At 60.7% G+C, this 115,343-nt stretch carries 96 protein-coding genes and 5 pseudogenes (1 of these 101 running past the window's edge); 52 read left to right on the forward strand and 49 right to left on the reverse strand.

The features are described 5' to 3' along the window. Window positions 1–163 precede the first annotated feature (163 nt). The 4 genes and pseudogenes from FBY01_RS32310 to FBY01_RS24235 form a co-directional block, all read right to left on the reverse strand. The gene (locus tag FBY01_RS32310; RefSeq protein ID WP_370693279.1) at window positions 164–1,009 is read right to left on the reverse strand and encodes a methyl-accepting chemotaxis protein; all 846 of its coding nucleotides are present in this window, start codon (window positions 1,007–1,009) and stop codon (window positions 164–166) included. Between the two features lie 18 nt (window positions 1,010–1,027). Beyond that, window positions 1,028–2,101, reverse strand: a pseudogene (locus FBY01_RS32315) (cache domain-containing protein); the annotation flags it as partial. Between the two features lie 100 nt (window positions 2,102–2,201). After that, window positions 2,202–2,504 carry a cell division protein ZapA gene (locus tag FBY01_RS24230; RefSeq protein WP_010464343.1) on the reverse strand — a complete coding sequence of 101 codons (303 nt, stop codon included), beginning with the start codon at window positions 2,502–2,504 and terminating at the stop codon, window positions 2,202–2,204. Then, window positions 2,501–2,731, reverse strand: a complete 231-nt coding sequence (locus FBY01_RS24235; protein WP_010464345.1) for a hypothetical protein — start codon at window positions 2,729–2,731, stop codon at window positions 2,501–2,503. The genes FBY01_RS24230 and FBY01_RS24235 overlap by 4 nt, the downstream gene beginning before the upstream one ends. A 289-nt stretch (window positions 2,732–3,020) precedes the next feature. Here FBY01_RS24235 and FBY01_RS32320 point away from each other — a divergent pair. The 6 genes and pseudogenes from FBY01_RS32320 to trxC all read left to right on the forward strand — a co-directional run. After that, a pseudogene (locus FBY01_RS32320) lies at window positions 3,021–3,776 on the forward strand (MCP four helix bundle domain-containing protein); the annotation flags it as partial. After that, the gene (locus tag FBY01_RS32325; RefSeq protein ID WP_370655185.1) at window positions 3,768–4,631 is read left to right on the forward strand and encodes a methyl-accepting chemotaxis protein; all 864 of its coding nucleotides are present in this window, start codon (window positions 3,768–3,770) and stop codon (window positions 4,629–4,631) included. The pseudogene FBY01_RS32320 and the gene FBY01_RS32325, both read left to right, overlap by 9 nt. Window positions 4,632–4,917: 286 nt before the next feature. Next, window positions 4,918–6,660: a potassium/proton antiporter gene (locus tag FBY01_RS24245; protein ID WP_145309924.1), complete on the forward strand. Its 1,743-nt coding sequence runs from the start codon at window positions 4,918–4,920 to the stop codon at window positions 6,658–6,660. Window positions 6,661–6,694: 34 nt separating this feature from the next. After that, window positions 6,695–10,045, forward strand: a complete 3,351-nt coding sequence (gene mscK / locus FBY01_RS24250) for a mechanosensitive channel MscK (protein WP_145309922.1) — start codon at window positions 6,695–6,697, stop codon at window positions 10,043–10,045. A 48-nt stretch (window positions 10,046–10,093) separates the two neighbouring features. Then, complete coding sequence (gene selO / locus FBY01_RS24255; RefSeq protein ID WP_145309921.1) at window positions 10,094–11,557, forward strand: protein adenylyltransferase SelO; 1,464 nt, start codon at window positions 10,094–10,096, stop codon at window positions 11,555–11,557. A gap of 270 nt (window positions 11,558–11,827) precedes the next feature. Continuing rightward, on the forward strand, window positions 11,828–12,262 hold the full coding sequence (trxC, locus tag FBY01_RS24265; RefSeq protein ID WP_010464355.1) for a thioredoxin TrxC: 435 nt from the start codon (window positions 11,828–11,830) through the stop codon (window positions 12,260–12,262). Between the two features lie 126 nt (window positions 12,263–12,388). Here the strand turns inward: trxC and FBY01_RS24270 are convergent, their stop codons facing one another. Beyond that, entirely contained in the window at window positions 12,389–13,159 is a 771-nt protein-coding gene (locus FBY01_RS24270; protein WP_010464357.1) for a ParA family protein, read from the reverse strand. 357 nt (window positions 13,160–13,516) lie between these two features. Between FBY01_RS24270 and FBY01_RS24275 the strand changes: the two genes are divergently transcribed. Genes FBY01_RS24275 through FBY01_RS24370 form a run of 20 tightly spaced genes read left to right on the forward strand, consistent with a single transcriptional unit; the run spans window position 13,517 to window position 31,609 of the window. Beyond that, a complete protein-coding gene (locus FBY01_RS24275; protein WP_077747631.1) occupies window positions 13,517–14,242 on the forward strand; it encodes a beta-ketoacyl synthase chain length factor in 726 nt (241 codons plus the stop codon). Continuing rightward, window positions 14,218–15,027: a 1-acyl-sn-glycerol-3-phosphate acyltransferase gene (locus FBY01_RS24280; protein WP_010464361.1), complete on the forward strand. Its 810-nt coding sequence runs from the start codon at window positions 14,218–14,220 to the stop codon at window positions 15,025–15,027. The genes FBY01_RS24275 and FBY01_RS24280 overlap by 25 nt, the downstream gene beginning before the upstream one ends. Beyond that, window positions 15,008–15,268, forward strand: coding sequence for a phosphopantetheine-binding protein (locus tag FBY01_RS24285; RefSeq protein WP_008149626.1), 261 nt, complete (start codon window positions 15,008–15,010; stop codon window positions 15,266–15,268). The genes FBY01_RS24280 and FBY01_RS24285 overlap by 20 nt, the downstream gene beginning before the upstream one ends. 9 nt (window positions 15,269–15,277) lie before the next feature. Beyond that, window positions 15,278–15,532 (forward strand): acyl carrier protein, encoded by a 255-nt coding sequence (locus FBY01_RS24290; RefSeq protein WP_007992314.1) that lies wholly within the window; start codon window positions 15,278–15,280, stop codon window positions 15,530–15,532. Next, window positions 15,529–16,074 carry a hypothetical protein gene (locus tag FBY01_RS24295; protein ID WP_145309919.1) on the forward strand — a complete coding sequence of 182 codons (546 nt, stop codon included), beginning with the start codon at window positions 15,529–15,531 and terminating at the stop codon, window positions 16,072–16,074. The genes FBY01_RS24290 and FBY01_RS24295 overlap by 4 nt, the downstream gene beginning before the upstream one ends. Next, entirely contained in the window at window positions 16,071–17,753 is a 1,683-nt protein-coding gene (locus FBY01_RS24300; RefSeq protein ID WP_010464375.1) for an acyl-CoA synthetase family protein, read from the forward strand. Before FBY01_RS24295 ends, FBY01_RS24300 begins: the two co-directional genes overlap by 4 nt. Further along, window positions 17,746–18,480 (forward strand): glycosyltransferase family 2 protein, encoded by a 735-nt coding sequence (locus tag FBY01_RS24305; RefSeq protein WP_145309917.1) that lies wholly within the window; start codon window positions 17,746–17,748, stop codon window positions 18,478–18,480. Before FBY01_RS24300 ends, FBY01_RS24305 begins: the two co-directional genes overlap by 8 nt. Continuing rightward, entirely contained in the window at window positions 18,477–19,424 is a 948-nt protein-coding gene (locus FBY01_RS24310) for a glycosyl transferase (RefSeq protein WP_010464379.1), read from the forward strand. The genes FBY01_RS24305 and FBY01_RS24310 overlap by 4 nt, the downstream gene beginning before the upstream one ends. Further along, window positions 19,405–20,949 carry a histidine ammonia-lyase gene (gene hutH / locus FBY01_RS24315; protein WP_077747625.1) on the forward strand — a complete coding sequence of 515 codons (1,545 nt, stop codon included), beginning with the start codon at window positions 19,405–19,407 and terminating at the stop codon, window positions 20,947–20,949. The genes FBY01_RS24310 and hutH (FBY01_RS24315) overlap by 20 nt, the downstream gene beginning before the upstream one ends. Beyond that, window positions 20,942–21,367 carry a thioesterase family protein gene (locus FBY01_RS24320; protein WP_010464383.1) on the forward strand — a complete coding sequence of 142 codons (426 nt, stop codon included), beginning with the start codon at window positions 20,942–20,944 and terminating at the stop codon, window positions 21,365–21,367. Before hutH (FBY01_RS24315) ends, FBY01_RS24320 begins: the two co-directional genes overlap by 8 nt. Then, window positions 21,364–21,966, forward strand: coding sequence for an outer membrane lipoprotein carrier protein LolA (locus FBY01_RS24325; protein WP_145309915.1), 603 nt, complete (start codon window positions 21,364–21,366; stop codon window positions 21,964–21,966). The genes FBY01_RS24320 and FBY01_RS24325 overlap by 4 nt, the downstream gene beginning before the upstream one ends. Further along, window positions 21,950–24,289: an MMPL family transporter gene (locus tag FBY01_RS24330; protein WP_145309913.1), complete on the forward strand. Its 2,340-nt coding sequence runs from the start codon at window positions 21,950–21,952 to the stop codon at window positions 24,287–24,289. The genes FBY01_RS24325 and FBY01_RS24330 overlap by 17 nt, the downstream gene beginning before the upstream one ends. Then, window positions 24,286–25,446, forward strand: a complete 1,161-nt coding sequence (locus FBY01_RS24335; protein WP_145309911.1) for a sodium:proton antiporter — start codon at window positions 24,286–24,288, stop codon at window positions 25,444–25,446. Before FBY01_RS24330 ends, FBY01_RS24335 begins: the two co-directional genes overlap by 4 nt. Next, window positions 25,433–26,680: an NAD(P)/FAD-dependent oxidoreductase gene (locus FBY01_RS24340; RefSeq protein WP_145309909.1), complete on the forward strand. Its 1,248-nt coding sequence runs from the start codon at window positions 25,433–25,435 to the stop codon at window positions 26,678–26,680. The genes FBY01_RS24335 and FBY01_RS24340 overlap by 14 nt, the downstream gene beginning before the upstream one ends. Further along, a complete protein-coding gene (locus FBY01_RS24345; protein WP_010464392.1) occupies window positions 26,677–27,159 on the forward strand; it encodes a hypothetical protein in 483 nt (160 codons plus the stop codon). Before FBY01_RS24340 ends, FBY01_RS24345 begins: the two co-directional genes overlap by 4 nt. Then, a complete protein-coding gene (locus FBY01_RS24350; protein WP_083375220.1) occupies window positions 27,156–28,352 on the forward strand; it encodes a beta-ketoacyl-[acyl-carrier-protein] synthase family protein in 1,197 nt (398 codons plus the stop codon). The genes FBY01_RS24345 and FBY01_RS24350 overlap by 4 nt, the downstream gene beginning before the upstream one ends. Continuing rightward, a complete protein-coding gene (locus tag FBY01_RS24355; RefSeq protein WP_010464396.1) occupies window positions 28,349–28,813 on the forward strand; it encodes a hotdog family protein in 465 nt (154 codons plus the stop codon). Before FBY01_RS24350 ends, FBY01_RS24355 begins: the two co-directional genes overlap by 4 nt. Then, the gene (gene fabG, locus FBY01_RS24360; RefSeq protein WP_145309907.1) at window positions 28,806–29,534 is read left to right on the forward strand and encodes a 3-ketoacyl-ACP reductase FabG2; all 729 of its coding nucleotides are present in this window, start codon (window positions 28,806–28,808) and stop codon (window positions 29,532–29,534) included. The genes FBY01_RS24355 and fabG overlap by 8 nt, the downstream gene beginning before the upstream one ends. Beyond that, a complete protein-coding gene (locus tag FBY01_RS24365; protein WP_010464400.1) occupies window positions 29,534–30,760 on the forward strand; it encodes a beta-ketoacyl-ACP synthase in 1,227 nt (408 codons plus the stop codon). Before fabG ends, FBY01_RS24365 begins: the two co-directional genes overlap by 1 nt. A 27-nt stretch (window positions 30,761–30,787) precedes the next feature. Next, window positions 30,788–31,609, forward strand: a complete 822-nt coding sequence (locus FBY01_RS24370) for a hypothetical protein (RefSeq protein WP_010464402.1) — start codon at window positions 30,788–30,790, stop codon at window positions 31,607–31,609. Between the two features lie 216 nt (window positions 31,610–31,825). Here FBY01_RS24370 and FBY01_RS24375 read toward each other — a convergent pair whose 3' ends face one another. Next, a complete protein-coding gene (locus tag FBY01_RS24375) occupies window positions 31,826–32,209 on the reverse strand; it encodes a type II toxin-antitoxin system PemK/MazF family toxin (protein ID WP_010464404.1) in 384 nt (127 codons plus the stop codon). Window positions 32,210–32,295: 86 nt separating this feature from the next. Beyond that, entirely contained in the window at window positions 32,296–33,192 is an 897-nt protein-coding gene (locus tag FBY01_RS24380) for a LysR family transcriptional regulator (RefSeq protein ID WP_010464406.1), read from the reverse strand. A 118-nt stretch (window positions 33,193–33,310) separates the two neighbouring features. Between FBY01_RS24380 and FBY01_RS24385 the strand changes: the two genes are divergently transcribed. After that, on the forward strand, window positions 33,311–34,585 hold the full coding sequence (locus FBY01_RS24385) for an MFS transporter (RefSeq protein ID WP_145309905.1): 1,275 nt from the start codon (window positions 33,311–33,313) through the stop codon (window positions 34,583–34,585). A 173-nt stretch (window positions 34,586–34,758) separates the two neighbouring features. Here FBY01_RS24385 and hemE read toward each other — a convergent pair whose 3' ends face one another. The 11 genes from hemE to FBY01_RS24445 all read right to left on the reverse strand — a co-directional run bounded on the left by hemE (window position 34,759) and on the right by FBY01_RS24445 (window position 50,609). Then, window positions 34,759–35,826, reverse strand: a complete 1,068-nt coding sequence (gene hemE, locus FBY01_RS24390) for a uroporphyrinogen decarboxylase (protein ID WP_010464411.1) — start codon at window positions 35,824–35,826, stop codon at window positions 34,759–34,761. 187 nt (window positions 35,827–36,013) lie between these two features. Then, entirely contained in the window at window positions 36,014–37,432 is a 1,419-nt protein-coding gene (locus tag FBY01_RS24395) for an FAD-dependent oxidoreductase (RefSeq protein ID WP_010464413.1), read from the reverse strand. Between the two features lie 126 nt (window positions 37,433–37,558). Next, window positions 37,559–42,004 (reverse strand): glutamate synthase large subunit, encoded by a 4,446-nt coding sequence (gene gltB / locus FBY01_RS24400; RefSeq protein WP_145309903.1) that lies wholly within the window; start codon window positions 42,002–42,004, stop codon window positions 37,559–37,561. Window positions 42,005–42,355: 351 nt separating this feature from the next. Beyond that, window positions 42,356–43,954, reverse strand: coding sequence for an SPOR domain-containing protein (locus FBY01_RS24410; protein WP_010464417.1), 1,599 nt, complete (start codon window positions 43,952–43,954; stop codon window positions 42,356–42,358). A gap of 10 nt (window positions 43,955–43,964) precedes the next feature. Next, a complete protein-coding gene (gene aroB, locus FBY01_RS24415) occupies window positions 43,965–45,065 on the reverse strand; it encodes a 3-dehydroquinate synthase (protein WP_145309901.1) in 1,101 nt (366 codons plus the stop codon). Window positions 45,066–45,216: 151 nt separating this feature from the next. Then, a complete protein-coding gene (gene aroK / locus FBY01_RS24420) occupies window positions 45,217–45,735 on the reverse strand; it encodes a shikimate kinase AroK (RefSeq protein ID WP_010464421.1) in 519 nt (172 codons plus the stop codon). A gap of 4 nt (window positions 45,736–45,739) precedes the next feature. Beyond that, the gene (gene pilQ, locus FBY01_RS24425) at window positions 45,740–47,821 is read right to left on the reverse strand and encodes a type IV pilus secretin PilQ (RefSeq protein WP_042932443.1); all 2,082 of its coding nucleotides are present in this window, start codon (window positions 47,819–47,821) and stop codon (window positions 45,740–45,742) included. Between the two features lie 13 nt (window positions 47,822–47,834). Further along, entirely contained in the window at window positions 47,835–48,362 is a 528-nt protein-coding gene (locus FBY01_RS24430; protein ID WP_145309899.1) for a pilus assembly protein PilP, read from the reverse strand. Beyond that, a complete protein-coding gene (gene pilO / locus FBY01_RS24435) occupies window positions 48,359–48,982 on the reverse strand; it encodes a type 4a pilus biogenesis protein PilO (protein WP_010464427.1) in 624 nt (207 codons plus the stop codon). The genes FBY01_RS24430 and pilO overlap by 4 nt, the downstream gene beginning before the upstream one ends. Then, window positions 48,979–49,545: a PilN domain-containing protein gene (locus FBY01_RS24440; RefSeq protein ID WP_010464430.1), complete on the reverse strand. Its 567-nt coding sequence runs from the start codon at window positions 49,543–49,545 to the stop codon at window positions 48,979–48,981. Before FBY01_RS24440 ends, pilO begins: the two co-directional genes overlap by 4 nt. Beyond that, on the reverse strand, window positions 49,545–50,609 hold the full coding sequence (locus FBY01_RS24445) for a pilus assembly protein PilM (protein WP_010464432.1): 1,065 nt from the start codon (window positions 50,607–50,609) through the stop codon (window positions 49,545–49,547). The genes FBY01_RS24440 and FBY01_RS24445 overlap by 1 nt, the downstream gene beginning before the upstream one ends. A 217-nt stretch (window positions 50,610–50,826) precedes the next feature. Here FBY01_RS24445 and FBY01_RS24450 point away from each other — a divergent pair, with 217 nt between their 5' ends. Then, window positions 50,827–53,271 (forward strand): penicillin-binding protein 1A, encoded by a 2,445-nt coding sequence (locus tag FBY01_RS24450; protein WP_372241895.1) that lies wholly within the window; start codon window positions 50,827–50,829, stop codon window positions 53,269–53,271. Between the two features lie 255 nt (window positions 53,272–53,526). Here FBY01_RS24450 and FBY01_RS24455 read toward each other — a convergent pair whose 3' ends face one another. From FBY01_RS24455 to rpmE, 3 genes are all read right to left on the reverse strand, one after another. After that, window positions 53,527–54,795, reverse strand: coding sequence for a malic enzyme-like NAD(P)-binding protein (locus FBY01_RS24455; RefSeq protein ID WP_010464435.1), 1,269 nt, complete (start codon window positions 54,793–54,795; stop codon window positions 53,527–53,529). A gap of 179 nt (window positions 54,796–54,974) precedes the next feature. Then, window positions 54,975–55,778, reverse strand: coding sequence for a thermonuclease family protein (locus FBY01_RS24460; protein ID WP_083375229.1), 804 nt, complete (start codon window positions 55,776–55,778; stop codon window positions 54,975–54,977). Between the two features lie 14 nt (window positions 55,779–55,792). Next, window positions 55,793–56,026 (reverse strand): 50S ribosomal protein L31, encoded by a 234-nt coding sequence (gene rpmE, locus FBY01_RS24465; RefSeq protein ID WP_083375230.1) that lies wholly within the window; start codon window positions 56,024–56,026, stop codon window positions 55,793–55,795. 288 nt (window positions 56,027–56,314) lie between these two features. On the opposite strand from rpmE, the gene FBY01_RS24470 reads away from it, so the two are divergent. The 10 genes from FBY01_RS24470 (at window position 56,315) to FBY01_RS24515 (ending at window position 69,244) form a co-directional block, all read left to right on the forward strand. Beyond that, the gene (locus FBY01_RS24470; RefSeq protein WP_010464441.1) at window positions 56,315–58,534 is read left to right on the forward strand and encodes a primosomal protein N'; all 2,220 of its coding nucleotides are present in this window, start codon (window positions 56,315–56,317) and stop codon (window positions 58,532–58,534) included. Between the two features lie 237 nt (window positions 58,535–58,771). Continuing rightward, window positions 58,772–60,508, forward strand: coding sequence for an arginine--tRNA ligase (argS, locus tag FBY01_RS24475; RefSeq protein WP_010464443.1), 1,737 nt, complete (start codon window positions 58,772–58,774; stop codon window positions 60,506–60,508). A 1-nt stretch (window position 60,509) separates the two neighbouring features. Continuing rightward, window positions 60,510–61,217 carry an SPOR domain-containing protein gene (locus FBY01_RS24480; RefSeq protein ID WP_010464446.1) on the forward strand — a complete coding sequence of 236 codons (708 nt, stop codon included), beginning with the start codon at window positions 60,510–60,512 and terminating at the stop codon, window positions 61,215–61,217. Between the two features lie 232 nt (window positions 61,218–61,449). Continuing rightward, window positions 61,450–61,980 (forward strand): ATP-dependent protease subunit HslV, encoded by a 531-nt coding sequence (gene hslV, locus FBY01_RS24485; RefSeq protein ID WP_007899242.1) that lies wholly within the window; start codon window positions 61,450–61,452, stop codon window positions 61,978–61,980. A gap of 55 nt (window positions 61,981–62,035) precedes the next feature. Next, window positions 62,036–63,373 (forward strand): ATP-dependent protease ATPase subunit HslU, encoded by a 1,338-nt coding sequence (gene hslU / locus FBY01_RS24490; RefSeq protein ID WP_010464452.1) that lies wholly within the window; start codon window positions 62,036–62,038, stop codon window positions 63,371–63,373. A 79-nt stretch (window positions 63,374–63,452) separates the two neighbouring features. Beyond that, complete coding sequence (locus FBY01_RS24495) at window positions 63,453–63,824, forward strand: gamma-butyrobetaine hydroxylase-like domain-containing protein (protein ID WP_010464454.1); 372 nt, start codon at window positions 63,453–63,455, stop codon at window positions 63,822–63,824. A 256-nt stretch (window positions 63,825–64,080) separates the two neighbouring features. Next, window positions 64,081–65,760, forward strand: coding sequence for a class II poly(R)-hydroxyalkanoic acid synthase (gene phaC, locus FBY01_RS24500; protein ID WP_010464456.1), 1,680 nt, complete (start codon window positions 64,081–64,083; stop codon window positions 65,758–65,760). Between the two features lie 151 nt (window positions 65,761–65,911). Then, window positions 65,912–66,766 (forward strand): poly(3-hydroxyalkanoate) depolymerase, encoded by an 855-nt coding sequence (phaZ, locus tag FBY01_RS24505; RefSeq protein ID WP_017336109.1) that lies wholly within the window; start codon window positions 65,912–65,914, stop codon window positions 66,764–66,766. A gap of 115 nt (window positions 66,767–66,881) precedes the next feature. Continuing rightward, window positions 66,882–68,564 carry a class II poly(R)-hydroxyalkanoic acid synthase gene (phaC, locus tag FBY01_RS24510; protein ID WP_010464460.1) on the forward strand — a complete coding sequence of 561 codons (1,683 nt, stop codon included), beginning with the start codon at window positions 66,882–66,884 and terminating at the stop codon, window positions 68,562–68,564. A gap of 59 nt (window positions 68,565–68,623) precedes the next feature. After that, the gene (locus FBY01_RS24515) at window positions 68,624–69,244 is read left to right on the forward strand and encodes a TetR/AcrR family transcriptional regulator (RefSeq protein WP_010464462.1); all 621 of its coding nucleotides are present in this window, start codon (window positions 68,624–68,626) and stop codon (window positions 69,242–69,244) included. A gap of 200 nt (window positions 69,245–69,444) precedes the next feature. On the opposite strand, the gene FBY01_RS24525 is transcribed toward FBY01_RS24515, so the two are convergent. From FBY01_RS24525 to FBY01_RS24535, 3 genes are all read right to left on the reverse strand, one after another. After that, entirely contained in the window at window positions 69,445–70,299 is an 855-nt protein-coding gene (locus FBY01_RS24525; protein ID WP_145309895.1) for a phasin family protein, read from the reverse strand. A gap of 10 nt (window positions 70,300–70,309) precedes the next feature. After that, a complete protein-coding gene (locus tag FBY01_RS24530) occupies window positions 70,310–70,732 on the reverse strand; it encodes a phasin family protein (protein ID WP_010464467.1) in 423 nt (140 codons plus the stop codon). 241 nt (window positions 70,733–70,973) lie between these two features. After that, window positions 70,974–71,249, reverse strand: a complete 276-nt coding sequence (locus FBY01_RS24535) for a polyhydroxyalkanoic acid system family protein (protein WP_145309893.1) — start codon at window positions 71,247–71,249, stop codon at window positions 70,974–70,976. 155 nt (window positions 71,250–71,404) lie between these two features. On the opposite strand from FBY01_RS24535, the gene ubiE reads away from it, so the two are divergent. From ubiE to FBY01_RS32335, 11 genes and pseudogenes are all read left to right on the forward strand, one after another. Next, entirely contained in the window at window positions 71,405–72,175 is a 771-nt protein-coding gene (gene ubiE, locus FBY01_RS24540) for a bifunctional demethylmenaquinone methyltransferase/2-methoxy-6-polyprenyl-1,4-benzoquinol methylase UbiE (protein ID WP_007948968.1), read from the forward strand. Beyond that, entirely contained in the window at window positions 72,175–72,798 is a 624-nt protein-coding gene (locus tag FBY01_RS24545) for an SCP2 domain-containing protein (protein WP_010464473.1), read from the forward strand. Before ubiE ends, FBY01_RS24545 begins: the two co-directional genes overlap by 1 nt. Beyond that, a complete protein-coding gene (gene ubiB / locus FBY01_RS24550) occupies window positions 72,795–74,399 on the forward strand; it encodes a ubiquinone biosynthesis regulatory protein kinase UbiB (protein ID WP_010464476.1) in 1,605 nt (534 codons plus the stop codon). The genes FBY01_RS24545 and ubiB overlap by 4 nt, the downstream gene beginning before the upstream one ends. Window positions 74,400–74,480: 81 nt before the next feature. Continuing rightward, entirely contained in the window at window positions 74,481–74,882 is a 402-nt protein-coding gene (gene hisI, locus FBY01_RS24555; protein WP_010464478.1) for a phosphoribosyl-AMP cyclohydrolase, read from the forward strand. After that, a complete protein-coding gene (locus tag FBY01_RS24560; RefSeq protein ID WP_008047820.1) occupies window positions 74,875–75,207 on the forward strand; it encodes a phosphoribosyl-ATP diphosphatase in 333 nt (110 codons plus the stop codon). The genes hisI and FBY01_RS24560 overlap by 8 nt, the downstream gene beginning before the upstream one ends. A gap of 25 nt (window positions 75,208–75,232) precedes the next feature. Further along, a complete protein-coding gene (locus FBY01_RS24565; protein WP_010464483.1) occupies window positions 75,233–75,511 on the forward strand; it encodes a twin-arginine translocase TatA/TatE family subunit in 279 nt (92 codons plus the stop codon). Window positions 75,512–75,521: 10 nt separating this feature from the next. Continuing rightward, window positions 75,522–75,971 (forward strand): Sec-independent protein translocase protein TatB, encoded by a 450-nt coding sequence (gene tatB / locus FBY01_RS24570; protein WP_145309891.1) that lies wholly within the window; start codon window positions 75,522–75,524, stop codon window positions 75,969–75,971. Further along, complete coding sequence (gene tatC, locus FBY01_RS24575; protein WP_010464487.1) at window positions 75,968–76,774, forward strand: twin-arginine translocase subunit TatC; 807 nt, start codon at window positions 75,968–75,970, stop codon at window positions 76,772–76,774. The genes tatB and tatC overlap by 4 nt, the downstream gene beginning before the upstream one ends. After that, window positions 76,771–77,478: a 16S rRNA (uracil(1498)-N(3))-methyltransferase gene (locus FBY01_RS24580; RefSeq protein WP_083375232.1), complete on the forward strand. Its 708-nt coding sequence runs from the start codon at window positions 76,771–76,773 to the stop codon at window positions 77,476–77,478. Before tatC ends, FBY01_RS24580 begins: the two co-directional genes overlap by 4 nt. A gap of 238 nt (window positions 77,479–77,716) precedes the next feature. Next, window positions 77,717–78,775, forward strand: a pseudogene (locus FBY01_RS32330) (methyl-accepting chemotaxis protein); the annotation flags it as partial. 144 nt (window positions 78,776–78,919) lie between these two features. Beyond that, window positions 78,920–79,633, forward strand: coding sequence for a methyl-accepting chemotaxis protein (locus tag FBY01_RS32335; RefSeq protein WP_370654427.1), 714 nt, complete (start codon window positions 78,920–78,922; stop codon window positions 79,631–79,633). 126 nt (window positions 79,634–79,759) lie between these two features. On the opposite strand, the pseudogene FBY01_RS24590 reads toward FBY01_RS32335, so the two are convergent. The 18 genes and pseudogenes from FBY01_RS24590 to hutC all read right to left on the reverse strand — a co-directional run. Continuing rightward, window positions 79,760–79,927, reverse strand: a pseudogene (locus FBY01_RS24590) (peptide ABC transporter ATP-binding protein); the annotation flags it as partial. Window positions 79,928–80,041: 114 nt separating this feature from the next. After that, entirely contained in the window at window positions 80,042–82,612 is a 2,571-nt protein-coding gene (mdoH, locus tag FBY01_RS24595; protein ID WP_145309887.1) for a glucans biosynthesis glucosyltransferase MdoH, read from the reverse strand. Next, window positions 82,605–84,434 carry a glucan biosynthesis protein G gene (locus FBY01_RS24600; protein ID WP_145309885.1) on the reverse strand — a complete coding sequence of 610 codons (1,830 nt, stop codon included), beginning with the start codon at window positions 84,432–84,434 and terminating at the stop codon, window positions 82,605–82,607. The genes mdoH and FBY01_RS24600 overlap by 8 nt, the downstream gene beginning before the upstream one ends. 276 nt (window positions 84,435–84,710) lie before the next feature. Then, entirely contained in the window at window positions 84,711–85,148 is a 438-nt protein-coding gene (gene dtd, locus FBY01_RS24605) for a D-aminoacyl-tRNA deacylase (protein WP_010464499.1), read from the reverse strand. Then, a complete protein-coding gene (gene pip / locus FBY01_RS24610) occupies window positions 85,145–86,116 on the reverse strand; it encodes a prolyl aminopeptidase (RefSeq protein ID WP_145309883.1) in 972 nt (323 codons plus the stop codon). Before pip ends, dtd begins: the two co-directional genes overlap by 4 nt. A 105-nt stretch (window positions 86,117–86,221) precedes the next feature. Next, on the reverse strand, window positions 86,222–87,139 hold the full coding sequence (locus FBY01_RS24615) for an alpha/beta hydrolase (protein WP_145309881.1): 918 nt from the start codon (window positions 87,137–87,139) through the stop codon (window positions 86,222–86,224). Between the two features lie 208 nt (window positions 87,140–87,347). Beyond that, on the reverse strand, window positions 87,348–88,304 hold the full coding sequence (locus tag FBY01_RS24620; protein ID WP_145309879.1) for a choline ABC transporter substrate-binding protein: 957 nt from the start codon (window positions 88,302–88,304) through the stop codon (window positions 87,348–87,350). A gap of 311 nt (window positions 88,305–88,615) precedes the next feature. Then, entirely contained in the window at window positions 88,616–89,419 is an 804-nt protein-coding gene (gene hutG / locus FBY01_RS24625; protein WP_145309877.1) for an N-formylglutamate deformylase, read from the reverse strand. Window positions 89,420–89,429: 10 nt separating this feature from the next. Next, window positions 89,430–90,635, reverse strand: coding sequence for an imidazolonepropionase (hutI, locus tag FBY01_RS24630; protein WP_102593472.1), 1,206 nt, complete (start codon window positions 90,633–90,635; stop codon window positions 89,430–89,432). 132 nt (window positions 90,636–90,767) lie between these two features. Continuing rightward, complete coding sequence (gene hutH, locus FBY01_RS24635) at window positions 90,768–92,300, reverse strand: histidine ammonia-lyase (protein ID WP_145309874.1); 1,533 nt, start codon at window positions 92,298–92,300, stop codon at window positions 90,768–90,770. A gap of 120 nt (window positions 92,301–92,420) precedes the next feature. Then, window positions 92,421–93,944, reverse strand: coding sequence for a histidine ammonia-lyase (hutH, locus tag FBY01_RS24640; RefSeq protein WP_145309872.1), 1,524 nt, complete (start codon window positions 93,942–93,944; stop codon window positions 92,421–92,423). A 167-nt stretch (window positions 93,945–94,111) separates the two neighbouring features. Further along, complete coding sequence (locus FBY01_RS24645; RefSeq protein WP_145309870.1) at window positions 94,112–94,942, reverse strand: glycine betaine/L-proline ABC transporter ATP-binding protein; 831 nt, start codon at window positions 94,940–94,942, stop codon at window positions 94,112–94,114. Further along, the gene (locus FBY01_RS24650; protein WP_010464518.1) at window positions 94,939–95,790 is read right to left on the reverse strand and encodes a proline/glycine betaine ABC transporter permease; all 852 of its coding nucleotides are present in this window, start codon (window positions 95,788–95,790) and stop codon (window positions 94,939–94,941) included. The genes FBY01_RS24645 and FBY01_RS24650 overlap by 4 nt, the downstream gene beginning before the upstream one ends. Window positions 95,791–95,860: 70 nt before the next feature. Next, on the reverse strand, window positions 95,861–96,829 hold the full coding sequence (locus FBY01_RS24655) for an ABC transporter substrate-binding protein (RefSeq protein ID WP_010464521.1): 969 nt from the start codon (window positions 96,827–96,829) through the stop codon (window positions 95,861–95,863). A 69-nt stretch (window positions 96,830–96,898) separates the two neighbouring features. Continuing rightward, window positions 96,899–98,371, reverse strand: coding sequence for a cytosine permease (locus FBY01_RS24660; RefSeq protein WP_077747601.1), 1,473 nt, complete (start codon window positions 98,369–98,371; stop codon window positions 96,899–96,901). Window positions 98,372–98,482: 111 nt separating this feature from the next. Next, a complete protein-coding gene (gene hutU, locus FBY01_RS24665; protein ID WP_010464525.1) occupies window positions 98,483–100,171 on the reverse strand; it encodes a urocanate hydratase in 1,689 nt (562 codons plus the stop codon). 397 nt (window positions 100,172–100,568) lie between these two features. Continuing rightward, window positions 100,569–101,138: a HutD family protein gene (locus tag FBY01_RS24670; RefSeq protein WP_145309868.1), complete on the reverse strand. Its 570-nt coding sequence runs from the start codon at window positions 101,136–101,138 to the stop codon at window positions 100,569–100,571. Further along, window positions 101,135–101,845 (reverse strand): histidine utilization repressor, encoded by a 711-nt coding sequence (gene hutC / locus FBY01_RS24675; RefSeq protein WP_154505298.1) that lies wholly within the window; start codon window positions 101,843–101,845, stop codon window positions 101,135–101,137. The genes FBY01_RS24670 and hutC overlap by 4 nt, the downstream gene beginning before the upstream one ends. A 146-nt stretch (window positions 101,846–101,991) precedes the next feature. On the opposite strand from hutC, the gene FBY01_RS24680 reads away from it, so the two are divergent. Then, entirely contained in the window at window positions 101,992–103,356 is a 1,365-nt protein-coding gene (locus FBY01_RS24680; RefSeq protein ID WP_077747599.1) for a formimidoylglutamate deiminase, read from the forward strand. A gap of 119 nt (window positions 103,357–103,475) precedes the next feature. Here FBY01_RS24680 and FBY01_RS24685 read toward each other — a convergent pair whose 3' ends face one another. Both FBY01_RS24685 and FBY01_RS24690 read right to left on the reverse strand, forming a co-directional pair. Further along, window positions 103,476–104,045 (reverse strand): lipocalin family protein, encoded by a 570-nt coding sequence (locus FBY01_RS24685; protein WP_010464533.1) that lies wholly within the window; start codon window positions 104,043–104,045, stop codon window positions 103,476–103,478. Between the two features lie 31 nt (window positions 104,046–104,076). After that, the gene (locus FBY01_RS24690) at window positions 104,077–104,331 is read right to left on the reverse strand and encodes a hypothetical protein (RefSeq protein ID WP_010464535.1); all 255 of its coding nucleotides are present in this window, start codon (window positions 104,329–104,331) and stop codon (window positions 104,077–104,079) included. A 297-nt stretch (window positions 104,332–104,628) separates the two neighbouring features. On the opposite strand from FBY01_RS24690, the pseudogene FBY01_RS32340 reads away from it, so the two are divergent. Beyond that, a pseudogene (locus FBY01_RS32340) lies at window positions 104,629–105,651 on the forward strand (cache domain-containing protein); the annotation flags it as partial. A gap of 93 nt (window positions 105,652–105,744) precedes the next feature. Next, window positions 105,745–106,509, forward strand: coding sequence for a methyl-accepting chemotaxis protein (locus tag FBY01_RS32345; protein WP_370655188.1), 765 nt, complete (start codon window positions 105,745–105,747; stop codon window positions 106,507–106,509). 116 nt (window positions 106,510–106,625) lie between these two features. On the opposite strand, the gene FBY01_RS24700 is transcribed toward FBY01_RS32345, so the two are convergent. From FBY01_RS24700 to FBY01_RS24720, 5 genes are all read right to left on the reverse strand, one after another. Further along, window positions 106,626–107,228 (reverse strand): DUF924 family protein, encoded by a 603-nt coding sequence (locus FBY01_RS24700; RefSeq protein WP_077747597.1) that lies wholly within the window; start codon window positions 107,226–107,228, stop codon window positions 106,626–106,628. A 3-nt stretch (window positions 107,229–107,231) separates the two neighbouring features. After that, complete coding sequence (locus FBY01_RS24705; RefSeq protein ID WP_010464542.1) at window positions 107,232–108,242, reverse strand: class 1 fructose-bisphosphatase; 1,011 nt, start codon at window positions 108,240–108,242, stop codon at window positions 107,232–107,234. A 272-nt stretch (window positions 108,243–108,514) separates the two neighbouring features. Next, the gene (locus tag FBY01_RS24710; protein ID WP_145309863.1) at window positions 108,515–109,888 is read right to left on the reverse strand and encodes a DUF3999 domain-containing protein; all 1,374 of its coding nucleotides are present in this window, start codon (window positions 109,886–109,888) and stop codon (window positions 108,515–108,517) included. Next, window positions 109,885–113,484 carry a DUF2339 domain-containing protein gene (locus FBY01_RS24715; protein ID WP_145309861.1) on the reverse strand — a complete coding sequence of 1,200 codons (3,600 nt, stop codon included), beginning with the start codon at window positions 113,482–113,484 and terminating at the stop codon, window positions 109,885–109,887. Before FBY01_RS24715 ends, FBY01_RS24710 begins: the two co-directional genes overlap by 4 nt. A gap of 271 nt (window positions 113,485–113,755) precedes the next feature. Next, on the reverse strand, window positions 113,756–115,343 hold the 3' portion of the coding sequence (locus tag FBY01_RS24720) for a glycogen/starch/alpha-glucan phosphorylase (protein ID WP_077747594.1). The gene runs 863 nt beyond the window's last position; 1,588 of the gene's 2,451 nt are visible here — the last part of the coding sequence; its start codon lies beyond the right edge, outside the window; its stop codon occupies window positions 113,756–113,758.

Consider the following 115,343-nt stretch of genomic DNA (forward strand, 5'->3'; position numbering starts at 1 on the left):
CCAGAGTGATGTTTGCCCTGATGAAAAACCAAACCGAATACAAGCCAAATTCTATGTTTGGGTGTTCCCCCCAAACATAGAATCTCCCACAGGGTCAAGTGTTCACAGATCCAATGTGGGAGCGAGCCTGCTCGCGATGACGTCAGCACAAACAACATATTTATCAGCTCAACTTGAACCCACCCATCTGCCGCGCCAGATCATCCGCCAACCGCTGCAATGTCTGACAGTCTTCGCGACAAGCCCTGACTTCCCCCGCCGTCGCCCGGGCCAAATCGGAAATCCCCTGCACATTGCGGTTGATCTCCTCCGTCACTGCCGACTGCTCTTCCGTGGCCGTCGCCACTTGATGGTTCATGTCGCTGATACGCTCGACCTGACCGGTAATCGCCGTCAACGACGCGCCAGTGCGCTGGCTCGATTCCACGCCGGTGCCTGTTGCTGCCTGCCCGGAGTGCATGGATGAAACCGCATTCTCCGCGCCCTGCTTGAGGCTGCCGATCATCTGTTGGATCTCATCGGTCGACGACTGCGTGCGCCGCGCCAACGTGCGCACTTCATCCGCCACGACCGCAAATCCACGGCCCATGTCTCCGGCCCGTGCGGCTTCGATGGCCGCGTTCAGTGCCAGTAAATTGGTTTGCTCGGAGATCCCGCGAATCACTGCCAGCACCTGATCGATGGATGCGACCTGATCGGCCAATTCGCCGACGGCACTGGCGGCGATGCCGATTTCGTCGGACATGCTTTCTATATGCCGGATCGACCCACCGACCACTTCCCTTGCTTGCATCGCTTCATCGCGAGCGTTCTGTGAAGCGACCGCGGCGTTACCCGCGTTCTGGGCGATTTCCTGCACGGTCAGGCCCATCTCATGAACAGCGGTGGCGACCATGTCGGTCATATCCTGCTGACGACCGGAGCGCTCGGCGGTGTTGTCCACAACCTTCGCCACTTGGCTGACCGCCGTGCGCAAACGCTCGCTGGTGGTCAGCACTTCACCGATCATCTCGCGCTGACTGTCGAGGAATCGATTAAAGCCTCGCGCCAGGTCACCCAGTTCATCGGCGCGGCTGGAATCTAACCGGTGGGTCAAATCTCCACCACCGCTACCAATGGCCACCAGCGCCGCTGTTACCTGACGGATCGGCCGCACCAGGCCACGGGCCAGTAATACCACCAGCAACAGACACACCAGCGCCACCGCCAGACCAATGCCGCTGCTCATCCACATGGCGCGACGGGCTTCGGCGTAGATCTGCGACTGTGGCACTTCGGCCACCAGGGTCCAGCCCAGATCCCGCAACGGCAGGCTCAACGCCAGATAATCTTCGCCATCGCGGACAAAGCTGCTGTTGGTGGCAACTTTTTGACCCATGACCGATTGTGCGGCGGGCGCGCCGATTTGCTCGGCCAGCGTGCGCTTGCCGCTGAACTGCGCTTCAGGGTGAACCTGGATCAAACCATCGGAACGCACGAGATAGACCTTGCCGCGCTCACCGAAGTTGAAGTTGTGAATCAGCTCCGACAGCTCTTTCATGCTCAACCCAAGCCCGGCAACGCCCACGACTTTACCGGCCTGCTCGACCTTGAGGTCGATGAACAGCGCCAATTCTCCGGTCGCGGTGTCATTGTCGATATTGAGGGTGCGTGGCTGGTTGCTGTCGAGGAACGCGTAGAACCAGGCGTCCTTGGGGTTGGTACGGCTGAGGGTCCGGTCCAGGCCTTTTTCAGTGAAGTAATGGTTTGAAGCCGTGCCGACGATCAGCGCGGTAAAGGCTTTGTGTTCGGCACGGATGCCTTCCAGATACTGGACGAACGCGGCGGTCTGGGCACTGTTTTCACCTCCGGCCAACCAGTCGCGCACCATGCTGTTGCTGGCGATGTCCTTGGCGGCGGTGAGGGGTTGGACGAGGATTCGTTCGATGTCGTTGCGCATCGCTTCGATGCTGGACGGCAGTGCCTGTTCGACCAGATAGCTCTGGGCAAGGCGGTTGACCACGAGGGTATAAATGCCAACCACGATCAGGATGCTGACCAGCAGGGCGGTGCCCATGCTGAGGATCAACTGCCATTGAATACTGCGTCGCCAGAACTGCATGGAGCACCCCCAAAGAATAAGAGGCTGAAACACTGCAACAGCCGTGCCGATTGTATACAACTAAACCGACAATCTATTCTTTGGTTGTGCGCAAAGCCGATCAGGCCTGATTGATCGTCTTGGAGATCACTTCAACCGTGGCGCTGACTTGCTCTTGGTAACGGTCGAGTTCCTGCTTGTGCTGCTTTTGCATTTCGATCTGCTGGGAACACAGATTCATCGCAGCCAATACCAGCAGTCGGTCACCGATCAGTGTCGGGTACTTCCTTTTGGTGTCAGCCAAGGCAGCTTTCAACATCATCGCGGCGTCCAGCAGGGTTTGCTCTTCCCCGGCCGGCGCCTTGATCGAATAGTCCTCCCCCAGGATCGAGACGACTTTTACCCCTGCGGCGCCGTGATTCATGCGCTGACCGGGCCGGCGCTGACGCGCTCAACCAGGGCCTGGATGCGGGCTGCGGTGGCCCCTTGTTTCTCTTCCTGTTCCATCAGGTTCAGTTGCAGACTTTCGTTTTCATCCTTGGCCTGGGCCAGTTCTGTGCTCAGGGTCTGGTTGGTGGCGAGCAGGGTCTGGTTCTGTTGCACCAGGTCGCTGACCAGCTGTTCCAATTGACTAAGGGATGCTTCCAACATTTTGATTTTCCAAGCATTTCAAAGGGCGCGTACGATAAAGAAAAGTCACCACCGATGCCAGGGTTATTGGGACGCAAGGCCTTGATTTTCCTGGCGGGCGACCTTCCTCGCGAGCTTTAAAGACTGTGATTGGCGGATCTGGTTCCTGCACTTCGTCGCCGGAGCGGTTGTGCGACAAAAACGCGCAGGCCCTCAAGACTTTAGTCGTATGACCGATAAGTCACCCATACGTCAGCTTCAGCGCCGCACGGGTGCGCTCACTTTGGTAAACACCATGTCCCTTCGTAATATGAATATCGCACCGCGGGCGTTCCTCGGTTTCGCCCTGATTGGCGGTTTGATGCTGGTTCTGGGGGTGTTTGCCTTGAACCAGATGAGCAAGATTCGCGGCGCCGGCGAAGACATTGCCTCCATGAGCGTGCCGAGCATCAAAAGCCTGGACGAATTCACTCAACTGACCCTGCGCCTGCGGGTGCTGTCCTACCGCTTGCTGGTGAACCGTGAACCAGACGTGCAGCAGAAAACCTTCGAGCTGTTCGATCTGCGTAATCAGCAGATTCGTGACGCGCAGAAAGTCTACGAACCGCTGATCGAGGGCCCGCAAGAGCGTGCCGCCTACGATCAGTACGTGCAGTTGCTGGCGCAATACCGCCAACTTGAAGACCGCATGAAGACCCTCTCGCGCAACAATCAGGTCGATGAACTGCGCACAATGCTCAATAGCGAATTGCTCTCCAACTCCGAGGCCGTCAACGCGGCACTGGCCAAGTTGCTCGAAATCAATACGCAACAGATCGAAGTCACCGACACCCGGGCCGGCGAACAGTATTCAACGTCGCTCAACCTGGTCATCACCTTGTTGGTCATTGCCAGCGGCCTGACCTTGCTGTTCGCCTGGCTCCTGACCAACAGCATCACCAAACCGATTGCCAACGCCTTGAGCGCGGCCGAAGAAATCGCCGAAGGCAACCTGACTCGCCCTATTCATGTCGATGGCGATGACGAAGCCGGCCGCTTGCTGCTGGCCATGTCGAAGATGCAGGAAAAGCTGCGCGACACCCTGCAGCGGATTTCCGGCTCGGCTACGCAACTGGCGTCCGCCGCTGAAGAACTGAACAGCGTCACCGACGAAAGCGCCCGTGGCCTGACCCAGCAGAACAACGAAATCGAACAGGCCGCCACCGCTGTCAATGAAATGACCAGCGCCGTGGAAGAAGTCGCGCGCAACGCCGTGAGCACGTCCGAAGCCTCGAAGAACGCCACCACCTCGGCCGGTGACGGCCGTGACCTGGTGCAGGAAACCGTCAGCGCCATCGAACGCATGAGCGCCGATGTGCAGAGCACCGCGACCTTGATTGGTGATCTGGCCAACGAGTCCCGTGACATCGGCAAGGTGCTGGACGTGATCCGTGGCCTGGCTGACCAGACCAACCTGCTGGCGTTGAACGCAGCGATTGAAGCCGCGCGTGCCGGTGAAGCCGGACGTGGCTTCGCAGTGGTGGCGGATGAGGTCCGTGCACTGGCGCATCGTACTCAGCAGTCGACCAGCGAGATCGAACGCATGATCGGCAGCATTCAGAGCGGCACCGAACATGCGGTGAACTCGATGCGCAACAGCACCGAACGTGCTGAATCGACCTTGAACATCGCCCGCGGTGCAGGTCTTTCGCTGGATACGATCAACAGTGCCATTGTCGAGATCAACGAGCGCAACCTGGTAATCGCCAGCGCGGCCGAAGAACAGGCGCAGGTCGCCCGTGAAGTGGATCGCAACCTGGTGAATATCCGTGATTTGTCGGTGCAATCGGCGACCGGGGCGAATCAGACGAGTGCGGCGAGCAATGAGTTGTCGCGATTGGCGCTGGACCTGAACAACATGGTTGGGCGGTTCAGCCTGTAAGCGCCGACACTTTCTCTGTGGCGAGGGAGCTTGCTCCCGTTCGGCTGCGAAGCAGTCGCCAATCAGCCTGCGCGTTGAATCTGATTCACCGCGCCGCCTCTTCGGGGTCGCTGCGCGATCCAACGGGAGCAAGCTCCCTCGCCACAGGGATCAAGCTCAATCTCGGTGACGTTGTCGCTGCTGCAAAAGCTTTTTGACAGCATCACATTTCAACAGGTTAGAATCGCTGGCACGCAGACTGCATGGTCAGTTTGTGCCCGCCTTTCAGCTTTCTGGAGTACTGCCTTTGAATGCGACGACCATCAACAGCCTGTTCTTGATCGGCGCGTTGCTGGTAGGTGCGAGCATTCTGGTGAGCTCACTTTCCTCGCGCCTCGGCATCCCGATTCTGGTGATCATCCTCGCCGTGGGCATGGCCGCCGGCGTCGACGGCGGCGGCATTATCTTTGATAACTATCCCACGGCTTATCTGGTCGGCAACCTCGCCCTCGCGGTGATCCTGCTCGATGGTGGCTTGCGCACCCGCGTATCCAGCTTTCGCGTGGCGTTGTGGCCGGCGTTGTCGCTGGCCACGGTCGGGGTGTTGATCACCACCGCGCTGACCGGCATGGCCGCCGCCTGGCTGTTCAACCTGAACATGATCCAGGGTTTGCTGATCGGTGCCATCGTCGGCTCGACCGACGCCGCGGCAGTGTTCTCGCTGCTGGGCGGTAAAGGCCTGAACGAACGGGTGACTGCCAGCCTCGAAATCGAATCCGGCAGCAACGACCCGATGGCGGTGTTTCTCACCGTCACCCTGATCGACATGCTCGCCAGCGGCCAGACGGGCCTGCATTGGAGCCTGCTCGGGCATTTCGTGCGTGAATTCGGCATCGGGGCCGTGATTGGCCTCGGCGGTGGCTGGGTCATGCTGCAATTGGTCAACCGGATCAACCTCGCCAACGGCCTCTACCCGATTCTGGTGATTGCCGGCGGCCTGGCCGTCTTCGCCCTGACCAACGCCCTGCACGGCAGTGGCTTCCTGGCGGTTTACCTCTGCGGCCTGGTGATCGGCAATCGTCCGGTGCGCAGCCGCCACGGCATTCTCCACATGCTCGACGGCATGGCCTGGTTGGCACAGATCGGCATGTTCCTGGTGCTGGGGCTGCTGGTGACGCCGCATGACCTGTTGCCGATCGCCCTGCCCGCGCTGGGTCTGGCGCTGTGGATGATTCTGTTTGCACGGCCGTTGTCGGTGCTGGTCGGCCTGCTGCCGTTCAAGGCGTTCCATGGCCGCGAGAAGGCGTTTATTTCCTGGGTCGGCCTACGCGGCGCGGTCCCGATCATTCTGGCGGTGTTCCCGCTGATGGCCGGCCTGCCGGATGCCCAGCTCTACTTCAACCTTGCCTTCTTTATCGTGCTGGTGTCGCTGCTGGTGCAGGGCACGAGCCTGCCGTGGGTGGCGAAACTTTTGAAAGTGACCGTTCCGCCGGAGCCGGCACCGATCTCGCGCGCAGCGCTGGAAGTGCACGTTACCAGCGAGTGGGAGTTGTTCGTTTATCGCCTCGGCGCCGAGAAATGGTGCATCGGTTCGCCCCTTCGCGAGCTGAAAATGCCCGACGGCACGCGTATCGCCGCTCTGTTTCGTGGTCAGCAACTGCTCCATCCGTCGGGTAGTACGGTGCTCGAAGTCGATGATTTGCTGTGTGTGATCGGCCACGAGCACAATCTTCCAGCCCTCGGAAAGCTCTTCAGTCAGGCACCGCAGCGCGGCCTCGATTTGCGCTTCTTCGGCGACTTCGTGCTCGAAGGAGACGCCCAGCTGGCCGCGGTTGCGGCACTGTACGGGTTGAAAGTCGAAGGCATCGATCCAGACATGTCCCTGGGTCGATTCATTGCCCAGAAAGTCGGCGGTGCTCCCGTCGTCGGTGACCAGGTGGAGTGGAACAACACCATCTGGACCGTTGCGGCCATGGAAGGGAACAAGATCGGCAAAGTGGGCGTCAGATTCCCCGAAGGAAGTCGCCCCGGCCCGGGCTTGTTCCTCTAAACTCCAACCTTCGTCTCGTTTTCGATCGGTCTCTATGCCAACCCTGCGCACTTTTTTCATCATGGCCCTGTTGGGCTTGAGTCTTTCTGTCGGTACGTTGCAAGCGGCTGGACCGCCGACCAGCGAAGCCGTGCAGGCGAGTCTGGACAAGATCGCCGATCGCAAACTGCCGGAAGCGGATCAAAAAGCGTTGCAGGGTATCCTGCAAAACACGCTGACTCAGCTCAATAACAAGCGCGATTACGATCAGAAATTGATCGATCTGAAGCAGCAACTGGCCACCGCTCCCAAGCAGAACATCGAGAACCAGCGGGAATTGGCGCGGCTGAAAGCCAGCAAGGCACAGCCAGTTGCGCAGCGCTACGCCAACCAGTCGGTCCAGCAGCTCGAGCAAGTGCTCACCGAGCGCTCGACCCAGCAAAGCGATCTGCAGAAAGCACTGGCCGACGCCAACAGTCTGGTGATTATCGCCCAGACACGACCCGAGCGCGCCCAGGCTGAAATTTCCACCAGCCAGACGCGCATCCAGCAGATCAACAACATTCTCAAGGCCGGCAAAGACAACGGCAAAGCCTTGAGCGGCGAACAGCGTGACCAGCTCAACGCCGAGCTTGCGGCACTGAATGCCTTGATCCCGCTGCGCCGCGAGGAACTGGCCGGTAACAGCCAGTTGCAGGACCTGGGCAACAGCCAGCATGATTTGCTCACGGAAAAAACCGATCGCCTGGATCAGGAAATCCAGGAGTTGCAGACCCTGATCAATCAGAAGCGCCTGGCCCACTCCCAAGAGGCGGTGACCCAACAATCCATCGAAGCGCAGAAATCCGGCAGCAGCAGCTTGCTGGCCACCGAAAGCGCGGCGAACCTGAAACTCTCTGACTACCTGCTCAAAAACACCGACCGCCTCAACGCAATCACCCAGCAAAACCTGCAAACCAAGCAGCAACTGGACAGCGTGACCCAAAGCGATTCGGCCCTGGACGAGCAGATCAGCGTACTCAAGGGCAGCCTGCTGCTCTCCAAGATTCTCTACAAACAGAAGGCGGCCCTGCCGCGCCTCAAGCTCGACCGCGACCTCGCTGACCAGATCGCCGACATTCGCCTGTTTCAATTCGAAGTCAGCCAGCAACGGGAGCTGCTCAACAACCCGGCAACCTACGTCGACAATCTGTTGGCGACCCAACCGCCGGAGCAAGTCACCCCGCAACTGCGCAAGAGCCTGCTGGAGCTGGCCACCACCCGCGCAGACCTGCTGGAGCGCCTCAACCGCGAACTGAGCGCGGTGCTCAACCAATCCATCACCCTGCAACTCAACCAGAAGCAACTGCTCAGTACCACGCAAAGCCTGCGGGCGACGCTCGATGAGCAGATGTTCTGGATCCCCAGCAACAAGCCGCTGGATCTGGAATGGATGCACGGCGTACCGGAGCGTTTGCAACGGCAGGTCACCACGCTGCCGTGGGCTTCCAGCCTGAGCGAATTGAGCGATGGCCTGATCCAGCGGCCGTTGTTGTTCCTGCCCCTGGTGTTGCTGATCGGCGCCCTGCTGTGGCGGCGTAAAAGCCTGTACGCCCGATTGAGCAAAGTTCACCAGGACATCGGCCACTTCAAGCGTGACAGCCAATGGCACACGCCGCAGGCCATCTTGATCAATATTCTGCTGGCGATGCCGGTCTCGCTGGGCCTGGCCTTGTGCGGCCTGGCCCTGCAGATCGACGCCCGCGGGCAGAACGCCAACATGGGCGCGGCGCTGCTGCAAATGGCCCAGGCCTGGCTGGTGTTCTACACCGCTTACCGGATTCTCGCGCCGGGCGGCGTGGCTGAACTGCATTTCCGCTGGGAAAAACCCCAGGTCGAATTCCTTCAGGGCTGGGTCCGCCGACTCGGGTTGGTGGTGATGGCATTGGTCGCCGTGGTGGCGGTGGCCGAACTGCAACCCTCGACGCTGGCGGATGACGTGCTCGGCATGCCCGTGGTGCTGACCTGCTACGCCTTGATGGCCTGGCTGCTCAGCCGCCTGCTGGTCAGCAGCCCGACGCACCAGAACGCTTCGCTGTTCCGCAAAGCAGTCGGCGTCCTGTTTACCATCCTGCCCGTGGCATTGTTCGTGGCGGTGTGCTTCGGCTACTACTACACCGCGCTGAAGCTCAGCGACCGGTTGATCAACACCCTTTACCTGCTGATGTTCTGGCTGGTGATCGAAGCCACGTTCGTTCGTGGCCTCAGCGTGGCGGCACGACGCCTGGCCTACCAACGCGCCCTGGCCAAACGCCAGGCGGCGAAAGAGGCCGGCGACGGCGAAGCGGTGATCGAAGAGCCGACGCTGGACATCGAGAAGGTCAACGAACAGTCCCTGCGACTGATTCGCCTGGCACTGCTGGGCGGTTTCATCGCGGCGCTGTATTGGGTCTGGTCCGATCTGATTTCGGTGTTTTCGTACCTGGACAACGTCACCCTCTACGAATACACCAGCGGCACCGGCGCCAATATGAGCATGGTGCCGATCAGCATCGGCGACATGCTCGGCGCGCTGATCATCATCGGCATCACATTCGCTCTGGCGCGCAACTTGCCGGGGCTGCTGGAAGTGCTGGTGCTGTCGAAGTTGAACCTGGCGCAGGGCAGCGCCTATGCCACGACCACGTTGCTGTCCTATGCGATCGCCGGCATCGGTTTCGTCTCGACCCTGTCCACCCTCGGCGTGAGCTGGGACAAGTTGCAATGGCTGGTGGCGGCGTTGTCGGTCGGCCTCGGCTTTGGCATGCAGGAGATCTTCGCCAACTTCATCTCCGGCATCATGATTCTGTTCGAACGCCCGGTGCGGATCGGCGACACCATCACCATCGGCAACCTGTCGGGCACGGTCAGCAAGATCCGTATCCGCGCCACAACCATCACCGACTTCGACCGCAAGGACATCATTGTCCCGAACAAGACGTTCATCACCGGGCAACTGATCAACTGGTCCCTGACCGACACCATTACCCGGGTGACCCTCAAGCTCGGCGTCGATTACGGTTCGGACCTGGACCTGGTGAAAGAGCTGCTGCTCAAAGCCGCGCGCGATAACCCACGCGTCCTGAAAGACCCGGAACCCCACGTGTACTTCCTGAACTTCGGCGAAAGCACCCTCGACCACGAGTTGCGCATGCACGTGCGTGACCTCGGTGACCGCAACCCGGTGCTGGATGAGGTCAACCGCTTCATCAATCGCGAATTCAAGAAGCAGCACATCAACATCTCGTTCCGGCAGATGGAGGTCTACCTCAAGAACCTTCAAGGCCAGGAATACAAAATGGTACCGATCGATCCCGAATCCAAAACCATCGCGCCGCTGGTGGATAGCAAGGCGACGCAAGAGCCGCCGCCCACCAAACTCGACTAACGGCCCTATCCCTAGCAGAATGCTCGGACATTCTGCTGGAGATGGCCGTTGAAACCTCTCGACGAACTGACCTTCGATAATCGCTTCGCCCGCCTGGGCGATACGTTTTCCGCCCATGTGCTGCCCGAGCCCATCGACAACCCGCGCCTGGTGGTGGCCAGCCCAGCAGCCATGGCGTTGCTCGACCTCGACCCGGCCGTGGCCGACACCCGGGAGTTCGCCGAACTGTTCAGCGGCCACAAGCTCTGGGCCGATGCGGTCCCGAGGGCGATGGTTTATTCCGGGCATCAGTTCGGTTCTTACAACCCACAGCTGGGCGACGGTCGCGGTTTGTTGCTGGGCGAGGTCTACAACGAGGCCGGCGAACACTGGGACCTGCACCTCAAGGGCGCCGGTCAGACACCCTTTTCGCGCATGGGCGATGGACGCGCGGTACTGCGCTCGTCGATCCGCGAGTTTCTCGCCTCCGAAGCACTGAATGCCCTGAACATCCCGACTACCCGTGCCCTGTGCGTGATCGGCTCCGACACTCCGGTGTGGCGCGAGAAGCAGGAACGCGCGGCCATGGTCCTGCGCCTGGCGCCGAGCCATGTGCGTTTCGGGCATTTCGAATATTTCTACTACACCAAACGCCCCGAGAAGCAGAAAGAACTCGGCGAGCACGTATTGGCCATGCATTTCCCCGAGTGCCTGGAACAACCGGAACCGTACCTGGCGATGTTCCGCGAAATCGTCGAGCGCAATGCCGAGCTGATCGCCAAATGGCAGGCGTATGGCTTCTGCCACGGCGTGATGAACACCGACAACATGTCGATCCTTGGCATCACCTTCGACTTCGGACCGTTTGCCTTTCTCGACGACTTCGACGCCCATTTCATCTGCAATCACTCGGATGATCAGGGCCGGTATTCCTTCAGCAACCAGGTGCCGATCGGCCAGTGGAACCTCAGCGCCCTCGCCCAGGCACTGACGCCGTTCATCAGCGTCGACGCCCTGCGCGAAACCCTTGGCCTGTACCTGCCGCTGTACCAGGCCCACTACCTGGACCTGATGCGCCGCCGCCTCGGCCTCACCACCGCTGAAGACGATGACCAGAAACTGCTGGAACACCTGCTGCAACTGATGCAGAACAGCGGCGTCGATTACACCTTGTTCTTCCGTCGCCTGGGGGATGAATCACCGGAACTGGCCGTCGCCCGCTTGCGCGATGACTTCGTCGACATCAAAGGCTTCGATGCCTGGGCCGAACTGTATGTCGCCCGGGTTGCCCGCGAAGGCGAGATAGATCAGGAGCAGCGGCGCAAGCGGATGCATGCCGTCAATCCGCTGTACATCCTGCGCAACTATCTGGCGCAGAAAGCCATCGATGCGGCAGAGAGCGGCGACTATTCAGAGGTTCGGCGACTGCATACGGTGCTGAGTAATCCGTTCGACGAGCAAGCGGGGATGGAAAGCTATGCCGAACGGCCGCCGGAGTGGGGGAAGCATTTGGAGATCAGTTGTTCGTCGTGATGTTGGTCAGTCCAGGGGATCAATGGCACTGACGACGCGAGCAACGATGTCTGCCATCGTAACGTCATCAAGTCGCTCAATGAACCTGGCTGAGCCGTCGCGCACACGCTGCTCAATATCAAAACTACGTACCTGATTACAAACCGCGACACCGTTTGTTTCTCCCGAATATGTGAGCATCACCGTGCCTGCCCGGTTGTGTTGTCTTGATAAACGTAGCGTGCGACTCCAAATCAGTTTTAGACAGCCCAAACATTCAGAGCTCCGACCATGACCGACCCACTCCTCATCCCCTGCCCCCACTGCAACGGCCTCAACCGCATCCCCGCCGAACGCCTCAACGACCATCCAAAGTGCGGCCGCTGCAAGGCCCAGGTCCTGTTGAGCAAGCCGTTCGAATTGAAGCAAGGCGATTACGCCAGTCAGATCAAGGGTGATCTGCCGCTGCTGGTGGACGTGTGGGCGCAGTGGTGTGGGCCGTGCAAGTCGTTTGCGCCGGTGTTCGAGCAGGCGGCGGGGCAATTGGCGGGTAAGTGTCGGCTGGCCAAGCTGGACAGCGAGGCGAATCAGCAATTGTCGGCGCAGTTGGGGATTCGCTCGATTCCGAGTCTTATTCTGTTCAAGAACGGCCGGGAAGTGGCGCGTCAGAGCGGGGCGTTTCCGTTACCGCAGTTGATGAGCTGGTTGCGTAGCCAGGGGATCTGAACGAGATCTCGTCATCACCCCGCAACTGTAGGAGCGAGGCTTGCCCGCGAAGACGATCTGGCAGTCAACTGCAGTGTTGAATGTTATGCCCTCTTCGCGGGCAAGCCTCGCTCCTACAGGGGACTGTCAGGCGTTTTCGAGCAGGTTGTGCAGCTCGACGAATTGCTGCGTCAACTTGTGCCGTGGGTCGAGGTGAATCAGCGGCGTATTGGCCTGGTGGGATTCGCGCATGCGCACCGAGCTGGTCAGGTACACCGGCAGCACCGGCAATCCTTCGGCGATCAGCTCGTCGAGAATTTGCTGCGGCAGGCTGGCACGGGCCTGGAACTGATTGACCACGATGCCTTCAACCTCCAGGCCTTCGTTGTGGTCGTCCTTCAACTCTTCGATTTCCGCCAGCAGGCCGTACAGCGCCTGGCGCGAGAAGCTGTCGCAATCGAAGGGGATCAGCACCCGGTCAGCGGCGATCAATGCCGATACCGCATAGAAGTTCAGCGCAGGCGGGGTATCAAGGTAGATGCGGTCGTAATCTTCCCCCAGTTCCTCAAGCAATTTGCGCAGCTTGTTGATCTTGTGTTTGGCCTCAAGTTTGGGCTGCAGGTCAGCCAACTCGGCGGTCGCGGTAATGACATGGAGGTTTTCGAACGGCGTTTCGTAGATGTCGACCTTGTTTTTCTTCGAGAACGGTCCAGAGGACAGGGTCTGCTTGAAGAAGTCGGCGATGCCCATCGGGATGTCATCACCGGTAAGGCCTGTCAGGTACTGAGTGGAGTTGGCCTGGGCATCGAGATCCACCAACAGGGTGCGATAACCCTCGCTGGCACTGACCGCCGCCAGATTGCAGGCAATGCTGGATTTGCCCACGCCACCTTTCTGATTGAACACCACGCGCCGCATGTCAAAAACCTCCGTGTATCAAAGAATGACCGAGTGTAGTAGTCCACGACACTGCTTAGCTACCTCGCTGGCATGGGGACTACACAGTCAGCGGCAATCTCTTAATAAAAAAGCCGCCAACCCCGCCACTGATTACCGACAGAGCTGACAGACATGATCACCCCGATGTGGATAATGGCCAAACGACAGCTTTTTCACGGACCAACCAGTACGTTTCACTGAGCAAAATGTAACCATCATTTGCTACACGCCCGTCGCAACGGGATAATGCGCGCCACTCGGCGCTAAGCGCCACGTATGGCCGTTCGCTTTTTTTTGCGATTCGCCGTGTCAAGAAAGCCCGCAGGGGCGGGATGAATGGCTGTGATCAATTTCAACATCGCCCAATGGCGCGCGTGGGCCCCTGGGCTCGAAAGCGTGGACGATTGGCAGGCCTGGAGCCGACAACCGGTCGTGCTTCAGAGCAGCGATGCCGCCCCCGACGTGTCTTTTCTGCCCGCCATGCAGCGCCGACGGCTCAGTCGCCTGGCGCGGATGGCGTTCAGCGTCGGCTGGCCCCTGGCCGATGGTCGCCAAGACCTACCGCTGGTCTTTATTTCCCGTCATGGCGAAACACCCCGTACCTTCGAGATCCTGAGTGATCTGGCAGCCGGGCAACCCTTGTCGCCAACCCAATTCAGCTTGTCGGTGCACAACGCGGTCATTGGCCTGTGGTCGATCATGCGCGGTGAAACCAGCGAGATGACCGCCCTTGCCGCCGCGGGTGACGGCCTTGAAAACGGCATGCTAGAGGCCGCGGCGCTACTTTCCGAAGGCGCGCCTGCCGTGCTGCTGATCGTCACTGAAGAAATACCGCCCGAAGCCTACTCGGCCTGGATCGACGACGTGCCGTTCCCCTATGCAGTTGGCCTGTTGCTGACACCGGGTACCGACTGGCAGCTGTCCCTGAACAGCACTTCAGATACGTTGTCCAACGCCCACTGGCCCCATGCCCTGAATCTCTTGCGTACCCTGCTCGGCCAGCAGACTACCTGCCAACATGCCTGGAAAAATCGTGTATGGACCTGGCAACGCAACCTGTAAGCGAAAAAAACCGCGACGCCTATTACTGGCGTCTGCTGGCCACTGCCGCAAGCTTCACCCTGTTCGGGTTGGGCGGGCTGTGCCTGCGGCTGGTGGTGTTCCCGTTGCTGGGCTGCTTGCCCGGCGATGCGCAGACCCATCGGTTACGGGCACGGCAAACCGTCAGTCGCTGCTTTTGGTTTTTCGTCCGGTTCATGGCCCGTACCGGGGTACTGACTTACGACATCCAGGGCGCGGAAAAACTCGGTCGCCCGGGCCAGATGATCATGGCCAATCACCCGTCGCTGATCGACGTGGTATTTCTGATCGGCCTGGTGCGTCACGCCAACTGCGTGGTCAAAAACAGCCTCTGGGAGAACCCGTTCACCCGCGGCCCGCTACGCCGTACCGACTACATCAGCAACGACGGCAGCATGGACATGCTCGACGCCGCGGCTGACGCACTGAAAAGCGGTCAGACGCTGATCATCTTTCCCGAAGGCACACGCACCCAGCCGGGCGAACCGCCAGCCTTTCATCGGGGGGGCGCGGCAATCGCCCTGCGCGGTGCGAGAATTCTGACCCCGGTGATCATCAAGGTCAGCCCGACCACATTGACCAAGGCCGAGCCCTGGTATCGCATCCCGAAACGTCGCGTGCACTTCAGTTTCCGTGTCGGGGCCGATATAGACCCACAAGCCTTTGCTTCATGTGGCCCTGCACCTCAGGCTTCGCGCAAGCTCAACGATTATTTGCACTCTTACTTTATTAAGGAGCTCGCCGAAGATGAGCGATCTACACCGTGAAATCAAAGAACTGATCATCGACGCCCTGGGCCTTGAAGACATCAGCGCACAAGACATCGGCGATGACCAGACGCTGTTCGGCGAAGGCCTGGGCCTGGATTCGGTAGACGCCCTGGAACTCGGCCTGGCCATCCAGAAAAAGTACGGCATCAAAATCGACGCCGACGCCAAGGACACCCGCAATCACTTCAGCAACGTGGCGAGCCTTGCGGCGTTCGTCACCGCAAAACAGGCAGCTTGAGACCGGACCATGCAAACTCGTGATGACATTTTCAACACCCTGCGCGATGCCTTGGTAGAACTCTTCGAGCTGGACCCTGAGCGCGTGAGCCTCGAATCCAACCTGTATCAGGATCTGGAAATCGACAGCATTGACGCCGTCGACCTGATTGATCACATCAAGCGTCAGACCGGCAAGAAAATCGCCGCCGAAGAATTCAAATCGGTGCGCACCGTCAGTGACGTGGTCGAGGCGGTCTACCGTCTGGTTCAACCGGCCGCATGAGTCGACTGATCGGCCTTGGCCTGCTGCTGGCGGGCCTGTTGTACCCCTTTGCGGTGTATTTCGGCATGGAACACTTTGCTCCGTGGCAGTTCGGTCTGCTGCTGGGCAGCCTGTGGCTGGCGCGGGCGCTGCTGGGTGCCCGTCGCCCCGGCAGCCTGTGGATGGCGCTCACTGCGATCGGCTTTTGCCTGTTGCTGGCGCTGTTCGACAGCCCGTTGTTGCTGCGTTGGTACCCGGTGCTGATCAGCGCTTTCATGCTGGGGCTGTTTGGCCTGAGCCTGAAAATCGGGCCGCCGATGGTTGAGCGCCTGGCGCGCCTGCGTGAGCCGCACTTGCCGGCCAAGGCGATTGTTTACACCCGCCAGGTGACCGTCGTCTGGTGTGTGTTTTTCCTCTGTAACGGTTTGCTTGCCGCCGCCCTGACCCTGTGGGCGCCGCTGAGTTGGTGGATGTTGTACACCGGCCTGATTTCCTATGGATTGATGGGCCTGCTGTTTGCCATTGAATGGCTCATACGACAACGGGTACGAGGCCACCCATGAATTGGATATCACTTGAGCAGCTGTTGCTCAAGGCACAGCCGGAGCGTGCCGTTACGGCAGAACCGGCGTTGAATCACGCACAGCTGTGCGAACAGGCGCTAAGCCTGGCGGCCGGTCTGCAATCCCAAGGCGTGCAGCGTATCGCCGTGCACCTTGAAGATGCTGCTGACCTGGCGATTGCCCTGCTCGGCGCCTGGCGTGCCGGGGTCAGTGTGCTGCTGCCTGCCGACCTGCAACCGCAGACTCGCCAACGCTGGTCGAGCGAAGTCGATCTGTGGCTGACCGACCTGGCCGATGACGCGCACCTCACCGACTATCGGCAACCGCCCCTGCCCCACGCCGCACTGGATCTGGACGCCTGTCGCCTGAGCCTGTGCACGTCCGGTTCCAGCGGCGAACCCAAGCGCATCGACAAGACCCTGCGCCAGATAGCCAATGAAGTGCAGGCGCTGGAGCAGCTCTGGGGTGCCGATCTGGGCCAGGCGTGCATCATCGGCAGCGTCGCCGCCCAACACATCTACGGCCTGCTGTTTCGGGTGCTGTGGCCGCTGTGTGCCGGGCGCTCGTTTGTGCGCAAGCAACTGGCCTTCCCGGAAGACTTGCAGCGAGCCAGTCGCGAACACACGGCGTTTGCCTGGGTCGCCAGCCCGGCGCTGCTCAAGCGCATGGGCGACAACCTCGACTGGCCGGCCTTGAGCGCGGTTCGCAGGGTGTTTTCCTCGGGTGGAGCGCTACCGGCCGAGGCTGCGCAAAGCCTCTACGAACGCTTGCAGCAATGGCCGACGGAAATCCTTGGCAGCTCGGAAACCGGTGGCATCGCCTGGCGTCAGGGTCACGATCTCTGGCAGCCGTTTGCTGAAGTGGAACTGAGTCAGGACAGCGAGGGCGCGCTGCTGATCGCCTCTCCCTACTTGCCCGTCGGCCATATTGAACACACCGCTGATGCCGCCAGAATCGCTGCCGACGGCCGATTCGAACTGCTCGGACGGCTGGACCGGATCGTCAAACTGGAAGAAAAACGTATCTCGCTGCCGATGCTGGAAAAGGCGTTGATGGAGCATGACTGGGTCGCAGAAGCACGCCTCGGCGTGGTCCGGGAAAACCGCGCCTCGCTGGGCGCGCTGCTGGTGCTGACCGACGCCGGCCTGCATGCCTTGCGCAATCAGGGCCGACGCACCGTCACGCAAGAATTGCGTCAGCACTTGAGCCAGCACTGCGAAGCCCTGGCCCTGCCAAGACGCTGGCGGTTACTGCGCCAATTGCCCCTGAACGCTCAAGGCAAACTGCCTCAAGCCGACGTCGAAGCCTTGCTGTTGGCCCCCCGCCCGAAAGCGCCGGAAGTGTTGGAACAAGTCGAGGTCGATGGCGAATGGAGCCTGCAACTGGCCGTTCCGCCGGACCTCGCCTACTTCAGCGGACACTTCCCGCAAACGCCGGTATTGCCCGGTGTGGTGCAGGTGGATTGGGCGCTGAGCCTCGGCCAGCAATTGATGGACCTGCCGGCTAAATTCGCTGGCATGGAAGTGCTGAAGTTCCAGCAACTGGTGCGCCCCGGCGATGAAGTCCAACTGCACCTGCGCTTCGATCCGGAACGCGGCAAATTGTATTTCGCCTACCGCAATGAAACCGCGACCTGCTCCAGTGGGCGGATTCTGCTGGAGGTTGCAGGTGATGTATAAACCATGCGCAATCATCCCGGTCTACAACCACGAAACCGCGATCACCACGGTGGTCGACGCGCTGATCGCCAGTGGCCTGCCGTGCATTCTGGTGGACGATGCCAGCGATCCATCCTGCGCCAGGGTGCTCGATCAACTGGCGCAGCGTGAAATGGTCAACCTGATCCGCCTCGCCGCCAATCAAGGCAAGGGCGGCGCGGTCATGACCGGCCTGCGCGAAGCCTCGCGCCTGGGTTTCAGCCATGCCTTGCAGGTGGACGCCGACGGCCAGCACGACCTGCAGGATGTCACGACCTTCATCGCACAATCGCGCGCTCATCCCGACGCGGTGATCTGCGGCTATCCGCAATACGACGCCAGCGTGCCGAAGGGCCGTCTGTACGCCCGCTACCTGACCCACGTCATGGTCTGGATCAACACGCTTTCCTTGCAGATCCGCGATTCCATGTGCGGTTTCCGCGTCTACCCATTGCCGCCGACCCTGGCAGTGATCGACTCGGCGAAGATCGGCAAGCGCATGGATTTCGACTCGGACATCCTCGTGCGCCTGGCCTGGCGCAATCAGCCGATGCAGTGGCTGCCGACCAAGGTCCATTACCCGCTGGACGGTGTCTCGCATTTCCGTATGTTCCACGACAATGTGCTGATTTCGAGCATGCACACCCGGCTGTTCTTCGGCATGCTGCTGAGGGCCCCGGTGATCCTCTGGCGACGGTGGCGAGCATGAGCAGTAACGCAGACAAACAGCACTGGGCCGACCGCCAGGAGCGCGGCAGCTTCTGGCTGATGAAATTCACCGCGCTCTGCGCCAAAGTGCTGGGCCGACGGCTGCTGAGTCCGTTGCTGTACGGCATCGTCCTGTACTTTTTCCTGTTCGGTCGCAGTGCCCGCCGCAGTGCCTGGCAATACCAGCAACGCCTCGCGGACTGGAGCGCACGCCCGCAATTGCGACCGACCCACTGGCGAGTGTTCAGCCAGTTCATGGCCTTCGCCGATTCGATGCTCGACAAACTCGACGTATGGAACGGAAAGTTGAGCATCGATCACATCGAAATCGTCGACCCGGCGCTGCTGCGCAGTCAGCTGCGTGGCACTCGCGGGCAGATGCTGGTGGGCGCGCACCTGGGCAATCTCGAAGTCTGCCGCGCACTGGCGGAGATCGGCGAGAAGGTCACCATGAACGTACTGGTGCACACCAAGCACGCCGAGCAGTTCAACCGATTGCTGGGCGAGGCCGGCGCGACCAATCTGCGGCTGATTCAGGTCAGTGAGCTGGACCCGGTGATCATGCTGCAACTGCATGAACGACTGGAGCGTGGCGAGTGGCTGGCGATTGCCGGCGACCGCGTGCCGCTGCATGGCGGGCGCAGCGTGACCGTGGACTTCCTCGGTCATCAGGCTGCATTGCCCCAGGGGCCGTGGCTGCTGGCCGGCTTGCTGAAATGCCCGATCAATTTGCTGATGTGCCTGAAGAAACCGACGGGCCAATATCGCGTGACCCTCGAACCGTTTGCCGAGGCCGTGGTGTGGAAACGCAGCGACCGCGAGCAGGTCATTCATCAGTGGGCTTCCCGCTACGCCGAACGCCTGGGTCACTATTGCCTTGAAGCGCCCCAACAATGGTTCAACTTTTACCCTTTCTGGAAGACCGATGACGACGCCAACGCTTGAGCCGGTAACCTTCGGCGAACTCCCTTTGCGCATCGAAGACGTGCTGGCCGCGGCCAACCGTCAGGTGCCGACGCAGTTGCAAAGCGACCCTGCGTACCGTGAGCGCATCGCCAAGGGCGCGCGATTTCTCGATTCCCTGCTGGACAAGGAAGGCGTGATCTATGGCGTGACCACCGGTTACGGCGACTCGTGCGTGGTCGCGGTGCCGCTGCATCACGTCGAGGCATTGCCCCGTCATCTGTACACCTTCCACGGCTGCGGACTGGGCAAACTGCTCGACGCCCAGGCCACTCGGGCTGTATTGGCGGCGCGTTTGCAGTCGTTGTGCCACGGCGTGTCCGGGGTGCGCGTGGAACTGCTGGAGCGTCTTCAGGCCTTCCTCGAACACGACATCCTGCCGCTGATCCCGGAAGAAGGGTCGGTGGGCGCCAGCGGTGATCTGACGCCGCTGTCGTACGTCGCCGCAACCTTGTCCGGCGAGCGCGAAGTAATGTTCCGGGGCGAGCGCCGACAAGCCGCCGACGTCCATCGCGAACTGGGCTGGACACCGCTGGTGCTGCGCCCGAAAGAAGCGTTGGCGCTGATGAACGGCACCGCCGTGATGACCGGCCTCGCCTGCCTGGCCTACGCCCGCGCCGATTACCTGCTGCAACTGGCGACCCGTATCACCGCGCTGAACGTGGTCGCGCTGCAAGGCAATCCCGAGCACTTCGACGAGCGCCTGTTCGCCGCCAAACCGCATCCGGGGCAGATGCAAGTCGCCGCGTGGTTGCGCAAGGATCTGGCAATCGATGCGCCGACCGCACCGCTGCACCGCCTGCAGGACCGCTATTCACTGCGCTGCGCGCCGCATGTCCTCGGCGTCCTGGCCGACAGCCTGAACTGGCTGCGTTCGTTCATCGAGATCGAACTCAACAGCGCCAACGACAACCCGATCATCGACGCTGAAGCCGAACGCGTGCTGCACGGCGGGCACTTCTACGGCGGCCATATTGCGTTCGCCATGGACAGCCTGAAAAACCTGGTGGCCAACGTGGCCGATCTGCTGGACCGGCAACTCGCCCTGCTGGTGGACGAGCGTTACAACCATGGCTTGCCAAGCAACCTTTCCGGCGCCACGGCTGACCGCGCGATGCTCAATCACGGCTTCAAGGCCGTGCAGATCGGCACCAGCGCCTGGACCGCCGAAGCGCTGAAAAACACCATGCCGGCCAGCGTCTTCTCGCGCTCCACCGAGTGCCACAACCAGGACAAGGTGAGCATGGGCACCATCGCCGCCCGCGATGCGATCCGTGTGCTGGAGCTGACCGAACAGGTCGCCGCCGCCACCTTGCTCGCCGCCAACCAGGGTGTTTGGCTGCGCAGCAAAGCCGAGGACGCGCGCCCGTTACCGCCAGCCCTGGCGGCCATGCACGAAGAGCTGGCCAAAGACTTCCCGCCGGTCATCGAAGATCGCGCGCTGGAAGGCGAATTGCGCCTGTGCCTGAAACGTATCGCCGAGCAACACTGGAGGCTGCATGCGTAGCAAGGGAGTGCTTCACACCGATACGGAAATCCTCGTGCCGTTCTTTGACGTCGACACCATGAACGTGGTCTGGCACGGCCATTACGTCAAATACCTGGAAGTCGCCCGTTGTGCGCTGCTGGACAAGATCGGTCACAACTACACCGCCATGGTCGAGTCGGGTTATGCCTGGCCGGTGATCGACCTGCAATTGCGCTATGTGCGCGGCGCCGTGTTCGGTCAAAAGCTGAACGTGCGGGCCAATCTGGTGGAGTGGGAGAACCGTCTGAAGATCAATTACCTGATCAGCGATGTGAAAACCGGTGAGCGTTTGACCCGCGCCAGTTCCGTACAGGTCGCTGTCGACATGAGCAGCCGCGAGATGCAGCTGGCCTCACCGAAGATCTTCACCGATGCCGTAGAAAGGATGCTCGCATGACCCCGTTTTTCAAATACCTCGGTGCGTTGGCGTTGCTCGGGCTGTCATCGATGGCTCATGCCTTCGATTTGCAGCAGTTGAGCGATCAACTGGCCAAGCCTGATGTGATCCACGGCCATTTCATCCAGGAAAAACACCTGCGCGCATTGCCCCAGCCGCTGACCAGCAAGGGCACTTTTATCCTCGCTAAAAACCACGGATTGCTCTGGTTGTTGAAAACCCCGCTGCAACAGGATTACCGCATCACCAACAAAGGCATTGCCCGCCGCGACGCCAGCGGCTGGCAAATGCTCCCGGGCAAGAGCGCCGGCGCCGAGCAGAACCGCTTGTTCCTCGCCGTGTTGCAAGGTGACAGCACCGGTCTGCAACGGGACTTCGAATTGTCTTTGAGCGGCGACGCACAGAACTGGAAACTGACGCTGATCCCGCGCTCAATGCTGCTCAAGCAGGTGTTCAATCAGATCAACATCACCGGCAGCGAATTGGTGCACAGCATCGAGCTGCTGGAAACCCAGGGCGACAGCACCCTTTTGCGCATGCAGGACAGCACCAGCACTCAACCGTTGAGCGACGCGGAGCAACATGACTTTGCCGAGTGAACGCAGACTTCCGTGGCTGTTTCTGATCCTGCTGTTGGCGGTGCTCGCGCTAGCCGGTTGGCAATGGCGCGACGGTGCACCGCTGTCGGCCAACCTGATGGAACTGGTGCCGGGCACGGCGCCGGACGCGCTGGAACTGCGCGCCGAACAACGCATACAAGAACCGTTGAACCGGGAAATGCTGGTGCTGGTAGGCCATAAAGATCGCCCGCGAGCCATTGCCATGGCGCAGAAACTCGGCGAGCAGTGGCAGGCCAGCGGTTTGTTCGAGAAGGTTCAGTGGAACCTGCAAGCCGACTTGCCGGCGCTGCGCACGCAATTGCTGCAAGGCCGGCTGTCGATGCTTTCGGCGATGGATCGGCAGCAGTTGATCGAACACCCCGACGCCTTTATCCAGCAGCGGGTGCAAGCGCTGTTCGACCCGTTCACCGGTTTCAGCCTGGTGCCGAGCCAGGATGACTGGCTGGGCCTGACCGGGCGCATCCAGAACAGCCAACCACAACACGGCGCCGTGCAACTGGACATCGGCAGCGGAGCGCTGGTCGCCGATGCCGACGGCAAGAGCTGGGTGTTGCTGCGGGCAAAAACCACCGGCAATGCCTTCGACATGAGCCTGCCGCTGCAAGTGGCTGACCTGCTTGAACGCAGCCGAAAAGAAGCCGCCCAGGCCGACGTGCAACTGCTCGCTGCCAGCGGTCTGCTGTACGCGGCCAACGGTCAGCAACAAGCCACCCGCGAAATGACATGGGTCGGCGGCGGTGCCACCGTGGGCATTCTGTTGTTGCTGTTGCTGGCCTTCCGGCGCTGGCGTGTCTTGCTCGCTTTCGTTCCCGTGCTGGTGGGCATGCTGTTTGGTGCGGTGGCGTGCGTGGCGCTGTTCGGTCATATGCATGTGATGACGTTGGTGCTGGGCTCGAGCCTGATTGGCGTGGCCGTCGATTACCCGCTGCATTACCTGTCGAAAAGCTGGAGCCTGAAACCCTGGAACAGCTGGCCGGCGTTACGCCTGACCCTGCCAGGCCTGACGCTGAGCCTGATCACCAGTTGCATCGGCTACCTGGCCCTGGCCTGGACGCCTTTCCCGGCCCTGACCCAGATTGCCGTGTTCTCCGCCGCCGGCCTGCTCGGCGCCTACTTGTCGGCCGTGTGCCTGCTGCCAGCGTTGCTCAAGGGCGTGAACCTGCGACCGGCGCATTGGCCGCTGCGTATCTGCGAGTGTTTGCTGAACCTGCGCGAAGCGCTGCTCAAACACGTCAGTACGCCCGTGTTATTGGCACTGCTGATTGCCTTCTGCGTCGGCGGCCTGTTGCAACTGGAAAGCAAAAACGATATCCGCCAGTGGATCGGCGCACCGCAGCAATTGACCGACGAAGCCCAAGCCATTGCGCGCATCACCGGCTATCAGCCGACCAGCCAGTTCTTCCTGGTGCGCGCGGCCAATCAACAGGAACTGCTCGAACGCCAGACTGCACTGAGCGAGCGCCTGGATCAGCTGGTCAACCTGGAAAAACTCCAGGGTTACCTGTCGCTAAATCAACTGGTCAGCCAGCCGAGCGAGCAGCGCAAAGTGCGCGATGCGTTGAGCAAGTTGCCGCAGTTCTGGCAACCCTTGCTCGACCTCGGCGTGCCGGCAGAAGCGCTGCAAGCGGAGCTTGCAACGTTGCTGGCGCTGCCCGCCGAAGACATCGACGCCTCGCTGGTCGGTCCGCTGGCGGAACCTTATCGCACCCTGTGGCTGGGGCCGACCGATGAGGGCGTGGCGGCGATGGTCAGCCTGCAAGGCCTGAATAATCCTTCGCTGTTGCGCATTCAGGCGCTGGACTTGCCGGGGGTCGAACTGGTCGACCGTCTCGGTGAACTGAACAGCGTTTTCGCCGCGACACAGATCAGCGCGGCGCAGCTGAAACTCGCCTCCTGCGTGTTGATCGTGCTGGTGCTGATCCTGCCGTTTGGCTTCGGTGGTGCGTTGCGCATCGTCTCACTGCCCTTGCTGGCCGCGCTGTGCAGCCTGGCCAGCCTCGGCTGGATGGGCCAACCTCTGACCCTGTTCAGCCTGTTCGGCCTGTTACTGGTGACGGCGATCAGCGTCGATTACGCAATCCTCATGCGCGAACAGGTCGGCGGCGCCGCCGTGAGCCTGCTGGGCACCTTGCTGGCAGCGGTGACCACATGGCTGTCATTCGGTTTGCTGGCCGTGTCCAGCACGCCGGCGGTGAGCAACTTCGGCCTGTCCGTGAGCCTCGGGCTGGCGTTCAGTTTCATCCTGGCGCCCTGGGCCGGACGCCAAGTGCATGCCGCCGCCGTCGTGGAGCCAGCCGCATGATGATCGCCCTGTTTTGGCTGATGGCCCTGACGATGTTCGCCGTGGCCACCCGTATGGGTCGTCACTTCGGCCTGATCCCGATCGTCAGTCAGTTGCTGCTGGCGACCTTCGGTCTACCGCTGCTGATGTACTTCTGGATCGAGCCGGGCTGGCAACTCAGCGGCGCCGAGCTGATCTCGCCGGTATGGCTGAAAAACCTCTACAGCCTCGGTTTTGCCTTGTTGCTGGGAAACATCCTCAGCGATGTGATCGACCTGCGACTGGATCGCCAGAGCCTGAAAATCGCCCTGCCGAGTTTTTGCATTCCATTTGTCTGCGGTCTGGCGACTGCGGTCTGGTTGTTACCCGCGCAACCGTGGATCAGTTCATTGGCAGTGGGCCTGGTGTTCGCCATCACCGCGATCCCGGTGTTGTACCTCTACCTGCGACACATCAATTACCCGCCCGCCGCAACCCGGCGGCTGGTGCAAACCGCGATCCTCATCGACCTGGCATGCTGGACCCTGTTCGGCTTCGCCCAAGGCAGTCTGCACCTGAGCAGTCTGCTGCTGCCGCTGGTCGGCGCCTGCCTTCCGGTGCTTCTGCATTTGCTGGGTTTGCGCCAACCGCTACTGCACAGCGGCTGCTTTTTTGCGCTGCTGGTGGTCGCCGAACACTTCAAGCTCAATGCACTGATTTTCGGCATCGGTTATCTGCTGTGCATGGCCGCGCTGAAAGTGCCGCTGGTGTTGCCGTTGCCGGCGATCTGGATGAACCGTTTGCAAACCTGGATCGCCATCCCGCTGATCCTCACCTTCGGTATCGTGCAGATCAATGTCCACGCCGCTATGGCCAGTCTCGGCTGGGTGCAGTTGGCGGCGCTGCTGCTGTTGCCGATTGCCAGCAAACTGCTGGGCAACTGGCTCGGCCTCGGCTGGGCCGGCGCGTCATTTGCAGGCGCCAGTCGCTGGCGCGAAAGCCTGCTGCTCAATATTCGCGGTTTGAGCGAGATCGTCTTTCTCAACCTGCTGCTGCAACAACAGCTCATCAGCCCGGCGTTGTACTTCGCGCTGATGGTGATGGGCCTGATCGCCACACTGCTGCCGGCACTTGCCGGCATGCACCAAACCCCTTTGAATATCGCCGCCCCGGCAAGGAGCCCCCGTGCCAACAGTTGAAATGGAACGTCGCCAGGTTGTTGTCATTGGCGCGGGTCCTTCGGGTGCCATTGTCGCCGCGCTGCTCAAGCGCAAAGGCCACGACGTGCTGATGATTGAACGCCAGCATTTTCCACGGTTTTGCATCGGTGAAAGCCTGTTGTCGCACTGCCTGGATTTCGTCGAAGAAGCCGGCATGCTCGACGCCGTGAACGCCGCCGGGTTCCAGATGAAAAACGGCGCCGCGTTCGCCTGGGGCGAGCACTACAGCGCCTTTGATTTCGGCGACACGTTCAGCAACGGCAAGCCGACCACCTTCCAGGTCCAGCGCGCCGATTTCGACAAACTGCTGGCCGATCAGGCCGCGCTGCAAGGCGTCGACGTTCGTTATGGCGAAGCCATCGTCAGTGCCGATTTCGACCTGCCCAAGCCGCAGCTCGATGTGCTTCGTGAGGATGGCAGCCAGTACCGCGTCGAAGCTGATTTTGTACTGGATGCCAGCGGCTACGGCCGCGTGTTGCCACGCTTGCTGGACCTTGAAGCACCGTCGAATTTCCCGGTGCGCCAGGCGGTGTTCACCCACATCGAAGACCATATCGACAGCCCGACCTTCGAACGGGAAAAAATCCTTATCACCACCCATCCGACCCATCGCGACATCTGGTTCTGGACCATTCCGTTCAGCAACGGTCGCTGCTCGGTGGGCGTGGTCGCTGCCGCCGAGCACTTCGAAGGCCGCATGGACAACCTGGACGAGTGCCTGCGCGGCTTCATCGCTGAAACTCCAAGCCTGGCCTGTGTCCTGGAAAACGCGGTCTGGGACACGCCAGCCCGCACCATCGGCGGCTACTCGGCCAACGTCAAAACCTTGCACGGTCCGGGCTTTGCGTTGCTCGGCAACGCGGCAGAATTCCTCGATCCGGTGTTCTCCTCCGGCGTGACCATCGCCATGCGCTCGGCCAGCATGGCCGCCGGCGTGTTGCATCGCCAGCTGCAAGGTGAAAGCGTCGACTGGCAGACCGAGTTCGCCGCACCGCTCAAGCGCGGCGTCGACACGTTCCGCTGCTACGTCGAAGGCTGGTACGCCGGGACTTTCCAGGATGTGATTTATCATCCAGGCAGCTCAGCGGATATCCGCCGTATGATCAGCGCAATCCTCGCCGGTTATGCCTGGGACGAGCGTAATCCGTTCGTCAGCGAACCCAAGCGTCGGCTGCGCGTGCTGTCGGAACTTTGCGCTAGAGATGCCACATGATCCGTTACCTGCTTCTGGGTTGCCTCCTGCTGCTGAGCGCTTGCGCCAGCCAGGCGCCGCTGCCCGGGCAAACCGAAAACCTGCCGCTGCCGCAGCAACTGCACATTCAGCGCTTGCTGGCTGATCAGCGTCAGGACTGGGTGTTAGTAATTGCGCGCGAGGGCCCCGGCATTCGCTGGTCGATGATGGATTTGTTGGGCATTCCGCAGGCACGCCAGAAACTGATCGATGGCCAGTGGCAAGCTGACGGCCTGCTGCCGCCGAATCCGGAAGCCCGGGAATTGTTCGCAGCGTTACTGTTCGCGCTGACCCCGCAAGACGAATTGCAGGCCAACTACCCCGAGGCCTGGCAACACGGTTCCCAACGCTCCCTGCCCGCTCGCTGGGACGTGCGCTACTCGCCACCACTGAGATTTGAGTTGAACCTGCCTAAAGGTCCGAAGTACCTGGTAACGCCCTTGAGCGGGGAGACGCCATGACCGCTTACCTGAATGCTCTCGGGGTGATCTGCGCCCTGGGTCGCGACAAACAGGAAGTCGCCCGCAACCTGTTTGCTGGCGATTGCTCCGGCATGCGCAGCGAATCCGGCTGGGTGCCGGAGCGGTCGCTGCCGGTGGCGGCGGTGCGTGGTGAGCTGGCGCCGATCCCGCCGGAACTGGCCGAGCAAAGCAGCCGCAACAACCAACTGCTGCTGGAAGCCGCGCTGCAAATTCGCGATGACATTGATCAAGTGATCCAGACTTACGGCCGCGATCGAATCGGCGTGATCCTCGGCACCAGCACTTCCGGCATCGATGAAGCCAGCCGTGGCCTGGCCCATTACATTCGTGAACATGAATTCCCTGCCGACTACGATTATCAGCAGCAGGAGCTCGGCGCGCCGGCCAACTTCCTCGCCGACTGGCTGCAATTGAGCGGCCCGGCCTATGTGATCTCGACGGCTTGCACCTCCAGCGCCCGGGCGCTGATGAGTGCCCAGCGGCTGCTCGATCTGGGTGTGTGCGATGCCGTGCTGTGCGGCGGCGTCGACAGTTTGTGCAAACTGACCCTCAACGGCTTTTCGGCCCTGGAAGCGGTGTCCGAGCAGCGCTGCAATCCGTTTTCGGCCAACCGCAACGGCATCAATATCGGCGAAGCCGCCGTGCTGTTTCTGATGAGCAAAAAAGCCGGCGCGAGCCAACCGATTGCCCTGCTCGGCAGCGGCGCCAGTTCCGATGCGCACCATATCTCGGCGCCGGAGCCGACCGGCCGGGGCGCCCTGCAAGCGATGAGCAAAGCCCTGAACCGCGCGAAGGTGCAGCCCGAGCAAATCGGCTACCTGAACCTGCACGGCACCGCGACCCAACACAACGACGCGATGGAAAGCCTGGCGGTCTCGGCCCTGTTCCCGCACGGCGTGCCCTGCTCCTCCACCAAGCCGATGACCGGACACACGCTCGGCGCGGCCGGCGCCCTGGAAGCGGCGTTCTGCTGGTTGAGCCTGAGCACGAACAATCGGGAAAACCTCCTGCCGCCCCACGTGTGGGACGGCCAGCCCGACCCCGACTTGCCGGCCTTGCAGTGGGTGACCCCGGACCATCGCCTGACGTCCATTGCACCTCGCTACCTGATGAGCAATTCCTTTGCCTTCGGTGGCAACAACGTCAGCCTGATTATCGGAGATGCCCCATGATTGACTGGCCGCTCGCCGAGCTGCTGCCGCACGCTGGCGACATGATCCTCATCGAGCAGATCCTGGCGTTCGATGACGAGCAGATTCACACCCGCCTCACCGTCAAGCCCGGGGGCCTGTTCAATCGTCCCGACGGCAGCCTGCCGGCGTGGGTCGGTATCGAACTGATGGCCCAGAGTGTTGCCGCCTACGCCGGTTGCCATGCGCGCCAGCGCGGTGATGCGGTGGCGCTGGGTTTTCTGCTCGGCACCCGGAAATTCGAATGCAACGTGGAGCACTTCCCCGCGGGCACCGAGCTGACCATCCATGGACTGCGCTCGCTGGAAGACGACAACGGCATGGGCGTGTTCGAATGCCACATCAACGCCCCCGGCATTCACGCCACCGCCCGCCTGAACGTGTTCCGCCCGCCTCAGGCCGCTCAATACCTTCATGAATCCCAAGGAGCCAGCCATGACTGAATCCGTACTGGTCACCGGTTCCAGCCGCGGCATCGGCCGTGCCATTGCGTTGCGTCTGGCCCAGGCCGGGCACGACATCGTGCTGCATTGCCGCAGCGGCCTGGCCGACGCCATCGCCGTCCAGGGCGAAATCCAGGCGCTGGGACGCAATGCTCGAGTTTTGCAGTTCGACGTCTCAGATCGCGCCAGCTGCAAGGCCATCCTCGAAGCCGACGTGGAAGCTCATGGCGCCTATTACGGCGTAGTGCTGAACGCCGGCCTGACGCGTGACGGTGCTTTTCCGGCGCTGAGCGAGGATGATTGGGATGTGGTGATGCGCACCAACCTCGACGGTTTCTACAACGTGCTGCACCCGGTGATGATGCCGATGATTCGGCGTCGCGCGGCCGGGCGGATTGTCTGCATCACCTCGGTTTCCGGGTTGATCGGTAACCGTGGCCAGGTCAACTACAGCGCCTCCAAGGCCGGCTTGATCGGCGCGGCGAAAGCGTTGGCGATCGAACTGGGCAAGCGCAAAATCACCGTCAACTGTGTCGCACCCGGCCTGATCGACACGGCCATGCTCGACGAAAACGTGCCGGTGGAAGAACTGATGAAAATGATCCCCGCACAACGCATGGGCACTCCGCAAGAAGTGGCCAGCGCGGTGAATTTCCTGATGTCGGCGGAAGCGTCGTACATCACCCGGCAGGTTCTGGCCGTCAACGGAGGCCTGTGCTGATGAAGCGCGTCGTCGTCACCGGCATGGCCGGCATCACTTCACTGGGCAGCGACTGGGAGACCATCGCTGGCAACTTCGCGGCCAACCGCAGCGGCATACGCCGGATGGACGAGTGGGATCGGTTCACCGAACTCAACACGCGCCTGGCCGGGCCTATCGACGACTTCAAAGTCCCGAGCCACTGGACCCGCAAGCAGCTGCGCAGCATGGGCCGAGTCTCGCGCCTGGCGGTCGGCGCGTCGGAGCAGGCGCTGGCCGATGCCGGACTGTTGGGTAACCCGATCATCAAGGATGGCCGCATGGGCGTCGCCTGCGGCTCCTCCACCGGCAGCACCGACGAGATCAAGGCGTTCGGCAATATGCTGCTCAACTCGGTGGCGGAGGGCCTTAATGCCAACTCCTACGTGCGGATGATGCCGCACACCACTGCGGCGAACATCAGCATCTTCTTCGGCCTCACCGGCCGGCTGATCCCGACGTCCAGCGCCTGCACCAGCGGCAGCCAGGGCATCGGCTACGCCTACGAGTCGATCAAATTCGGGCGCCTGCCGCTGATGCTCGCCGGCGGTGCCGAAGAACTGTGCCCCACCGAAGCCATGGTCTTCGACGCGCTCTACGCCACCAGCCTGAAAAACGACGCCCCGCAAACCAGCCCACGTCCGTATGACAAAGACCGCGATGGCCTGGTGATCGGTGAGGGCGGCGGCATGCTGGTGCTCGAAGAGCTTGAACATGCGTTGGCACGCGGCGCGCACATCCATGCCGAACTCGTCGGTTTCGGCAGCAACGCCGACGGCCAGCACACCACCCGCCCAGAGCAAGTCACCATGCGCCGGGCCATGGAACTGGCGCTGGAAGACGCCGGGCTGCAACCGTCAGACATCGGCTACGTAAACGGCCACGGCACAGCGACAGAGCAGGGCGACATTGCCGAAACACTGGCCACCAGCGCGTTGTTCGGCGAGCACATGCCGATCAGTTCGCAGAAGAGCTTCCTCGGGCACACCTTGGGCGCCTGCGGTGCGCTGGAATCCTGGTTCAGCATCGAAATGATGAACCGCGACCTGTACGTGCACACGTTCAACCTCGACGAGGTCGATCCGCACTGCGGCAAGCTCGACTACCTGCGCGGCGAGTTCCGCCAGATGAGTAATGAGTACGTGATGAACAACAATTTTGCGTTTGGTGGCGTCAACACTTCGCTGATTTTCCGTCGCTGGCACTGATCTGAAAAAACGTCTGGAGTGAAGGGAATGACTCTGTTTCAGCGCATCGGCGCAGTATTCACCCTGGCCGTTGCGCTGAGCGGCTGCACCAGCCCGATGTACACCGCCAAGGAACACTTTCCCGGCGACAAGGGCCTGAGCGACGATCGGATGAGCCGCGCCATCGTCACCGCACTGATCGAGCGCCAATGGATCGTGCAGTCGGCGCGCCCCGGCATGATCAAAGCGGCAATCACCGTGCGCGACCGGCACCACGCCGAAATCGACATTCCCTATACCTCCACCTCGTTCGAAATGGACTACCGCGACAGCCGCGGCCTGGACTACAAGGACGGCAGGATCCACGGCACCTACAACCGCTGGATCAATTACCTGCGCGACGACGTGGTCAAGCAACTGGCCACCGACCCGGACGCTGATCAAGTCTTCGCCTCGCAAGGCGCCTATGAACCCACCTACCAGGACTTTCAGGAAGGCGTGAAACGCGCCACCGAAGTTGGTCTGCTGGATGGCAGCGTCAAGTTCTACCTGGCGGGAGAAGCACTGCCGACCCAGGTGCACAAACTGAAGGCGGTGAGCAGCAGCCGAAGAGCCGACGACAACGAAGACAACTCCGCTGAAGACACCTGCTACTGGGCGTTGCAATCGACCTTGGCGACGTTGCAAAGCAAGGCCAAGAAGGCTGGTGCTAACGCCGTGATCAACATCGCCGGCATCAACAAGCGCGACCTGAGCCAGGACACCGGGAAATACCAGTGCAGTGACGACGAGGAAATACCTGGGCTGGAAGCGCTCAAGGCCGTGGTGTCCGGGGTGGCGTTGCGCGGGGATCTGGTACGGGTTGACTGAGGCGAGCACCTCGAGAACGACAAAGGGCGCCTTTCGGCGCCCCTTCACAAACAGGTCGGCTTGTCATCGCCCTGTACCTGTCTGGCTCTGCGATGGCTGGTTGCCCAGGATCCTCAGAGTCTCACAAGCCCCTTACGGGAACGGGGGGAGTATTGCCCGAAACAGGATCAAGGGCAACGACTGGCCATTCGCCTGACTGCGCCACTTCCGATGCCATCACAGGCCAAGCGCACTACGTACCGCGACTTTGATTGCGTAAAACTCATCTGTTTCAAGGTGTGAAATAACATAAACACGCTTTCCATGTCGGTCTCGACTTTTGATCCGGTCCAGCCTGGAGAGGCTTACTGTCGCAACCATATCGCATTTCGCCCAGCAAACAGGACTGGCACCCTGTAGATGACTTTGAAGTTCCAGGTGGTGATCAAGTATGCGATCCGGAGCGGTAGTACTGAGCGGCACAACTGTCACCAGTAAGCTGTTGGTTTTGTGTTTTCGTATCACGACAACAGGTCTGACTTTGATCATTTCGGGGACTTCATACCCCCTGAAATCACAAATCAGCACACTGCCTTCCTTCGGTTGATATAGAAGTGGCATCCATGGCACTCATCGAAAGAAATCGATTTTGCTCAACAATCGCGCAAATCACTAAACAGGATCCGTTACTTTGAGTGTCCCTGCGCTCAAGCCCCCTCAACCTTCCTCGTCAACAAATCCACAAACGCCTTGGCCATCGGCGACTTCTGGTCCTTGCGCTGCACCAGCCACACCGCCGACACCGCTTCCGGATCAAGCAACGGCCGGTACACCACGCCGTCAATGCGCATCCGCTGATAAGAGGCCGGCAGCACCGACACGCCCAGCCCCGCCGCCACCAACCCGATAATCGTCATTGCCTCGCCTGCCTCTTGAGCGAAGTGCGGGCTGAAACCGGCATCGCGGGCCAGGCTGAGCAACTGTGCGTACAGACCGCTGCCATAGCTGCGTGGGAAGAAAACGAACGGTTCGAGGGCCAATGCCGAGAGGAACAAACCCTCTTCGCTGTCGTTCACTAGCGGATGTTTTGAGCTGAGCACCGCGACCAGCGGCTCACGCATCAACTCCACGACGCTGAGGGAGTCCGGCAGCCCAAGCGGTCGCATGATGCCGACTTCGATCGACTCATCGACCAGCGCGTCGGCCACTTGGGTGCTGCTCATCTCCCGCAGATTCAAATGCACCGCCGGGAAACGCTGGCGGAACGAGAAAATCGCCTGGGGAATGGTCGAGTTGAACGGCGCCGATGAGGTGAAACCAATTTTCAGTTCGCCCAACTCACCCAGCTGCGCACGCCGTGCCACGTCGGCCGCTTTGTCCACCTGCGCCAGCACCAGTCGCGCTTCTTCCAGAAACAGCCGACCGGCCTCGCTAAGCTCGACCCGACGATTGGTTCTCTCGAACAGCCGTGCTCCGACTTCCTGTTCCAGCGCCTGAATCTGCTGGCTCAGCGGCGGTTGCGAGATCCCCAGCACCTGAGCGGCGCGGCCGAAGTGCAATTCTTCGGCGACGGCGATGAAGTAGCGCAGGTGACGCAATTCCATGAAAACCCCATTAGGTCGTAAAACCTATCAAACAGGTCGAACAATATATTGGATTGAATCATTAGGCAGCTATATGCTTTTTTCATTGCCTGACCGGCTGCGCCCTCCGAGGTCCGAAGTGAAAACTGCTGTCGCCCCCCTTGCCCACGAAGTTCCGCCCACCTCGGTGGGCGATGTTGTCGCCGAATTGAAAGAGATCTACATCGAGAAAGGCACGCCAATGTTCATGCGCACGGTACTGGCGCTGTTCTCCGGCGGCTTTGCGACCTTCGCCCTGCTCTACTGCGTACAGCCGATGATGCCGCTGCTGTCCCACGAGTATTCGATCAATGCGGCGCAGAGCAGCCTGATCCTCTCGGTGGCCACCGGCATGCTCGCCATTGGCTTGTTGATCACCGGCCCGATCTCCGACCGTGTCGGACGCAAACCGGTGATGGTCGCGGCCTTGTTCGCCGCCGCACTGTGCACCATGGCCAGCGCGATGATGCCGAGCTGGCAAGGCGTGCTGGTGATGCGTGCGTTGATCGGCTTGTCGTTGAGCGGCCTGGCAGCGGTCGCCATGACGTATCTGAGCGAAGAGATCCACCCGCAGCACATCGGGCTGGCGATGGGTTTGTACATCGCCGGCAATGCGATTGGCGGGATGAGCGGCCGCTTGATCACCGGCGTGTTGATCGACTTCGTCAGCTGGCACACGGCAATGCTGGTGATTGGCGGGCTGGCGCTGATCGCGGCGACGGTGTTCTGGAAAATTCTCCCCGAATCACGCAACTTCCGCCCCCGCTCGCTGCACCCGCGCAGTCTGCTCGATGGCTTCACCATGCACTTTCGCGACGCTGGCCTGCCGCTGCTGTTCCTTGAAGCTTTCGTGCTGATGGGTGCGTTTGTCACCCTATTCAACTACATCGGCTATCGCTTGCTGGCCGAGCCGTACCACATGGACCAAGTCTTCGTCGGTCTGCTGTCGGTGGTGTACCTGTCGGGCATCTACAGCTCGGCGAAAATCGGCTCCTTGGCCGACCAACTGGGCCGGCGCAAAGTGCTCTGGGCGACGATTGTGCTGATGCTCGCAGGCCTTGCGCTGACCATGTTCACGCCGCTGCCGTTGGTGATTATCGGCATGTTGATCTTCACCTTCGGCTTCTTTGGCGCGCATTCCGTGGCCAGCAGTTGGATAGGGCGGCGAGCGGTGAAAGCCAAGGGGCAGGCTTCGTCGCTGTACCTGTTCAGCTATTACGCCGGGTCGAGTATTGCAGGGACAGCGGGCGGGGTGTTCTGGCACTTGGGCGGGTGGAACGGGATCGGGTTGTTCATTGGTGCGTTGCTGGTGATTGCGCTGCTGGTGGCGTTGAAGCTGGCGAAGTTGCCGCCGTTGGGCGGAGTCAAAGCCTGACACCACTCCGTGTGGGAGCGAGCCTGCTCGCGAAAGCGGTCTTTCAACAGACATCACTGTTGGATGTGCCGGCCTCTTCGCGAGCAGGCTCGCTCCCACAGGGGCCGAGTGTGACCTGAGATCTCTATACAAAAACGCCCGGCATAAGCCGGGCGTTTTTTATTGGACGACGATCACTCGTGATACTGCGCCGACAGTTCATGCACTGCGCGCATGAACGCACCCGCGTGTTCAGGATCCACTTCCGGGGTAATGCCATGGCCGAGGTTGAACACATGACCACTGCCTTTGCCGTAGCTGGCGAGAATCCGACCGACTTCGGTGCGGATGGCTTCTGGCTTGGCGTACAGCACAGTCGGGTCCATGTTGCCTTGCAGGGCGACTTTGTTGCCGACGCGTCGGCGGGCTTCGCCAATGTCGCAGGTCCAGTCCAGGCCCAACGCATCAGCGCCAGCGTCGGCGATGCTTTCCAGCCACAGGCCGCCGTTCTTGGTGAACAGGATGACCGGTACTTTGCGGCCTTCGTGTTCGCGGATCAGGCCGCTGACGATTTTGCGCATGTAGGCCAGGGAGAACTCCTGGTACGCCGCCGCCGAGAGGTTACCGCCCCAGGTGTCGAAAATCTGCACCGCTTGCGCGCCGGCCATGATCTGGCCATTGAGGTAGCTGGTGACCGACTGCGCGAGCTTGTCCAGCAGCAGGTGCATGGCTTGCGGGTTGTCGTAGAGCATGGCCTTGGTCTTGCGGAAGTCTTTCGACGAACCGCCTTCGACCATGTAAGTGGCCAGGGTCCACGGGCTGCCGGAGAAGCCGATCAGCGGCACGCGGCCGTTGAGTTCGCGGCGGATGGTGCTGACCGCGTCCATGACGTAGCCAAGGTCTTTGTGCGGATCAGGAATCGGCAGGGCTTCGATGTCGGCCATCGTGCTGACGACTTTCTTGAAGCGTGGACCTTCGCCGGTTTCGAAGTACAGGCCTTGGCCCATGGCGTCCGGGATGGTGAGGATGTCGGAGAACAGGATCGCCGCGTCCAGTTGCGGATAGCGGTCGAGTGGCTGCATCGTGACTTCGCAAGCGAACTCCGGGTTCATGCACAGGCTCATGAAGTCACCGGCCTTGGCACGGCTGGCGCGGTATTCCGGCAGGTAGCGACCGGCCTGACGCATCATCCATACCGGCGTGACGTCTACGGGTTGCTTGAGCAGGGCGCGAAGGAAACGGTCGTTCTTCAGGGCAGTCATGTCGGCATCCGGAAAAAAAGTGCGGGCATTTTCTCAGAGCTCGACGCAAAAGGCACGGTTGCAGGTCAGCCTTTTGTCTATCGGGTCAATTTGTCGCACAGATGCAGCGGTAAGTTTCAAGCTGCAAGCCGCAAGCGCCGTGGCTTTGAGCTTGCAGCTAAACCCTTGAAACTTGTCGCTGGCGTCGTCAGACGCCCAAGTAATCCAGGATCCCTTCGGCCGCATTACGGCCTTCGAAGATCGCCGTTACCACGAGATCAGATCCGCGAACCATATCGCCACCGGCGAAGATTTTCGGGTTGCTGGTCTGGTGCTTGTACTGACCTTGTTCCGGGGCCACCACGCGGCCCTGGCTGTCGGTCTGGATGCTGAACTGCTCGAACCACGACGCCGGGCTCGGACGGAAACCAAATGCGATGACCACGGCGTCGGCCGGGATGATCTCTTCGGAGCCCGGGATCGGCTCGGGGCTGCGACGGCCACGGGCGTCCGGTTCGCCGAGACGGGTCTCGACCACCTTCACGCCTTCGACGCGGTCTTCACCGACGATGGCGATCGGCTGGCGGTTGTAGAGGAATTTCACCCCTTCTTCCTTGGCGTTCTTCACCTCTTTGCGCGAGCCCGGCATGTTCGCTTCGTCACGACGATAAGCGCAGGTCACCGACTTGGCGCCCTGGCGAATCGAAGTACGGTTGCAGTCCATCGCCGTGTCGCCGCCGCCCAGCACCACAACCTTCTTGCCTTTCATGTCGACGAAATCTTCCGGCGACTTTTCAAAGCCCAGGTTGCGGTTGACGTTGGCGATCAGGAAGTCGAGCGCGTCATGCACGCCCGGCAGATCCTCACCGGCAAAGCCGCCCTTCATGTAGGTGTAGGTGCCCATGCCCATGAACACGGCATCGTATTCTTCGAGCAGTTGCTCGATCGTCACGTCCTTGCCCACTTCGGTGTTCAGGCGAAACTCGATGCCCATGCCGGTGAAGACTTCGCGACGATTGCTCAGCACGGTCTTTTCCAGCTTGAACTCGGGGATACCGAAGGTCAGCAGACCGCCGATTTCCGGGTTCTTGTCGAACACCACCGGGGTCACACCGCCACGTACCAGCACGTCGGCACAACCCAAACCTGCCGGGCCTGCACCGATCACCGCAACACGCTTGCCGGTCGGTATAACCTTGGACATGTCCGGGCGCCAGCCCATGGCGAACGCGGTATCGGTGATGTACTTCTCGACCGAACCGATGGTCACCGCCCCGAAGCCGTCGTTGAGGGTGCAGGCACCCTCGCACAGACGATCCTGCGGGCACACCCGGCCGCAGACTTCCGGCAGGGTGTTGGTCTGGTGCGACAGCTCGGCGGCCTGGAGGATGTTGCCCTCGGCCACCAGTTTCAGCCAGTTCGGAATGAAGTTGTGCACCGGGCACTTCCATTCGCAATACGGGTTACCGCAACCCAGGCAGCGGTGGGCCTGATCGGCCGAATGCTGGGGTTTGAAGGGTTCGTAGATCTCCACGAACTCTTTCTTGCGTTGACGCAACAGTTTCTTCTTCGGATCTTTGCGCCCGACATCGATGAATTGGAAGTCGTTGCTGAGACGTTCGGCCATCTTCAAAACCTCGTACACGACAGCTTCAAGCTACAAGCTTCAAGCTGCAAGAAAATCAAATTAATCCGCCACACCGCGCAAGCTTCAAGCTTGGCGCTTGAAGCTTGCGACTTGCCGCTGCGTCGTTTATTGCGGACTCGCACGAGTACTTGAGAGCAGAGATTTCAGACTCGCCGCCTTAGGTTTGACGAGCCAGAAACGACGCAAATAGTCATCGAGGTTTTCAGCGAGGTTACGACCCCACTCGCTGTCGGTTTCCTCGACGTATTCGTTCAGCACGCGTTGCAGGTGGCTGCGATAGGATTCCATCGCCTCACCGCTGATCCGCTGGATTTCCACCAGTTCGTGGTTGACCCGGTCAACGAAGCTGTTGTCCTGGTCGAGCACGTAGGCGAAACCACCGGTCATGCCTGAGCCGAAGTTGTAGCCGGTCTTGCCCAGGACGCAGACGAAACCACCGGTCATGTACTCGCAGCAGTGATCGCCCGTGCCTTCAACCACGGTGTGAGCACCGGAGTTACGCACGGCAAACCGCTCGCCCGCAGTGCCGGCGGCAAACAACTTGCCGCCCGTGGCGCCGTACAGGCAGGTGTTGCCGATGATGGCACTGTCCTGAGTCTTGTAGACGCTGCCCTTCGGCGGAACGATAACCAGCTTGCCGCCAGTCATGCCTTTGCCGACGTAGTCGTTGGCATCGCCTTCCAGGTACATGTTCAGGCCGCCGGCGTTCCATACGCCGAAGCTCTGACCGGCCGTCCCTTTGAAGCGGAAGGTGATCGGCGCGTTCGCCATGCCTTGGTTGCCGTGTTTGCGGGCGATTTCACCGGAGATCCGCGCGCCGATCGAACGGTCGCAGTTGCAGATATCCAGGGCGAAATCAGCGCCGCTCATGTCGTTGATGGCCGAGGTGGCCATGTCGACCATTTTCTCGGCCAGCAGGCCCTTGTCGAACGGCGGGTTGCGGTCGACCTGGCAGAATTGGGGCTTGTCTGCCGGGATGTGATCGCTGCCGAGCAACGGGGTCAGGTCCAGGTGTTGCTGCTTGGCGGTCTGGCCTTCGAGGATATCCAGCAGATCGGTACGACCGATCAGCTCTTCAAGGGAGCGCACGCCCAGCTTGGCCAGCCACTCGCGGGTTTCTTCGGCGACGTAGGTGAAGAAATTCACCACCATGTCGACGGTCCCGATGTAGTGATCCTTGCGCAGCTTCTCGTTCTGAGTGGCGACGCCGGTGGCGCAGTTGTTCAGGTGGCAGATGCGCAGGTATTTGCAGCCCAACGCGATCATTGGCGCGGTGCCGAAGCCGAAGCTTTCAGCGCCGAGGATCGCGGCCTTGATCACGTCGAGGCCGGTTTTCAGGCCGCCGTCGGTCTGCACCCGGACTTTGCCGCGCAGGTCGTTGCCACGCAGGGTCTGGTGGGTTTCGGCCAGGCCGAGCTCCCACGGAGCACCGGCGTATTTGATCGACGTCAGCGGCGATGCACCGGTGCCGCCGTCGTAGCCGGAGATGGTGATCAAGTCCGCGTAGGCCTTGGCCACACCGGCGGCGATGGTGCCGACGCCCGCTTCTGCAACGAGCTTCACCGAGACCAGGGCCTTCGGGTTGACTTGTTTCAGGTCGAAAATCAACTGCGACAAGTCTTCGATCGAATAGATGTCGTGGTGCGGCGGCGGCGAAATCAGGGTCACGCCCGGCACCGCGTAACGCAGCTTGGCGATCAGACCGTTGACCTTGCCGCCTGGCAGCTGCCCCCCTTCACCGGGCTTGGCGCCCTGAGCGACTTTGATCTGCAGCACTTCAGCGTTGACCAGGTATTCCGGGGTTACACCGAAACGGCCAGTCGCGACTTGCTTGATTTTCGAGCTCTTGATGGTGCCGTAGCGCGCCGGGTCTTCGCCGCCTTCGCCGGAGTTGGAACGCGCACCGAGGCGGTTCATGGCTTCAGCCAAGGCTTCGTGGGCTTCCGGCGACAGGGCGCCCAACGAGATACCGGCGGAGTCGAAGCGCTTGAGCACCGATTCCAGCGGTTCGATCTCGCTGATGTCCAGCGGCGTGTCCAGGGTCTTGACCTTGAACAGGTCGCGGATCATCGACACCGGACGGTTGTCCACCAGCGCCGTGTATTCCTTGAACTTGCTGTAGTCGCCCTGCTGCACAGCGGCTTGCAGGGTATTGACCACGTCCGGGTTGTACGCGTGATATTCGCCACCGTGGACGAACTTCAGCAGACCGCCCTGCTGGATCGGCTTGCGCGGGCTCCAGGCTTCGGCCGCCAGGGCTTTCTGCTCGGCTTCGATGTCGACGAAACGCGCACCCTTGATGCGGCTCGGTACGCCACGGAAGCTCAGCTCACAGACTTCTTCAGACAGGCCGATGGCTTCGAACAACTGCGCACCGCGGTACGACGTAATGGTCGAGATACCCATCTTCGACAGGATCTTCAACAGACCTTTGGTGATGCCTTTGCGGTAGTTCTTGAACACCTCATAAAGGTCGCCCAGCACTTCACCGGTACGGATCAGGTCGCCCAGCACTTCGTAGGCCAGGAACGGATAGACCGCCGAGGCGCCGAAACCGATCAACACCGCAAAGTGATGCGGGTCACGAGCAGTGGCGGTTTCCACGAGGATGTTGGAGTCGCAACGCAGGCCTTTCTCGGTCAGGCGGTGGTGCACCGCGCCGGTGGCGAGCGAAGCGTGGATCGGCAACTTGCCCGGGGCAATGTGGCGGTCACTCAGCACGACCTGGGTGCGGCCAGAGCGCACGGCTTCTTCAGCCTGATCGGCGACGTTGCGGATGGCCGCTTCGAGGCCGACGCTTTCGTCGTAGTTGAGGTCGATGATCGCGCGCTCGAAGCCCGGACGATCCAGGTTCATCAGCGAACGCCACTTGGCCGGCGAAATGACCGGCGAGCTTAGGATCACGCGCGAGGCGTGTTCCGGCGACTCCTGGAAGATGTTGCGCTCGGCACCGAGGCAGATCTCCAGCGACATGACGATGGCTTCACGCAACGGGTCGATCGGCGGGTTGGTGACCTGCGCGAACTGCTGGCGGAAATAGTCGTACGGCGTGCGCACGCGCTGGGACAGCACGGCCATTGGCGTATCGTCGCCCATCGAGCCGACGGCTTCGTAGCCCTGCTCGCCCAGCGGACGCAATACCTGGTCGCGCTCTTCGAACGTGACCTGGTACATCTTCATGTATTGCTTGAGCTGGTCGACATCGTAGAAAGCCGAACCGTGGTCGTTGTCTTCCATGGTCGCCTGGATGCGCAGGGCATTCTTGCGCAGCCATTGCTTGTACGGATGACGGGACTTCAAGCGGTTGTCGATGGCGTCGGTGTCGAGGATCTGACCGGTTTCGGTGTCCACGGCGAAGATCTGGCCCGGGCCCACACGTCCCTTGGCGATCACGTCTTCAGGCTGGTAGTTCCAGACGCCGATTTCCGAGGCCAGGGTGATGAAACCGTTCTTGGTGGTGACCCAACGCGCCGGACGCAGACCGTTACGGTCGAGCAGGCACACCGCGTAACGACCATCGGTCATTACCACGCCGGCCGGGCCGTCCCACGGTTCCATGTGCATCGAGTTGTATTCGTAGAACGCCCGCAGATCCGGGTCCATGGTTTCGACGTTCTGCCACGCAGGCGGAATGATCATCCGCACGCCACGGAACAGGTCGATGCCACCAGTGACCATCAGCTCGAGCATGTTGTCCATGCTGGAGGAGTCGGAACCGACACGGTTGACCAGCGGGCCGAGCTCTTCCAGGTCCATCAGATCGTTGGTGAACTTGGTGCGACGGGCCACGGCCCAGTTACGGTTGCCGGTGATGGTGTTGATCTCGCCGTTGTGGGCGAGGAAGCGGAACGGCTGCGCCAACGGCCATTTCGGCAGGGTGTTGGTCGAGAAGCGCTGGTGGAACACGCAAATCGAGGTTTGCAGGCGCTGATCGCTGAGGTCTGGATAGAAGGCGGTCAAATCCGCCGGCATCATCAGGCCTTTATAAATGATGGTCTTGTGCGAAAAGCTGCAGATGTAGTGATCGGCATCGGCAGCGTTGGCCACGGACGAGCGACGACGGGAGGTGAACAGCTTGATCGCCATGTCCTGGTCGCTCAGGCCTTCACCGCCGATGTACACCTGTTCGATCTGCGGCAGGCGCTCCAGGGCCAGACGGCCGAGGACGCTGGTATCGATCGGCACTTTGCGCCAGCCGATAAGCTGCAGGCCGGCGGCCAGAATCTCGCGGTTCATGTTCTCGCGAGCGGCTTCGGCTTTGACCGGGTCCTGGTTGAAGAAGACCATGCCCACGGCATATTGCTTGGGCAGTTCGACGCCGAAGGTTTCCTGGGCGATGGCTCGCAGGAACACGTCCGGCTTTTGAATCAGCAGACCGCAACCGTCACCGGTCTTGCCGTCGGCGTTGATCCCACCGCGGTGGGTCATGCAGGTCAGGGCCTCGATGGCCGTTTGCAAAAGGGTATGACTGGGCTCGCCCTGCATATGGGCTATCAGGCCGAAACCGCAGTTATCCTTGAATTCATCTGGTTGGTACAGACCTGCTTTCATAGACACTTTCTCACCAGGCTGCCTCTTTTCGAGGCAAATTTCTTTTCAATTCAACCACTTGCGTTCCGCGCCGAACGTTCGCCGGCTTTAGCGGGGGCAAAAGGGTGGTCATTGTACACAGCGACACAGAGGCTCACAAATTTGACGACGAACTGTCGCAAATCTATGTCGCATTTGTGAAAGGTTTAAAGCGATCTGCTGTGCTAGTCAAAACTTTTTTAATTTTGACCGCAACGACTCAAAGACTACTGTGACGCAGACACCACAAGGCACGCGGCCTGTAGAGGCGGCATGCACTTGTAGAAATTTTGAGGTGCTTGGAGAGGCGGCCTGGGTAAGGCCGCCGAATCTTCAGCGAGTTGTTGCCAGTTCCTGTTGGACGCTGGCGACAGTGCGAGGCCAAGGTTTACCAGCCTGAACCTTCGCTGGCAAGGCCTTGATGGCGGTCAGGGCTGCATCGCGGTTGGCGAAGTTACCGTAGGTGATGACGTAAAGCGGCTTGCCGTTGAGGACTTTCTTGAAGTAACGGTACTCGCCGCCCTGCTCTTTCACGAAGTTTTGCGCGGTCGCTTCGGAGCTGGTGCCGAGGATCTGCACCACGTAGTTGCTGGTAGGCTGCCCGGCGTACCAGGTGCCACCAGCGCCTTTCGCAGGAGCGGCGGCTGGCTTCTCGACAGGCTTGGCGGTGGCCACGACGGCTGGCTTGGCTGGCGCTGGGGCCGGCTTCACGGCTGGCGCAGTCGGGACTGGCTTGGCGGTCGCAACCTGAGTCGGCGCAGGCACCGGTTTGGCGGCAGGCGTCGGCGCAGGGCCAGGCTGGATGCCCGCCGGCGGCGCAGTGGTGGTCACGGTTGGCGGTGTAGCGCTGGAACCTTCGACCGGCACGCCGTCGTCGCCTTCGGTGATGCCACCGGCGGCTTCGGCCAGCGGACCGCGCATGACCGGTTGCGAATTGCCGACCAGCGGCAATGGCATCGGCTGCGAATTACCGGCGAATTCGACGGAAGGTGCCCCGCCGCTATTAGGTTGTGGCGTGCCCTGGCCGAGCGGCAGTTGCGCCTGTTCGTTGGCCGGCGCGCCGGTGGTCGGTGCTTTGCTGCGGCCCGGCATCAACCAGGCGGCGGCTACCGCGACCACGACGACGGCGGAAATCGCCAATACGTGTTTCTTCGGCATGTTGAACCCCATACTTGGACGCTTGACCGCTGAGCGGCTGGCAATCATGGCTTCGATCATTGCATCGCGGGCAACCTGGTTGATGTTGCCAGGCCAGCCGTCGGAGCTTTCGTGAATATCAGAGATCTGATCTGCGGTAAAAAGTTCGATACCCCGGCCGGCGCCTTCGAGCCGCTGGTCCAGGTATTCGCGGGTTTCTTCTTCGGTGTAAGGCTGCAACTCAATGACGTGGAAGCGTTCTTCCTCGAGGCTCAGCGCGTCCAGTTGCGCAATCAGCGACGACTCACCGAACAGGAACACATGCGGACGACCTTCCGGCGCACCGGCGGCCAGGGCCAGCAAGGCCTCCAGCGCGGATTCGTCGAGCTGCTCGGCGTCATCGACCAGCAAATAGACCTCCTGCCCGGTCAGCGCCAGTTGCACGACCTGCGACAGAATCGCATTGACCTCCGCCTGGGCAACGTTCAGCGCCTGGGCCACCTGGTGCAGCACGCCAGCCGCATCGCCAGCGCCACGGGCGGAAACCACCACGCTTTGCACCGATTGCTTGTTGGTGCTGGCCACCAGGGCCTGGCGCAACAGGGTCTTGCCGCTGCCCTGCGGGCCGGTGACCACCAGCAGCAACTGGCTATAGCGCGCCAGATGATGCAGCTGCCCCAGCACCGGTTTGCGCTGGGCCGGGAAGAATTTGAAGCCAGGCACCCGTGGAGCAAAAGGGTCATGACTCAACTGGTAATGGCCGAGGAAAGCCTCGTCGGCATGCAAACTAGTCATCGGGATCTTATTAACCTTTAAGCTGAGCCAGGGCGCGGTAATCCGCTCCCAGCGTGGCCTGTAAAACTTCTTTCGGATAATCGTCGGTCACCACCGCTTCGCCCATGTGGCGCAGCAGCACCAGGCGTAAACGACCGTCGATCACTTTCTTGTCAATTGCCATGTGTTCTAGAAAATCGGCTTCAGTCATCTCTTCAGGCGGGATGACCGGCAGGCCGGCACGCTGAAACAGGCGAATGCCGCGATCGCGTTCTTGCTCGCTGATCCAGCCCAATCGCGCGGACATTTCCAAAGCCATTACGGTGCCAGCAGCGACGGCTTCACCATGAAGCCAGACACCATAGCCCATATGGGTTTCGATAGCGTGGCCGAAGGTGTGGCCCAGGTTCAACGTGGCACGAACACCGGTTTCCTTCTCGTCGGCACCGACCACTTCAGCCTTGGCGGCGCAGGAACGCTCGATGGCATACGTCAGGGCGACCTGGTCCAGGGCGCGCAGGCGATCGACGTTTTCTTCGAGCCAGGTCAGGAATGGCTCGTCGCAGATCAGCCCGTACTTGACGACTTCCGCCAGCCCCGCAGAGAGTTCGCGGGCCGGCAGGGTGTTGAGGGTCGCGGTATCGATCAGCACGACGTTCGGCTGATAAAACGCGCCGACCATGTTCTTGCCCAGCGGATGGTTGATCCCGGTCTTGCCGCCCACCGAGGAGTCGACTTGCGACAGCAACGTGGTCGGGACCTGGATGAAATCGACACCGCGCTGATAGCAGGCAGCCGCGAAACCGGCCATGTCGCCAATCACACCGCCACCGAGGGCGATCACCGTGGTACGGCGGTCGTGGCGTGCAGTCAGCAGGCCGTCGAAAATCAGTTGCAGGGTTTCCCAGGTCTTGAAGGCTTCGCCGTCGGGCAGCACCACGGAAATCACCGAGAACTGCGCGAGGCTGCGGGTCAGACGTTCGAGATAGAGCGGCGCAACGGTCTCGTTTGAGATGATCGCCACTTGCCGTCCGCGGATGTGCGGTGCCAGCAGTTCCGGCTGATCCAACAAACCTTCGCCAATATGAATCGGGTAGCTGCGCTCGCCTAGATCGACCTTGAGTGTCTGCATGTGTCCCCACAGTGAAGATGGAATCAGGCGTCCTGCCTTGAATTAACGAATGTCCACGGCGTCTGCTGGTGTGACGCCGTTCGGTAGCCATCCGCCACAACCATGAGCAGTCGTGACAGGACGCCGAGGATAGCGCATTTCGCGCCTCGCTTTAACGGGGAGGTAGTTGCTGCAAGCGTTCGAGAATATCGAGCACGACCATTCGCGGCGGCCGCTCATCGGTTTCAACCACCAGGTCAGCGATTTCCCGATACAGCGGGTCGCGGATCGCCAGCAGATCCCGCAGGGTCTTGGCCGGATCAGCGGTGCGCAACAAGGGGCGATTGCGATCGCGGGACGTGCGGCCGACCTGCTGCTCGACAGAGGCATGCAGATAGACCACCCGACCGCCGGCGTGCAACGCCCGACGATTGGCTTCGCGCATCACCGCGCCGCCACCGGTCGCCAACACCACGCCATCGCAGCCGCACAGCTCGGCAATCATCGCCTGCTCGCGGTCACGAAAGCCCGGTTCGCCTTCTTTATCGAAAATCCACGGGATATTGGCGCCCGTGCGCAATTCAATTTCCTTATCGGAATCTTTGAACGGCAGGCGCAGCTCTTTGGCCAGCAACCGGCCGATGGTGCTTTTTCCAGCCCCCATCGGTCCAACAAGAATCAAATTTCGCACAGAATCAATGACTCACAGCAATCGCCTGGTTATTCATGATACGCGGAGTGAGAAATACCAGCAGCTCGGATTTTTTCTCCGAAACCACATCACGCCGGAAAAGGCGGCCAAGATACGGCACATCACCGAGAAATGGCACCTTATCTACAACCTTGCTCTGAGTATTTGAGAAAACCCCACCAATCACGATGGTCTCGCCATCATTGACCAGGACCTTGGCATTGACCTCGTTTTTCTTGATCGGGGGTACATCCTGGACCTTGTTCAGGTAATCCGGCTCATCCTTGGTCACCTTGACCTCCATGATGATCCGGTTGTCCGGGGTGATCTGCGGAGTGACCTCAAGGGACAGCGACGCTTCCTTGAACGACACCGACGTGGCACCGCTGGAACTGGCTTCCTGATAGGGAATCTCGGTGCCCTTGAGGATTTTCGCGGTCTCCTTGTCGGACGTGACCACCTTGGGTTGTGAGACGATTTCGCCGTTACCGGTCTTCTCCATTGCGGTCAGCTCCAGGTCCAGCAACACGTTATCGGTGATGAAGGCGATGCCGATCCCCGAGGTGTTGCCCGCAGCGCCCAGGTCGACAAACGGCGAGTTGGTGCTGGTGCTGCCCGGAGTACCGATAGTGGTCGAAGAGCCATTGCTGACGCCGGATGTGTTCCAGTTGCCCTTGTTCTGCACCGAACCGCCCCAGCGCACGCCGAGGCTTTTGTCGTAGTCGACGTTGGCTTCGACGATTCGCGCCTCGATCATCACCTGACGCACCGGGATATCCAGTTGCGCGACGATGCGACGAAGTTCGTCGAGTCGGTCCTGGGTCTGGTAGGCAATGATGTTGTTGGTCCGTTCATCAACCGTGATCGAACCCCGCTCGTCGATTTTCGCTTCGGCACTGGTCACCGACGTGAACAGCTTGGCGATGTCGGCGGCCTTGGCGTAGTTGACCTGCAGCAATTCGCGACGCAAAGGCGCGAGCTCGGAAATCTGCTTCTGCGATTCCAGTTCCTGACGTTCACGCGCGGCGATTTCATCGGCCGGCGCCACCAGCAGGACGTTACCGATCTTGCGCTTGTCCAGGCCTTTGGTTTTCAGCACCAGGTCCAGCGCCTGGTCCCACGGCACGTTCTGCAAACGCAAGGTGATGCCGCCCTGCACCGTGTCGCTGGCCACCAGATTGAGGTTGGTGAAATCAGCGATCAGTTGCAGCACCGAACGCACATCGATGTCCTGGAAATTCAGCGAGAGTTTTTCACCGGTATAGGCAAAACGTTCGGCGTTGCGCTTTTGCAGGTCGTCGACGGTCATTGGCCGAATGCTGACCGTCAGCTTGTTGTCGGTCTGGTAGGTCGAATAATCGAAGGCTCCACTAGGCTCGATACTGATCGTGGCCCGATCCCCCGTGGCGCTGGCATTGACGAACTGCACCGGGGTGGCGAAATCCTTGACGTCCAGGCGCACGCGCAACGGTTCTGGCAATTGGGTTTTGGCGAATCCCAGGATGATCTTTCCGTCGCGCTCCTGGATGTCCGGGGCGATGGACGGATCCGACAGATCAATCACTACATTGCCTTCACCCTGCGTACCGCGCTGGAAATCCACACCGCGAATGGCTTTGCCCACGGGCGCATAGGCTTTCGTCGGGGCGGGCATTGCAGTCGCGGCGCGAGGCGCGCGGGTAGTCGGCCGAGGCGTTTTGTTATTGGCGCCTTGCCCGACCACCACAATCAGGTTGTTGCCGTCGACACGGGCGCTGTACGGGGTCAACTGGGTCAGATTGATGATTAGCCGCGTCCGGTCCTTGGCTTCCACCACCGTCGCGCTACGGGCATTGCCACCACCCAGCTCACGACTCTTGCTCGAAAGCTGATTGACGACCCCGGGCAGATCCAGCGCGATTCGTGCCGGCGACTCGGTCGTATAACCGTGAGGTTGTGGGGGCGGGCCATCGAAAGACAACTTCAACTCGACACGATCACCCGGCAGCGCAGCAACATCCAGCGCTTTGAGGTTGGCCGCTTGTACCATCGGCGACAGCAACGCTATCCATAGCGAGATACCGAGGGTTGAGAAAATCCTGTTCATTATTCGAGTTCCACTATGAGTGCTCTTTCAAAGGGATGGTTCGTGGCCGTTCCAGCCAGGCGCCTTCGCCGTCGGGAACGATTTCGACCACATCGACTTGCGAGCCGCTGATGGCGACGATCCGTCCATCGTTACGCCCCAGGTAATCGCCGACTTTCAGCCGATGCACCCCGCCTGCCCCGCGCAACAGCGCAAAGGAGCCGGTGGCATTGGAGATCGTGCCGACCATTTCAAACTGCTCGATGTTGAAACCTTCGAGGTATTGCCTGGCCCGGTTGGGGTCGGGTTTGACGTTGCGCGAGCCGCGCTTCTGCCCCGCCAGATCGACCCTGACCTGCCGAGAAAACGGGCTGCGCAGGTTGGCAGCGTTATAGGTGAACGTTGGGTAAGACCGGAATGTCGGCGTTGGTTCAATCTTGCCCGGCGGCCGCAGACGGACTTCATTCATGAAGGCGTCGAGGTCGCCGACGTCATTGCCGTTGCCGCAACCGGCCAGGCCGGCGAGCAACACAACCATCGACATGCAACGAATCGGGTTCATTTCTGCAACCCCTTGTCGTTGTAGCGATAGGTCTTGGCAAGGATGCTCATGCGTAGTTTCGGACCGCCCTCGGGGTCGGCCGGCGCAAGGTCGAAATCATGCAGCGTAACGATCCGCGGCAACCCGGCCACGCCACTGACGAACGTCGCCAGGTCGTGATAGGCACCCGTCACGGTGATCTGGATCGGCAGTTCGATGTAGAACTGCTGGGCAACCTCCGGCAACAGCTTGATCTCTTCGAACTCCAGCCCGCTACCGAGGCCGGTGCGGGTGATGTCCTCCAGCAGCCCGGGCACCTCGGTATCGCTGGGCAATTGCCGCAGCAACACGCCAAAAGAGTTCTCCATCTCTTTCATCTGCTGGGTATACAGCTCCAGGTTTGCCGCCATGTGCGCCTTGTTCGCGAATTGCTCCTTGAGGGTCGACTCCTCTTCACGCTTGAGTCCGAGGTGATCTTCCTGATCGCTGATGTAAAAGGTGTAGCCGAGGGTCAACACCAGAACCATGAGCAAGACGCCCGCCAGGGCCTTGATCGCTGGTGGCCAGGACCCCATGTTGTTGGTGTCCAGATCGTTGATGTCGATCTTGCGCAGGCTTTCGAACCATTCCGAGGGGCTCATTTGCCAGCCTCCACAACGGCGGGCTGAGTCTGACGGACGGTCAACTGAAAGACGTTGGCCTGATCCAGCTGACCGGCGGTGGTGGCTTTGACTTCCGTGAGACTCGGCGCATCAAACCAGTCGGACGCATCCAGATTGCGCATCAGGTCCGAAACACGATTGTTCGATTCCGCTGCACCGGTAATGGACAGGGTTTTTCCGGCCATTTTCACTTCGGTGAAATACACCCCGTCAGGCAGGGTACGCGCCAACTGGTCGAAAATCCGCCCACTGATCGGACGGTTACCTTGCAGGTCCTGGATGATGCGCATGCGCTCGACGAGCTGCTGGCGACGGGACTTCAGGTCGCTGATCTGCTTGATGCGCTCGTCGACCACGGCAATCTGTTTGCCGATGTATTCGTTACGGGCCACTTGTCGGTCAATGGCGCTGCTGATGACCTGGTCCGCGATAAAAATCGCGCCCACCGAGCACACCAATACGCCGACCAGCGCCAGCAAAAAGCGCTTGCGGCGCTCTTCACGCAGCTCTTCGCGCCAGGGTAAAAGATTGATCCGTGCCATCAGTCGAAACTCCTGAGGGCGAGCCCGCAAGCGATCATCAGTGCTGGCGCATCGCTCGCCAGGGCCCCGGCGTTGACCTTGCTGCTCAATGCCATGTCGGAGAACGGATTGGCCACCTGGGTTGGCGTGCCCAACCGCTGCTCGATCAGGCGGTCAAGCCCCGGGACCGACGCGGTACCGCCAGCCAGCAGAATGTGATCGACCGCGTTGTACTGACCGGATGCGAAGAAGAACTGCAACGACCGGAAAACCTGCTGCACCAGCGCATCGCGAAACGGTTGCAAGACTTCGCTGACGTAGTCATCCGGCAACCCGCCCTGCTTCTTCGCCAGCCCCGCCTGTTCGACGGTCAGGCCATAACGACGCTGGATTTCCTCCGTGAGCTGACGACCGCCGAACAATTGTTCCCGGGTGTAGATGATCCGCCCGTTGTACAGCACGCTCAGGGTGGTCATGGTCGCGCCGATGTCGACCACCGCCACGGTCAGCCCCTCCTGAGAGACCGCCAGTTGCCCCGCCAGCAAGGAGAACGACCGCTCCAGCGCATAGGCCTCGACATCCACCACTCGCGCGGTCAGGCCGGCCAGCGCCAGGGCAGCTTCACGCACCTCCACGTTTTCCTTGCGACAGGCCGCCAGCAGCACATTGACCCGTTCGGGGTTACGCACCGACACGCCCTGGACTTCGAAGTCGATGGCGACTTCATCCAATGGATAGGGGATGTACTGATCGGCCTCGATCTTCAGCTGGTTTTCCATCTCGTCATCGGAAAGACCTGCGTCCATCTCGATGGTTTTGGTGATGACTGCCGAACCGGCGACGGCCACGGCGACATTCCTGAGGTTGGTTTTGGCCTTGAGCAGCACGCGCGCGAGTGCCTGGCCCACGCCTTCGAGCTCGGCGATATTTTTTTCGACCACTGCGTTGGTAGGCAAGGGCTCGACCGCATAGGCCTCGACCCGATAACGCTCACCCTGGCGACTTAGCTCAAGCAACTTCACCGAGGTGGAGCTGATGTCGATGCCCAGAAGCGTATTGGCTTTTTTATTGAAGAGTCCTAGCACTACCAATTCCCTATGACTATCCGTGTCTTACGGACTCTGTAATACCCATTGCGTTCAAACCACCCGTCTTGACAGCAGCGCAAATGACGCCCTCGACGGAAAAATGCTTATAATGCCCAGCGATTTTTTCCGGTTTTTACTGCAAGCGCGGGTCGTTCCCTGTTATCTGAACCCTGTTGCCCAATTCATTCTTTGCCCTGGATATCCCAAAGCCTTGATTCGTCTGCTGAAATTTTTCGGTTGGTCCATCGTCGCCGTTTTCTGCGGACTGCTCCTTGGTCTGAGCGGCGCGTTTCTTTACCTTAGTCCGGGATTGCCATCTGTGGAGGCTCTGCGAAGCATCCAGTTGCAGATTCCATTGCGGGTATACAGCAGCGACAACAAGTTGATCGCAGAATTTGGCGAGATGCGCCGCACACCAATCCGTTTCGCCGACATTCCCCCCAATTTCATCAATGCGTTACTAAGTGCTGAAGACGATAATTTCGCCAACCACTACGGCGTCGATCCCAGCAGCTTGATGCGCGCTGCAACCCAGTTGGTAAAAAGCGGACACATCCAGTCCGGCGGCAGCACCATCACCATGCAGGTGGCGAAGAACTTCTTCCTGACCAGCGAACGCAGCTTCTCGCGCAAAACCACCGAAATCCTCCTGGCCCTGCAGATCGAACGGCAGCTGACCAAGGACGAAATCCTGGAGCTTTACGTCAACAAGATCTACCTGGGTAACCGCGCCTATGGCATCGAAGCCGCCGCGCAGGTTTACTACGGCAAATCGATTCGTGATGTCAGCCTGGCGCAGATGGCGATGATCGCCGGCCTGCCAAAAGCCCCTTCGCGCTTCAACCCGCTGGCCAATCCGGCCCGCAGCAAGGAACGTCGCGACTGGATCCTGGGGCGCATGTACAAGCTCGGCAAAATCACCGAAGCCGACTACACCACTGCGATCAACGAACCGCTGAACGCCAGCTACCACGTGCCGACGCCGGAAGTGAACGCGCCGTACATTGCTGAAATGGCCCGTGCCGAAATGGTCGGCCGCTATGGCAGCGATGCGTACACCGAAGGTTTTCGCGTGACCACGACGGTGCCGAGCAATCTCCAGGAAATGGCCAACACCGCGCTGCACGAAGGCTTGATGACCTACGATCAGCGTCACGGCTATCGCGGTCCCGAGTCGCGCCTGCCGGGCAAGACTCGCGAGGCCTGGGCCACCGAACTGACCAAACAGCGGACCATCAGCAGCCTTGAGCCCGCCATCGTCACTCAGGTCGACAAGACTGGCCTGCAAGTATTGACCCGCACCGGCGAAGAACACGTCGGCTGGGACAGCATGAAATGGGCGCGTCCGTTCCTGAACACCAACAGCATGGGCGCCAATCCGAAGCAGCCCTCGGACGTGGCTCAGGTCGGCGACCTGATTCGCGTGCAGCGCCAACCGGACAATTCGCTGAAGTTCAGCCAGATCCCGCAAGCGCAAGGCGCGCTGGTGTCCCTTGATCCGCAGAACGGCGCCATTCGCTCGCTGGTCGGTGGTTTCGCCTTTGAGCAGAGCAACTACAACCGCGCCATGCAGGCCAAGCGTCAGCCGGGTTCGAGCTTCAAGCCCTTCGTGTACAGCGCCGCGCTGGATAACGGCTACACCGCCGCCAGCCTGGTGAACGATGCGCCGATCGTGTTCGTCGATGAATACCTGGACAAGGTCTGGCGCCCGAAGAACGACACCAACACCTTCCTCGGCCCGATCCGCCTGCGTGAAGGGCTGTACAAGTCGCGCAACCTGGTGTCGATCCGTCTGGTGCAGGCGCTGGGCATCGATCGCACCATCGACTACATCAGCAAGTTCGGCTTCAATAAGCAGGACCTGCCGCGCAACCTGTCCCTGGCACTGGGCACCGCGACCCTGACGCCAATGGAAATCGCCACCGGCTGGAGCACCTTCGCCAACGGTGGCTACAAAATCAGCCCGTACATCATCGACAAGATTGAAAGCCGCAATGGCGACACGCTGTTCGTCGCCAACCCGCCGAGCGTTCCTCAGGGCGCCGCAGTGACCAACGGCATCGCCGCACCGACCGACGCCCAGGCATTCACGGTCAACGCGACTCCAGGGGAAGCTCCAGCCGCACCCGGCGCTGCGCCGCAAACGCCGGCCGTGGCCGAACGCATCGTCGACGGTCGCACCACTTACATCCTCAACAGCATGCTTGAGGACGTGATCAAACTCGGCACCGGCCGCCGCGCACTGGCCTTGGGTCGCAGTGACATTGCGGGCAAGACCGGTACCACCAACGAATCCAAGGACGCCTGGTTCTCCGGCTACAACGCCGATTACGTAACCACCGTCTGGACCGGGTTCGATCAGCCTGAAAGCCTGGGCAAGCGCGAGTTCGGTGGCACCGTCGCGCTGCCGATCTGGATGAACTACATGGCTGCCGCGCTCAAGGACAAGCCGCCTCACACTCAACCAGAGCCGGAAGGCATTCTCAGTTTGCGGGTTGACCCCGTCAGCGGCCGTGCGGCCAGCCCAGGCACGCCAGGCGCGTACTTCGAGCTGTTCAAGGCCGAGGACACGCCTCCGTCGGTGAATGAGCTGGGTAACGGCAATGCGCCGGGCAGCCCGCTGCCAGCGGACGAAGCAGCGCCAATCGATCTGTTCTGATCGCGTAGCGCAACGCAAAAGCCCCGCCTTCTCAAGAAGAGCGGGGCTTTTTATGGCCTGCAGGTTTTGCTTTGTCCTTGAGGGCCTCTTCGCGGGCAAGCCTCGCTCCTACAGACATGGAAAGTTCCCAGCGCTTGCCCCTGTAAGAGCGAGGCTTGCCCGCGAAGAGATCCTTACAGACACCACAAAAACCACAGACAAAAAAAAGCCCCGACTCAATTGAGCCGGGGCTTTCGGTTGAAGCGCTACAACGGCTTAGCCGTTGAACACGTCATCCACGCTTTTCAGCGGGTAGTTCTTCGGATACGGCAGGGTCGCTACGCCGGTCTCGATGGCGGCCTTGGCCACGGCATCGGAGATCACGGTGATCAGGCGGGCATCCATTGGCTTCGGAATGATGTACTCACGACCGAATTCCAGCTTGATGCCGCCATAGGCGTCGCACACTTCCTGAGGAACCGGCAGCTTGGCCAGTTCGCGCAGGGCGTTGGCCGCTGCCACTTTCATTTCTTCGTTGATGCGCTTGGCGCGAACGTCCAGGGCACCGCGGAAGATGAACGGGAAGCCCAATACGTTGTTGACCTGGTTCGGGTAGTCCGAACGGCCGGTCGCCATGATCACGTCGTCACGGGTGGCGTGCGCCAGTTCCGGGGCGATTTCCGGATCCGGGTTCGAGCAGGCGAACACGATCGGGTTGGCCGCCATGGACTTCAGGCCTTCAGCACTCAGCAGGTTCGGGCCGGACAGGCCAACGAACACGTCAGCACCGGTCAGGGCGTCAGCCAGGGTGCGCTTGTCGGTCGCGTGAGCGAAGACAGCCTTGTACTGGTTCAGGTCGTCACGGCCGGAGTGGATCACACCGGTACGGTCAACCATGAAGATGTTTTCGATGTTGGCGCCCATGCTCACCAGCAATTTCATGCAGGAGATGGCGGCCGCACCGGCGCCCAGGCAGACGATCTTGGCGTCAGCGAGGGTTTTGCCAGCGATTTCCAGGGCGTTGATCATGCCGGCCGCGGTAACGATTGCGGTGCCGTGCTGGTCATCGTGGAACACTGGAATGTCGCACTGCTCGATCAGAGCGCGCTCGATCTCAAAGCACTCAGGTGCCTTGATGTCTTCCAGGTTGATGCCGCCGAAGGTGATGGAGATACGCTTGACGGTGTCGATGAAGGCTTGCGGGCTTTCGGAGTCGACTTCGATGTCGAAAACGTCGATGCCGGCGAAGCGCTTGAACAACACGCCCTTACCTTCCATGACTGGCTTGGAAGCCAATGGGCCGAGGTTACCCAGGCCGAGAATCGCGGTGCCATCGGAAATGACTGCAACCAGGTTGCCTTTGCCGGTGTATTTGTAGGCCAGTTCAGGATCGCGGGCGATTTCGCGTACTGGTTCGGCTACGCCGGGGCTGTAGGCCAGCGACAGGTCGCGGGCGGTAGCGGTGGCCTTGGTGAGCTCGACACTCAGCTTCCCTGGACGAGGATGGGCATGATATTCGAGAGCGGCAGTTTTCAAATCAGACATGTGGGCATTCCGCTTTTACTGTTGGACAGACGGACCGCCGAGGATACGCGTGTCGCAAAGTCCCCACAAGACTGACCGGTCACCCCTGTCAAGCGCCCTGCCCTACGACTTTGGGCCAAGAGCCGCGGAACACAAGGGATAGACTGTTCACAATCGCCATAAAAAATGTCTACAATTTTTTATCGGGGCGCCGCTTGCAGCATCGCCGGATCGGTCAGCGGCAGAAGCCAGCGTGCCTGCCCGGGTTTCAAGCCGCCCCGACGCGATCGATCCACGACCCAGCCACGCGCCTCAATCTGCTTGCCCTTCAGCCGCTCAAGCGATGCAACATCGAACTGCCCGAGCAAATTGGGTGCAACGCGCAATACAACCGCGTCCTGCAACTCAATCCAAACTCCGCCGCGATTGCGCTGAACCTTGCTCACACGACCACTGAGCACGGCGAAACCGGAGGCGTTGATCTGCTCCGCTTTCAGTACAGGGGATTGCCGCCACAGGCCAAGGCCGGCCTGACGGGCACTGCGTTCGGCGGCTTGCTGACAGCTGACCAAATCGACATTCGGCGCGACCGCCACTTGAAAACCAAGGCCCTCGGCGAGCATCTGCGCTTCGAGGTTGGCGCCATTGGCGCCATAGACATGGGCCAGCGTGCGACCGTAATGATCTTTGCTCTCTTTACCGGGACGCAAACCCACGCGCCCGTCGCTGGCCGCCACCAGCGCTTCCAGGCGTTTGTGCGCGACCACGGCGAACGGCTCATCGGAACGGCCCTGCTTGCCCAGCTCAGGCGTATTCAAGCCGATCATGCGCACACTGCGGCCATCGCTCAGGCGCAAAGTGTCGCCATCCACCACACGCTGCACCGCGACGGGTGTAAGCCCGCTCGGCACCGGGCAGAAGGCCTGGGCGCCGGACAGCCAAATCGCGGACACAAAAAAGGCGCCCGCGAGGGACGCCTTTTTCGTTAGCAAGGTAAAGCCCATGGGGCTTTTCAACCTTACTCTGCAGCAGCAGGAGCTTTGGTTTTGCCAAAAGCGCCGAAACGGTCTGCGAAGCGCTGTACACGACCGCCAGTATCCAGAGTCTTCTGCTTACCGGTGTAGAACGGGTGGCATTCGTTGCAAACGTCGATCGGCAGAGCTTTGCCGAAGGTCGAACGGGTTTCGAACTTGTTGCCACAGCTGCAAGTAACAGCAATGACTGGATAATTTGGATGGATTTCGGCTTTCATGGTGTCTTCCTCGAGCTAGCGTGCCGCCACTCAACACTATTGTTGAATACCGCACGTAATTAGGCCGCGGATTCTACCAGACAATGCCAATCGCGCAAGCTGTCGCTTCTACCGACCGTCTGCTAGGCTCCCCGCCTGATATGTGCCCCTTGTGGGAGCGGGCTTGCTCGCGAATACGGCCTGCCAGCCAGCGATGAGGTGTCTGACCCAACGCATTCGCGAGCAAGCCCACTCCCGCAATTAGTATGCGTCCGACTTCTTTTACTGCCCGTTTATCGAGATCCCCGCGTGCCCGACGCCATTCTGCGCCTCGCCCTGCCTTCGCCGCTGCGCCGCCTGTTCGATTACCGTGCCCCGGCCGGTATCCTGCGCGCCCAGTTGCAACCGGGCATGCGCCTGCGGGTGCCGTTTGGCCGGCGGGAGATGATCGGGATTCTGGTGGAGGTCACCGACACCAGCGAAGTCCCGGTGGAAAAGCTCAAACCGGCGCTGGCCCTGCTCGACGCCACCCCGCCGCTACCGCCAGCACTGTTCAAGCTGTGTCTGTGGACCTCGCAGTATTACCAGCACAGCCTCGGTGACACCTTGAGCTGGGCGCTTCCGGTGTTGCTGCGCCAGGGCGAATTGGCCGAGGCGCGCCAGGAACGCTTCTGGTCCGCCGCGCCCGGTGCCAGCCTGGATGATCCGCGTATCGCCCGTGCCCCGCGCCAGCGCGAAGCCCTGGCCACGTTGGCCCAGCACCCTCACGGCGTGGCCCATCAGTTGTTGAGCAAACTGATGCTGAGCAAGGACAGCCTGGATCTGTTGCTGGCCAAGGATCTGGTGCAGGTGGAAATCCGCAAGCACGCTCCCGGCGCCCGCCACGAACATTGGCTGGCGCAACCGGAATTGCCGCTCAACCCTGAGCAGCGTGCCGCGTATGAAGCGATTCGCGCCGGGTTCGACAGTTATCATGCGTTCCTGCTGGCCGGCGTTACCGGCAGCGGCAAGACCGAAGTCTATTTGCAGCTGATCCGCGAAACCCTCGAAGCCGGCAAGCAGGCGCTGGTGCTGATCCCGGAGATCAACCTCGGCCCGCAAACCCTGGCGCGCTTCGAGCAGCGTTTCAATGCGCGCATCGCCCTGATTCACTCGGCAGTCAATGATCGGGAGCGCCTCGAGGCCTGGCTCGCGGCCCGGGACGGTGACGCCGACATCATTATCGGCACCCGCTCGGCGCTGTTCACGCCGATGAAAAATCCCGGCCTGATCATCATCGACGAAGAGCACGACGGCTCCTATAAGCAGCAGGAAGGCCTGCGCTATCACGCCCGCGATCTGGCTTTGGTGCGCGCGCGGCAGGAAAACATCCCGATTGTCCTCGGCTCCGCCACGCCTTCACTGGAAAGCCTGCACAACGCCTACACCGGTCGGTATGGGCTCCTACGCCTGAACGAGCGTGCTGGCGGCGCCAAACAACCGCGATTCCTGCGTCTCGATGTAAAAAGCCGTCCGCTGGATAGCGGTATTTCCGGGCCGATGCAGCAAGCCATCGGCCAGACGCTGGCGGCTGGCCAGCAAGTCCTGGTGTTTCTGAATCGTCGCGGCTTTGCGCCGACGCTGCTGTGTCATGACTGCGGCTGGATGTCCGAGTGCCAGCGCTGCGATGCGCGGATGACCGTGCACCAGCGCTCCGGCGAATTGCGCTGCCACCATTGCGGCTACGTGGAACGCGTGCCGCGGCATTGCCCGAAGTGCGGCAAGGTCGATTTACGGCCGGTGGGTGCCGGCACCGAACGCGCAGAAGAGCGCCTGGCGATTCTGTTCCCGGACGTCCCGGTGCTGCGGGTCGACCGCGACAGTACGTCGCGCAAGGACGCGATGAATCAGTTGTTCGCCACCATCCAGAAAGGCCAGCCGTGCATTCTGGTGGGCACGCAAATGCTCGCCAAAGGGCACCACTTTCCACGGGTAACGCTGGTGTCGATTCTCGATGCCGACGGTGGATTGTTCTCTGGCGACTTCCGCGCCAGCGAGCGCATGGCACAGTTGATCGTTCAGGTGGCAGGCCGGGCCGGGCGGGCCGAAGAGCCGGGCAAGGTAATTATCCAGACGCACCTGGCCGATCATCCTCTGCTGGTGCAATTGACCGAACAAGGCTATTTCGCCTTTGCCGAACAGGCCTTGAGCGAACGCCGCTCGGCAGGATTGCCGCCGTTTGCGCATTTGGCGTTGCTACGGGCCGAAGCGCATAAACCGGGACAGGCCGAAGGTTTTCTCGATGAAGCGTGTAGCGAGGCCGAGCGCTTGCTGGCTGAGCAGAATCTGACCGGTATTGAGCTACTCGGCCCGGTGCCGGCTCCGATGGAGCGCCGGGCCGGGCGTTATCGTGCGCAGTTGTTGTTGCAAGCCACGGCCCGGGCGCCGTTGCATCGGCTGCTGAGTAGCTGGTTGCTGGCGCTGGAGCAGATGCCGAGCGGGCGGGCGGTGCGTTGGTCGCTGGATGTGGATCCCGTCGATTTGTATTGATTGGTCGATCGCCTTCGCGAGCAAGGCTCGCTCCTACAGGGGGAGAGTCGTTTGCCAATACTGTGAACGACACAAAAACTGTAGGAGCGAGGCTGGCCCGCGAAGAGGCCCGATTTGTCACCACATATCCATAACCTGCCCGCTATAGTTGGCAAGCCCGTCTTCGCAACGGATAATGCCCAGTTTTTCCACTAGCGCATCGAAGCGCCGCCGCGCTTGCGGTCGAAAGAGAACACCATGAAAGACACCATTCGCCAGCTGATCCAACAAGCCATCACCCAACTCGTCAACGAAGGTGTGTTGCCTGAAGGCCTGTCGCCGGCGATCCAGGTGGAAAACTCCCGTGACAAGAAGAACGGCGACTTCGCCAGCAACATCGCGATGATGCTGGCCAAACCGGCCGGCATGAAGCCGCGTGACCTGGCTGAGAAAATCATCGCTGCGCTGCCGGCTGATGAAAACGTCACCAAGACCGAAATCGCCGGCCCGGGCTTCCTGAATTTCTTCCAGAACACAGATGCCCTGGCCACTCGCCTGGATGCCGCCCTCGCCGACGACCACATCGGCGTGCGCAAAGCTGGCCCGGTGCAGCGCACTGTGGTCGACCTTTCAGCCCCGAACCTGGCCAAAGAGATGCACGTCGGTCACTTGCGTTCGACCATCATCGGCGACGGCGTGGCACGCGTTCTGGAGTTCCTCGGCGACGACGTCATCCGTCAGAACCACGTCGGCGACTGGGGCACCCAGTTCGGCATGCTGATGGCTTATCTGCAAGAAAACCCGATCACCAGCGATGAACTGTCCGACCTGGAAAACTTCTACCGCGCCGCCAAGCAACGCTTCGACGAATCCGAAGAGTTCGCCGATCGCGCCCGTGGTCTGGTGGTCAAGCTGCAAGCCGGCGACCCGGACTGCCTGGCCCTGTGGACCAAGTTCAAGGACATCTCGCTGTCGCACTGCCAGAAAATCTACGAACTGCTGAACGTCAAACTGACCATGGCCGACGTGATGGGCGAAAGCGCCTATAACGACGACCTGATCAACGTGGTCAACGACCTCAAGGCCGCCGGCATGCTGGTCGAAAGCAATGGCGCCCAGTGCGTGTTCCTCGACGAATTCAAGAACGCCGACGGCGACCCGCTGCCGGTGATCATCGTCAAGGCCGATGGCGGTTACCTCTACGCCACCACTGACCTGGCAGCCGTACGTTATCGCAGCGGCAAACTCAAGGCTGACCGCGCGCTGTACTTCGTCGATCAGCGCCAGGCGCTGCACTTCCAGCAAGTGTTCGCAGTCGCCCGCAAGGCCGGCTTCGTGACGCACCCGATGGAAATGGAACACATGGGCTTCGGCACCATGAACGGCGCCGATGGCCGTCCGTTCAAGACCCGTGATGGCGGCACCGTGAAGCTGATCGATCTGCTGACCGAAGCCCAGGAACGCGCCTACACCCTGGTGAAAGACAAGAACCCGGAGCTGGCCGAAAACGAATTGCGCAACATCGCCAGGGTCGTGGGCATTGGCGCCGTGAAATACGCTGACCTGTCCAAGCACCGTACCAGCGACTACAGCTTCAACTTCGACCTGATGCTCAACTTCGAAGGCAACACTGCTCCGTACCTGCTGTACGCCTACACCCGCGTGGCCGGTGTATTCCGCAAACTCGGCAAGGACTTCAGTGAAGTCGAAGGCCAGATCGTCCTCGAAGCAGCACACGAACACGAGTTGGCAGCCAAGCTCGCGCAATTTGGCGAAGTGCTGAACAACGTGTGCGAAAAAGGCACGCCACACATTCTGTGCACCTACCTGTACGATGTCGCCGGCCTGTTCTCCAGCTTCTACGAGAACTGCCCGATTCTCAGCGCCGACACCCCGGCGCAAATGCAAAGCCGTCTGCGCCTCGCCGCGCTGACCGGCCGCACTCTCAAGCAAGGCCTGGAACTCTTGGGTCTGGAAACTCTGGAGCGTATGTAAGTTGGCTGCCAAGAAAAAACCTGCACCCAAGCGTGGCGCCAGCCGTTACCAAGCTCCTGCAAAGCAACCGATCCCGGGCTGGCTCTGGATGGCCATCGGCCTGACGGTCGGCGCGTTCATTGTGTTCCTGATGAAACTGGAACCGGGCAAGGGCAGCGAGAGCGTCAAGCGCGAGAAGATCGAACAGCAGAAAGCCACCAAGATCGCCGAGGCCAACAAGACCCCGCCGAGCCCGACGCAACCGGTGAAGCCGAAGTACGACTTCTACACCCTGCTGCCGGAATCGGAAGTGATCGTGCCGCCGGATGCCGTGCCGGAGAAAACCCTGCCGACGCCACAAGTGCCGGCAATTCCGACCACGCCGGTCACGCCAGAGCAAGCAGCGAAGATTGATACTGCGCGAGCCCAGGCGGCACTGGCCGGGATCACGCCGCCGCCAGCGCCACCGGTGTCCAAGGCGGCTCCGGTGACCAAGTTCTTCCTTCAGGCCGGTTCGTTCCGCAAGGAAGCTGACGCGGACAAGGTTCGGGCGCAGATCATCCTGCTGGGCCAGGCGGTGGCGGTTGAATCCGGCACAGTCAAAGACGAAACCTGGTATCGAGTGCTGGTCGGGCCGTTCAGCAATCGCGAACAGCTGACCACGGCGCAGAAACAACTGTCCGGCGCCGGCTTCAGCAACCTGTTGTTACAACAACGCCAGAACCGCTGATTTCGTCAGGGGCACCGCGTTATCGTTCTTCGCGGGCAAGTCTCGCTCCTACAAGGATTGCGTGATTCCCTGTAGGAGCGAGGCGTGCCCGCGAAGGCGCCAGAACAGCCAACACACCCTTCCCCGCGCAACACCGCTCGTCCCCTCTCCCGCCCCGCAGTTGAAAAACGCATCGCCACCCCCATATGAGTTGGCATAAGGCATTTTCGCCCCGCTGCGTGGAGACTCTCCCTTGACCACCATCGTTTCAGTTCGCCGCCACGGCAAAGTCGTCATGGGCGGCGACGGCCAGGTTTCTCTCGGCAATACCGTGATGAAAGGCAACGCGAAGAAAGTTCGTCGCCTGTACCACGGCCAGGTCATCGCCGGTTTTGCCGGGGCCACCGCTGACGCCTTCACCCTCTTCGAGCGTTTTGAAGGCCAGCTTGAGAAACATCAGGGCCACCTGGTTCGCGCCGCTGTCGAACTCGCCAAAGAATGGCGCACTGACCGCTCCCTCAGCCGCCTCGAAGCCATGCTCGCCGTCGCGAACAAAGACGCCTCCCTGATCATCACCGGCAACGGCGACGTGGTCGAACCCGAAGAAGGCCTGATCGCCATGGGTTCCGGTGGCGGTTACGCCCAGGCCGCCGCCAGCGCGCTGCTGAAGAAAACCGATCTGTCGGCCCGGGAAATCGTCGAAACCGCACTCGGTATCGCCGGCGACATTTGCGTATTCACCAACCACACCTTCACCATTGAGGAGCAGGACCTCGCCGAGTAAGCCTGTTCCGGCCTTAGTGCCACGGCTCACTTTTGCTTGAGGACCGCCAATTACTATGTCCATGACTCCCCGTGAAATCGTCCACGAACTCAATCGCCACATCATCGGCCAGGACGATGCCAAGCGCGCCGTCGCCATCGCGCTGCGTAACCGCTGGCGCCGGATGCAGCTGCCCGAAGAGCTGCGCGTTGAAGTAACGCCAAAGAACATCCTGATGATCGGCCCGACCGGTGTCGGTAAAACCGAGATCGCCCGTCGCCTGGCCAAACTCGCCAACGCGCCGTTCATCAAAGTCGAAGCGACCAAGTTCACCGAAGTCGGCTACGTCGGTCGCGATGTCGAATCGATCATTCGTGACCTGGCCGACGCGGCGATCAAGCTGCTGCGCGAACAGGAAATGACCAAGGTTCGCCACCGCGCCGAAGACGCCGCCGAGGAACGCATCCTCGACGCCTTGCTGCCACCGGCACGCATGGGCTTCAACAATGACGACGCCCCGTCCGCCGACTCCAATACCCGCCAGCTGTTCCGCAAGCGCCTGCGCGAAGGTCAGCTGGATGACAAGGAGATCGAAATCGAAGTCGCCGAAATGGCCGGCGTCGACATCTCCGCGCCACCGGGCATGGAAGAAATGACCAACCAGTTGCAGAGCCTGTTCGCCAACATGGGCAAGGGCAAAAAGAAAAACCGCAAGATCAAGGTCAAGGAAGCGCTGAAACTGGTGCGTGACGAGGAAGCCAGCCGCCTGGTCAACGATGAAGAGTTGAAGGCCAAGGCGCTGGAAGCGGTCGAGCAGCACGGCATCGTGTTCATCGATGAAATCGACAAAGTCGCCAAGCGCGGCAACTCCGGTGGCGTCGACGTATCCCGTGAAGGCGTACAGCGTGACTTGCTGCCACTGATCGAAGGCTGCACCGTCAACACCAAGCTGGGCATGGTCAAGACCGACCACATCCTGTTCATCGCTTCCGGTGCGTTCCACCTGAGCAAGCCAAGTGACCTGGTGCCGGAGCTGCAAGGTCGCCTGCCGATTCGTGTCGAGCTGAAGGCGCTGACGCCGGAAGATTTCGAGCGCATCCTCAGCGAGCCGCATGCGTCGCTCACCGAGCAGTATTGCGCCCTGCTGAAAACCGAAGGCCTGGTCATCGAGTTCCAGCCGGACGGCATCAAGCGTATTGCCGAGATCGCCTGGCAGGTCAACGAGAAGACCGAGAACATCGGTGCCCGTCGCCTGCACACCTTGCTCGAACGCTTGCTCGAAGAAGTGTCGTTCAGCGCCGGCGACCTGGCCAGCGCCCATGACGACAAGGCGATCCTGATCGACGCCGATTACGTCAACAGTCACCTCGGCGAATTGGCACAGAACGAAGACCTGTCCCGCTACATTCTGTAAGCCTCAAGTTGCAAGCTACAAGCGTCAAGCTTATCGAGTTAAGCTTGCAGCTTGTAGCTTTCCGTCCGAGGCTCTTCCTATGCTTCCCACCGACATCAAACTGCACAAAGCCTCGAAAACCCTGTCGCTGAAATACGCGTCCGGCGAGGAATATCACCTGCCCGCCGAGTTCCTTCGCGTGCACTCTCCTTCCGCCGAGGTCCAGGGCCACGGCAAACCTATCCTGCAATTTGGCAAGATCGGCGTAGGCCTGACCAAGGTAGAACCGGCCGGTCAGTACGCACTGAAATTGACCTTCGACGACGGACACGACAGCGGCCTGTTCACTTGGGAATATCTGTACCAGCTGGGCGTGCGCCAAGAGGATCTCTGGAACGATTATCTTGCCGAACTCAAAGCCGCCGGAAAAACCCGCGATCCGAACGAATCCATCGTCAAGCTGATGCTCTAGGTCAGCCCTCTTGCTCTTTAGAGGGCATTTTCTAATTCCATCTGTTTGAATGCTCCGCTCCTGGGTCAATGATTGGCCCGCTTGCGAAAAAAATTAAACTCGGGTAACCAATGGAGCTGGCAAGTTCCCTGCAGTGCTCTCTGCCGTAAAAAGCAGCGATGCAGAATTAACGGTCACCCGAGCATAAGTACCTGGCATTGGCTGTGTGACTACAGCTGGACCCAGGTACTCGTCTCAGGACAATGGAGCGTCGTAGATGAGTAACAAGAATAACGATGACTTGAAGTATCAAGCCTCGGAAAACACCTTGGGGCTGAATCCTGTCGTTGGGCTGCGTGGAAAGGATCTACTGGCTTCTGCTCGAATGGTGCTCAGGCAGGCCATCAAACAACCGATTCACAGTGCCAAGCATGTCGCCCATTTCGGCCTTGAATTGAAGAACGTGTTGTTCGGCAAATCAGAACTTCAACCTACCAGCGATGACCGTCGCTTCGCCGATCCGGCCTGGAGCCAGAACCCGCTCTATAAACGTTATCTGCAAACTTACCTGGCGTGGCGCAAGGAACTCCACGACTGGATTGACGACAGCAACCTGCCGCCCAAAGACGTCAGTCGCGGGCATTTCGTGATCAACCTCATGACCGAAGCCATGGCCCCGACCAACAGTGCGGCCAACCCGGCGGCGGTCAAACGGTTCTTCGAGACCGGCGGCAAAAGCCTGCTCGATGGCCTCTCGCACCTGGCCAAGGATCTGGTACACAACGGCGGCATGCCGAGCCAGGTCAACATGGGCGCGTTCGAAGTCGGCAAGAGCCTGGGCGTGACCGAAGGCGCGGTGGTGTTCCGCAATGACGTGCTGGAATTGATCCAGTACCGCCCGATCACCGAGCAGGTGCACGAGCGTCCGCTGCTGGTGGTGCCGCCGCAGATCAACAAGTTCTACGTATTCGACCTGAGCCCGGACAAGAGCCTGGCGCGCTTCTGCCTGCGCAACAACGTGCAGACGTTCATCGTCAGCTGGCGCAACCCGACCAAGGAGCAGCGCGAGTGGGGTCTGTCGACCTACATCGAAGCGCTCAAGGAAGCGGTCGACGTGGTTACTGCGATCACCGGAAGCAAAGACGTGAACATGCTGGGCGCCTGCTCCGGTGGCATCACCTGCACCGCGCTGCTGGGCCACTACGCCGCAATCGGCGAGAAGAAGGTCAACGCCCTCACCCTGCTGGTCAGCGTGCTGGATACGACCCTGGACAGCGACGTGGCCTTGTTCGTCGACGAGCAGACCCTCGAAGCCGCCAAGCGCCATTCCTATCAGGCCGGTGTGCTGGAAGGCCGCGACATGGCGAAAGTCTTCGCCTGGATGCGCCCCAACGATCTGATCTGGAACTACTGGGTCAACAACTACCTGCTGGGCAACGAGCCGCCGGTATTCGACATCCTGTTCTGGAACAACGACACCACCCGGTTACCCGCCGCATTCCACGGCGACCTGATCGAAATGTTCAAAAACAACCCGCTGATCCGTCCTGATGCACTGGAAGTGTGCGGCACGCCGATCGACCTGAAGCAGGTCACGGCCGACATCTTTTCCCTGGCCGGCACCAACGACCACATCACGCCGTGGAAGTCCTGCTACAAGTCGGCGCAGTTGTTTGGCGGCAAGGTCGAGTTCGTGCTGTCCAGCAGCGGACATATCCAGAGCATTCTGAACCCGCCGGGCAATCCGAAATCGCGCTACATGACCAGCACCGAAATGCCGGTCAAAGCCGAAGACTGGCAAGAGAACTCCACCAAGCACACTGACTCCTGGTGGCTGCACTGGCAGGCCTGGCAGGCCGAGCGTTCGGGCAAGCTGAAGAAGTCCCCGGCAAGCCTGGGGAACAAGGCCTATCCAGCGGGCGAAGCAGCACCCGGCACTTATGTGCATGAGCGGTAACTGACACACCCCGCGCCCCTCTGCAGGAGCGAAGCTTGCTCGCGAAAGCGGTCTTTCATTCAACATGGATGTCGACTGACTTGACGCCTTCGCGAGCAAGCTTCGCTCTTGCAGGGGGACCGGGGATGAATTAACCCACAGGGCCTGAAGCATGCCGCAACCGTTCATATTCCGTACCGTCGACCTGGATGGCCAGACCCTCCGCACGGCGGTACGCCCCGGCAAGCCTCACTTGACGCCCTTGCTGATTTTCAACGGCATCGGCGCCAACCTGGAGCTGGTGTTTCCGTTCGTCGCAGCGCTGGACCCGGACCTGGAAGTCATCGCCTTCGACGTTCCCGGTGTCGGCGGTTCGTCGACGCCGAATCGGCCGTACCGTTTTCCGGGCCTGGCGAAACTCACGGCGCGGATGCTCGACTATCTCGACTACGGGCGAGTCAATGTCATCGGCGTGTCCTGGGGAGGCGCACTCGCTCAGCAGTTCGCCTACGACTATCCCGAGCGCTGCAAAAAACTCGTGCTGGCGGCCACGGCGGCCGGCGCGGTGATGGTGCCGGGCAAACCGAAAGTGCTGTGGATGATGGCCAGCCCGCGGCGCTACATCCAGCCGTCTCACGTGATCCGCATTGCGCCGATGATCTACGGCGGCTCTTTCCGTCGCGATCCGACCCTGGCCGCCAGCCATGCGGCGAAGGTCCGTTCGGCGGGCAAGCTCGGTTACTACTGGCAGCTGTTCGCCGGGCTTGGCTGGACCAGTATTCACTGGCTGCACAAGATCAACCAGCCGACGCTGGTACTGGCCGGCGACGACGATCCACTGATCCCGCTGATCAACATGCGCATGCTGGCCTGGCGGATCCCCAATGCGCAGTTGCACATCATCGATGACGGGCACCTGTTCCTGATTACCCGCGCCGAAGCGGTGGCACCGATCATCATGAAATTCCTCGAGGAGGAACGTCAGCGCGCCGTGATGCATCCGCATCCGGCGCCATTGGGCGGTTAACCGGCCCATTGTCGGTCGGCAGGACGCCGCACCGCGCAACAACCCATAACAGCGTCTATGGTGTTCTGGTTCGATGTGTTTGTATTTGGCCTGAAAGACGAAGGAGTGTTGACACATGCGCGACAAACCAGCGAGGGACTTTTTGCCCACTCCCGCCGCGTTCATCAACGCGCAGAGTGCGATCACCGGCCTGCGTGGCCGGGATCTGTTTTCGACCCTGCGCAGCGTTGCCGCCCATGGCTTGCGTAACCCGGTGCACAGCGTTCGACATGCCTTGAAACTGGGCGGCCAACTGGGTCGCGTCATGCTGGGGGAAACCCTGCACCCGACCAACCCGCAGGACAGTCGTTTTGCCGACCCGGCGTGGAGCCTCAACCCGTTTTATCGCCGCAGCTTGCAGGCCTACCTGAGCTGGCAGAAAGAAGTTAAAAGCTGGATCGACGAAAGCAACATGACCCCGGACGATCGCGCTCGCGCCCACTTTGCGTTCGCCTTGCTCAATGACGCCGTCGCGCCGTCCAACACCTTGCTCAATCCGCTGGCGATCAAGGAAATCTTCAATTCCGGCGGTAACAGCCTGGTGCGTGGCATCAGCCATCTGGTCGACGATTTCCTGCACAACGACGGCCTGCCCAGACAAGTCACCAAGCAAGCGTTCGAGGTCGGTAAAACGGTCGCCACCACCACGGGTTCCGTGGTGTTTCGCAACGAGCTGCTGGAGCTGATCCAGTACAAGCCGATGAGCGAAAAGCAGTACTCCAAACCGCTGCTGGTGGTGCCGCCGCAGATCAACAAGTACTACATTTTCGACCTGAGCCCGCATAACAGCTTCGTCCAGTTCGCCCTGAAAAACGGCCTGCAGACCTTCATGATCAGCTGGCGCAATCCGGATGTGCGTCATCGCGAATGGGGTCTGTCGACCTACGTCGAAGCGGTTGAAGAAGCGATGAACGTTTGCCGGGCAATCACCGGGGCTCGCGAAGTGAACTTGATGGGCGCTTGCGCCGGTGGGCTGACCATCGCCGCGCTGCAAGGCCACTTGCAGGCCAAGCGACAACTGCGGCGGGTATCCAGCGCGACGTATCTGGTGAGCCTGCTCGACAGTCAGATGGACTCTCCGGCGACGCTTTTCGCTGACGAACAGACCCTGGAAGCGGCGAAGCGTCGCTCCTATCAGAAAGGTGTGCTGGACGGGCGCGACATGGCCAAGGTCTTTGCCTGGATGCGCCCCAACGATTTGATCTGGAGTTACTTCGTCAATAACTACCTGTTGGGCAAGGAGCCTCCAGCGTTCGACATCCTCTACTGGAACAACGACAACACCCGGTTGCCGGCAGCCTTGCATGGCGACCTGCTGGACTTCTTCAAGCACAACCCACTGAGTCATCCGGGCGGCCTTGAAGTGTGCGGCACGCCGATCGACTTGCAGAAAGTCACGGTCGACAGCTTCAGCGTGGCCGGCATCAACGACCACATCACGCCGTGGGACGCGGTGTATCGCTCGACGCTGCTGCTGGGTGGCGAGCGACGTTTCGTCCTGTCCAACAGCGGTCATGTGCAGAGCATCCTCAACCCGCCGAGCAACCCGAAGGCCAACTTCGTCGAGAGCGCGAAACTGAGCAGCGACCCACGAGCATGGTATTACGACGCCAAGCAAGTCGACGGCAGTTGGTGGACCCAATGGCTGAGCTGGATTCAGGAACGCTCGGGCGCGCAAAAAGAAACCCACATGGCCCTCGGCAACCAGAACTATCCACCGATGGAGGCGGCACCCGGTACTTACGTGCGTGTGCGCTGACTGACAACGAACCACGGCACACGCCTGCCGTGGCATGACCCGACCATTAAGAAGACTGGATGAAAACCCGCGACCGGATCCTCGAATGTGCCCTGCAATTGTTCAATCAGAAGGGTGAACCGAACGTTTCCACCATGGAAGTTGCAAACGAAATGGGCATCAGCCCGGGCAATCTCTACTACCACTTCCACGGCAAGGAACCGTTGATTCTCGGCTTGTTCGAGCGTTTCCAGGCCGAGCTTGCGCCACTGCTTGATCCTCCGGCCGACGTGGAGCTGGCACCGGAGGATTACTGGCTGTTCCTGCACTTGATCGTCGAGCGGCTGGCCCATTACCGGTTTCTGTTCCAGGACCTGTCAAACCTGGCCGGGCGCCTGCCGAAACTGGCCAAGGGCATCCGCAATCTGCTCAATGCACTGAAGCGCACGCTGGCTTCGTTGCTGGCACGATTGAAGGCGCAAGGGCAGTTGGTCAGTGACACTCAAGCGCTGGGGCAGTTGGTGGAGCAGATCACCATGACGCTGCTGTTCTCACTGGACTATCAGCGGATTCTTGATCGCGAGGGTGAAGTCAGGTTGGTGGTGTATCAGATCATGATGCTGGTGGCGCCGCATTTGCTGCCGCCGATCAAAGTGGCGACCGAGCACCTGGCCCTGCAATACCTCGAAGAACACGAGTAACCCTTTCACTGGATAAACACATTTCACTGTGGGAGTGAGCCTGCTCGCGATGTCGCCGGGTCAGTCAATATCAATGTTGAATGACACACCGCAATCGCGAGCAGGCTCACTCCCACAAGGGTTCTGCGGTGTATATGAAATCGCGCACAAACAAAAACGCCCGACCTTTGCAGGCCGGGCGTTTTCTTGAGCCCTGAAAATCAGGACTGACTGGTTGGCGTCGATGGAGCTGGCGCGACAGTCGGGGTTACAGCAGGGGTCGGTGCAGCAGCGGAGTTCGACGTGCTGACCGGGGTCGCCGGTTTGGCGGCAGCCACTGCTGGTTTTGGCGCGGCAGCCTTAGGCGTGGCCGGTTTCTTCACTGCTGGCTTCTTCGCTGCGGCAGGTTTTGCCGCTGGCTTGGCTGCCGGTTTGGCTGCTGGTTTGGCGGCGGCTTTGGCAGCAACCGATTTGACCGCTGTCTTGGCTGCTGCAGGTTTGGCGGCGGCAGTTTTGGTAGCGGACTTGGCGGCGGATGCGACTTTCGACGCGGCTTTGGCGACCGGTTTGGCAGCCGCCTTTGCCAGTGGCTTGGCAGCGCTCTTGGCGGCTGGTTTAGCAGCAGGTTTGGCCGCTGCGGTTTTCGCCGCAACAGGTGCAACCTTGGCGCCGGTGAGTTTCTCGATTTGCTTGGTCAGGGTATCGACCTTGCTGTGCAGCGCTTTCACTTCATTGCGGCTCGGTACACCCAGGCGCGAAATGGCGCTGTTCAGGCGCTTGTCAAAAGCCCCTTCCAGCTCATCCCACTTGCCCAGTGCCCGATCTTTCACGCCGCTGATGCGCGACTTGGCCGACGAAGCGGAGTCCTTGGCGGCATCGACTTTCTTGCCGACAGCGCTCTTGGTGAGCTTCTCGGCTTTCTCGCCGTCTTTAACCAATGTATCGAAGAGCTTGCTGCCGTCAGTGTCGATCTTCGAGTACACGCCTAAACCAGCAAGCCAGATTTTGCGGGAGTAGTCTTCGACTTTCCCGATCCACGAGCTGCCTTCTTTTTCGGTGTTCTTTTTACCAGCCATCCCGTTCTCCTTAAGATTTACGCGCGACGCGTTCGAGCAATGCCGTCAGCTCATCGAGCTTAGCAGAGAGTGTCTCAACGTCATGTTTAGACGGAATGCCGATACGATTCAAGGCACTTGCGACACGCGAGTCAAAAGCCTTCTCGACCTTGTCGAGTTGAACTTCGACCTTGCCTTTGAAAGTGCTCACTTCACTCTTGGCTTCTTCAATCTCTGTGTTAGCGGCCTCAAGTTTCTCGGCAACTACTTTTTTACCTTTGGTTTCAACAGTTTGACCAGCCTTGATCAACTCTTGAAAGTACTCGCTGCCCTCTTGGCCGACCTTGGTGTAGGCCCCCAGGCCTGCCAGCCAGATCTTGCGGGCATAGGATTTGACGTCGCCCAGAGCAGTAGTCGAAGCGTCGATTTTTTTCTTCAAAATAACTTTGGCCATGGTGCACCTCACGCGCAGAAGGTTTGAGGAACTGCCCGCGAAAGTGTCGGGCTCAGGCACAAAGTAGGGAGAAAAATTAGAAACGGCACCCTAACAACTGACATAAAACTTTGGCTGCACACAAAACAAATGCAGGAGTGAGCCGCTCGCGATAGCGGTCTGTCAGTCGAAATCAATATCGACTGACAGACCGCTATCGCGAGCGGCTCACTCCTACAGATGAAGGGATTTCAATCCGGAATCAGACCAAGGCCTTATCAAGGGCTTTTTCGATTTCCGATTTGATCATGCCGCTCATGGCCGACATCATCAGGCCCAACTCCACATCGACGCGGATCAAATCTTCGCTGACATATACCGCGCCTTTCACACCGGAACGTTTGAGGTTCAGGGTGTCGCCGGACCATTGCGGCTCCAGGCCATATTGATCGGACAACTTCTGCGCCAACAGATCAGCCTTCTCGCGGGCTGCTTCCTTGCCCAGGCCGTGGGCACGCTCAACACTAATACGGGCCATCGAATGACTCCTGCTTTATGGATACTTTCCTGAAGCATCTTGACCGCTGCTGCGGCAAAACGTCCCGGTGGTTGCCTATCTTACCTTCAGCCTTGCCAAGACAAAGCAGGCCACCGGGATTAGAATGTCCCGCATTCTCTTTTGGTGACAGCGATATGACTGATCAGCGCAAAGGCAGCGATGCCGAACCCACCACTCACTTCGGCTTCAAAAACGTACCGGAAAGCCAGAAAGCGGAAAAAGTCGCTGAGGTTTTCCACTCGGTAGCCGCCAAGTACGACTTGATGAACGACCTCCTGTCGGGCGGCATGCACCGTCTGTGGAAGCGTTTTGCGATCGAGCTGTCGGGTGTTCGCACCGGTAACCGCGTGCTGGACATCGCCGGCGGCACAGGCGACCTGACCAAGAAGTTCTCGCACCTCGTTGGCCCGACCGGCCAGGTGGTGTTGGCCGACATCAACGAATCCATGCTCAAGGTCGGTCGTGACCGCCTGCTGGATCTGGGTGTGGCCGGCAATGTCGAGTTCGTTCAGGCCGACGCTGAAAAGCTGCCGTTCCCGGACAACCATTTTGACTGCGTGACCATTGCGTTCGGTCTGCGCAACGTGACCCATAAAGAAGACGCCCTGCGCTCGATGCTGCGAGTACTGAAACCGGGCGGCCGTTTGCTGGTGCTGGAATTCTCCAAGCCGACCAATGCGCTGATGTCTAAAGCCTACGACGCCTACTCGTTCGCCTTCATGCCGTTGATGGGCAAGCTGATCACCAACGACTCGGAAAGCTATCGCTACCTGGCCGAATCGATCCGCATGCACCCGAATCAGGAAACCCTGAAGTCGATGATGGTCGAGGCCGGTTTCGACCGCGTGACCTACCACAACATGACCGCAGGCATCGTCGCCCTGCACCGCGGCATCAAACCCTGATGTTGCTGGCCGGCCTGCTCGCCAGCGTTGAACTCGGTCTGAACCGGGTGCTGCGTCTCGACAGCACGGCGCTGCCGCGACTGGCGCATTTGAGCGGCAGGGTGATTGCCGTCGACTGCCGCAGCCCGGCGCTGCAACTGTTCATCCTGCCCAGCGACGAAGGCCTGATGCTCGCTTCCCACTGGGAAACCGGCGCTGACTGCACGTTGCGTGCACCGGCCTCCAGCCTGTTGAAACTGGCGATGAGCAAGGAAAAGACCTCGGTGCTGCATGGCCCTGAAGTCGAGCTCGACGGTGACAGCGGCGTGCTGCTGGAGCTGGCGGCGATCCTTCAGGACCTTGAGCTGGACTGGGAGTACGAACTCTCGCGCTGGCTCGGCCCGGTCGCCACGCAACTGGTCGGCGGTCACCTGCGCAGCCGCGCACGCTGGTATCAGCAAGGTTTCGCCAGCCTGAATCAGAATCTTGGCGAATACCTGGCCGAAGAATCGCGCACCCTCGTCGGTCAGCGCGAAGCCGAAGCCCGTTTCAGTGAACTGGACCAGATCAAGCTCGATCTGGAACGTCTCGAGGCGCGTTTCGAGCGCCTTTCCCGATCCCTCGACCCAAGCGATAACGCATGAAGCTGCTTGCCGTCCGCCGTTTGTTGCGCATCCAGCGCGTTGTAATTCGCTACCGCCTCGATGACCTGCTGTTCGCCCTGCCGCTGCCCTGGTTTCTCCTGGCGCTGCGCTACGCCTTGCCGTGGCGCTGGTTCCCGCGCAAGACGCTGGACCTGAGCCGTGGTGCGCGATTGCGCCTGGCGTTGCAGGACCTTGGGCCGATTTTCATCAAGTTCGGGCAGATCCTTTCGACGCGCCGCGACCTGCTGCCCGAAGACATCGCCGATGAGTTGATGAAGCTGCAGGACCGTGTGCCGCCGTTCGACTCGCAAGTGTCGGTCAACCTGATCGAAGAGCAGCTCGGCAAAAAGATCAGTGAAGTGTTCAGCCGTTTCGACGTCGAACCGCTGGCCTCAGCCTCGGTGGCGCAGGTGCATGCCGCGCAACTGAAGACCGGCGAAGAAGTGGTGGTCAAGGTGATACGCCCGGGCCTGAAACCGATCATTGCCCAGGACCTGGCGTGGCTGTTCATCCTCGCCCGCGCCGCCGAAAAACTCTCGGCCGATGCACGTTTGCTGCACCCGGTGGACGTGGTCCAGGACTACGAAAAAACCATCTACGACGAACTCGACCTACTGCGCGAAGCGGCCAATGCCAGCCAGTTGAAGCGCAACTTCGAAGGCTCGCCGCTGCTGTATGTGCCACAAGTCTATTGGGACTGGTGCCGGCCGAAAGTGCTGGTAATGGAGCGCATCTACGGGATTCAGGTCACCGACCTCGCGACCCTGGCCGACCAGCGCACCGACATGAAGATGCTCGCCGAACGGGGTGTGGAAATCTTCTTCACCCAAGTGTTCCGCGACAGTTTCTTCCACGCCGACATGCACCCGGGCAACATCTTTGTCAGCACCGTCAACCCGTGGAGCCCGCAATACATTGCGATCGACTGCGGCATCGTCGGCAGCCTGACCCCTGAAGATCAGGATTACCTGGCGCGTAACCTGTTCGCGTTCTTCAAGCGTGACTACCGTCGTGTGGCGCAATTGCACATCGATTCGGGCTGGGTACCGGCAGAAACCAAGCTCAACGAATTCGAGGCAGCGATCCGCACCGTGTGCGAGCCGATCTTCGAAAAACCGTTAAAAGATATTTCATTCGGCCAAGTGCTGATGCGCCTGTTCCAGACCGCTCGCCGCTTCAACATGGAAGTGCAGCCGCAACTCGTGTTGCTGCAAAAAACCTTGCTGAACATCGAAGGCCTCGGCCGTCAGCTGTACCCGGATCTCGATCTGTGGAACACCGCCCAGCCGTTCCTCGAACGCTGGATGCGTGAGCGCGTCAGCCCCAAAGCCTTGCTCGGCAACGTGCAGAGCCAGTTCGAACAGATTCCGCACCTGGCCAACATGGCCCGTGACCTGCTCGAACGCATGTCCCAGCCCCACGCCAACGATCCGCCGCCACCGTGGCACAAGCGCAAGGACGACTGGTTCCTGCGCCTGCTCGGCTGCGCTCACCTGGCGGGCGGCGCCATTCTGCTGGCCGGCGGGCCATTGAGCGATATGGGTCATTGGCCGGCCGGAATCATGGTGGCCGTCGGTTTGTATCTGGTCGTTCGCCGATAGCCAGCGCCCCCGCACGCTGGCACACTGTTTGAACGCTTGGGTTCTGCTCATGAAGTGTGGAACCCGCTGTCGGAGTCGAAGATGAAAAACTGGCTGGACGAGATCAAGTGGGACGCAGACGGCCTGGTGCCGGCGATTGCCCAGGATCACAAGACCGGGCGCGTCCTGATGATGGCCTGGATGAACCGCGAATCACTGGAACTGAGCGCTGCCGAGAACCGTGCCATTTACTGGTCACGTTCCCGTGGCAAGCTGTGGCGCAAGGGCGAGGAGTCCGGCCACGTGCAAACGCTGCATGAGATGCGCCTGGACTGTGACGCCGACGTGATCATCCTGATGGTCGAGCAGATCGGCGACATTGCTTGCCATACCGGTCGGCAGAGCTGCTTCTACCGCGTCTTCGAGAACGGCGACTGGAAAACCGTCGATCCCGTGCTCAAGGACCCGCACGCCATTTATTCCGCAGGACACAGCCATGAGTGACACCCTGACCCGTCTGGCCGAGGTGCTGGAAGAGCGCAAAGGCGCTGCCGCTGACAGCTCGTATGTCGCCAGCCTGTACCACAAGGGCTTGAACAAGATTCTGGAAAAAGTCGGCGAAGAGTCGGTCGAAACCATCATTGCCGCCAAGGATGCCGCCATCAGCGGCGACTGCAGCGATGTGATCTACGAGACCGCCGACCTGTGGTTCCACAGCATGGTCATGCTCGCCCAACTGGGGCAGCATCCACAGGCTGTACTCGATGAACTGGACCGTCGTTTCGGTCTGTCCGGACACGCCGAGAAAGCCTCGCGCCCGTCCGCCTGAACAACTATTAGAGAGGAGCAGCAACATGGGCATTTTTGACTGGAAACACTGGATCGTCATCCTGGTTGTTGTCGTGCTGGTGTTCGGCACCAAGAAACTGAAAAACCTCGGCACTGACGTGGGCGAGTCGATCAAGGGTTTCAAGAAAGCCATGAACGATGACGAGAAACCGGCCGATCCTACCGTGACTCCGGCGCAACCGGTTCCACCTGTTCAGCCACAGACCACGCAGTCCGTGAACCAGCCGCACACCATCGACGTGCAGGCGCAAAAAGTCGAAGAGCCGATCCGCAAAGACGTGTGAGCACTGACTAATGTTTGGTATCAGCTTCTCTGAACTGCTGCTCGTCGGCCTCGTCGCCCTGCTAGTGCTGGGCCCCGAGCGCCTGCCGGGCGCTGCGCGCACCGCCGGCCTGTGGGTCGGTCGCCTGAAGCGCAGCTTCAACGCGATCAAACAGGAAGTTGAACGTGAAATCGGTGCCGACGAGATTCGTCGGCAACTGCACAACGAGCACATCCTGTCGCTGGAACAGGAGGCGCGGAAGATTTTCACGCCGACCCAGCAGGAGGCCACGCCCGTTCAGCCTGTTGAACCGATCGCGGAGCAAACGATTCATGCCCCCGCCGCCGAGCCAGCGTCTGTCGTCGCCGTAGAAGCACCTGCACCCGTTGTTGCAACGCCACCGGTTGAACCTGCCACGCCTGCGGCTGCGCCTGTTGCGCCGGCCCCTCATGACCCAACACTGGCGCCGCGAGCCCCATGAGCGATCTTCCTGAAAACGACCAGCACATGCCGCTGGTTTCGCACCTCACCGAGTTGCGTACCCGCCTGCTGCGTTGCGTAGCGGCGATCTTCATCATCTTCGCCGGGTTGTTCGCCTTCACCCAGCAGATCTATACCTTCGTTTCGACGCCGCTGCGCCAGTATTTGCCCGTGGGCGCAACGATGATCGCCACTGACGTGTCGTCGCCGTTCCTGACGCCATTGAAGCTGACCATGATGGTCTCGCTGTTCCTGGCAATCCCGGTGATCCTGCATCAGATCTGGGGCTTCATCGCGCCGGGCCTGTACAAGCATGAGAAGCGCATCGCCGTGCCGTTGCTGGTGTCCAGCATCATGCTGTTCTACGCCGGCATGGCATTCGCCTATTACCTGGTGTTCCCGCTGATCTTCAAGTTCTTCGCCGCCGCCACCCCGGCCGGCGTGGAAATGATGACTGACATCAGCAGCTACCTCGACTTCGTCATGACGCTATTCTTTGCCTTCGGCGTGGCGTTCGAGATCCCGGTGGCTGTGGTGCTGCTGGTATGGATCGGCGTGGTCGACGTCAAATACCTGAAGAAAATCCGCCCCTACGTGATCATCGGCTGCTTCGTGGTCGGCATGATCCTGACACCACCGGACATCTTCTCGCAGACGCTGTTGGCTGTACCGATGTGGCTGCTGTTCGAGATCGGCATCCTGTTCGGCGGTCTGATCAGCAAGCGCGGCGATCATCCAGACGATCAGCCGGACAACCAGCCGGCAGACGATCACAACGACCAGCCGCCAGCGACCCAGCCGTGAACCTGCTGCTCCTCGAAGAGGCCGATTTCATTGCGGCCGACCGGGTGATCCTGCGTGATCGCCGGTTGACGCACATGCAGGAAGTCCACCGCTGTGAAGTGGGTGACAGCATGCGCGTCGGGCGTATCGGCGGCCTGATGGGTGCGGCCGAAGTGCTGCGCCTGGACGCTGATGAAGCCGAATTGCGCGTCACCCTTGACCAGCCGCCGCCGACCAAGCTGCCCCTGACACTGATATTGGCCCTGCCACGGCCGAAAATGCTGCGCAGGGTGTTTCAGACCGTGGCGGCCATGGGTGTGCCACGAATCATCCTGGTGAACAGCTATCGCGTCGAGAAGAGCTTCTGGCAGACGCCGTTTCTGGAACCTGAAGCAATTCGCGAGCAATTGATACTCGGCCTGGAACAGGCCCGGGACAGCGTGCTGCCGGAAATCGTCATCGAGAAGCGCTTCAAGCCGTTCGTCGAAGATCGGCTGCCGGCCATTTCCGAAGGCACCCTCGGCCTGGTGGGTCACCCGGGCAATTACCCGCCCTGCCCTCGCGGCCTGAATGAACCGGTGACCCTGGCCATCGGCCCCGAAGGTGGCTGGATCCCTTACGAAATCGACCTGCTGGCCAAGTCTGGCCTGCAACCGGTACAACTCGGCGAGCGCATCCTGCGCGTCGAAACCGCCGTCACCGCCCTGCTCGCCCGCCTCTTTTAAGATCAAGCACGGTCACTGTGGCGAGGGAGCTTGCTCCCGTTTGGGCGCGCCGCGGCCATCGCTTTATTCCTGCAAAACCATCTCAGCCTGATTTGCGACTGCTTCGCAGCCGGACGGGGGCAAGCTCCCTCGCCACAGGGATTTACTCGACCTGAATACCGCGCTGCACCTACAGACTCCCGGCCGCCGGCCGATACAGCTCCCATAAAACCAATTTGTAGTCCGAGGGAGTAGCAGCATGTACCGTTGGCTAACCGAGAGTCTGGGAAACGTAAGCGTCAATCGCAAACTGGGGATCGGTTTCGGTCTGGTGCTGCTGCTGACGCTGCTGATCACCTTCACCGCCTGGACCGGCCTGACGGGCGTGATGAGCCGGGGCGACAAGCTGGGGTTCATTGCCAGCCTCAACGACCAGACCAAAGACCTGCGCCTGGCCCGTCTGGACTACGAAATGCGCCGAGGCGAACAAGGCCCGGGCGCCGTCAACGATCTGTTGAGCCAACTCGACACGGGCCTGCAAACCGCACGCAAATTGATCGAACAGCCCGCTGATGCGGCGATGATCGACCAGCAACTGGCCGCCGTCAGCCAGTACAAGCAAGCCTTCATCGCGATGACCCAGGCCGGTGCCAACCGCGAAGACGCCCGCAGCAAACTGGGCGCGACCGCCGATAACGCCGTGGCCCGCGTCGCTGAAGTCGAAAAATCCATGCTGCAAGGCGACAGCGTCGCCGACTTCAACAGCGTGATCGACCTGAGCAAACTGATTCAGCAGGCACGCTTCCAGGTGCGCGGCTACACCTACAGCGGCAAGACCGAGGCAGAGCAACCTGCACTGGACGCCATCGACACCGCCCTGAAGAACCTCGAAAGCCTGCCCTCCAAACTGCCGGAACAGCACATTGCCAACCTGCAACAGGCCAGCGATTCGCTCAAGGCCTATCGCGCCGCCGTCAGCCAGTTCCGCGACTCGCAAGTGGCCAGCGCCGCCGCCCTCAAGCGCATGGCCGCGCAAGGCGATACCTTGCTCGACGTCAGTAAAAAACTCACCGTGTCACAAACCATCGTCCGCGACACCGACGCCGCACACGCCAAGAACCTGCTGCTGATGGCCACCGTTCTGGCCCTGGCGTTTGGCTTGCTGGCGGCATGGGCGATCACTCGCCAGATCGTGGTTCCGCTGAACCAGACCCTCAAAGTCGCCGAACGCGTGGCCGCTGGTGACCTGACGCAAAACCTTGTTTCCGAACGTCGCGACGAATTGGGCCAGCTCCAGCGTGCCATGCAGAACATGACTCTGGGCCTGCGCGAACTGATCGGTGGTATCAGCGATGGCGTAACGCAAATCGCCAGCGCCGCCGAAGAACTGTCCGCCGTCACCGAACAGACCAGCGCCGGGGTCAACAGCCAGAAGGTCGAGACCGATCAGGTGGCCACGGCAATGAACGAAATGACGGCCACCGTGCAGGAAGTCGCGCGAAACGCCGAAGAAGCCTCCGAAGCCGCCGTCGCCGCCGATCAGCAGGCCCGCGAAGGTGACAAAGTGGTCGGAGAGGCCATCGCTCAGATCGAGCGCCTGGCCCTTGAGGTCGGCAATTCCACAGCGGCCATGGGTGATCTGAAACGCGAGAGCGACAAGATCGGCAGCGTGCTGGACGTAATCAAATCCGTGGCCCAACAAACCAACCTTTTGGCCCTCAACGCCGCGATTGAAGCCGCCCGTGCCGGTGAGGCCGGACGTGGTTTCGCGGTGGTCGCCGACGAGGTGCGCAGCCTGGCCCAGCGCACTCAGAAGTCCACCGAGGAAATCGAAGAGCTGATCGTCGGCCTGCAAACCGGCACCCAGCAAGTGGCGACCATCATGGACAACAGCCGCAGCCTGACCGACAGCAGCGTCGAACTGACCCGTCGCGCCGGCAGCTCGCTGGAAAGCATCACCCGCACGGTGTCGGCGATTCAGTCGATGAACCAGCAGATTGCCGCCGCTGCCGAGCAGCAAACCGCAGTGGCCGAGGAGATCAACCGGAGCGTGCTGAACGTGCGCGATGTGTCCGAGCAGACCTCGGCAGCCAGTGAAGAGACCGCGGCGTCCAGCGTCGAGCTGGCGCGCCTGGGGACGCATCTGCAGATGCTGGTGGGCAGGTTCAAGGTTTGAAACAGAGGTGATGCCTTCGCGGGCAAGCCTCGCGCCTACAGGACTTTGCGTATCGCTCGATTGAGCCACGACACAATACTGTAGGAGCGAGGCTTGCCCGCGAAGGCGTCACGACAGGCGCTCAAGCTACAAAACCTGGCACAAGAAGGCCTGCGCCCGCGGATCCTTCGGCGCATCGAAGAACTCGGCCGGCGAGGCATCTTCCAGCAATTTGCCGTGATCGAAGAACAGCACTCGATCCGCGACTTCCCGTGCAAAGCCCATCTCGTGGGTGACGCAGACCATGGTCATGCCTCCGTTTGCACAAGGGTTTAAGCAGGAATTGTTGCTCTAACGCTGATCGTTCACACGCTCTGTGTGGGAACGATCATCAGCGCAAAAAAAACCCCGCTTTCGCGGGGTTTCTCGTCAGGCCAACTGAGGCTGCGCACTCAGTGGTTTGAGCGGTAGCAGCGGCGCATGGGGATCGGCTTTCACCGATTTGCGCCAGGCTGCCAGCCACTCGGGATGGCCTTCATTCCAGATCTGCTCATGCAAGCGAGCCAATGCCACCGGGTCGCTCAGCAATTGCACACGCTCATTGTTGTTCAGGCCGTCAGGCCCGACTTTCAAGGCGTGACGCACCCGCTCGATGCGCAACCATTCGATCGGCTCGGCCTGACCGTGACGCGAGGTCGCCAGCGAGCACGCCAAGGCGTTCTGCTGTGGATCGACCACCGCACGGATGAAACCGTCGCTCAGTGCATGCCAACGGTTTTCGTGGGTGTACTGATCGGTTGCCAGCAACGCCTGCGGCGGATTGTATTCCTCAGGGATCAGGAACAGGCTCTCGTCACGGGACTTTAGGCCCAGGCCGACACGGCTGGAGATCACCGACACCGGGATCGACAGCATCAACGAACCGACGATCGGCACCAGCCACCACAGGAAGCTCGGGTTCAGCCAGACCACCAGCAGGGCCCAGAAGAAGCCCAGCAAGGTTTGCGGACCGTGGCGCTTGACCGCTTCGCTCCATGGCGTGGAGTCATCGTCACGTTGTGGCGAATTCCAGGTCGCGGCCCAGCCGAGGAACGCGGCGAGGACGAAACGGGTGTGGAAAATCATCCGCACCGGCGCCAGCAGCATGGAGAACAGCATCTCCAGCAGCATCGACAAGGTCACCTTGAACTTGCCACCGAACTCTTTCGCGCCCTTGGCCCAGATCAGGATGATGCTCAACAGCTTCGGCAGGAACAACAGCACAATCGTCGTCGAGAACAGCGCAATTGCTTTGTCCGGGTGCCATTGCGGCCACAGCGGATAGAGCTGACGCGGCTCAAGGAAGTACTGCGGTTCCATCAAGGTGTTGACAGCCAGCAGCGCCGTCGACAACACCAGGAAGAAGAACCATAACGGCGCCGACAGGTAAGACATCACGCCGGTCAGGAATACCGCACGGTGCACCGGGTGCATGCCCTTGACCAGGAACAGGCGGAAGTTCATCAGGTTACCGTGGCACCAGCGACGGTCACGCTTGAGTTCGTCCAGCAGGTTCGGCGGCAGTTCTTCGTAGCTGCCCGGCAAATCGTAGGCAATCCACACGCCCCAGCCGGCACGGCGCATCAGCGCAGCTTCGACGAAGTCGTGGGACAGAATCGCACCGGCAAAAGCACCTTTACCCGGCAACGGCGCCAAGGCGCAGTGCTCGATGAACGGCTTCATGCGGATGATCGCGTTGTGGCCCCAGTAGTGGGATTCACCCAACTGCCAGAAGTGCAGGCCGGCGGTGAACAACGGACCGTACACGCGGGTAGCGAACTGCTGCATACGCGCATAAAGGGTGTCCATGCCCGACGCACGCGGCGCGGTCTGGATGATACCGGCGTCCGGCGTGGCTTCCATCAAGCGCACCAGGCTGGTCAGGCAGTCACCGCTCATCACGGAGTCCGCGTCGAGCACGACCATGTACTTGTAGTCGCCGCCCCAGCGACGGCAGAAGTCGTCGAGGTTGCCGCTTTTACGTTTCACACGACGGCGACGACGGCGATAGAAAATCTTGCCGAAACCCTTGGCTTCACGGCAGACGTCCAGCCAGGCTTGCTGCTCGGCCACGCAGATGTCCGCGTCATTACTGTCACTGAGGACGAAGAAGTCGAAGCGATCCAGGTCACCCGTGGCTGCAACCGACTCGAAGGTCGCGCGCAAACCGGCAAACACCCGTGGCACGTCTTCGTTGCAGATCGGCATCACCAGTGCAGTGCGCGCGTCCTTGGCAATTGGCTCGTTGCCAGCACTTTTACCGGAGATCCGGTATTTGTCGTGGCCAGTGAGCAATTCGAGGAAGCCCATCAGCGCCGTCCAGAAACCGGCCGACACCCAGCAGAACAGAATCCCGAACAGAATCAGAATGCTGGTTTGCAGCGCATACGGCAGCACTTGCGTGACGGTTTTCAGGATCGGTTGGTGCAGAACCTCGTTCAGGTCGACGAACGACCAGCCCTGGTACGGCATGATGCCTTTCATGTACCAGCCGGCGACGATGGTCTGGCCAAGCATCAGGACCAGCAGAATGTAACGGCGGATCGAACCGACGGTGCGCCAGCGAGCCGCCGGCAGCACGTTCTCGTCCTTCGGCGGGGCCGGGGGATTGGTGCGACCGGTCAGGCGCCGCCAGCCACGCACCAAAATGTTGGTGCGCCACGGCTCCGGCACGACTTTGGTCCGACGGATCGGCGGGGTGGCCTTGAGGCAAACCCGACCACTGGCGTCGACCGCCAGCATTTCCGCTTCTTCCAGTTCTTCAGCAGTGCTCAGGGTCAGGCGACGGCCCACCGAGGCTTGGGCAGCCTCGGTCGGAGCGTCGAACGTCGAAGACGACAGGCGTTGGTGCAATTCGCTGAAGGACTGGCAGCCCGCGAGTTCCGCGCGCTGCTGGTCGGTCATCGGTAGATGCGCCAGATACTCGGCAAGAGTCTCTGGCTGTAGTTGAGAATTACTCATCGGCAGGCAACTGGTAGCTCCAGGTCTCGGTCAGGACTTCTTCCGTCGCTGCCGATTCCGGTGTGGCTGGGGCCGCGTCCGCAGCAACAGGCTGCTTGGCGTCTTTGTTGTCCTTGTCCTTTTCCTTGGTATCGGCAACTGGCTTGGCGTCAGCCTGCTTGGCTTCGGCTTGCTTGGCGTCCTTGGCTTCCTTGTCCGCCTTCTCTTGTTGCTTGGCGGCCACTTTATCGGCCTTGGCAACCGAAGAGTTGGAGACTGGCAGCGAGTTCTTGGAGAGGTCGCCCGGCACGATGTTCTCGACCAGTGCCGCACGCATCTCGGTAGGCTTGCCCGGATCCTTGATTTTCATCCGTAGGGTCAGGCGCCAGCCCTTGGTTTCAGGGTTGTAACGCACGCTGTTTTCGACCAGCTCGGCATTGTCGCCCACGCTGACCTGGCTGCGAACGTCCGCAGTTTCCGGCAGTGCTGCCAGGGACGGACCTTCGAAGTCCACCAGATAGGCAACGCTGCCATCCGGCTGACGGATCAGGTTGGACTGTTTCACGTCACCCGTGGAACGCAGGGTCTGTTGAACCCAGGCACTGTCCGGTGCGTGAAGTGCAGCTTCGTCGATGGTCCAGTGCATGCGATAGGCGACGTCCAGCGGCTGACCAGGCTCAGGCAGTTTTTCCGGGCTCCAGAACGCAACGATATTGTCGTTGGTTTCGTCGGCAGTCGGAATCTCTACCAGATCGACGGAACCCTTGCCCCAATCGCCTTTTGGTTCGATCCAGGCACTTGGGCGCTTGTCGTAGCGGTCGTCGAGGTCTTCGTAGTGGCTAAAGTCGCGGCCACGTTGCAGCAAGCCGAAACCACGCGGGTTTTCGATCGAGTAGTTGCTCACGGCCAGGTGTTTTGGATTGTTCAGTGGACGCCAGATCCATTCGCCGTTGCCGGCATGAATCGACAGACCGCTGGAATCGTGCAGTTCACGACGGTAGTTCAGCACTTTCGACGGCTGGTTGGCGCCGAACAGGAACATGCTGGTCAGCGGCGCAACGCCAAGCTTGGTGACCTTGTCACGCAGGAACATGCGGGCCTTGACGTCGACAATGGTGTCGCTGCCAGGACGCAGGATCAGACGATAAGCACCGGTAGCGCGTGGCGAATCCAGCAGCGCGAAGATCACCAAGTGTTTGTCACCCGGTTTTGGCCGTTGAATCCAGAATTCGGTGAAGCGCGGGAATTCTTCGCCGGACGGTAATGCGGTATCGATGGCCATGCCGCGAGCGGACAAGCCATAGGTGTGACCCTTGCCGACAACGCGGAAGTAGCTCGCGCCGAGCATGGTCATGATTTCGTCTTGCTTGTCGGCCTTGTTGATCGGGTAAAGCACTCGGAAACCGGCATAACCCAGTTGTTCGGTAGCTTTAGGATCGAACTTCACATCGCCGAAATCGAAACGAGTTGGGTCGTATTTGATCTCTTCGACGGTGTTAGCCGTGATTTCGTTGATTTTCACCGGCGTGTCGAAGTGCATGCCCTGGTGATAGAACGAAAGCTTGAACGGGGTTTTCTGATCGGCCCACTCGGCTTTTTCAGTGCGGAAACGAATTTTTTGATAGTCCGCGAATTTCATTTCGCGGAATTCGTTCGGCAGGTTACTGCGCGGGGCTTCGTATTTTTGTCCGGCCAGCTCTTTCGCCTTGACCGATACATCCTCCAGATTGAATGCCCAGATCTGGCCGGCGCTGAGCAAGCAGAGCAGTGCAGAGCCCGCTACCAGAGCGCTTCGGAACCGTTTGGCAGTCAATTTTGGTGCATTACAGGGAGTAACAATCACGAGCAACCCTCGCCGAAAACAGATCAAAAAACCAACGGCCAGCTATCTATATGCCAGGTTGGCGAGCATTGTTCCGACTCCTATGGGGCTAAATGATTCCCCAACAGGTCTCGGACAAGTCTCTACCTAAGTCAAAATGGACCAACGAACGCTGATCCCCGTAGCGCGCGATTATCTAGTAGGCCGCGTTACAACGCATCAGGGGTAACAAAGTATTTATCGCGAAAAACCCCTGTTTTCAGTCGAAAAGCCCTGAAAAACATGTTTTAAGTGCTTTCACGTCTGTAACAGGAAAGTGACCGGGCCATCGTTGACCAGGTGCACCTGCATGTCCGCGCCGAATCTACCTGATGCCACAGTGCCATGCACCTGTTTCGCTTTGCTTAATAAATAGTCGAAAAGCTCCTCGCCCAGGGCCGGAGGGGCAGCGGTCGAAAAACTCGGGCGCAACCCGCTCTTGGTGTCTGCGGCCAGGGTGAACTGCGAGACCAGCAGCAACCCGCCGCCTACATCCGCCAAAGACAGATTCATCTTGCCCTCGGCGTCACTGAATACTCGATAGTTAAGCAGTTTATGCAGAAGTTTGTCGGCGCTGGCACGAGTATCCTCGGGCTCCACCGCCACCAGCACCAACAACCCCTGATCGACCGCCCCCACCACTTCCCCCGCTACCTCGACTCGCGCGCCATGCACGCGTTGCAGCAGGCCTTTCATGCTTCTTCGGGCGGCAGGTCGAGCAAGCGGCGAGCCATCTGCCCGGCGGCACGCACCAGTGCATCGGTGATGCCCGGCTCGGACGCGGCGTGGCCGGCGTCGCGAATCACCTGGAGTTCACTGTTCGGCCAGGCTTGATGCAGTTCCCAGGCGTTGTCCAGTGGGCAGATCACGTCATAACGACCGTGGACGATCACGCCAGGCAAATGGGCGATCTTGCCCATGTCGCGAATCAGCTGGTTCGGCTCGAGGAAGGCATTGTTGGTGAAGTAGTGACATTCGATACGTGCGATGGACAATGCGCGCTGCGGCTCGGAGAAGCGATCGACCACCAGCGGATTCGGACGCAAGGTCGCGGTCCGGCCTTCCCAGGTGGACCAGGCCTTGGCCGCATGCATCTGGGCGATCTGATCGTTGCCGGTCAGGCGCTTGTGGAAAGCGCTGAGCAGGTCGCCGCGCTCATCCAATGGAATCGGCGCGACATAGTCCTGCCAGTAATCGGGGAACAGACGGCTGGCGCCACACTGGTAGAACCACTCGATTTCCTGCGGCCGGCAGAGAAAAATCCCGCGCAGGATCAGACCGTGTACACGCTCCGGGTGGGTTTGCGCGTAGGCCAGCGCCAGGGTCGAGCCCCAAGAGCCGCCAAACAGCACCCATTTTTCGATGCCCAGGTGTTTGCGAATGCGCTCAAGGTCGGCGACCAGATCCCAGGTGGTGTTGTTTTCAAGACTGGCGTGGGGCGTGGAGCGCCCGCAACCGCGCTGGTCGAAGGTCACGATGCGGTACATGTTCGGATCGAAGTACCGTCGACTCTGGGCATCACACCCGGCACCGGGGCCGCCGTGGATGAACACCACCGGCAAACCTTCCGGTGAACCGCTTTCGTCGACATACAGGGTGTGAATTTCATCGACGGCCAGATCGTGCCGGGCGTGGGGTTTGATCTGCGGGTACAAAGTCTGCATTGCGCGCTCCGTAAGGGGTCGAGGTCATCCCTGGGGGGACTTCTATTATTCTGCCGTCCGGCATCATAAACCCGAATTACGCCAATGAGCATGCCCCTTGCAGCGTCATAACCTGTCAGCCAAAAACCCGAGCAGCGTTTCATACAGCAAGTCGACCTCGGCGACCTGGCCCCGGGCCCGCAAACAGCCATGAACCAGCCCTTCTCCATAGTAAAACGTGGTGGGCACACCCGCGGCCTGGAGATGCTCGGCATAGAGCACGCCGTCATCGCGCAGCGGGTCGAATTGCGCCACGGCAATCAATGCCGGCGGCAGCCCGCCGAAGTGTCCGGCGAGCAACGGCATCGCATAGGCGCCCGGCTGTCGGGTGCCGCGCAAGTACAGGGCGTGATAACAATCCACATCACTGCTGGCGAGCAATGGCGCGTCGATGCATTCGCTACGCGACGGCAACGAGCGATCACCGCCCAGCCCCGGATAGATCAAAACCTGCGCCGCCGGGACCGGCTCGCCCGCATCCCGCAGCGCCAGACACAACGCCGCAGCCAGATTGCCACCGGCACTGTCCCCCGCCACCAGCGTTCGTCCGGGATCAAGCCGAAAAGGTCCGCTTCGCAGCGCGCGCCAGACACCCAGGCAATCATTGAACGCCGCCGGAAAAGGATGTTCCGGCGCCAATCGGTAATCGACCGCGATCACCAGTACGCCGAGTGTCGACGCCAGTTCGGCGCAGATGAAATCGTGGGATTCCAGATCCCCTACCACCCAACCACCGCCATGCAGATACACGATGCACGGTCCACCGCCGGTCGGAGGTGAAACCGGCGGTTGATAGGATCGCACCGACACACCGGCCAACTCGAAATCGACCACGTAGAGCCCGGCGGGACGTGGCGGAGTGAACGCCCGGCACATCGCGCTATAGGCCTGACGCAAACCGTCGAGGCTACTGTCGGTGCTGTTGAAGCTGACGGTTTTTTCGACGAACGCCGTCATCTGTTCAGATAAGGGATAAGAGGCCATAAGTCTGGTGCCAGTTAGTTCAGCGATTTGGAATGGGAACCCGGTTCTGTGGCGAGGGAGCTTGCTCCCGCTGGGCTGCACCGCAGCCCCCAAACCATTCAATCGGGTTTTATCAGATACACCCGAGCAGCCGGGTTTACGACGGCTTCGCCGCCGAGCGGGAGCAAGCTCCCTCGCCACAGGACAGCACTTGCCGAAGGAAAGGTGATCAGTTTTTCAGGTTGGCTTGTACGGTGGCTAAGCCATCCTTGCCATCAAAACTGCTGACACCCACCAACCAACGCTGCAGATCCTCCGGATGATCACGCAGCCATTGCCGGGCAACGTCCTGAGGCGTCTTGCGCTCCATGATCGGCACCATCAACTGGCTTTCCTGGGCGGCGGTGAAAGTCAGGTTCTCCAGCAAACGGTTCACGTTCGGGCAACGTTCGGCATAGTCCGGGGACGTCACAGTCGAGACCGTCGCTGCGCCTTCGTTGGGGCCATAAACGTCTTCGCTGCCGGTCAGGTAGGCGATTTTCATGTTGATGTTCATCGGGTGCGGGGTCCAACCGACGAACACCACGAACTCCTTACGGTTCACCGCCCGCTGAACGGCCGCGAGCATGCCGGCCTCACCGGACTCGATCAGTTTGAAGTCTTTCAAGCCGAAGTGATTGGTCTCGATCATGGTTTTGATCGTGGTGTTGGCGCCACTGCCGGGCTCGATGCCATAGATCTTGCCGCCGAGCTTGTCTTTGAACTTGGCGATGTCGGCGAAGGTTTTCAGCCCGGCGTCCGCAACGTACTGAGGCACCGCGAGCGTTGCCTGCGCGTCGGCCAGGCTCGGCTTATCCAGGACCTTCACTTGTTTGGCATCAAGGAACGGCGCGATGTTCTTGTCCATCGCCGGTTTCCAGTAACCGAGGAAGATATCGAGGCGTTTGTCGCGGATGCCGGCAAAGATGATTTGCTGCACGGCGCTGGTTTGCTTGCTTTCGTAGCCGAGTCCGTTGAGCAATACGTCAGCCATGCCGCTGGTGGCGATCACGTCGGTCCAGTTGACCACGCCCATGCGCACGGCCTTGCAGGACGCGTCGTCACTGGCCAGGACGCTAGTGCTCAGAAGAGCGGTGCCGCAGAGGATTGAGAGACAGCGGGTGAACAAACCTTTGGTGCTTGTCATAGAGAGCGTTCTCGTGCGGCAGATTATTGCGAGGGCCGGTGTCTTCTTGCACCGTGACCAGCACATTACGCAGCGTCGAGAGGGTAAAAGCGAACTGTAGCGACCGAGATTTGCACGGTGGCGACCGTTCCGCTCAGGTAGCGAGACCAACCCCACCCTGTGGCGAGGGAGCTTGCTCCCGCTGAGTTGCGAAGCAGTCCCCAACCCATTCAACCGAGTGTTATCAGATACACCCGACTCGCCGGGTTTACGACGGCTTCGCCGCCGAGCGGGAGCAAGCGCCCTCGCCACAAAAGCGCGCTCCCACAGGGTTATGCGTTGTAGTGCTTTTGGCCCCAGGCCAGCAGGCCTTGCAGCAATTCCTTGAGCACAACCTGCGTCGGCGCCGCCAGGTCCGGGCGATAGCGAAACGGCTCAAACTCTTCCATGTACGTGCACTGCCCTAGCTCCAGTTGCACCGCATGGATGTTTTCGGCCGGGTTGCCGTAATGCCGGGTGATGTGGCCGCCCTTGAAGCGACCGTTCAGCACGTGGCTGTAATCGGTGTGCCTGGCGCAGATCGCTTCCAGCTGAGTGGCCAATTGTGGATCGCAACTGGCGTCATTGAAGGTGCCGAGGTTGAAGTCCGGCAGCTTGCCGTCGAACAGGTGCGGGATGATCGAGCGGATCGAATGCGCATCGAACAGCAGCGCGTAGCCGAACTCGGCTTTGAGTCGCGCCAGTTCGTTCTGCAGGGTGGTGTGATACGGCGTCCACACCTGCTCCAGATACGTCGCTCGTTCCGCCGCCGACGGTTCCATCCCTTCACGGAACAACGGAATACCGTCGAACAGCGTCGCCGGATACAGACCGGTGGTGGCGCCGACATACAGCGGCTTGTCGTCAGACGGACGGTTCAAGTCGATGACGAAGCGCGAGTACTCGGCAGCCAATGTACTGGCGCCCAGTTCGGCAGCGAACTCATAAAGTTGGGGAATGTGCCAGTCCGTGTCCGGCAGGCTGCGCGCATCGGGGATCAACCCGGCTTCCACCGCCGGAGTCAGGCGCAGGCCGGCGTGGGGCATGCTGATCAGCAGCGGCACGCGACCTTGTTTGAAGTTCAGAACCTTATCCACAACTGCTCTCCTAAACGCTCGTTTCGACGCCGTGACGCACGACGCGTTTTTCCAGGTCACCGCCCAGCCAGTACGACAGATCGGCGGGACGATCGATTTGCCAGGCGACGAAATCCGCGACCTTGCCGGCTTCCAGCGAACCGTGAGTGTCAGCCATGCCCAGCGCGGTGGCGGCATGAATGGTCGCGCCCGCCAAGGCTTCTTCCGGGGTCATGCGGAAACAGGTGCAGGCCATGTTCAGCATCAAGCGCAACGACAGCGCCGGTGACGTGCCGGGGTTGAGGTCGCTGGCGATGGCGATTTTCACGCCGTGTTTGCGCAGGGCATCCATCGGTGGCAACTGGGTTTCACGCAGGAAGTAAAACGCACCGGGTAGCAGCACCGCGACGGTGCCGGATCTGGCCATGGCGATGGCGTCGTCTTCGGTCATGAACTCCAGGTGATCGGCCGACAGAGCGTGGTAACGCGCCGCCAGGCTCGAACCGTGCAGCGACGACAATTGCTCGGCGTGCAGCTTCACCGGCAGACCCAATTCTTGTGCGGTGATGAACACCCGCTCGACCTGTGCCGGCGAAAAGGCCAGGTATTCGCAGAACGCGTCCACCGCATCCACCAGCCCTTCGGCGGCCAGGGCCGGGAGCATTTCAGCGCAGATGTGATCGATGTAGTCGTCGGCGCGATCCGCATATTCCGGTGGCAACGCATGAGCGGCCAGGCACGTGCTGCGCACGCTGACCGGCAGTTCGGCGCCGAGACGACGGATGACTCGCAGGATCTTGCGTTCACTGGCCAGGTCGAGGCCGTAGCCGGATTTCATTTCGACCGTGGTCACGCCGTCGCGCATCAGGCTTTTCAGACGCTTGGCGGCGCTGGCGAACAGCTCATCTTCGGTCGCTGCACGGGTGGCGCGCACGGTGCTGGCGATGCCGCCACCGGCTGCTGCAATTTCCGCGTAGCTGACACCTTTCAGGCGCTGTTCGAATTCACCGCTGCGGTTACCGCCGAACACCGTGTGGGTGTGGCAGTCGATCAGGCCCGGGGTGACCCAGGCCCCTTTCAAATCGTTGACGGCGGGGTACTCGCCCGACGGCAGTTCACTGCGCGGGCCGACCCACTCAATGTGCGCACCGGACGTCACGATGGCCGCATCCTCGATGATCGAGTAGACGCCTTGCGCCATGGTTGCGACGTGGCAGTGTTGCCAGAGAGTTTTCATCCCGAGTTCCTCGTCTTTGATCGTTCCCACGCTCCACGTGGGAATGCCTCTAGGGACGCTCTGCGTCCGGTGACGCGGAGCATCACGGGCTGCATTCCCACGCAGAGCGTGGGAACGATCGGTGGGTGGGGGTTAAAGGCTCGGCAAAAGCCTGGCCGTCACCAGTTCATTCAGGCAACGCGTGGCCAACAGTTCAGTCGCCGCATTGATGTCCGGCGCAAAGAAGCGGTCCTTCTCATAGAACGGCACTTCTTTACGCAGAATCCCACGGGCGTTTTCCAGCTTCGCCGAAGTCTTCAGACCTTCACGCAAATCCAGCCCCTGAACCGCCGCCAACCATTCCACCGCCAACACACCGCGCGTGTTTTCAGCCATTTCCCACAAGCGCTTGCCGGCAGCCGGTGCCATCGATACGTGATCTTCCTGGTTCGCGGAAGTCGGCAGGCTGTCCACCGAATGCGGATGGGACAACGCCTTGTTCTCGCTAGCCAGTGCCGCCGCAGTCACCTGGGCGATCATGAAACCGGAGTTCACCCCGCCATTGGCCACCAGGAACGGCGGCAGTTGCGACATGTGCTTGTCCATCATCAGCGAGATGCGACGTTCGCTCAGGGAACCGATTTCAGCGATGGCCAGGGCCATGTTGTCAGCGGCCATGGCCACCGGTTCGGCGTGGAAGTTACCGCCGGAGATCACGTCGCCTTCAGCGGCGAAGACCAGAGGGTTATCGGAAACGGCGTTGGCTTCGACGGCCAGCACTTCGGCCGCCTGACGGAACTGAGTCAGGCAGGCGCCCATGACTTGCGGCTGGCAGCGCAGGGAGTACGGGTCCTGGACCTTTTCGCAGTTCTGGTGCGAGTCGGATACTTCACTGCGCTCGCCCAGCAGATCACGGTAGGCGGCAGCGGCGTCGATCTGGCCTTTCTGGCCACGGGCGGCGTGGATGCGTGCGTCGAACGGCGAACGCGAACCCAGCACCGCTTCGACTGTCAGGGCACCAATCGCCACGGCACCGGCGAACAGATCTTCGCCTTCGAACAGACCGCGCAGCGCATAAGCGGTCGACACCTGAGTGCCGTTGAGCAGCGCCAGGCCTTCTTTCGCCGCCAGGGTCAACGGCGTCAGGCCGGCGACTTTCAGTGCTTCAGTCGCTTCCATCCACTCGCCTTTGTAGCGGGCCTTGCCTTCACCCAGCAACACCAGGGACATGTGGGCCAAAGGCGCCAAATCGCCGGACGCACCGACTGAACCTTTCAATGGAATGTGCGGGTAAACCTCGGCGTTGATCAGCGCGATCAACGCGTCAATCACGACGCGGCGAATGCCGGAGAAACCACGGCTCAGGCTGTTGACCTTGAGCACCATGACCAACCGCACCAGCGCGTCGCTGATCGGCTCGCCGACACCGGCGGCATGGGACAGCACCAGCGAGCGCTGCAGGTTTTCCAGGTCTTCGCTGGCGATGCGGGTCGAAGCCAGCAGGCCAAAACCGGTGTTGATGCCGTAGGCGGTGCGGTTCTCGGCGAGGATCTGTTCCACGCAGGCAACGCTGGCTTCGATCTGCTTTGATGCACTGTTGTCGAGGGTGATTTTGACCGGCTGCTGATAGATATCACGCAGTTGGGCAAGGCTCAGTTGGCCGGGAATCAAATTTAGCGCAGTCACTTTTATTCTCCTTTTGAGAGTCTTTTTGTTAACTAACCAGACGCTCCGGAAATGTCCGTTGTCCGTCGCTTCCCGCCTCGTGGGGGGCTGGCGCCTTGGCACGCTGGTTTGATGTAGGAATCAGTTGAGGTTCGGTAACGCCTTGTGCAGCAAAATCGGATCTTTCAACACGCCGGCAGCGGCGGCGATGTCCGGCGCCAGCCAGCGGTCCTGGTCATAGGCCGGGACGCGTTCACGCAGCAGACGCCACGCGGCATCGGTGCCAGCGCCAAAACGCTGTTCCTTGAGAAATTCAAACGCCTGGGCCGCCAGCAGGTACTCGATGGCGAGGATCTGCGTGCAGTTTTCCAAGGCACGATGCAGCTTCAGCGCCGCGTTGGTGCCCATGCTCAAGTGGTCTTCCTGCAAGCCCGAGGTGACGTAGTTGTCGAGCACGGCCGGTTGCGCCAACTGGCGATTTTCCGCGCACAGCGACGCGGCGACGTACTGGACGATCATCATCCCGGAATTTACCCCGGGGTTGGCCACCAAAAACGCTGGCAGACCACTGACGTGCGGGTTGATCAGGCGGTCCAGGCGACGCTCGGCGATGGAGCCGATTTCGGCCATGGCGATGGCCAGCAAATCCGCCGCCAGCGCGACCGATTGGCCATGCGGGTTGGCTTGGGACATGACACGGAAGTTGTCTGGCGTACCCAGCAGCAACGGGTTGTCGGTGCAACCGTTGAGTTCGGTTTCGATCTGGCGGATCGCGTGCGCCAGTTGATCCCGTGCAGCACCGTGGACTTGCGGGATTGAACGGATGCTCAGCGCATCCTGCGTGCGAATGCCTTTGCTCGATGCAATCACTTCACTGCCATCCAGCAACGCTCGCAGATTGATGCCGACCTGCTGCATGCCCGGATGCGGTTTGAGCGCGATGATCTCGGCATCGAACGCCGCGATCTGGCCACGCTGGGCTTCGAAGCTCATGGCGCCGATCACGTCGGCCCATTGCACCAGACGCGTCGCATCGGCAATCGCCAGACAGCTGAGGCCGGACATGCACGGCGTGCCGTTGACCAGACACAAGCCATCTTTGGCACCCAACTGAACCGGTTGCAGACCTTCTTCGGCCAGGGCTTGCTGGGCGGAAACGATCTGCCCGCGATAACTGACATTGCCGACACCCAACAGCGCGATGCTGATGTGCGCCATGTGGGTTAGGTAACCGACCGAACCTTGGGACGGCACTTGCGGGGTGATGCCGCGATTGAGCAGCGCCAGGAGGGCTTCGACCACCCGGCGATGAATGCCGGATTTGCCATGGCTGTAATTCAGGATCGCTGCGCAGAGAATTGCACGGGTCTGCTCGTCGGCCAGCGGAGCGCCGACGCCACAAGCGTGGCTGAGCAAGGTGTTGCGCGACAACTGGCTCAGTTGTTCGTCTTTGAGCGAGACGTTGCACAACGCACCCAGGCCCGTGTTGACGCCATACGCACGCTCGCCGCTGGCGACGATGCGCTGGACGATCGCCTGGGCATTCTCGATCCGCGCCCAGGCCTGGGCCGACAGCTCAAGCTGAGCGCCATGACGGGCGACGGCAACCACATCCTGCCAACGCAACGGGGCGTCGGCGATAACGATTTTTTCAGCCTGGGACATCTTTGACCTCTTGCGTAAAACCTGAATATTGTTGCAGCTCTACCGGCCTCTTCGCGGGCAAGCCTCGCTCCTACAGGATTCAGGTTTGCCGTCCAATGCAGGAACGACACAAAACCTGTAGGAGCGAGGCTTGCTCGCGAATAGGCCGGCACAACCGCCGCAAACCTTTAAACCACCGCCGCCCGACGCTGGACGAACCGGTCCACATACTCATCCGCCGGCGAATGCAGGATCTCTCTCGGCGTGCCCACCTGAATCAGGCGGCCGTCCTTGAGGATCGCGATGCGGTTACCTATGCGCACGGCCTCATCGAGGTCGTGGGTGATAAAGACGATGGTCTTGTGCAGGGTCTTTTGCAGTTCCAGCAACTGGTCCTGCATCTCCGCGCGGATCAACGGATCAAGCGCACTGAAGGCCTCGTCCATCAGGATGATGTCGGTGTCTGCCGCCAAGGCGCGGGCCAGGCCAACACGCTGACGCATGCCGCCCGAGAGCTGGTGCGGGTATTTGTTTTCGTAGCCTTTCAGGCCCACGGTATTGATCCAGTGCAGCGCACGCTCGGCGCACATTTGCTTGCTCTCGCCACGCACTTTCAGGCCGTAGGCGACATTGTCGATCACGGTCTTGTGCGGCAGCAGGCCGAAGCTCTGGAACACCATGCTGATCTTGTGCCGGCGAAATTCGCGCAGGGCTTCCATGTCGTATTGCAGGATGTCCACGCCGTCCACCAGGATCGCGCCGCTGGTGGGGTCGATCAGGCGGTTGAAGTGGCGCACCAAGGTCGATTTGCCGGAACCCGACAGGCCCATGATCACGAAGATCTCGCCGGTGCCGATGCTCAACGACAAGTCGTTCACGCCGACCACGCAGCCGGTTTCGGCCAGCACCTGATCCTTGGTTTTGCCCTGGCCAATCATGCCCAGCGCGTCCTTGGAGCGGTTGCCGAAAATCTTGAAGACGTTTTTGACTTCGATTTTGCTCACGGTTGCGTCGTTCATTTGCTCACCTCATGCCGTGGCCGACCATACGCCTGAGTAATGCGGTCGATGACCACTGCCAGAATCACGATCGCCAGACCGGCTTCCAGGCCACGTCCGACGTTGAGGGTCTGAATCCCCACCAACACGTCTTCACCCAAGCCACGGGCGCCAATCATCGAGGCAATCACCACCATCGACAGGGCCATCATGGTGGTCTGGTTGATCCCGGCCATGATGCTCGGCAGGGCCAGCGGCAGTTGCACGCCGAACAGTTGCTGCCAGCGGTTGGCACCAAAGGCGTTGATCGCTTCCATCACTTCACCGTCCACCTGGCGGATGCCCAGGTCGGTCAGGCGGATCAGCGGTGGCGCAGCGTAGATCACGGTAGCGAAAATCGCCGGCACCTTGCCCAGGCCGAACAGCATCAGCACCGGGATCAGGTACACGAAACTCGGCATGGTCTGCATGATGTCCAGCAACGGCATCAGCACCGAACGCAGGCGATTGCTGCGTGCCGAGAGAATGCCCAGCGGGATGCCGATCAACACCGAAATGACGGTGGCCACCATCATCAGCGCCAGGGTCTGCATTAGCTTGTCCCAGAGGCCGACCGCACCCACCAGGAACAGCAGGCCGACGATGACTGCCGTGGTCACCACTTTACGAGTCGCGTGCCAGGCAACGCCCGCCACGATGGCCAGCATCAGCCACCAGGGCGCCGCACGCAGCAACCCTTCAAGATTGACGATGGCCCACAACAGGGTGTCGGAGATATGCCGGAACACATCGCCGTAGTTGGTGACCAGCGAATCGACCCAACCGTTGACCCAGTCGGCGATGGAAAAGGTAAAGCTTTCGGGAAACATAAGAGACTCTCAATCAAGGGGTTGCGATCAAGCACCCGACTGCCGTTGCCGACAGTCGGAGAGGCCCAACCTACAAGGCCGCGTCGATTTTCTTGGCTGCGTCTTCGCTTACCCATGCGTGCCAGACTTCAGGATGTTCCTTCAAGAAGATCTTGGCCAGTTTTGGCGACTCGATCCGCTCTTTGGCCATGCGCCCGAGGTTCTGATTGAGCAGGTCGATCGGCAGGTTGACCTTTTCCAGCACCGCCACCAGTTCCGGGGCTTGCTCGTGGAACGTCTTGGACAGGCCGACCTTGATGGTCACTTCCTTGTTCACGCCTGGTTTCTCTTCGAGTTTGACCAGATCAACCTGGCCCATCAGCGGGGTGGGCGACCAGTAGTAGAACAGGATCGGCTCGCCACGCTTGTAGCTCGACAGCACTGCGGCATCCAGCGCCGGGCCGGTGCCCGGACGGAAGTTGGTGTAGGTACTTTCCAGGCCGTAGCTTTTCAGCATTTCGCTGTTGTCGAGTTCACAGGTCCAGCCGGCCGGGCAGTTGTAGAAACGGCCCTTGGAAGGCTCTTCCTGGTCCTTGAACACGGCGGCGTATTTACCCAGGTCGGCGATTGCTTTCAGGTCCGGGGCCTTGGGCTCCAGCTTGCGCTTGGCGTCGCCTTCGATCACGTAGCGCGGCACGTACCAGCCTTCGATTGCGCCAACGACCGGAGCGCCGACACCGACAACCTTGCCGGCCTTCTCGGCCTTGTTCCAGACTTCGCTGCGGCCAACCCACTCTTCGGCGAACACTTGAATGTCGTTGCTGCTCAGGGCGTTTTCCATGGTGATGGAGTTGCCCGGCAGGCTGTCGGTCTTACAGTCGTAGCCCTTCTCCAACACGATTTGCATCACGTCGGTCAGCAGCATGCCGCTTTCCCAGTTCAGGCCGGCGAACTTCACCGGTTTGCCCGACTCGCACCAACCGGCAGCCTGAGTGGCGCCGGCGCTGGCGAGCAGGCCCATGGACAGCAATGTGGTCAGCAGGGTCTTGTTCGATTTCATTGTAGTGACGCTCCTAATCATGAATTGGCTTACGGCAGTCAAGAGGCATCCAGCCCTGTCCACGTCCAATCAGGCCTGCGCCGCAGCGCGACCAGCCCCACTTGTTTTTTGTTGTACAACGCTGTCCTGCTCAACCGGCAGAATCAGGTGATCGGGTACCGAGCCGTGCCATTTTTTCGCACAGACGTAGTACAGGGCTGCGGGAAGCACCAGACCGATGATCCAGGAAATATCCACACCACCCAGGGTTTCCACCAGCGGACCGGTATAGAACTTGGTGGCGATGAATGGCAGTTGTACCAGCACACCGAAGACATAGACGCTGATGCCGAGTGGGTTCCAACGGCCATAGCGACCCTTTGGATCGGCCAGCGCCGGCACGTCATAACGCTCGCGAGTGATGCAGTAGTAGTCCACCAGGTTGATCGCACTCCATGGCGTAAAGAACGCCAGCAGGAACAGGATGAAGGACTTGAACGCACCGAGGAACGAGTGCTGACCGAGCAACGCGATCAGGGTGGCGGTACCGACGATGAACAGCACGAACACCAGACGTTGCAAGCGCGATACCTGCAGGTGACCACGGAAACCGCTGATGATGGTCGCGATGCACATGAAGCTGCCGTAGGAGTTCAGCGTGGAGATGGTGACCTTGCCGAACGCGATGCTGAAATACAGCAGCGCAGCGGTGGCACCGGTGCCGCCCAGACCCACGATATAGGCCACTTCGTGGCCGGCGAATTGTCCGTTGGCCGAAGCGGCGGCAAACACGCCGAGGATCATCGCCACCTGTGCACCAATCACCGAACCCGCGCCAGCGGCGAAAAAGGTTTTCACCGAGGAAGTTTTGCTCGGCAGGTAGCGCGAGTAGTCAGCCACGTAAGGACCGAAGGCGATCTGCCAGGATGCCGCGAGGGACACCGCAAGCAGGAAGCTGCTCCAGCTGAAGTGGCGGATTTGCAGGAGTGCACCCACATCAGTCTGGCTCATCAGACGACTGAACAGATAAACAAAGGCAATCACGCCGATGACGCTGGCGACACGGCCGATGAAATGGATCACCCGATAACCGAGTACCGTGACCAGCACGATGACGCTGGCGAAGATGAGGATACCGACGCTGTCGCTGACGCCAAACAACTGGCCCAGCGCCTGGCCGGAAAGCACGGTTCCCGTTGCGGTGAAGCCCAGGTACATCAGGCAGACCAGCACGATTGGGATGGCCGCACCATAAACGCCGAACTGTACGCGGCTGGAGATCATCTGCGGCAGGCCAAGTTTTGGCCCTTGCGCTGCATGCAACGCCATCACGCCACCGCCCAGCAGTTGACCGATCAGCAGACCGATCAGCGACCAGAACACATCACCGCCCAGCACCACGGCGAGCGCCCCGGTGACAATCGCGGTGATCTGCAGGTTGGCACCCATCCACAGGGTGAACTGGCTTAACAGACGACCGTGTCTTTCCGCTTCCGGGATGTAGTCGATCGAACGTGTCTCGATCAACGGTTTACTGCCTGCACGATCGTCATTAACAGCCATTGTTCAACCTCTGTGGATTGTTTGTCGGTGTTGGTGATCCCTGTAGGAGCGAGCGATGCGGGGCGCCGCATCGCTCGCTCCTACAGGTTTTGCATCAGGCCAAAGCCTGGTTTATTTGCCGGTAATCATCGGCAGGTTCAGCCCTTGTTCCTTGGCGCAGTCGATCGCGATCTGGTAACCGGCATCGGCGTGACGCATGACACCGGTGGCCGGGTCGTTGTGCAGGACGCGAGCGATACGCTCGGCCGCTTCGTCAGTACCGTCGCAGACAATCACCATGCCCGAGTGCTGGGAGAAGCCCATGCCGACGCCGCCGCCGTGGTGCAGGGAAACCCAGGTCGCGCCGCTCGCGGTGTTGAGCAGGGCGTTGAGCAGTGGCCAGTCGGACACGGCGTCGGAGCCATCCTGCATCGATTCGGTTTCGCGGTTCGGGCTGGCGACCGAACCGGAGTCCAGGTGGTCGCGACCGATCACGATCGGCGCGGACAACTCGCCGCTGCGCACCATTTCGTTGAACGCCAGACCCAGCTTGGCGCGCTGGCCCAGGCCAACCCAGCAGATACGGGCCGGCAGACCCTGGAAGCTGATGCGCTCGCGGGCCATGTCCAGCCAGTTGTGCAGGTGGGCGTCGTCCGGGATCAGTTCTTTGACCTTGGCGTCGGTCTTGTAGATGTCTTCAGCGTTACCCGACAGTGCAGCCCAACGGAATGGACCGATGCCGCGGCAGAACAGCGGACGGATGTAAGCCGGTACAAAACCCGGGAAGTCGAATGCGTTCTCGACGCCTTCTTCTTGCGCCATCTGACGGATGTTGTTGCCGTAGTCGAAGGTCGGAATGCCCATTTTCTGGAATTCGAGCATCGCTTTAACGTGCACGGCCATCGATTGCTTGGCGGCTTTGACCACGGCAGCAGGCTCGGTCTTGGCGCGAGCGCGGTACTCTTCCCAGGTCCAGCCGGCTGGCAGGTAACCGTTGAGCGGGTCGTGGGCGCTGGTCTGGTCGGTGACCATGTCCGGGCGCACGCCGCGCTTGACCAGTTCCGGCAGGATTTCTGCCGCGTTACCCAGCAGCGCGATGGAAATCGCCTTGCCTTCCTTGGTGTACTTGGCGATGCGGGCCAGCGCGTCGTCGAGGTCGGTGGCTTGTTCATCGACATAACGGCTGTTCAGGCGGAAATCGATGCTCACCTGCTGGCATTCGATGTTCAGCGAGCAAGCACCGGCCAGGGTTGCAGCCAGGGGCTGAGCGCCACCCATGCCGCCAAGGCCTGCGGTCAGGACCCAACGACCTTTCAGGTCATCGTTGTAATGTTGGCGACCGGCTTCGACGAAGGTTTCGTAAGTGCCCTGGACGATGCCCTGGCTGCCGATGTAGATCCAGCTGCCGGCGGTCATCTGGCCGTACATGGCCAGGCCTTTGGCGTCGAGTTCGTTGAAGTGCTCCCAGCTCGCCCAGTGTGGCACCAGGTTGGAGTTGGCGATCAGCACGCGCGGAGCATTGGTGTGTGTCTTGAACACGCCGACCGGCTTGCCGGATTGCACCAGCAGGGTCTCGTCGTCATTCAGGTTGGTCAGGCTTTCGACGATCTTGTCGTAGCATTCCCAGTTACGCGCCGCACGACCGATACCACCGTAAACCACCAGTTCTTTAGGGTTCTCGGCAACTTCAGGGTCGAGGTTGTTCATCAGCATGCGCAGCGGCGCTTCGGTCAGCCAGCTCTTGGCGGTCAGCTTGTTACCGCGGGCGGCACGGATTTCAACATCACGGTATTTAGTAGGTTTCTGGGTATTGTCAGTCACGAAAAAGACTCCTCAGCGATCAATCCAAACCAACCCTGGCGGTGGGTCAGCCAGCCTGTGCGCACTGTTGCGCCACAAGCGAATCAGTGGACGTTGCGAGGAGTCTCGGTCGACTCATACGCATACGTCTTTACTTGTACATACAAGCATATGCAATCAAGCGGCCAACTTGTTGGAGGGGCGTTCAAGAAAAGTTTTAAACGGGCTGGAACGCGCCTGGATCAAGGGTTCTGGCAACGATGAAATTTTTCGGGGGATTTTGCGAGGGGGGGTGACTGCTGTTACTTGGGCATGGTTTTGCGCCACGCTGGGGCGTTCGGTAACAAAGTGGTGCGCAGTTTCGAATCAGTTGATCGCTCCCAAGCTCTGCGTGGGAACGATCAGTGGTGGTATTGGATCAGCGTGCAGTCAGCTCGATCACACAGCACGGGCCGTTACTGGAAACTTCCAGCAGGCCGGTGTTACCACCGAGTTGCAGGCAATCATGGCGACCGAGTTGCGAGGCGCTGTTGCCGACCTTCACGACAAGCTCGTCAGTGACACTAAATATGAGCACGGTGCCAGCCGAGCTGAAAAACTGCTGCTCACCGGCCAGCCACTGCAACCGCGCGTAGTAACGCTGGGGCGCATAAATCAGGTTGAAGTCGCGAATCGGCCCGCCCAGCAAGGTGCAGGTCACGTGGCTTTCGCCGCTGAACGCAAAAGGCTCCAACGGTAACAATGGAGGCGTGTCCTGGCCGTCAACCCGCAAGGTCATACCGTCGCCTTGCAACACGGTGATCACCCGCTCATAGCCGGCGAACGTCGAGAATCCGCCGGACTCGCCGATATCGGCAATCGACAGGCGCCAGCCGAAGCCGTCAAGCCCGGTCCCCGCATCGCGGGTGATTTCTTCGGTGCTGCCACCGCCGTTTTTCCACGGCATTCGCGGGTAATCTTTTGCGCGTAGAACCTTCGTTGCATTCATTTATGAAACCGACCTTCCAGACGATGACGGGAACCAGGGTGGATCAAACGGGCGGCGGTTACCGGCTGGCGGCCGGACCAGGTGCGGCGACGAATCAGCAGGCACGGCTCGCCCTTTTCAATCTGCAGCAATTTGCACTCTGAGGCCTCGGCCAGAATCGCCTCGACCACGTGCTCGCCTTCGGTCAGCGGCGCGACCTGGTTCAGGTAGGCGTAAGGCGTTTGCAGGGTGAAGTCCTGCTTGAGGTAGTCCGGCGCCACCAGCGCGTTGACGAAACGGTCTTCGATTTGCACCGGAATGTCGTTTTCGAAATGCACGATCAGCGAATGGAAAACCCGCTGGCCTTCGCGCATGTCCAGCGCCAAAGCGCGCTCGGAACCGGCGGCCTCTTCTTCGAGGGTGATCACCTTGCAGGTATGGCGATGGCCACGGGAGGCGATTTCGTCGGCGATGTTGTGCACTTCAAACAGCGCGGACTGGCTTTTCGGCTCGGCGACGAACGTGCCGACACCTTGCATACGCACCAGCAGACCGTCGGCGGTCATCTCGCGCAGGGCGCGGTTGATGGTCATGCGGCTGAAACCGAGTTGGCTGACCAGCTCGCTTTCCGACGGAACGCGGTAGTGCGGCGGCCAGTTTCCACTGTCGATTTGCTGGGTGATCATCTGTTTGACGCGGGCGTACAAGGGCGCCGGACTGTCGCCCATGTTCGCGGCCAACGGTGACACTGGGGGCGGAGTCGGCACGGTTAATCCTTGGTCGTCTGTTAGAAGTCGCTAGCTTGCCGGAGTTTACCGAGCAGGCAAACGTCTGTATATGTATATACAAATAACACACGATGGGGTTCTGAACCATGTCCGCCTTCTTTGCCGAACGCGCGCTGCTGCCTAGCGGATGGGCCAACAATGTACGTCTTGAGGTCAGCGCCGAGGGCGTTTTGACCCATATCCAGGCCGATTCCAACGCAGATGGCGCCGAACGGCTGAGCGGTCCGCTGCTGCCGGGGATGCCGAATCTGCATTCCCACGCCTTCCAGCGGGCCATGGCCGGGCTGGCGGAAGTGGCGGGCAATCCGAATGACAGTTTCTGGACCTGGCGCGACTTGATGTATCGCCTCGTCGGAAAAATCAGCCCGGATCAACTCGGCGTCATTGCTCGTCAGCTGTACATCGAAATGCTCAAGGCCGGTTACACCTCGGTCGCGGAATTTCATTATGTGCATCACGACACCAACGGCCAGCCTTACGCTGATCCGGCCGAACTGGCGCTGCGCATCAGCCAGGCAGCCAGTTCCGCCGGTATCGGTCTGACCTTGCTTCCGGTGCTTTACAGCCATTCCGGTTTCGGCGGCCAGGCGCCGAACGACGGTCAGCGCCGCTTCATCAACAGCACCGAGAACTACCTCACGCTTCAGTCGCGTTTGCAGCCGATCCTGGCGCAGCAACCGGCGCAGTCGCTGGGCTTGTGTTTCCACTCGTTGCGCGCGGTAACACCGCAGCAGATCAGCGAAGTGCTGGCGGCCAGCGACAAGCAGTGCCCGGTGCACATTCATATCGCTGAACAGCAGAAGGAAGTCGATGACTGCCTGAGTTGGAGCGGTCGTCGTCCTCTGCAATGGCTGTACGAAAACACCGAGGTCGACCAGCGCTGGTGCCTGGTCCACGCGACCCATGCCAATCCGGAAGAAGTCACGTTGATGGCCAAGAGTCGCGCCATCGCCGGTCTGTGCCTGACCACCGAAGCCAACCTCGGCGACGGGATTTTTCCGGCGGTGGATTTCCTCGCGCAGGGTGGACGCATGGGTATCGGGTCCGACAGCCATGTGTCATTGAGCGTTGTGGAAGAGTTGCGTTGGCTGGAATACGGCCAGCGCCTGCGCGATCAGCGGCGTAATCGGCTGTATGGCGCGGATCAGCCGATGGTTGGCCGCACGCTATATGACGCTGCGCTGGATGGCGGCGCTCAGGCGCTGGGGCAGCCGATCGGTGCACTGGAAGTTGGTAAACGTGCGGATTGGCTGGTGCTGGACGGCAACGATCCGTACCTGGCAACGGCCAGCGGTGACGGGATTCTTAATCGTTGGTTGTTTGCCGGCGGCGATCGCCAGGTGCGCGATGTGCTGGTCAATGGCCAGTGGGTAGTGCGTGACGGGCGTCATGCAGCAGAAGAAGAAAGCAATCGGGCGTTTACCCAAGTCCTGCGCGACCTCCTGGGCTGACACAAACGAAATGTGGGAGCGAGCCTGCTCGCGACAGGGCGATCAAATTCAACAGAAGTGTTGACTGATACTCCGCTATCGCGAGCAGGCTCGCTCCCACATTTGTTCTTTACTAGCCGTCAGTTCGAGGTCTTGGCCATCTGCGTATCCGACGCGCGCCAGATCAGCCGCGTAGTGTCGTAGCCTTGCTGACGCGCCTTGCTCAGCAGTTCTTCACGCACTACACCGTTGACCGTCGGCGTGCGCGACAGCAGCCACAGGTACTTGCGGCTCGGGTCACCGACGATGGCGGTCTTGTAATCGTCGCTGACGTAAAGCACCCAGTATTCCCCCTTCGCCACACCTGGCAGCAAGCGCGAGAACCAGGTATCGAACTCGACCCACAACTTGTCGGTCTTGCCCGGCACTTGTGGATAAGCCGTGCCCTTGGCCTCTTCCCATTGCCAGTCCGCCGTCAGGCAGCGGTTCAGCACCTGCACCTTGCCGTCAGGATTGAGCGTGTAATGGGCTTCGGATTGTGCGCAGTTGCGTTGGAAATACATCGGCAGGCGGGCCAACTCGTACCAGGTGCCCTGGTATTTCTTGAGATTGACGCTGTTGACGGTTTTCGGCGCCAACGGATCTGTGCCAGAAGTGGCGCAGCCGGCCAATACCAGGCCGGCAAAAAGGAGTATCAATAACCGCTTCATTGTTTTTCTCCCGTGGGCGCGTAGCCCCGGATTACTTCAGGCCTTGGCCGGAAAACATCAGTACTTTGTCACCGGCGTACTGCACGCTGATAAAGCTGTTCTTGTCACCCCAGGTGCAACTGGACATGCCGAGCGCGCCCGAGCAATCAGTGGCTTTACCCAACAAGGCTTCAACCTCTGCCTTGGGCATGCCGGCCGACAGTTTCGAATAGTTTTCCTGATTGACCTTGCTGCATGCGGCCAACAACACGCAGAACGAGAGCAGGGCGATAGAACGCAGCGACATGGTGTAGCTCCTGGGGCGAGGGGGGAATGGCATGGCTGCCAAGCAGAAGCTTAGAAGAGAAAACCCCCATCTGGTTCCCCGACCGCCCGGCTATTTATCGGGCCGCTCGTCTGCCTTTTTTCGAAAAATCAGCAACTTTCCTGCGCCGCTGAGTATTTCATCGGTTTTCGCAAAAACACGCCTAATCTTTGGCGCTGGCCAGTCGACATAGAAGCAGCGCAAAGCCCTCGACTGTGGCAAATTGACGCCCCCTCGCTGACCAGCCCCTCCGCGGTAGTGCACTTAATGACCAGAAACATGAAATTCAGCCACAAGATCCTGCTGGCAGCCGCCCTCGTGGTCGCTGTTGCGTTCGCCTGCTTCATCCTGTTCAACGACTACCGTCAGCGCCAGACCTTGCGCAGCAGTACCGAATCCTCGATGCAGGAACTCGGCAGCCTGACCACCCGCAACATCCAGACCTGGCTGGAAAGCCGCATCCAGTTGCTGCAATCGTTGTCCCAGCAGATCACAGTGGACGGCAGCACAGCCGCCAGCCTCAAACGCGCCATCGACTTGCCGGCCTATACCGGCAACTTCCAGCTGAGCTACTTCGGTGGCACTGACGGCGTGATGCTCTCGATCCCGGCGGGCAATCGTGCGGCAGACTACGATCCTCGCGCACGTGGCTGGTACAAGGCGGCCAACAGCGCGCAACAGACCATCGTCACCGAACCGTACATCGCCGCCTCGTCCGGCAAACTGGTGATCACCGTGGCCACGCCGGTGCAGCATCAGAGCCAGATGATCGGCGTTGCCGGTGCGGACATCGACCTGTCGAGCGTCAGCGCAATCATCAACTCGCTGAACTTCGGCGGTCACGGCCACGCGTTCATCGTCAGCGCCGACGGCAAGATCCTGATCCACCCGGACAGCAAACTGGTGCTCAAGAGCCTCGCCGAGGCCTACCCGAACGGCGCACCAAAAGTCAGCCCGGGCATGAAAGAAGTCGAGCTCGACGGCAAGACCCAGTTCATCTCCTTTACCCACGTCAACGGTGTGCCCTCGGCCGACTGGTACGTGGCGCTGGTGCTGGACCAGGACACCGCGTTCTCGATGCTCAGCGAATTCCGTACCTCGGCGATCATTGCCATGGTCATCGCCGTAGTCATCATCATCGCGTTGCTGGGCATGTTGATCAGCTTTCTGATGCAGCCGCTGCTGACCATGGGCCGCGCCATGCATGACATCGCCGAAGGCGAAGGTGACCTGACCAAACGCCTGACCATCCATGGCCACGATGAATTCGGTGCCTTGGGCACCTCGTTCAACCGCTTCGTGGAACGTATTCACACCTCGATCCGCGAAGTGTCCTCGGCCACCGGCCAGGTCAACGAAGTTGCCTTGCGTGTGGTTGCCGCGTCGAATTCGTCAATGTTCAATTCCGATCAGCAAGCCTCGCGCACCAGCAGCGTGGCTGCAGCGATCAACGAACTGGGCGCTGCCGCCCAGGAAATCGCCCAGAACGCCGCCCTCGCCTCCCAGCATTCGAGCGATGCCCGCGCGTTGGCCGAAGAAGGTCAGCAAGTGGTGGATAAAACCATCGCGGCGATGCAGCAGCTCTCGGCGAAGATCAGCGATTCGTGCGGCAACATCGAAACGCTCAACAGCAACACGGTGAACATCGGGCAGATTCTGGAAGTGATCACCAGCATCTCGCAGCAAACCAATTTGCTGGCATTGAACGCCGCCATCGAAGCTGCCCGCGCCGGTGAAGCAGGACGTGGTTTTGCCGTGGTTGCGGACGAAGTGCGCAACCTCGCCCATCGCACTCAGGATTCGGCGCAGCAAGTGCAAAAGATGATCGAGGAACTGCAAGTCGGCGCCCGGGAAGCGGTGAGCACCATGACCGACAGCCAGCGCCAGAGCGAAAGCAGCGTCGGCATCGCCAACCAGGCCGGTGAGCGTCTGGGCAGCGTGACCCAGCGTATTGGGGAGATCGATGGGATGAACCAGTCCGTGGCGACCGCGACTGAAGAGCAGACCGCTGTGGTGGAGTCGATCAATGTCGACATTACCGAGATCAATACCTTGAACCAGGAAGGGGTGGAGAACTTGCAGTCGACATTGCGTGCATGTGCGGACCTTGAGCAGCAGGCGGCACGGTTGAAGCAGTTGGTGGGCAGCTTCCGGATTTAAGCGGCTTTCACTGGCCCCATCGCCAGCAGGCTGGCTCCCACAGGGGATTGTGAACGACACAAACCCAATGTGGGAGCCAGCCTGCTGGCGATGGCGGCATCAGCTACAGCAGAAAACTAAAAGCGAGAACCAGGCCCGGAAAGAAACGCCAGCTCTTCAGCCGTAGACTCCCTTCCCAACACCGCATTCCTGTGCGGAAACCGCCCAAACCGCGCAATCACCTTCTGGTGCTTTTCGGCGTAATTCAGGTAATCGGTAAACAAAGCCTGATCACCCTCCGGTTGTTGTTTAACCAGATCGATGTACCGCGAAACCGCCTCGTTCTGCACCGCCAGATTCTCGCAATGTTCAAACACCAGGTAGATAAACACCCGCTGAATCGGCCGCAACTGCCGATCGAAATCCGCAGCAATGCCTTGCGCCACCAGTGCCTGAGCCCTGAGATCGCCTGAAAAGGATTTGGGGGTGTCGCGAAAGATCATTCGCGGGAGCTGATCGAGCAGCAGCACCAAGGCCAGCCAACCTTCGGGGCGTTGCGCCCATTCAGTCAATCCGCCGGCCAGTGCCTGCTCGACCCAGTCCCCGAAACGCGTCTGCGCTTCGAGGTCCTGGCTGTCGCGCTTGCCGAACCATAACTTGCCCTTGTCAGCCGCTATGTCTTGGGGGGATTCGAAGGTTCCGAACCACCACTCGAGCAACGGCTGCCAGGGCGCGGTCATGGTTTATTCCTTGTGGTAAGCCGTGACGCGTTCGACTTCTTCTTTCGAACCGAGGAACACCGCAACACGCTGGTGCAAGCCCTCAGGCTTGATGTCGAGGATGCGCTGATGGCCATCGGTGGAAGCGCCGCCAGCCTGCTCAACCAGGAACGACATCGGGTTGGCTTCGTACATCAGACGCAGTTTGCCCGGCTTGGACGGCTCGCGGTTGTCGCGTGGGTACATGAACAGACCGCCACGGGTCAGGATACGGTGTACGTCGGCAACCATCGCCGCGACCCAGCGCATGTTGTAGTTCTTTTTCAGCGGGCCTTCATCGCCAGCCAGCAATTCGTCGACATAACGTTGTACCGGCGCTTCCCAGTGACGCTTGTTGGACGAGTTGATCGCAAATTCCTGCGTGGACTCAGGGATCGTGATGTCTTCATGGGTCAGCACGAAGCTGCCCATTTCACGGTCCAGGGTAAAGCCCTTCACGCCATTGCCCAGGGTCAGCACCAGCATGGTCTGTGGACCGTAAATCGCATAACCGGCGGCAACCTGCTGAGTGCCTGGCTGCAGGAAGGCCTTTTCGTTCAAAGGCTCGTTCTGGGTCAGGTATTCGTTCGGGCAACGCAGCACCGAGAAGATCGTACCGACCGGCGCGTTGATGTCGATGTTCGACGAACCATCCAGTGGGTCGAATACCAGCAGGTACGCGCCTTTCGGGTATTTGCCCGGGATCTGGTAGGCATTATCCATTTCTTCGGATGCCATGCCGGCCAGGTGACCGCCCCATTCGTTGGCTTCGAGCAGGATGTCGTTGGACATCACATCAAGCTTCTTCTGCACTTCGCCTTGGACGTTTTCAGTGCCCATGCTGCCCAGAACGCCGCCCAGGGCGCCCTTGGACACGGCGTGGCTGATTTCCTTGCAAGCACGCGCCACCACTTCGATCAGGAAACGCAGATCGGCAGGGGTGTTGTTGCTACGGGTCTGCTCAATCAAATAGCGACTCAGGGTAACGCGGGACATGGAAGGCTCCGGTGGAATTGGGGGCTAAAAACCCGCGCAGTTTAACGCGAGTCGAGGCGCATTTCCTCCTATCAGACGTGATACGCCCAATAGAGTTCATGCGCGGGGTTGAGCGTAGCCGTAAATGAACTCTATGGCGGCGAGGGAGCTTGCTCCCGTTGGGGTGCGAAGCGGCCCCCTGAAGCATTCGCCGCCATTTGTCCGAGAACATGCAGCCGCAGAAGTCACGACTGCTTCGCAGCCGAACGGGAGCAAGCTCCCTCGCCACAGGTTCAGGGTTTAACGGGGGGCTTGCGCAGCAAACTGAACGCCATCGCTGCGAGAAACAGCACGCTCAGCAGCAACACCCCCCACAACCCGAACTTCTTCCAGTCCGTGTCCGCTGTCGCGGCCGCCGTCACCGTGGAGGAGTTGCTCACCACCGCCGCACCCTCCACCGAAGCCTTGCCCAGCGCCGCCCACTTGGCCGCGCTGTAATCCGGGATCAGCGTCGACAACGGCAGGTTCGCCGCCCTCACCGTCGCACTCCCCAGCGCCAGCGTATAAGGCCCCGCCCCACGCGCCAGGAACACCAATTGCGTCGAGCGCACAGCAAACTTCAACGTCGGCGCTTCAGCACCCAAGCCACCGCCGCGCTCATCCACGACCAGCTTCAACTGCTGCACGGTTTGCCCCGACAGCTGCAATTCGTTCTGCACCACGTCCTGGCCACTCTGGGTCAGGCGATAGAGCAAACCGCTGGTCAGCGGCTGCCACGGCAGGCTGCTTTCGCGACGACCGGACAACGTCACCGGCGCCAGGCTGTTGGGCTGACTCAGCTCGACCTGGACCCGCTCGACATTCAGCCCCATCGGCAACTGCCAGGTGTACTCACCCGCCTTCACGCTGCTGCCCGCCAGCGGCTGCGACCAGACCAACGGCAGCGGCAGACTGCGGGGACTCGCGCTTTGCAGCTGCGCAGACGTCAGCGTCGGTGCCAATTGCGGTGAATTCCACAGCAGGCGCAGATAACGCGCCGATTGCCCCGGCAAGCCGACTTCATGCTGCTCGACCCGTTCATCGGCAAACGTCAGCCGCGCCACCTGGCCTTCGCCCCACGACTGCCAATGCTGCAAGTCGTCGCTGGCCTCGATGGTGAAACGCTGAAAGCCATCGCGCTCGCTGGTCCAGTCGAGGATCAACTGCTGCAACGGCGCCTTGATGGCGCTGGCGTCGAGCAACCAGCCGCGCAGCACTTCTTCGCCCGCCTCCAGTTGACTGGACGGTTGCACTTCGACCAACGTGCCGTTCGCGCTCGATTGCACGCGGATGCCCGGCGCGCGCTCCGTGGCGTCCGCCGAGGTGTACAGCGGGAACCATCTCACGTCGGTCAGCGTGCGATTTTCCCGGGTTGACGCCGCTTCGCGCGCCAAGGCGTAGGCCTGGGCCTCACCGGCAGCGTTGAACACGCGAACATCGCTGAGGTCCGTTTGCCGCGCATTCAGTTGCACGTTCAAGGGCAATTCGAGGCGATACCAAGGCCCTTCGCCGCTCACCGACAACGGCACGTGCGTGGCAAAGTCCGCCGGTTTTTCCTGAGCGCTGGCGGACAGCGCCACACCCAACGCAACAGCGCCCAACCAGCCCAGGTTCAACTTCTGACTCAAGACGACACTCCTTCGGTTTCAGGGGCCGGCCTTTCAGCGTCGGCTCCGCCTTGGCGCGCAGCCTCGGCGCGCTTGGGCGGCAGCGGCGCGAAATAGCCCACCACCAGCAGCAACACGCCGACGCCGATAAACGACACAATCCGCGCAAGGCCGCCACGGTTACTCAGTTCGACAAAGAACAGTTTGGCCACCACCACGCCAATCAGCGCGGCGCCGATCAGCCAGACTTCACGGCGATGACGCAGATGGCCGCCGATCATCAGGCTCAGCGCCATCAGGGTCCAGACAATAGACAGCCCCGCCTGCACCAGCATCGATTCAAGCAACGCATCGAGCTCGAACGGCACACCGCCCCAATGGTGCGCGGTGCGCATCACCAGTGCGGTGAAGAACGCGAACAGCGAGACCCCGGCGATCAGTTGCGTGGCGTGCTCTATGTAATCTTTGCGAATCGCCAGTTGCGTCACGGCGCTGCGGGACCAGACGTAGACGCCGAACAGCGCAAACAGCAGACCCAACTCCAACGGATTGACCAGCGGCACATAGGGCAGCGGCTCGGCCGTGCCGTCGCTGACGATATTCGCCAGCCAGAACCAGCCGAGCATCAGCAGCGCCAAAGGCGCCGCCGCATAAAAACGGTACTCGCGTGGATACGCCGAAACAGGCCAAGGCCCATTGCGTGGCGCCGCCATCAGCACCAGATACAGACTCGGCAGGATCGCCCAACCCAACCAGCGCCAGGCGTTGTACTGCTCGGACAACAGCAGCAAACCGTAACGCAGCTCCAAGGCCAGCACACCGATCAACAGCCAGCAGCCGAGCACATGTGCGGTGCTCAGGGCACGCGCCGGCAACATCGGCGCCAGACGTCGCAGGGAGATGAAATGCACGACGAACACGGCCGCCCACACCAGCCAACCGAAATTGGCTGCCGGGTGATAACGCGAGTGCCACGCGGCGAGCAGTACCAGACCGGCAGCGGGCATCAGCAAGGTGCAAAGCAGGCCCAGCGACGACCAATTCAAGCGCAGCGCCAACACCGCCCACAGCGCCACGCTCAAGGCGGCAACCGCCAGCAACAAGGTTGCTTGCAGATTCAGCGGTGCAAAACGCAGCACTTCACTGATCCACGCCAGCGCCCACCAGCCTGCGCCCCACACCAGCAACACTTCGGACAAACGCTGCAAGCTCAGCACATCAAACGCCGAGGCATGGTTGCCAAGTTGCAAGCGCCACGCTCCGACCATCGCGGCCAGGCCCAACACCAGTGGCGTCCAGAAACCGCTGTGGGCCAGAGGTTTCAACCCTTCGCTGGCCAGCGGCCCGAGCAGGTCCGGCCCCGCGAACAGGAACGCCGCGCCGCCAATCAACTGCAAAAGCAAACCGAAGACAAAACTCACGCGCTGCTTGAGGTACAGGCTCAGCCAAATGATGAACAAGCCACTGGCCGCCCACACCGCACTCGCGGTCTGCCAGGGCAGCACGAACAGCACCGCCAGGTTGATCAGCACCAGACCCGCCAGCAACACCACCGACAAGCCGCGCAGCAGCCGGACATCGCTGAGCACCATCTCATCACGCGCGGCGAGCAACATGCCGGCGATCAGCGCGAGGCCGATCAAAGACGCGCTGAGCAAACCGCTCCAACCCGCGCTGAACACGGCGCCAGACTCACCGCTGGAACCTTGCAAGCGCAGCAGGAACAGCGCACCGCCGAGCAACTGGACAGCAAACGCGGTGAACAGGAACGTGCGTGATTGCAGGCGCAGACCGACAAACAACGTCGCCAACCCCGCCAGCGCCCAACTGATGGCGGTGCCGTGGGTCAGGAAGAACAATGGCGCCAACAGATAGAGGAAGGTCAGGCCCAGGCAAGCCAACACCGGCCGCCCTTTGCGCTCCCATTCCGATGTCTGTTCGGGCAGGGCTTTGCGCAATTGATAGAAGCTGAACAACAACGCCACGCCGAGCATCAACGCGCCCAGCGGAGCGCCGTCGAGCAAACTGCCGTCGCCGATGCGCAATTCGCTGACAAACGCGATGGCCGAGCCCAGTTGCAGCAGCAAGGCAAACGCACGCGCCAGCGGTCGTTGCTGACGCAGGCCGAGCCAGAAAATGCCCGCGCCCTCGACGGCCCAAGCGGCAGCCGTCCAGCGCGCATCGAGCCCCAGCGGAATCGCGAGGCTGGCGAAGATCACGCCCAGCGCCAGGCAGGTTTCCGCGAGCAGCAATGCGCGGCCGCCCACCAGGAAACGCGCCAGGCCCATGTAGATCATGCCCAAGGCCAAGGCACTGAACGCTGCGGCAAATTCCAAATGCTGAACCAGTGCGAACTGCAATCCGAAGCCCACCAGCGGCGGGCCGAACAGCATCGTGCCGTCGACGTAATCGCCCTTGCGCGCCGACCAGCGCAGCAGCGCCTCGCGGCTGTCGTCATCGGGGGCGTCGCTCATCTCCAGCAGCTTGCGACGGGCAAACAGCAGGCCGATGGCCAGGTACATCAGGAAGAACAGCACCAGGAACGGTTCGGTGCTCCACAGCAATTCCGGTGTGTAGGAGCGCAGGCCCCAGGCGAAACCGATGCCGAAGGTGCCGACGAAACCGATCAGGTTCAGCAGTCGCCAGGCCTTGAACCAGGCGATGGCGAGGATGCCGGCGTTGAGCAAGGCGAAGTAGCTGAACAGCGCGACGTGGTTGCCGGCCCCGGTGGAAGTCAGGATCGGTGCCGCGAAGCCGCCGAGTGCAGCGGCCGCGGCCAGGCCCAACGCATCCTGGGTGATGGCGAGAATCGCCGAGAACACCGTGACCGCGACCAGCAGCCCCAGGGCGGCGCTTGGATCGAGCAGCGGGTGCAGGCGCATCGCGGCAAACACCGTCAGGTACAAAACGGCGATGCCGGTGCCTTGCAGCATCAGCGCGTAATTGCTGTTGCGTGTTCTTAGCCACCAACCCAGACCAAGCAAGCCCAACGCAGCGGCCGCAACCCCGGCGTAACGCAGTTCGATCGGCACCACCATGCCTTCGGTGGCATACCGCAGCAAGAACGCCAGACCGAGGAACAACAGCACCACGCCGACCCGCAGCACGGTGTTGCCGCCGAACAGCCAGTTGCGAGCGCCGCTGATGGCCCGCTCGATGAAGTTCGGGCCACGCGGAACGGCGGGTTGTTGCGGTTCGCGGGTAACAGGCTCGGGTTTCCAGACATCGTCGGGCAGCGGACGGCTGGTTTGCGCTGTCGTTGCGCTCATCGGCTCGAGTTCGGGCGGAAGATCCCAGATCAGCTCGGGGGTTTCGACAGGAATGTCATCGAGGGTGAAGTCAGGCGACGGAGCGGCTTCGCTGGCAACCGGCTCGCTGGTTTCAGGCGTTGTGACGCCCGGCACCTCCAACAATGCCAGGCGTTGCTGCACGCCATTGAGCGCAACCTGCGCCTGCTCCAGCAGTCGACGCTGCTCGGTCGCTTCTGAATCCAGGCGGCCGATACGAATGGCCTGCCCTACTCCCAACCCGAGCAGCGCACCCAATAGCGCATCGCTGAATGACTCATCGAGTATCCAGCCCAGCACCAGCCCAATCAGCATGAACATCCATTGCATGGTCGATATCCCTAAGCGGCCCCGCTGCGGGGCGAATCCGGGTGAAGCAGTCTCTGGCTGAGTCTAGTGTGAAACCACACAAACCTGTGGGAGCGAGCCTGCTCGCGAAGGGGCCATGACATTCAGCATTGACGTTGAATGTCAGACCGCTTTCGCGAGCAGGCTCGCTCCCACAATGGATTGCCAGTGCCTGCTGCCCGGTGAAACTGGGGCTTAGTATATCGATCAGGCCCAACAACCGCCGGGCCTTGCTCGCAATTATTGCTAAAAGTTACTCCAATGCCTTCCAGATATCCGTGGCGTACTCGCGAATGGTCCGGTCGGACGAGAACCAGCCCATCCGGGAAGTATTCAACACCGCCGAACGCCACCAGGCTTGCGAATCGTGCCAATGGGCTTCCACGCGCATCTGCGCGTCCCAATAGGAATCGAAATCGGCGCAGACCAGGAAGCGGTCGTAATCGATCAGCGAGTCGATCAACCCGGTGTAACGGGCCGGATCATCCGGCGAGAACACCCCGCCGCGAATCGCTTGCAGCACGTCATTCAAACGGTGTGATGCGGCAATATCCGGCGTCGCATTGAACTCATGGTTCTGCTTGCGTGCCTCAACCTGCTGGGCACTGAGACCGAAGATGAACATGTGCTCGGGGCCGATGAACTCGCACATTTCGACGTTGGCGCCATCGAGGGTGCCGATGGTCAGCGCACCGTTGAGGCCGAACTTCATGTTGCTGGTGCCCGAGGCTTCAAAGCCCGCGGTGGAAATCTGCTCCGACAAATCCGCCGCCGGAATGATGCTTTCCGCCAGGCTGACGTTGTAGTTGGGCAGGAACACCACTTTGAGCAGTCCGCGCACCGTCGGGTCGTTGTTCACCACCCGGGCGATGTCGTTGGTCAACTTGATGATCAGCTTGGCCTGATGATAACTGGCCGCCGCCTTGCCGGCGAAGATCTTCACCCGCGGCACCCAGTCGATTTCCGGCTCGGCGCGAATCGCCTGGTACAACGCCACGGTGTGCATCAGGTTGAGTAACTGGCGTTTGTATTCGTGGATCCGCTTGACCTGCACGTCGAACATGGCCGCCGGGTTGACCGCGATCCCCAGTCGTTCATGAATCAGGTACGCCAGGGCTTTTTTGCTGTGCAGCCGCTGCTCGGCGAAGGCTTTGCGGAACGCAGCTTTCTCGGCAAACGGCTCCAGTTCCTTCAGGCGTGCTTCAGCGTTGTCCAACAGGTCCGGGCCGAGGGCGTCGACCATCATCGACGTCAGCTCGGGGTTGGCCTGGTAGAGCCAGCGGCGGAAAGTGATGCCGTTGGTCTTGTTGTTGATCCGCTCCGGATAGAGCTTGTGCAGTTCGGAGAACACGGTTTTGCGCATCAGCTGCGTGTGCAGCGCGGACACGCCGTTGACGCTGTGGGATCCGAGGAACGCCAGGTTCCCCATGCGCACTCGGCGGCCGTTGTCTTCCTCGATCAGCGACACCGCACGCAGCACGTCGAAGTCGTGAATGCCTTTGGCGCGCAGCGAATCGATGTGCTGGGCGTTGATCTGGTAAATGATCTGCATGTGCCGCGGCAGCATCCGCTCCATCAAACCGACCGGCCAGGTTTCCAGCGCTTCCGGCAACAGCGTGTGGTTGGTGTACGAGAGCGTGTCGACGGTGACCTGCCATGCGGCATCCCACGCCACGTCGTAGACGTCGACGAGCTGACGCATCAGTTCGGCCACGGCAATCGAGGGGTGCGTGTCGTTGAGCTGGATCGCCGCGTGGTCGCCTAGGGTCAGGACCGAGGTGTGCATGTTGCGATGGCGGCGCAGCAAGTCCTGCAAGGACGCGGCGACAAAGAAGTATTCC

It is taken from the genome of Pseudomonas sp. SJZ077 (assembly GCF_007993905.1).
Taxonomy (GTDB): domain Bacteria; phylum Pseudomonadota; class Gammaproteobacteria; order Pseudomonadales; family Pseudomonadaceae; genus Aquipseudomonas; species Aquipseudomonas mandelii.

Bases quoted from the DNA above. Each gene is read 5' to 3' on its own strand.
- FBY01_RS24320 (WP_010464383.1), top strand. From the start codon at position 20,942: ATGCGTAGCAAGGGAGTGCTTCACACCGATACGGAAATCCTCGTGCCG.
- FBY01_RS24660 (WP_077747601.1), bottom strand. From the start codon at position 98,371: ATGGCTGTTAATGACGATCGTGCAGGCAGTAAACCGTTGATCGAGACA.
- FBY01_RS24655 (WP_010464521.1), bottom strand. From the start codon at position 96,829: ATGAAATCGAACAAGACCCTGCTGACCACATTGCTGTCCATGGGCCTG.
- FBY01_RS24270 (WP_010464357.1), bottom strand. From the start codon at position 13,159: ATGCGGCGCGTGGTGTTCAATCAGAAAGGTGGCGTGGGCAAATCCAGC.
- FBY01_RS24685 (WP_010464533.1), bottom strand. From the start codon at position 104,045: ATGAAGCGGTTATTGATACTCCTTTTTGCCGGCCTGGTATTGGCCGGC.
- FBY01_RS24565 (WP_010464483.1), top strand. From the start codon at position 75,233: ATGGGCATTTTTGACTGGAAACACTGGATCGTCATCCTGGTTGTTGTC.
- FBY01_RS24395 (WP_010464413.1), bottom strand. From the start codon at position 37,432: ATGGCCGAACGTCTCAGCAACGACTTCCAATTCATCGATGTCGGGCGC.
- FBY01_RS24700 (WP_077747597.1), bottom strand. From the start codon at position 107,228: ATGACCGCGCCCTGGCAGCCGTTGCTCGAGTGGTGGTTCGGAACCTTC.
- FBY01_RS24440 (WP_010464430.1), bottom strand. From the start codon at position 49,545: ATGGCACGGATCAATCTTTTACCCTGGCGCGAAGAGCTGCGTGAAGAG.
- hslU (WP_010464452.1), top strand. From the start codon at position 62,036: ATGTCCATGACTCCCCGTGAAATCGTCCACGAACTCAATCGCCACATC.
- FBY01_RS24300 (WP_010464375.1), top strand. From the start codon at position 16,071: ATGAATTGGATATCACTTGAGCAGCTGTTGCTCAAGGCACAGCCGGAG.
- FBY01_RS24345 (WP_010464392.1), top strand. From the start codon at position 26,677: ATGATCCGTTACCTGCTTCTGGGTTGCCTCCTGCTGCTGAGCGCTTGC.
- FBY01_RS24705 (WP_010464542.1), bottom strand. From the start codon at position 108,242: ATGTCCCGCGTTACCCTGAGTCGCTATTTGATTGAGCAGACCCGTAGC.
- mscK (WP_145309922.1), top strand. From the start codon at position 6,695: ATGCCAACCCTGCGCACTTTTTTCATCATGGCCCTGTTGGGCTTGAGT.
- phaC (WP_010464460.1), top strand. From the start codon at position 66,882: ATGCGCGACAAACCAGCGAGGGACTTTTTGCCCACTCCCGCCGCGTTC.
- FBY01_RS24495 (WP_010464454.1), top strand. From the start codon at position 63,453: ATGCTTCCCACCGACATCAAACTGCACAAAGCCTCGAAAACCCTGTCG.
- FBY01_RS24290 (WP_007992314.1), top strand. From the start codon at position 15,278: ATGCAAACTCGTGATGACATTTTCAACACCCTGCGCGATGCCTTGGTA.
- gltB (WP_145309903.1), bottom strand. From the start codon at position 42,004: ATGAAAGCAGGTCTGTACCAACCAGATGAATTCAAGGATAACTGCGGT.
- ubiE (WP_007948968.1), top strand. From the start codon at position 71,405: ATGACTGATCAGCGCAAAGGCAGCGATGCCGAACCCACCACTCACTTC.
- pilQ (WP_042932443.1), bottom strand. From the start codon at position 47,821: ATGAACAGGATTTTCTCAACCCTCGGTATCTCGCTATGGATAGCGTTG.
- FBY01_RS24615 (WP_145309881.1), bottom strand. From the start codon at position 87,139: ATGGCCTCTTATCCCTTATCTGAACAGATGACGGCGTTCGTCGAAAAA.
- FBY01_RS24560 (WP_008047820.1), top strand. From the start codon at position 74,875: ATGAGTGACACCCTGACCCGTCTGGCCGAGGTGCTGGAAGAGCGCAAA.
- FBY01_RS24325 (WP_145309915.1), top strand. From the start codon at position 21,364: ATGACCCCGTTTTTCAAATACCTCGGTGCGTTGGCGTTGCTCGGGCTG.
- FBY01_RS24645 (WP_145309870.1), bottom strand. From the start codon at position 94,942: ATGAACGACGCAACCGTGAGCAAAATCGAAGTCAAAAACGTCTTCAAG.
- FBY01_RS24355 (WP_010464396.1), top strand. From the start codon at position 28,349: ATGATTGACTGGCCGCTCGCCGAGCTGCTGCCGCACGCTGGCGACATG.
- trxC (WP_010464355.1), top strand. From the start codon at position 11,828: ATGACCGACCCACTCCTCATCCCCTGCCCCCACTGCAACGGCCTCAAC.
- FBY01_RS24650 (WP_010464518.1), bottom strand. From the start codon at position 95,790: ATGTTTCCCGAAAGCTTTACCTTTTCCATCGCCGACTGGGTCAACGGT.
- FBY01_RS24525 (WP_145309895.1), bottom strand. From the start codon at position 70,299: ATGGCTGGTAAAAAGAACACCGAAAAAGAAGGCAGCTCGTGGATCGGG.
- FBY01_RS24530 (WP_010464467.1), bottom strand. From the start codon at position 70,732: ATGGCCAAAGTTATTTTGAAGAAAAAAATCGACGCTTCGACTACTGCT.
- FBY01_RS24275 (WP_077747631.1), top strand. From the start codon at position 13,517: ATGGCTGTGATCAATTTCAACATCGCCCAATGGCGCGCGTGGGCCCCT.
- FBY01_RS24330 (WP_145309913.1), top strand. From the start codon at position 21,950: ATGACTTTGCCGAGTGAACGCAGACTTCCGTGGCTGTTTCTGATCCTG.
- FBY01_RS24455 (WP_010464435.1), bottom strand. From the start codon at position 54,795: ATGTCTGATTTGAAAACTGCCGCTCTCGAATATCATGCCCATCCTCGT.
- FBY01_RS24365 (WP_010464400.1), top strand. From the start codon at position 29,534: ATGAAGCGCGTCGTCGTCACCGGCATGGCCGGCATCACTTCACTGGGC.
- FBY01_RS32310 (WP_370693279.1), bottom strand. From the start codon at position 1,009: ATGATCGGTGAAGTGCTGACCACCAGCGAGCGTTTGCGCACGGCGGTC.
- FBY01_RS32335 (WP_370654427.1), top strand. From the start codon at position 78,920: ATGAACGAAATGACGGCCACCGTGCAGGAAGTCGCGCGAAACGCCGAA.
- argS (WP_010464443.1), top strand. From the start codon at position 58,772: ATGAAAGACACCATTCGCCAGCTGATCCAACAAGCCATCACCCAACTC.
- FBY01_RS24430 (WP_145309899.1), bottom strand. From the start codon at position 48,362: ATGAACCCGATTCGTTGCATGTCGATGGTTGTGTTGCTCGCCGGCCTG.
- FBY01_RS24370 (WP_010464402.1), top strand. From the start codon at position 30,788: ATGACTCTGTTTCAGCGCATCGGCGCAGTATTCACCCTGGCCGTTGCG.
- rpmE (WP_083375230.1), bottom strand. From the start codon at position 56,026: ATGAAAGCCGAAATCCATCCAAATTATCCAGTCATTGCTGTTACTTGC.
- ubiB (WP_010464476.1), top strand. From the start codon at position 72,795: ATGAAGCTGCTTGCCGTCCGCCGTTTGTTGCGCATCCAGCGCGTTGTA.
- tatB (WP_145309891.1), top strand. From the start codon at position 75,522: ATGTTTGGTATCAGCTTCTCTGAACTGCTGCTCGTCGGCCTCGTCGCC.
- FBY01_RS24680 (WP_077747599.1), top strand. From the start codon at position 101,992: ATGTCCGCCTTCTTTGCCGAACGCGCGCTGCTGCCTAGCGGATGGGCC.
- FBY01_RS24410 (WP_010464417.1), bottom strand. From the start codon at position 43,954: ATGACTAGTTTGCATGCCGACGAGGCTTTCCTCGGCCATTACCAGTTG.
- FBY01_RS24690 (WP_010464535.1), bottom strand. From the start codon at position 104,331: ATGTCGCTGCGTTCTATCGCCCTGCTCTCGTTCTGCGTGTTGTTGGCC.
- aroB (WP_145309901.1), bottom strand. From the start codon at position 45,065: ATGCAGACACTCAAGGTCGATCTAGGCGAGCGCAGCTACCCGATTCAT.
- pip (WP_145309883.1), bottom strand. From the start codon at position 86,116: ATGCAGACTTTGTACCCGCAGATCAAACCCCACGCCCGGCACGATCTG.
- hutH (WP_077747625.1), top strand. From the start codon at position 19,405: ATGACGACGCCAACGCTTGAGCCGGTAACCTTCGGCGAACTCCCTTTG.
- FBY01_RS24535 (WP_145309893.1), bottom strand. From the start codon at position 71,249: ATGGCCCGTATTAGTGTTGAGCGTGCCCACGGCCTGGGCAAGGAAGCA.
- FBY01_RS24620 (WP_145309879.1), bottom strand. From the start codon at position 88,304: ATGACAAGCACCAAAGGTTTGTTCACCCGCTGTCTCTCAATCCTCTGC.
- FBY01_RS24350 (WP_083375220.1), top strand. From the start codon at position 27,156: ATGACCGCTTACCTGAATGCTCTCGGGGTGATCTGCGCCCTGGGTCGC.
- FBY01_RS24295 (WP_145309919.1), top strand. From the start codon at position 15,529: ATGAGTCGACTGATCGGCCTTGGCCTGCTGCTGGCGGGCCTGTTGTAC.
- FBY01_RS32345 (WP_370655188.1), top strand. From the start codon at position 105,745: ATGTTCAATTCCGATCAGCAAGCCTCGCGCACCAGCAGCGTGGCTGCA.
- fabG (WP_145309907.1), top strand. From the start codon at position 28,806: ATGACTGAATCCGTACTGGTCACCGGTTCCAGCCGCGGCATCGGCCGT.
- hemE (WP_010464411.1), bottom strand. From the start codon at position 35,826: ATGACTGCCCTGAAGAACGACCGTTTCCTTCGCGCCCTGCTCAAGCAA.
- FBY01_RS24230 (WP_010464343.1), bottom strand. From the start codon at position 2,504: ATGAATCACGGCGCCGCAGGGGTAAAAGTCGTCTCGATCCTGGGGGAG.
- pilO (WP_010464427.1), bottom strand. From the start codon at position 48,982: ATGAGCCCCTCGGAATGGTTCGAAAGCCTGCGCAAGATCGACATCAAC.
- FBY01_RS24545 (WP_010464473.1), top strand. From the start codon at position 72,175: ATGTTGCTGGCCGGCCTGCTCGCCAGCGTTGAACTCGGTCTGAACCGG.
- FBY01_RS32325 (WP_370655185.1), top strand. From the start codon at position 3,768: ATGCAGGAAAAGCTGCGCGACACCCTGCAGCGGATTTCCGGCTCGGCT.
- phaC (WP_010464456.1), top strand. From the start codon at position 64,081: ATGAGTAACAAGAATAACGATGACTTGAAGTATCAAGCCTCGGAAAAC.
- FBY01_RS24335 (WP_145309911.1), top strand. From the start codon at position 24,286: ATGATGATCGCCCTGTTTTGGCTGATGGCCCTGACGATGTTCGCCGTG.
- FBY01_RS24280 (WP_010464361.1), top strand. From the start codon at position 14,218: ATGGACCTGGCAACGCAACCTGTAAGCGAAAAAAACCGCGACGCCTAT.
- FBY01_RS24715 (WP_145309861.1), bottom strand. From the start codon at position 113,484: ATGCAATGGATGTTCATGCTGATTGGGCTGGTGCTGGGCTGGATACTC.
- hutH (WP_145309872.1), bottom strand. From the start codon at position 93,944: ATGTCCCAGGCTGAAAAAATCGTTATCGCCGACGCCCCGTTGCGTTGG.
- FBY01_RS24310 (WP_010464379.1), top strand. From the start codon at position 18,477: ATGAGCAGTAACGCAGACAAACAGCACTGGGCCGACCGCCAGGAGCGC.
- dtd (WP_010464499.1), bottom strand. From the start codon at position 85,148: ATGAAAGGCCTGCTGCAACGCGTGCATGGCGCGCGAGTCGAGGTAGCG.
- FBY01_RS24235 (WP_010464345.1), bottom strand. From the start codon at position 2,731: ATGTTGGAAGCATCCCTTAGTCAATTGGAACAGCTGGTCAGCGACCTG.
- FBY01_RS24380 (WP_010464406.1), bottom strand. From the start codon at position 33,192: ATGGAATTGCGTCACCTGCGCTACTTCATCGCCGTCGCCGAAGAATTG.
- FBY01_RS24285 (WP_008149626.1), top strand. From the start codon at position 15,008: ATGAGCGATCTACACCGTGAAATCAAAGAACTGATCATCGACGCCCTG.
- tatC (WP_010464487.1), top strand. From the start codon at position 75,968: ATGAGCGATCTTCCTGAAAACGACCAGCACATGCCGCTGGTTTCGCAC.
- FBY01_RS24375 (WP_010464404.1), bottom strand. From the start codon at position 32,209: ATGCCACTTCTATATCAACCGAAGGAAGGCAGTGTGCTGATTTGTGAT.
- FBY01_RS24670 (WP_145309868.1), bottom strand. From the start codon at position 101,138: ATGAATGCAACGAAGGTTCTACGCGCAAAAGATTACCCGCGAATGCCG.
- FBY01_RS24305 (WP_145309917.1), top strand. From the start codon at position 17,746: ATGTATAAACCATGCGCAATCATCCCGGTCTACAACCACGAAACCGCG.
- hutI (WP_102593472.1), bottom strand. From the start codon at position 90,635: ATGAAAACTCTCTGGCAACACTGCCACGTCGCAACCATGGCGCAAGGC.
- FBY01_RS24460 (WP_083375229.1), bottom strand. From the start codon at position 55,778: ATGGGCTTTACCTTGCTAACGAAAAAGGCGTCCCTCGCGGGCGCCTTT.
- hutC (WP_154505298.1), bottom strand. From the start codon at position 101,845: ATGGGCGACAGTCCGGCGCCCTTGTACGCCCGCGTCAAACAGATGATC.
- FBY01_RS24515 (WP_010464462.1), top strand. From the start codon at position 68,624: ATGAAAACCCGCGACCGGATCCTCGAATGTGCCCTGCAATTGTTCAAT.
- phaZ (WP_017336109.1), top strand. From the start codon at position 65,912: ATGCCGCAACCGTTCATATTCCGTACCGTCGACCTGGATGGCCAGACC.
- hisI (WP_010464478.1), top strand. From the start codon at position 74,481: ATGAAAAACTGGCTGGACGAGATCAAGTGGGACGCAGACGGCCTGGTG.
- mdoH (WP_145309887.1), bottom strand. From the start codon at position 82,612: ATGAGTAATTCTCAACTACAGCCAGAGACTCTTGCCGAGTATCTGGCG.